The sequence below is a fragment of the Halalkalibacter okhensis genome (genome assembly GCF_000787375.1).
GTDB classification, from domain to species: domain Bacteria; phylum Bacillota; class Bacilli; order Bacillales; family Bacillaceae_D; genus Halalkalibacter; species Halalkalibacter okhensis.
This window is the reverse complement of record NZ_JRJU01000013.1, coordinates 1-115,343: the sequence shown is the minus strand read 5'-3', so window position 1 is coordinate 115,343 and position 115,343 is coordinate 1. Positions and strand designations below refer to the sequence as shown.

123 protein-coding genes and 1 pseudogene (1 of these 124 running past the window's edge) are annotated in these 115,343 nt (G+C 35.6%); 88 read left to right on the top strand and 36 right to left on the bottom strand.

Annotation, left to right across the window (positions count from 1 at the left end):
- The 6 genes from LQ50_RS11415 to LQ50_RS11390 all read left to right on the top strand — a co-directional run.
- Positions 1 to 52, top strand: partial view of an RNA polymerase sigma factor gene (locus tag LQ50_RS11415; protein ID WP_034629235.1) — the 3' portion only. Its footprint begins 479 nt before the window's first position; 52 of the gene's 531 nt are visible here — the last part of the coding sequence; its start codon lies beyond the left edge, outside the window; its stop codon occupies positions 50 to 52.
- The gene (locus tag LQ50_RS11410; RefSeq protein WP_034629233.1) at positions 49 to 918 is read left to right on the top strand and encodes a hypothetical protein; all 870 of its coding nucleotides are present in this window, start codon (positions 49 to 51) and stop codon (positions 916 to 918) included. Before LQ50_RS11415 ends, LQ50_RS11410 begins: the two co-directional genes overlap by 4 nt.
- Before the next feature lie 163 nt (positions 919 to 1,081).
- Entirely contained in the window at positions 1,082 to 2,869 is a 1,788-nt protein-coding gene (gene pepF, locus LQ50_RS11405; protein ID WP_034629231.1) for an oligoendopeptidase F, read from the top strand.
- Between the two features lie 350 nt (positions 2,870 to 3,219).
- Positions 3,220 to 4,419 carry an MFS transporter gene (locus tag LQ50_RS11400; RefSeq protein WP_152608205.1) on the top strand — a complete coding sequence of 400 codons (1,200 nt, stop codon included), beginning with the start codon at positions 3,220 to 3,222 and terminating at the stop codon, positions 4,417 to 4,419.
- A 19-nt stretch (positions 4,420 to 4,438) separates the two neighbouring features.
- Positions 4,439 to 4,732, top strand: a complete 294-nt coding sequence (locus tag LQ50_RS11395) for a hypothetical protein (protein ID WP_034629225.1) — start codon at positions 4,439 to 4,441, stop codon at positions 4,730 to 4,732.
- Between the two features lie 77 nt (positions 4,733 to 4,809).
- Positions 4,810 to 6,765 carry a tripartite tricarboxylate transporter permease gene (locus LQ50_RS11390; RefSeq protein WP_052144707.1) on the top strand — a complete coding sequence of 652 codons (1,956 nt, stop codon included), beginning with the start codon at positions 4,810 to 4,812 and terminating at the stop codon, positions 6,763 to 6,765.
- A gap of 59 nt (positions 6,766 to 6,824) precedes the next feature.
- On the opposite strand, the gene LQ50_RS11385 is transcribed toward LQ50_RS11390, so the two are convergent.
- The gene (locus LQ50_RS11385) at positions 6,825 to 7,799 is read right to left on the bottom strand and encodes a tripartite tricarboxylate transporter substrate binding protein (RefSeq protein WP_052144706.1); all 975 of its coding nucleotides are present in this window, start codon (positions 7,797 to 7,799) and stop codon (positions 6,825 to 6,827) included.
- Positions 7,800 to 7,893: 94 nt separating this feature from the next.
- Entirely contained in the window at positions 7,894 to 8,532 is a 639-nt protein-coding gene (locus LQ50_RS11380) for a YitT family protein (RefSeq protein ID WP_034629222.1), read from the bottom strand.
- A gap of 211 nt (positions 8,533 to 8,743) precedes the next feature.
- Between LQ50_RS11380 and LQ50_RS24935 the strand changes: the two genes are divergently transcribed.
- On the top strand, positions 8,744 to 8,851 hold the full coding sequence (locus tag LQ50_RS24935) for a YjcZ family sporulation protein (protein ID WP_084138737.1): 108 nt from the start codon (positions 8,744 to 8,746) through the stop codon (positions 8,849 to 8,851).
- A 179-nt stretch (positions 8,852 to 9,030) separates the two neighbouring features.
- A complete protein-coding gene (locus LQ50_RS11375; RefSeq protein WP_034629219.1) occupies positions 9,031 to 9,660 on the top strand; it encodes a LysE family transporter in 630 nt (209 codons plus the stop codon).
- Here the strand turns inward: LQ50_RS11375 and LQ50_RS11370 are convergent.
- A complete protein-coding gene (locus tag LQ50_RS11370; RefSeq protein WP_034629216.1) occupies positions 9,644 to 11,011 on the bottom strand; it encodes an amino acid permease in 1,368 nt (455 codons plus the stop codon). The genes LQ50_RS11375 and LQ50_RS11370 overlap by 17 nt on opposite strands.
- A 158-nt stretch (positions 11,012 to 11,169) precedes the next feature.
- Here LQ50_RS11370 and LQ50_RS11365 point away from each other — a divergent pair, with 158 nt between their 5' ends.
- Positions 11,170 to 12,042, top strand: coding sequence for a metal-dependent hydrolase (locus LQ50_RS11365; RefSeq protein WP_034629213.1), 873 nt, complete (start codon positions 11,170 to 11,172; stop codon positions 12,040 to 12,042).
- A 21-nt stretch (positions 12,043 to 12,063) separates the two neighbouring features.
- On the opposite strand, the gene LQ50_RS11360 is transcribed toward LQ50_RS11365, so the two are convergent.
- The 3 genes from LQ50_RS11360 to LQ50_RS11350 all read right to left on the bottom strand — a co-directional run bounded on the left by LQ50_RS11360 (position 12,064) and on the right by LQ50_RS11350 (position 14,358).
- Complete coding sequence (locus LQ50_RS11360) at positions 12,064 to 12,249, bottom strand: hypothetical protein (protein ID WP_034629210.1); 186 nt, start codon at positions 12,247 to 12,249, stop codon at positions 12,064 to 12,066.
- A 213-nt stretch (positions 12,250 to 12,462) separates the two neighbouring features.
- Positions 12,463 to 13,374, bottom strand: a complete 912-nt coding sequence (locus LQ50_RS11355; RefSeq protein ID WP_034629207.1) for an MBL fold metallo-hydrolase — start codon at positions 13,372 to 13,374, stop codon at positions 12,463 to 12,465.
- Positions 13,375 to 13,485: 111 nt separating this feature from the next.
- Positions 13,486 to 14,358 (bottom strand): dimethylarginine dimethylaminohydrolase family protein, encoded by an 873-nt coding sequence (locus LQ50_RS11350; protein ID WP_034629205.1) that lies wholly within the window; start codon positions 14,356 to 14,358, stop codon positions 13,486 to 13,488.
- A gap of 168 nt (positions 14,359 to 14,526) precedes the next feature.
- On the opposite strand from LQ50_RS11350, the gene LQ50_RS11345 reads away from it, so the two are divergent.
- Complete coding sequence (locus tag LQ50_RS11345) at positions 14,527 to 14,904, top strand: hypothetical protein (protein ID WP_034629202.1); 378 nt, start codon at positions 14,527 to 14,529, stop codon at positions 14,902 to 14,904.
- A 106-nt stretch (positions 14,905 to 15,010) separates the two neighbouring features.
- Complete coding sequence (locus tag LQ50_RS11340) at positions 15,011 to 15,763, top strand: exodeoxyribonuclease III (RefSeq protein ID WP_034629199.1); 753 nt, start codon at positions 15,011 to 15,013, stop codon at positions 15,761 to 15,763.
- A 72-nt stretch (positions 15,764 to 15,835) separates the two neighbouring features.
- On the opposite strand, the gene LQ50_RS11335 is transcribed toward LQ50_RS11340, so the two are convergent.
- Both LQ50_RS11335 and LQ50_RS25770 read right to left on the bottom strand, forming a co-directional pair.
- A complete protein-coding gene (locus LQ50_RS11335) occupies positions 15,836 to 16,654 on the bottom strand; it encodes a Cof-type HAD-IIB family hydrolase (RefSeq protein WP_034629197.1) in 819 nt (272 codons plus the stop codon).
- Between the two features lie 266 nt (positions 16,655 to 16,920).
- Positions 16,921 to 17,091, bottom strand: a complete 171-nt coding sequence (locus LQ50_RS25770; protein ID WP_202595372.1) for a hypothetical protein — start codon at positions 17,089 to 17,091, stop codon at positions 16,921 to 16,923.
- Positions 17,092 to 17,247: 156 nt separating this feature from the next.
- Between LQ50_RS25770 and LQ50_RS11330 the strand changes: the two genes are divergently transcribed.
- The gene (locus LQ50_RS11330) at positions 17,248 to 17,877 is read left to right on the top strand and encodes an MOSC domain-containing protein (protein WP_034629194.1); all 630 of its coding nucleotides are present in this window, start codon (positions 17,248 to 17,250) and stop codon (positions 17,875 to 17,877) included.
- Positions 17,878 to 17,987: 110 nt separating this feature from the next.
- Here the strand turns inward: LQ50_RS11330 and LQ50_RS11325 are convergent, their stop codons facing one another.
- Positions 17,988 to 18,947, bottom strand: a complete 960-nt coding sequence (locus LQ50_RS11325; protein ID WP_034629193.1) for a LacI family DNA-binding transcriptional regulator — start codon at positions 18,945 to 18,947, stop codon at positions 17,988 to 17,990.
- Between the two features lie 194 nt (positions 18,948 to 19,141).
- Between LQ50_RS11325 and LQ50_RS11320 the strand changes: the two genes are divergently transcribed.
- The 7 genes from LQ50_RS11320 to LQ50_RS11290 all read left to right on the top strand — a co-directional run bounded on the left by LQ50_RS11320 (position 19,142) and on the right by LQ50_RS11290 (position 27,149).
- The gene (locus tag LQ50_RS11320) at positions 19,142 to 19,924 is read left to right on the top strand and encodes a Cof-type HAD-IIB family hydrolase (RefSeq protein WP_034629191.1); all 783 of its coding nucleotides are present in this window, start codon (positions 19,142 to 19,144) and stop codon (positions 19,922 to 19,924) included.
- Positions 19,925 to 20,133: 209 nt separating this feature from the next.
- Positions 20,134 to 21,423, top strand: a complete 1,290-nt coding sequence (locus LQ50_RS11315) for a glycosyl hydrolase family 18 protein (protein WP_034629188.1) — start codon at positions 20,134 to 20,136, stop codon at positions 21,421 to 21,423.
- A gap of 199 nt (positions 21,424 to 21,622) precedes the next feature.
- Positions 21,623 to 22,618 carry a biotin synthase BioB gene (bioB, locus tag LQ50_RS11310; protein ID WP_034629187.1) on the top strand — a complete coding sequence of 332 codons (996 nt, stop codon included), beginning with the start codon at positions 21,623 to 21,625 and terminating at the stop codon, positions 22,616 to 22,618.
- Positions 22,619 to 22,784: 166 nt separating this feature from the next.
- The gene (locus LQ50_RS11305) at positions 22,785 to 23,171 is read left to right on the top strand and encodes a thiol-disulfide oxidoreductase DCC family protein (RefSeq protein ID WP_034629185.1); all 387 of its coding nucleotides are present in this window, start codon (positions 22,785 to 22,787) and stop codon (positions 23,169 to 23,171) included.
- 116 nt (positions 23,172 to 23,287) lie between these two features.
- Positions 23,288 to 23,878 (top strand): CBO0543 family protein, encoded by a 591-nt coding sequence (locus tag LQ50_RS11300; RefSeq protein WP_034629183.1) that lies wholly within the window; start codon positions 23,288 to 23,290, stop codon positions 23,876 to 23,878.
- A 71-nt stretch (positions 23,879 to 23,949) separates the two neighbouring features.
- Positions 23,950 to 24,783 carry a hypothetical protein gene (locus LQ50_RS11295; protein ID WP_034629181.1) on the top strand — a complete coding sequence of 278 codons (834 nt, stop codon included), beginning with the start codon at positions 23,950 to 23,952 and terminating at the stop codon, positions 24,781 to 24,783.
- A gap of 230 nt (positions 24,784 to 25,013) precedes the next feature.
- Positions 25,014 to 27,149 carry a peptidoglycan D,D-transpeptidase FtsI family protein gene (locus tag LQ50_RS11290; protein WP_034629178.1) on the top strand — a complete coding sequence of 712 codons (2,136 nt, stop codon included), beginning with the start codon at positions 25,014 to 25,016 and terminating at the stop codon, positions 27,147 to 27,149.
- Positions 27,150 to 27,285: 136 nt separating this feature from the next.
- Here the strand turns inward: LQ50_RS11290 and LQ50_RS11285 are convergent, their stop codons facing one another.
- The gene (locus tag LQ50_RS11285; RefSeq protein ID WP_052144705.1) at positions 27,286 to 27,855 is read right to left on the bottom strand and encodes an LOG family protein; all 570 of its coding nucleotides are present in this window, start codon (positions 27,853 to 27,855) and stop codon (positions 27,286 to 27,288) included.
- Positions 27,856 to 28,029: 174 nt separating this feature from the next.
- On the opposite strand from LQ50_RS11285, the gene LQ50_RS11280 reads away from it, so the two are divergent.
- Together LQ50_RS11280 and LQ50_RS11275 are read left to right on the top strand one after the other, a co-directional pair.
- Positions 28,030 to 28,845 carry an ABC transporter ATP-binding protein gene (locus tag LQ50_RS11280; protein WP_084138735.1) on the top strand — a complete coding sequence of 272 codons (816 nt, stop codon included), beginning with the start codon at positions 28,030 to 28,032 and terminating at the stop codon, positions 28,843 to 28,845.
- Positions 28,846 to 28,987: 142 nt separating this feature from the next.
- Complete coding sequence (locus tag LQ50_RS11275) at positions 28,988 to 29,497, top strand: cupin domain-containing protein (protein ID WP_034629173.1); 510 nt, start codon at positions 28,988 to 28,990, stop codon at positions 29,495 to 29,497.
- Between the two features lie 59 nt (positions 29,498 to 29,556).
- Here the strand turns inward: LQ50_RS11275 and LQ50_RS11270 are convergent, their stop codons facing one another.
- From LQ50_RS11270 to LQ50_RS11255, 4 genes are all read right to left on the bottom strand, one after another.
- Complete coding sequence (locus LQ50_RS11270; protein WP_034629171.1) at positions 29,557 to 29,919, bottom strand: DUF4363 family protein; 363 nt, start codon at positions 29,917 to 29,919, stop codon at positions 29,557 to 29,559.
- Positions 29,920 to 29,938: 19 nt separating this feature from the next.
- Complete coding sequence (locus LQ50_RS11265) at positions 29,939 to 30,667, bottom strand: DUF421 domain-containing protein (protein ID WP_034629169.1); 729 nt, start codon at positions 30,665 to 30,667, stop codon at positions 29,939 to 29,941.
- Between the two features lie 161 nt (positions 30,668 to 30,828).
- Positions 30,829 to 31,170: a YolD-like family protein gene (locus LQ50_RS11260; protein ID WP_052144704.1), complete on the bottom strand. Its 342-nt coding sequence runs from the start codon at positions 31,168 to 31,170 to the stop codon at positions 30,829 to 30,831.
- Positions 31,167 to 32,396, bottom strand: coding sequence for a DNA polymerase IV (locus LQ50_RS11255; protein ID WP_034629167.1), 1,230 nt, complete (start codon positions 32,394 to 32,396; stop codon positions 31,167 to 31,169). The genes LQ50_RS11260 and LQ50_RS11255 overlap by 4 nt, the downstream gene beginning before the upstream one ends.
- Before the next feature lie 173 nt (positions 32,397 to 32,569).
- Here LQ50_RS11255 and LQ50_RS11250 point away from each other — a divergent pair, with 173 nt between their 5' ends.
- From LQ50_RS11250 to LQ50_RS11225, 6 genes are all read left to right on the top strand, one after another.
- The gene (locus tag LQ50_RS11250) at positions 32,570 to 32,830 is read left to right on the top strand and encodes a metal-sensitive transcriptional regulator (RefSeq protein ID WP_034629166.1); all 261 of its coding nucleotides are present in this window, start codon (positions 32,570 to 32,572) and stop codon (positions 32,828 to 32,830) included.
- Positions 32,831 to 32,882: 52 nt separating this feature from the next.
- Entirely contained in the window at positions 32,883 to 33,476 is a 594-nt protein-coding gene (locus tag LQ50_RS11245) for a polysaccharide deacetylase family protein (protein WP_034629163.1), read from the top strand.
- Positions 33,477 to 33,591: 115 nt separating this feature from the next.
- Positions 33,592 to 34,659: a polysaccharide deacetylase family protein gene (locus LQ50_RS11240; RefSeq protein ID WP_052144703.1), complete on the top strand. Its 1,068-nt coding sequence runs from the start codon at positions 33,592 to 33,594 to the stop codon at positions 34,657 to 34,659.
- A 200-nt stretch (positions 34,660 to 34,859) separates the two neighbouring features.
- On the top strand, positions 34,860 to 35,927 hold the full coding sequence (locus tag LQ50_RS11235) for an SDR family oxidoreductase (protein ID WP_034629162.1): 1,068 nt from the start codon (positions 34,860 to 34,862) through the stop codon (positions 35,925 to 35,927).
- A gap of 26 nt (positions 35,928 to 35,953) precedes the next feature.
- Positions 35,954 to 36,742: an alpha/beta fold hydrolase gene (locus LQ50_RS11230; protein ID WP_034629161.1), complete on the top strand. Its 789-nt coding sequence runs from the start codon at positions 35,954 to 35,956 to the stop codon at positions 36,740 to 36,742.
- 245 nt (positions 36,743 to 36,987) lie between these two features.
- The gene (locus LQ50_RS11225; protein ID WP_034629159.1) at positions 36,988 to 38,088 is read left to right on the top strand and encodes a PRK06851 family protein; all 1,101 of its coding nucleotides are present in this window, start codon (positions 36,988 to 36,990) and stop codon (positions 38,086 to 38,088) included.
- A gap of 51 nt (positions 38,089 to 38,139) precedes the next feature.
- Here the strand turns inward: LQ50_RS11225 and asnB are convergent, their stop codons facing one another.
- A complete protein-coding gene (asnB, locus tag LQ50_RS11220; protein ID WP_034629158.1) occupies positions 38,140 to 40,029 on the bottom strand; it encodes an asparagine synthase (glutamine-hydrolyzing) in 1,890 nt (629 codons plus the stop codon).
- A 156-nt stretch (positions 40,030 to 40,185) separates the two neighbouring features.
- Here asnB and LQ50_RS11215 point away from each other — a divergent pair, with 156 nt between their 5' ends.
- Positions 40,186 to 40,806 carry a restriction endonuclease gene (locus LQ50_RS11215; RefSeq protein WP_237563696.1) on the top strand — a complete coding sequence of 207 codons (621 nt, stop codon included), beginning with the start codon at positions 40,186 to 40,188 and terminating at the stop codon, positions 40,804 to 40,806.
- An 87-nt stretch (positions 40,807 to 40,893) separates the two neighbouring features.
- Here the strand turns inward: LQ50_RS11215 and LQ50_RS24930 are convergent, their stop codons facing one another.
- Both LQ50_RS24930 and LQ50_RS11210 read right to left on the bottom strand, forming a co-directional pair.
- Positions 40,894 to 41,028 (bottom strand): YrzI family small protein, encoded by a 135-nt coding sequence (locus tag LQ50_RS24930; protein WP_161784680.1) that lies wholly within the window; start codon positions 41,026 to 41,028, stop codon positions 40,894 to 40,896.
- A gap of 370 nt (positions 41,029 to 41,398) precedes the next feature.
- Positions 41,399 to 42,673: a glycoside hydrolase domain-containing protein gene (locus LQ50_RS11210; RefSeq protein ID WP_237563695.1), complete on the bottom strand. Its 1,275-nt coding sequence runs from the start codon at positions 42,671 to 42,673 to the stop codon at positions 41,399 to 41,401.
- Positions 42,674 to 42,907: 234 nt separating this feature from the next.
- Between LQ50_RS11210 and LQ50_RS11205 the strand changes: the two genes are divergently transcribed.
- Together LQ50_RS11205 and LQ50_RS11200 are read left to right on the top strand one after the other, a co-directional pair.
- A complete protein-coding gene (locus LQ50_RS11205; RefSeq protein ID WP_034629156.1) occupies positions 42,908 to 43,627 on the top strand; it encodes an AraC family transcriptional regulator in 720 nt (239 codons plus the stop codon).
- 95 nt (positions 43,628 to 43,722) lie between these two features.
- Positions 43,723 to 44,601 carry an EamA family transporter gene (locus LQ50_RS11200; RefSeq protein WP_034629267.1) on the top strand — a complete coding sequence of 293 codons (879 nt, stop codon included), beginning with the start codon at positions 43,723 to 43,725 and terminating at the stop codon, positions 44,599 to 44,601.
- Positions 44,602 to 44,885: 284 nt separating this feature from the next.
- On the opposite strand, the gene LQ50_RS11195 is transcribed toward LQ50_RS11200, so the two are convergent.
- Positions 44,886 to 45,149, bottom strand: coding sequence for a DUF6154 family protein (locus LQ50_RS11195; protein ID WP_034629155.1), 264 nt, complete (start codon positions 45,147 to 45,149; stop codon positions 44,886 to 44,888).
- Positions 45,150 to 45,292: 143 nt separating this feature from the next.
- On the opposite strand from LQ50_RS11195, the gene LQ50_RS11190 reads away from it, so the two are divergent.
- The 3 genes from LQ50_RS11190 to LQ50_RS11180 all read left to right on the top strand — a co-directional run bounded on the left by LQ50_RS11190 (position 45,293) and on the right by LQ50_RS11180 (position 47,162).
- Positions 45,293 to 46,018 (top strand): ATP-dependent DNA ligase, encoded by a 726-nt coding sequence (locus tag LQ50_RS11190; RefSeq protein ID WP_070808135.1) that lies wholly within the window; start codon positions 45,293 to 45,295, stop codon positions 46,016 to 46,018.
- 137 nt (positions 46,019 to 46,155) lie between these two features.
- A complete protein-coding gene (locus tag LQ50_RS11185; protein ID WP_034629152.1) occupies positions 46,156 to 46,386 on the top strand; it encodes a DUF1450 domain-containing protein in 231 nt (76 codons plus the stop codon).
- A 170-nt stretch (positions 46,387 to 46,556) separates the two neighbouring features.
- Positions 46,557 to 47,162, top strand: coding sequence for a pyridoxamine 5'-phosphate oxidase family protein (locus tag LQ50_RS11180; RefSeq protein WP_034629149.1), 606 nt, complete (start codon positions 46,557 to 46,559; stop codon positions 47,160 to 47,162).
- Positions 47,163 to 47,244: 82 nt separating this feature from the next.
- Here the strand turns inward: LQ50_RS11180 and LQ50_RS11175 are convergent, their stop codons facing one another.
- Positions 47,245 to 47,691 carry an Rrf2 family transcriptional regulator gene (locus LQ50_RS11175; protein ID WP_034629147.1) on the bottom strand — a complete coding sequence of 149 codons (447 nt, stop codon included), beginning with the start codon at positions 47,689 to 47,691 and terminating at the stop codon, positions 47,245 to 47,247.
- A 420-nt stretch (positions 47,692 to 48,111) separates the two neighbouring features.
- On the opposite strand from LQ50_RS11175, the gene LQ50_RS11170 reads away from it, so the two are divergent.
- From LQ50_RS11170 to LQ50_RS11155, 4 genes are all read left to right on the top strand, one after another.
- A complete protein-coding gene (locus tag LQ50_RS11170; RefSeq protein ID WP_034629145.1) occupies positions 48,112 to 49,425 on the top strand; it encodes a hypothetical protein in 1,314 nt (437 codons plus the stop codon).
- A gap of 70 nt (positions 49,426 to 49,495) precedes the next feature.
- Positions 49,496 to 50,191: a response regulator transcription factor gene (locus LQ50_RS11165; protein WP_034629143.1), complete on the top strand. Its 696-nt coding sequence runs from the start codon at positions 49,496 to 49,498 to the stop codon at positions 50,189 to 50,191.
- Entirely contained in the window at positions 50,188 to 51,567 is a 1,380-nt protein-coding gene (locus LQ50_RS11160; protein ID WP_034629142.1) for a sensor histidine kinase, read from the top strand. The genes LQ50_RS11165 and LQ50_RS11160 overlap by 4 nt, the downstream gene beginning before the upstream one ends.
- Before the next feature lie 205 nt (positions 51,568 to 51,772).
- The gene (locus LQ50_RS11155; RefSeq protein ID WP_034629141.1) at positions 51,773 to 52,420 is read left to right on the top strand and encodes a DUF4875 domain-containing protein; all 648 of its coding nucleotides are present in this window, start codon (positions 51,773 to 51,775) and stop codon (positions 52,418 to 52,420) included.
- Positions 52,421 to 52,495: 75 nt separating this feature from the next.
- Here the strand turns inward: LQ50_RS11155 and LQ50_RS11150 are convergent, their stop codons facing one another.
- Entirely contained in the window at positions 52,496 to 53,848 is a 1,353-nt protein-coding gene (locus LQ50_RS11150; RefSeq protein ID WP_034629140.1) for a cytochrome P450, read from the bottom strand.
- Positions 53,849 to 54,062: 214 nt separating this feature from the next.
- On the opposite strand from LQ50_RS11150, the gene LQ50_RS11145 reads away from it, so the two are divergent.
- Together LQ50_RS11145 and LQ50_RS11140 are read left to right on the top strand one after the other, a co-directional pair.
- Positions 54,063 to 54,482: a hypothetical protein gene (locus LQ50_RS11145; protein ID WP_034629139.1), complete on the top strand. Its 420-nt coding sequence runs from the start codon at positions 54,063 to 54,065 to the stop codon at positions 54,480 to 54,482.
- Positions 54,483 to 54,500: 18 nt separating this feature from the next.
- Positions 54,501 to 55,535, top strand: coding sequence for an alpha/beta fold hydrolase (locus tag LQ50_RS11140; RefSeq protein WP_237563694.1), 1,035 nt, complete (start codon positions 54,501 to 54,503; stop codon positions 55,533 to 55,535).
- A 10-nt stretch (positions 55,536 to 55,545) separates the two neighbouring features.
- On the opposite strand, the gene LQ50_RS11135 is transcribed toward LQ50_RS11140, so the two are convergent.
- Positions 55,546 to 56,082 (bottom strand): DUF2179 domain-containing protein, encoded by a 537-nt coding sequence (locus LQ50_RS11135; protein WP_034629262.1) that lies wholly within the window; start codon positions 56,080 to 56,082, stop codon positions 55,546 to 55,548.
- 170 nt (positions 56,083 to 56,252) lie between these two features.
- On the opposite strand from LQ50_RS11135, the gene LQ50_RS24925 reads away from it, so the two are divergent.
- The 9 genes from LQ50_RS24925 to LQ50_RS11090 all read left to right on the top strand — a co-directional run bounded on the left by LQ50_RS24925 (position 56,253) and on the right by LQ50_RS11090 (position 61,986).
- Complete coding sequence (locus tag LQ50_RS24925) at positions 56,253 to 56,396, top strand: YfhD family protein (protein WP_084138725.1); 144 nt, start codon at positions 56,253 to 56,255, stop codon at positions 56,394 to 56,396.
- 410 nt (positions 56,397 to 56,806) lie between these two features.
- Entirely contained in the window at positions 56,807 to 57,082 is a 276-nt protein-coding gene (locus LQ50_RS11130) for a hypothetical protein (protein ID WP_034629138.1), read from the top strand.
- 37 nt (positions 57,083 to 57,119) lie between these two features.
- On the top strand, positions 57,120 to 57,338 hold the full coding sequence (locus LQ50_RS11125) for a hypothetical protein (RefSeq protein WP_034629137.1): 219 nt from the start codon (positions 57,120 to 57,122) through the stop codon (positions 57,336 to 57,338).
- Positions 57,339 to 57,847: 509 nt separating this feature from the next.
- Positions 57,848 to 58,294: an ASCH domain-containing protein gene (locus tag LQ50_RS11115; RefSeq protein WP_152608202.1), complete on the top strand. Its 447-nt coding sequence runs from the start codon at positions 57,848 to 57,850 to the stop codon at positions 58,292 to 58,294.
- A 33-nt stretch (positions 58,295 to 58,327) separates the two neighbouring features.
- Complete coding sequence (locus tag LQ50_RS11110; RefSeq protein WP_034629133.1) at positions 58,328 to 58,546, top strand: YdbC family protein; 219 nt, start codon at positions 58,328 to 58,330, stop codon at positions 58,544 to 58,546.
- A gap of 243 nt (positions 58,547 to 58,789) precedes the next feature.
- Positions 58,790 to 59,062 (top strand): hypothetical protein, encoded by a 273-nt coding sequence (locus LQ50_RS11105; RefSeq protein ID WP_152608201.1) that lies wholly within the window; start codon positions 58,790 to 58,792, stop codon positions 59,060 to 59,062.
- A gap of 124 nt (positions 59,063 to 59,186) precedes the next feature.
- Positions 59,187 to 60,752: a histidine kinase N-terminal 7TM domain-containing diguanylate cyclase gene (locus LQ50_RS11100; protein ID WP_034629129.1), complete on the top strand. Its 1,566-nt coding sequence runs from the start codon at positions 59,187 to 59,189 to the stop codon at positions 60,750 to 60,752.
- A gap of 279 nt (positions 60,753 to 61,031) precedes the next feature.
- Positions 61,032 to 61,559 (top strand): YceI family protein, encoded by a 528-nt coding sequence (locus LQ50_RS11095; protein WP_034629127.1) that lies wholly within the window; start codon positions 61,032 to 61,034, stop codon positions 61,557 to 61,559.
- Positions 61,560 to 61,689: 130 nt separating this feature from the next.
- Positions 61,690 to 61,986: a hypothetical protein gene (locus LQ50_RS11090; protein ID WP_034629125.1), complete on the top strand. Its 297-nt coding sequence runs from the start codon at positions 61,690 to 61,692 to the stop codon at positions 61,984 to 61,986.
- 65 nt (positions 61,987 to 62,051) lie between these two features.
- Here the strand turns inward: LQ50_RS11090 and LQ50_RS11085 are convergent, their stop codons facing one another.
- Entirely contained in the window at positions 62,052 to 62,249 is a 198-nt protein-coding gene (locus tag LQ50_RS11085; protein ID WP_034629123.1) for a cold-shock protein, read from the bottom strand.
- Positions 62,250 to 62,442: 193 nt separating this feature from the next.
- Entirely contained in the window at positions 62,443 to 62,616 is a 174-nt protein-coding gene (locus LQ50_RS25765) for a hypothetical protein (RefSeq protein ID WP_202595371.1), read from the bottom strand.
- A 272-nt stretch (positions 62,617 to 62,888) separates the two neighbouring features.
- Between LQ50_RS25765 and LQ50_RS11080 the strand changes: the two genes are divergently transcribed.
- The 7 genes from LQ50_RS11080 (at position 62,889) to LQ50_RS11050 (ending at position 74,032) form a co-directional block, all read left to right on the top strand.
- The gene (locus LQ50_RS11080; RefSeq protein WP_034629120.1) at positions 62,889 to 63,257 is read left to right on the top strand and encodes a hypothetical protein; all 369 of its coding nucleotides are present in this window, start codon (positions 62,889 to 62,891) and stop codon (positions 63,255 to 63,257) included.
- A 286-nt stretch (positions 63,258 to 63,543) separates the two neighbouring features.
- Positions 63,544 to 65,319: an SLC13 family permease gene (locus tag LQ50_RS11075; protein WP_034629117.1), complete on the top strand. Its 1,776-nt coding sequence runs from the start codon at positions 63,544 to 63,546 to the stop codon at positions 65,317 to 65,319.
- A 208-nt stretch (positions 65,320 to 65,527) separates the two neighbouring features.
- The gene (locus tag LQ50_RS11070; RefSeq protein WP_237563693.1) at positions 65,528 to 66,535 is read left to right on the top strand and encodes a BMP family ABC transporter substrate-binding protein; all 1,008 of its coding nucleotides are present in this window, start codon (positions 65,528 to 65,530) and stop codon (positions 66,533 to 66,535) included.
- 27 nt (positions 66,536 to 66,562) lie between these two features.
- A complete protein-coding gene (locus LQ50_RS11065; RefSeq protein ID WP_034629115.1) occupies positions 66,563 to 68,368 on the top strand; it encodes a sensor histidine kinase in 1,806 nt (601 codons plus the stop codon).
- Positions 68,369 to 68,790: 422 nt separating this feature from the next.
- Positions 68,791 to 72,285 carry a BREX-1 system adenine-specific DNA-methyltransferase PglX gene (gene pglX, locus LQ50_RS11060; protein ID WP_034629112.1) on the top strand — a complete coding sequence of 1,165 codons (3,495 nt, stop codon included), beginning with the start codon at positions 68,791 to 68,793 and terminating at the stop codon, positions 72,283 to 72,285.
- Positions 72,286 to 72,304: 19 nt separating this feature from the next.
- Positions 72,305 to 73,237 carry an acetamidase/formamidase family protein gene (locus LQ50_RS11055; RefSeq protein ID WP_034629110.1) on the top strand — a complete coding sequence of 311 codons (933 nt, stop codon included), beginning with the start codon at positions 72,305 to 72,307 and terminating at the stop codon, positions 73,235 to 73,237.
- Between the two features lie 150 nt (positions 73,238 to 73,387).
- On the top strand, positions 73,388 to 74,032 hold the full coding sequence (locus tag LQ50_RS11050; protein WP_034629108.1) for a hypothetical protein: 645 nt from the start codon (positions 73,388 to 73,390) through the stop codon (positions 74,030 to 74,032).
- A 208-nt stretch (positions 74,033 to 74,240) separates the two neighbouring features.
- Here the strand turns inward: LQ50_RS11050 and LQ50_RS11045 are convergent, their stop codons facing one another.
- Positions 74,241 to 74,564 (bottom strand): DUF3892 domain-containing protein, encoded by a 324-nt coding sequence (locus tag LQ50_RS11045; RefSeq protein WP_034629105.1) that lies wholly within the window; start codon positions 74,562 to 74,564, stop codon positions 74,241 to 74,243.
- A gap of 276 nt (positions 74,565 to 74,840) precedes the next feature.
- Here LQ50_RS11045 and LQ50_RS11040 point away from each other — a divergent pair, with 276 nt between their 5' ends.
- From LQ50_RS11040 to LQ50_RS11035, 3 genes are all read left to right on the top strand, one after another.
- Positions 74,841 to 76,469: a Na/Pi cotransporter family protein gene (locus LQ50_RS11040; protein WP_034629103.1), complete on the top strand. Its 1,629-nt coding sequence runs from the start codon at positions 74,841 to 74,843 to the stop codon at positions 76,467 to 76,469.
- Between the two features lie 244 nt (positions 76,470 to 76,713).
- The gene (locus LQ50_RS26425; RefSeq protein WP_308417923.1) at positions 76,714 to 76,929 is read left to right on the top strand and encodes a hypothetical protein; all 216 of its coding nucleotides are present in this window, start codon (positions 76,714 to 76,716) and stop codon (positions 76,927 to 76,929) included.
- Positions 76,926 to 79,295, top strand: coding sequence for a DEAD/DEAH box helicase (locus LQ50_RS11035; protein ID WP_308417922.1), 2,370 nt, complete (start codon positions 76,926 to 76,928; stop codon positions 79,293 to 79,295). Before LQ50_RS26425 ends, LQ50_RS11035 begins: the two co-directional genes overlap by 4 nt.
- A gap of 50 nt (positions 79,296 to 79,345) precedes the next feature.
- Here LQ50_RS11035 and LQ50_RS11030 read toward each other — a convergent pair whose 3' ends face one another.
- The gene (locus tag LQ50_RS11030) at positions 79,346 to 79,993 is read right to left on the bottom strand and encodes a CBS domain-containing protein (RefSeq protein WP_152608200.1); all 648 of its coding nucleotides are present in this window, start codon (positions 79,991 to 79,993) and stop codon (positions 79,346 to 79,348) included.
- Between the two features lie 131 nt (positions 79,994 to 80,124).
- Here LQ50_RS11030 and LQ50_RS25430 point away from each other — a divergent pair, with 131 nt between their 5' ends.
- Positions 80,125 to 80,301 (top strand): hypothetical protein, encoded by a 177-nt coding sequence (locus LQ50_RS25430; protein ID WP_161784679.1) that lies wholly within the window; start codon positions 80,125 to 80,127, stop codon positions 80,299 to 80,301.
- A 353-nt stretch (positions 80,302 to 80,654) separates the two neighbouring features.
- Here the strand turns inward: LQ50_RS25430 and yxiS are convergent, their stop codons facing one another.
- Genes yxiS through LQ50_RS11015 form a run of 3 tightly spaced genes read right to left on the bottom strand, consistent with a single transcriptional unit; the run spans position 80,655 to position 82,885 of the window.
- Entirely contained in the window at positions 80,655 to 80,957 is a 303-nt protein-coding gene (yxiS, locus tag LQ50_RS11025) for a protein YxiS (protein ID WP_034629098.1), read from the bottom strand.
- A complete protein-coding gene (locus LQ50_RS11020; RefSeq protein WP_034629097.1) occupies positions 80,947 to 81,666 on the bottom strand; it encodes a hypothetical protein in 720 nt (239 codons plus the stop codon). The genes yxiS and LQ50_RS11020 overlap by 11 nt, the downstream gene beginning before the upstream one ends.
- Before the next feature lie 25 nt (positions 81,667 to 81,691).
- Positions 81,692 to 82,885, bottom strand: a complete 1,194-nt coding sequence (locus tag LQ50_RS11015) for a hypothetical protein (protein WP_237563692.1) — start codon at positions 82,883 to 82,885, stop codon at positions 81,692 to 81,694.
- A gap of 400 nt (positions 82,886 to 83,285) precedes the next feature.
- Here LQ50_RS11015 and LQ50_RS11010 point away from each other — a divergent pair, with 400 nt between their 5' ends.
- Entirely contained in the window at positions 83,286 to 83,852 is a 567-nt protein-coding gene (locus LQ50_RS11010) for a nitroreductase family protein (protein WP_034629094.1), read from the top strand.
- Positions 83,853 to 83,940: 88 nt separating this feature from the next.
- On the opposite strand, the gene LQ50_RS11005 is transcribed toward LQ50_RS11010, so the two are convergent.
- Positions 83,941 to 84,585 carry a M50 family metallopeptidase gene (locus LQ50_RS11005; RefSeq protein WP_034629092.1) on the bottom strand — a complete coding sequence of 215 codons (645 nt, stop codon included), beginning with the start codon at positions 84,583 to 84,585 and terminating at the stop codon, positions 83,941 to 83,943.
- A 166-nt stretch (positions 84,586 to 84,751) separates the two neighbouring features.
- On the opposite strand from LQ50_RS11005, the gene cls reads away from it, so the two are divergent.
- From cls to ablB, 3 genes are read left to right on the top strand one after another with little or no spacing between them, the layout of a single operon-like run.
- The gene (cls, locus tag LQ50_RS11000; protein ID WP_034629090.1) at positions 84,752 to 86,197 is read left to right on the top strand and encodes a cardiolipin synthase; all 1,446 of its coding nucleotides are present in this window, start codon (positions 84,752 to 84,754) and stop codon (positions 86,195 to 86,197) included.
- A gap of 45 nt (positions 86,198 to 86,242) precedes the next feature.
- The gene (locus tag LQ50_RS10995; protein WP_034629087.1) at positions 86,243 to 87,640 is read left to right on the top strand and encodes a sigma-54 interaction domain-containing protein; all 1,398 of its coding nucleotides are present in this window, start codon (positions 86,243 to 86,245) and stop codon (positions 87,638 to 87,640) included.
- A 15-nt stretch (positions 87,641 to 87,655) separates the two neighbouring features.
- Positions 87,656 to 88,507 carry a putative beta-lysine N-acetyltransferase gene (gene ablB, locus LQ50_RS10990; protein ID WP_034629085.1) on the top strand — a complete coding sequence of 284 codons (852 nt, stop codon included), beginning with the start codon at positions 87,656 to 87,658 and terminating at the stop codon, positions 88,505 to 88,507.
- 119 nt (positions 88,508 to 88,626) lie between these two features.
- On the opposite strand, the gene LQ50_RS10985 is transcribed toward ablB, so the two are convergent.
- Entirely contained in the window at positions 88,627 to 88,944 is a 318-nt protein-coding gene (locus tag LQ50_RS10985; RefSeq protein ID WP_034629083.1) for a hypothetical protein, read from the bottom strand.
- A 131-nt stretch (positions 88,945 to 89,075) separates the two neighbouring features.
- Positions 89,076 to 89,477 (bottom strand): GNAT family N-acetyltransferase, encoded by a 402-nt coding sequence (locus LQ50_RS10980; protein ID WP_034629081.1) that lies wholly within the window; start codon positions 89,475 to 89,477, stop codon positions 89,076 to 89,078.
- 202 nt (positions 89,478 to 89,679) lie between these two features.
- Here LQ50_RS10980 and LQ50_RS10975 point away from each other — a divergent pair, with 202 nt between their 5' ends.
- From LQ50_RS10975 to LQ50_RS10960, 4 genes are all read left to right on the top strand, one after another.
- Positions 89,680 to 90,102, top strand: coding sequence for an RDD family protein (locus LQ50_RS10975; RefSeq protein WP_034629079.1), 423 nt, complete (start codon positions 89,680 to 89,682; stop codon positions 90,100 to 90,102).
- 186 nt (positions 90,103 to 90,288) lie between these two features.
- On the top strand, positions 90,289 to 91,833 hold the full coding sequence (locus tag LQ50_RS10970) for an ATP-binding protein (protein ID WP_034629077.1): 1,545 nt from the start codon (positions 90,289 to 90,291) through the stop codon (positions 91,831 to 91,833).
- 105 nt (positions 91,834 to 91,938) lie between these two features.
- On the top strand, positions 91,939 to 92,364 hold the full coding sequence (fosM, locus tag LQ50_RS10965; protein WP_034629076.1) for a FosM family fosfomycin resistance protein: 426 nt from the start codon (positions 91,939 to 91,941) through the stop codon (positions 92,362 to 92,364).
- A gap of 41 nt (positions 92,365 to 92,405) precedes the next feature.
- Positions 92,406 to 92,939 (top strand): DUF4269 domain-containing protein, encoded by a 534-nt coding sequence (locus LQ50_RS10960; protein ID WP_034629074.1) that lies wholly within the window; start codon positions 92,406 to 92,408, stop codon positions 92,937 to 92,939.
- A gap of 148 nt (positions 92,940 to 93,087) precedes the next feature.
- On the opposite strand, the gene LQ50_RS10955 is transcribed toward LQ50_RS10960, so the two are convergent.
- Entirely contained in the window at positions 93,088 to 93,615 is a 528-nt protein-coding gene (locus LQ50_RS10955; RefSeq protein WP_034629072.1) for a DinB family protein, read from the bottom strand.
- A gap of 65 nt (positions 93,616 to 93,680) precedes the next feature.
- Positions 93,681 to 95,453, bottom strand: coding sequence for an ABC transporter substrate-binding protein (locus LQ50_RS10950; protein ID WP_034629069.1), 1,773 nt, complete (start codon positions 95,451 to 95,453; stop codon positions 93,681 to 93,683).
- A gap of 284 nt (positions 95,454 to 95,737) precedes the next feature.
- On the opposite strand from LQ50_RS10950, the gene LQ50_RS10945 reads away from it, so the two are divergent.
- The 3 genes from LQ50_RS10945 to LQ50_RS10935 all read left to right on the top strand — a co-directional run bounded on the left by LQ50_RS10945 (position 95,738) and on the right by LQ50_RS10935 (position 98,024).
- Positions 95,738 to 96,667 carry a S16 family serine protease gene (locus LQ50_RS10945; RefSeq protein WP_052144700.1) on the top strand — a complete coding sequence of 310 codons (930 nt, stop codon included), beginning with the start codon at positions 95,738 to 95,740 and terminating at the stop codon, positions 96,665 to 96,667.
- A gap of 12 nt (positions 96,668 to 96,679) precedes the next feature.
- On the top strand, positions 96,680 to 97,159 hold the full coding sequence (locus LQ50_RS10940) for a GNAT family N-acetyltransferase (protein ID WP_034629067.1): 480 nt from the start codon (positions 96,680 to 96,682) through the stop codon (positions 97,157 to 97,159).
- 409 nt (positions 97,160 to 97,568) lie between these two features.
- Entirely contained in the window at positions 97,569 to 98,024 is a 456-nt protein-coding gene (locus LQ50_RS10935; protein WP_034629065.1) for a hypothetical protein, read from the top strand.
- Positions 98,025 to 98,163: 139 nt separating this feature from the next.
- Here LQ50_RS10935 and LQ50_RS10930 read toward each other — a convergent pair whose 3' ends face one another.
- Positions 98,164 to 98,493 carry a hypothetical protein gene (locus tag LQ50_RS10930; protein WP_034629062.1) on the bottom strand — a complete coding sequence of 110 codons (330 nt, stop codon included), beginning with the start codon at positions 98,491 to 98,493 and terminating at the stop codon, positions 98,164 to 98,166.
- Between the two features lie 474 nt (positions 98,494 to 98,967).
- On the opposite strand from LQ50_RS10930, the gene LQ50_RS10925 reads away from it, so the two are divergent.
- The 13 genes from LQ50_RS10925 (at position 98,968) to solA (ending at position 107,273) form a co-directional block, all read left to right on the top strand.
- A complete protein-coding gene (locus LQ50_RS10925) occupies positions 98,968 to 99,813 on the top strand; it encodes an aldo/keto reductase (RefSeq protein ID WP_034629060.1) in 846 nt (281 codons plus the stop codon).
- Between the two features lie 234 nt (positions 99,814 to 100,047).
- Positions 100,048 to 100,371, top strand: a complete 324-nt coding sequence (locus LQ50_RS26000; protein WP_237563691.1) for a hypothetical protein — start codon at positions 100,048 to 100,050, stop codon at positions 100,369 to 100,371.
- 10 nt (positions 100,372 to 100,381) lie between these two features.
- A complete protein-coding gene (locus tag LQ50_RS10920; RefSeq protein WP_237563690.1) occupies positions 100,382 to 101,875 on the top strand; it encodes a hypothetical protein in 1,494 nt (497 codons plus the stop codon).
- A complete protein-coding gene (locus LQ50_RS10915) occupies positions 101,868 to 102,560 on the top strand; it encodes an OmpA family protein (RefSeq protein WP_034629057.1) in 693 nt (230 codons plus the stop codon). Before LQ50_RS10920 ends, LQ50_RS10915 begins: the two co-directional genes overlap by 8 nt.
- Positions 102,561 to 102,696: 136 nt before the next feature.
- Positions 102,697 to 102,918, top strand: a complete 222-nt coding sequence (locus LQ50_RS10910) for a spore germination protein (RefSeq protein ID WP_034629056.1) — start codon at positions 102,697 to 102,699, stop codon at positions 102,916 to 102,918.
- Between the two features lie 13 nt (positions 102,919 to 102,931).
- Positions 102,932 to 103,132, top strand: a complete 201-nt coding sequence (locus LQ50_RS10905) for a spore germination protein GerPB (RefSeq protein WP_034629055.1) — start codon at positions 102,932 to 102,934, stop codon at positions 103,130 to 103,132.
- 34 nt (positions 103,133 to 103,166) lie between these two features.
- The gene (gene gerPC, locus LQ50_RS10900) at positions 103,167 to 103,784 is read left to right on the top strand and encodes a spore germination protein GerPC (protein ID WP_034629054.1); all 618 of its coding nucleotides are present in this window, start codon (positions 103,167 to 103,169) and stop codon (positions 103,782 to 103,784) included.
- 1 nt (position 103,785) lies between these two features.
- A complete protein-coding gene (locus tag LQ50_RS10895; protein WP_034629053.1) occupies positions 103,786 to 103,965 on the top strand; it encodes a spore germination protein GerPD in 180 nt (59 codons plus the stop codon).
- Between the two features lie 11 nt (positions 103,966 to 103,976).
- Complete coding sequence (locus LQ50_RS10890; protein WP_161784678.1) at positions 103,977 to 104,360, top strand: spore germination protein GerPE; 384 nt, start codon at positions 103,977 to 103,979, stop codon at positions 104,358 to 104,360.
- 41 nt (positions 104,361 to 104,401) lie between these two features.
- On the top strand, positions 104,402 to 104,620 hold the full coding sequence (locus tag LQ50_RS10885; protein WP_034629050.1) for a spore germination protein: 219 nt from the start codon (positions 104,402 to 104,404) through the stop codon (positions 104,618 to 104,620).
- Positions 104,621 to 104,659: 39 nt separating this feature from the next.
- Positions 104,660 to 105,085 carry an Hsp20/alpha crystallin family protein gene (locus tag LQ50_RS10880; RefSeq protein WP_052144699.1) on the top strand — a complete coding sequence of 142 codons (426 nt, stop codon included), beginning with the start codon at positions 104,660 to 104,662 and terminating at the stop codon, positions 105,083 to 105,085.
- Positions 105,086 to 105,231: 146 nt separating this feature from the next.
- Positions 105,232 to 105,981, top strand: coding sequence for a sporulation protein YunB (gene yunB / locus LQ50_RS10875; RefSeq protein ID WP_034629047.1), 750 nt, complete (start codon positions 105,232 to 105,234; stop codon positions 105,979 to 105,981).
- A 197-nt stretch (positions 105,982 to 106,178) separates the two neighbouring features.
- Entirely contained in the window at positions 106,179 to 107,273 is a 1,095-nt protein-coding gene (gene solA, locus LQ50_RS10870; protein WP_308417924.1) for an N-methyl-L-tryptophan oxidase, read from the top strand.
- A 74-nt stretch (positions 107,274 to 107,347) separates the two neighbouring features.
- Here the strand turns inward: solA and LQ50_RS10865 are convergent, their stop codons facing one another.
- Positions 107,348 to 108,373, bottom strand: coding sequence for a DUF3231 family protein (locus LQ50_RS10865; RefSeq protein ID WP_034629045.1), 1,026 nt, complete (start codon positions 108,371 to 108,373; stop codon positions 107,348 to 107,350).
- A 316-nt stretch (positions 108,374 to 108,689) separates the two neighbouring features.
- Here LQ50_RS10865 and LQ50_RS10860 point away from each other — a divergent pair.
- From LQ50_RS10860 to LQ50_RS10850, 4 genes and pseudogenes are all read left to right on the top strand, one after another.
- A pseudogene (locus tag LQ50_RS10860) lies at positions 108,690 to 109,693 on the top strand (KamA family radical SAM protein); the annotation flags it as partial.
- An 80-nt stretch (positions 109,694 to 109,773) separates the two neighbouring features.
- The gene (locus LQ50_RS25995) at positions 109,774 to 110,508 is read left to right on the top strand and encodes a recombinase family protein (protein WP_237563689.1); all 735 of its coding nucleotides are present in this window, start codon (positions 109,774 to 109,776) and stop codon (positions 110,506 to 110,508) included.
- A gap of 68 nt (positions 110,509 to 110,576) precedes the next feature.
- A complete protein-coding gene (locus tag LQ50_RS25990) occupies positions 110,577 to 111,341 on the top strand; it encodes a recombinase zinc ribbon domain-containing protein (protein WP_237563688.1) in 765 nt (254 codons plus the stop codon).
- Positions 111,342 to 112,270: 929 nt separating this feature from the next.
- The gene (locus LQ50_RS10850) at positions 112,271 to 113,815 is read left to right on the top strand and encodes a S41 family peptidase (RefSeq protein ID WP_152608199.1); all 1,545 of its coding nucleotides are present in this window, start codon (positions 112,271 to 112,273) and stop codon (positions 113,813 to 113,815) included.
- Between the two features lie 161 nt (positions 113,816 to 113,976).
- Here LQ50_RS10850 and LQ50_RS24315 read toward each other — a convergent pair whose 3' ends face one another.
- On the bottom strand, positions 113,977 to 114,876 hold the full coding sequence (locus tag LQ50_RS24315; RefSeq protein ID WP_052144698.1) for an HD-GYP domain-containing protein: 900 nt from the start codon (positions 114,874 to 114,876) through the stop codon (positions 113,977 to 113,979).
- A gap of 163 nt (positions 114,877 to 115,039) precedes the next feature.
- On the opposite strand from LQ50_RS24315, the gene LQ50_RS26510 reads away from it, so the two are divergent.
- Positions 115,040 to 115,343 (top strand): CBO0543 family protein (locus LQ50_RS26510; RefSeq protein ID WP_373279195.1); only part of this gene is annotated, 304 nt, incomplete at its 3' end.

Genomic DNA, 115,343 nt, shown 5'->3' with positions numbered 1-115,343 from the left:
GGCAAAGCAAAAATTGAAGGCGGAGTACGAAAAAGTAGGTGAACAACTATGAACAAAAACAATTTTGATGAGACGATGGAGCGATTAAATAAATATTATGATAAGATGCCAACCCAATCATCCTCTGCCAATATAATGGCGACTATTAAAAAGAAGAAAAAACGAAATTGGATTTGGGCAAGGTCGTATCAACGATGGCAGGTTGCTGCATTGGTTGTTTTTATGTTAGGAATAGGGTATGTGCTTGGAGCTAGTCAATTCTCAGGCAATGAATCTGCCACTCAGCTTAATACTCAAGCAGATCAAGCTCCAATGGAAAGTATGAGCATCATGGAGGACCATGAAGGAGAAGAAGCTGTAGAAGAGAATCGGATGTTTGAATTCACTAGTGAAGAAGAGACAAAATCGATACAAATTCTTGACGAAGAGGGAATGGAAGATGAAAAATTAGTGAGAAGATTAGAAGTTGAAGGTCTTTCTTTTACAACGTATTATGATAACGATTTTGAATTAGAAGAGATTACATCTGAAGAAGGCAGAGCGGTTCAAATTTTCGCAAATTATGGTCAGGGGCGTGTGGAACCTGTGTTGTTTGAAGTTTACAAATTTGCTGATTCTAACAGCTATGACCAAGTAGTCGAAGCTTATAAAGCAAGGATGAGTGATTCTGGTTTTAGTGAAGTTGCCACAACTCATTATTTCGAGAACATCGGCGTCCCTGGGCAAGTTGTGGAAGAATTTATGTTTGAAAAAGATGGCGTAAACGCTCATGTAGTACCCATTGAACATGTGGATGGTTATTATTTTTTAAGAGTAAGTTCTTTTAGTGTAGACAATACAGAAATGATTGAATTTAGTGAAGGGTTTGGACGAGAAGTGAACATTATTTTGAATGAGTTTAATTGGATTTATGAATAAAATGCGCAGGATGGCTTATTAGAATCAGTTTTTAGGGCACGGAAAGGGGAACTACCTTTTCTAGTGCCTTTTAAATTTCTCTTTACTTTGTTACTAATTTAAAATGTAGTAACATATAACTGAAATGGAATACATAGGTGGATGGAAGGGAGCTTTTAGAAAAATGACACAGTATAAATCAAGAGAAGAAGTCCCATTAGAGGAAAAATGGAATCTTGCTGATATTTATGAAGACTTATCACTATGGGAGCAAGATTTGCAATCAGTTAAAGACAAATTACCAAAGCTAAAAGCATTTGATGGGAACATAAAAGACGCAAAGTCGCTCTATGACTATTTGGTTCTTAGTGAGGAAACAGGTTATACGTTTAAGAAAGTGTATGTGTATGCAATGCTTCAGGTCGATTTAGACACGAGAGATTCTAAATCACAATCGTATCTTGATCTGGCTAAATCACTTGGTGTCAAACTTAGTTCTTCAACATCGTTTTTTATGCCATTTCTTTTAAGCTTAGAAGAGAGTACATTAAAAGGCTATATTAGTGAAATTGATGGCCTTAAGTACTTTGAAGAGGACCTATTAGAATCGTATCGATACAAACAGCATGTACTGACTAAGGAGAAAGAGGAAGTGCTATCAGATCTAGGGGAAACCCTTTCCGCTCCAAGTAATACGTTTGGAATGATTAACAATGCGGACATTAAATTTGGTAAAGTAACTACGAAAGAGGGAGAGAAAGTTGAACTGACAAGAGGTATGTATTCAAAATTAATTGAGAGTGCTAACCGGGACGTCCGGCTTGAGGCCTATAAAGCCTATTATCAACCGTATGTTCAATTGAAAAATACAATTGCTTCTACTTTAGCTTCAGCGATTAAAACCAATGTGACATTATCAAAAATGCGTGACTATCCTTCTGCCTTAGAGAAATCTTTATTCTCTGATCTGGTTCCAAAAGAAGTGTATGATAATTTAATTGAAGCAACGAAAGCCAATATTGAACCATTGCATCGGTATGCAACCATTCGAAAGAAAACACTAGGACTTGATGAATTACGTCAATATGACTTAAATGTTCCTCTGGTCAAGGATGTGAAGGAAGATATTTCCTTTGAGGAAGCGTACGACACCATGCTAAAAAGTTTAGCTCCTCTTGGCGAAGAGTATGTTGAAACATTACGTAGCTTTAAAGAAAAGCGCTATTATGACGTGAGAGAAACGCCAGGAAAAAGGTCGGGAGCTTATAATTTGGGGCTTTATGGAGTTCATCCATTTGTCCTTTTAAATCATCAAGACGATTTGGATAGTTTATTTACACTTGTTCATGAGTGCGGGCATGCGATGCATTCATGGTATTCATCCAAGCATCAGCCTCAAATTACGGCCGGGTACTCCATCTTCGTTGCGGAAGTAGCCTCGACTGTAAATGAAGTATTACTCATTCGCTATTTGTTAAAAACGACAGAAGATGAGAAGATGAAGAAGCATTTATTGAATCATTTTATCGACAGCTTTAGGGGTACTCTTTTTACGCAAGTTATGTTTGCTGAATTTGAGAAAATCACACATGAAAAGGCTGAGAATGGAGAACCATTAAATGCAGACGTATTTAATGAAGTATATGAAACGATTTTTAGAGAGTTTAACGGGGATGAAGTTGTATTTGATGAGGAAGTAAAATATGGCTGGTCTCGGATTCCTCATTTTTATCGTCCATTTTATGTTTACAAGTATGCAACTGGATATGCGGCTGCCATCCATATTGCAGACCAGCTTCTTGAAGGGAAGCCCGAAACGCTTGAGAAGTACTTAACATTCTTAAAGAGTGGGAGTTCCGATTATCCCCTTGAACTATTAAAGGCAACAGGCGTCGACTTGACGAAGCCTGAGCCCATTAAAAATGCATTAGCTATCTTCGGAGAGTTAGTGGATGAATTTTCAAAATTATAATCCTGTTTCAGAAATGAGAAGGATGGCTAACGCTACTCGCCTGCTATGAAAAACCAATCATAGCAGGCTTTGTATTGGTATAAACTCGGTCCATTGCTTTTTGACCATTGAAAAGAGAACCCTCTCTTTCATTCTATGCTCTCCCTGGTTGCACACCTTTAAGGACTTCTTGGTCTTTTTCCCCATGTATATATTTGTAATTCAACCGCATCTTATTAAAGAAAAGTCGTACGAAACGTTATATGCTCGTATGTTCAAGTGAATATGGCACAACAAAGGAAGTGTGATGATTATTGGCGAAAAAAAGCAAGGGTTTAGTCATTTTAGCAATTGGATCGATTCCGCTAATTATGACGTTGGGAAATTCAATGCTTATCCCGATCTTGCCAAGAATGGAAAGTGAGTTAGGGATTACGGCATTTCAGGCAAGTTTGACAATAACGGTATTTTCAATAACCGCAGCCATTTCGATCCCAATTCTTGGATATATGTCGGATCGTTTTTCAAGAAAGACCATTATTATACCTGCTCTTATTCTTTACGGAATTGGTGGATTATTAGCAGGGGTTGCTGCGGCTTGGTTTAATGGAGCCTATATTTGGATCATGATTGGACGAGCGTTACAAGGGATTGGTGCAGCGGGCACAGCTCCGATTGCTATGGCTTTGACAGGTGATTTATTTAAAGGTGGAGACCAAAGTAAAGTATTAGGGATTGTGGAAGCATCGAATGGATTTGGGAAAGTGCTTTCACCCATCGTAGGTTCTCTTTTGGCATTGGTAGTTTGGTATGGTCCTTTTTGGGGGTTCCCAGTATTTGTATTGATTTCGGTTTTACTAACCACTTTCTTTGTTAAAGAAAAAAAGAAAAAGAAAGAGGCACCTCCATTAGGCAAATATGTGAAAGGTTTGTTTTCTGTCTTCAAGCATGAGGGCAGGTGGTTATTTACAGCTTATTTAGCAGGAGCAACTTGTTTGTTTACGCTATTTGGAATTTTGTTTTATTTATCTGATACGTTGGAGACACAATATAATATTGATGGGGTACTAAAAGGGGCGATTTTAGCCATTCCACTTCTTTTTATGATGACAACGTCGTTAACAACAGGGAGTAAAATCGGAAAAGACATAAAAAGGATGAAAAAAGTGATTATTACTGGCTTTTTGTTAATGACGATTTCTTTTGCTACGCTCGTTTTCTTTACAAGGCTTGTCCCCTTTATTGGCATTCTAGCTATTTCAAGTGTTGGGACTGGGCTTGTGTTGCCTTGTCTGAACAGTTTAATTACAGGGTCAGTTGGAGCAGAACGAAGAGGATTTGTGACATCCCTTTATGGATCAGTTCGATTTCTAGGGGTGGCAGCTGGACCACCGCTCTTTGAAGCATTAATGAATTGGTCAAGGACGGGTATGTTTTTAGCGACAGCTGGATTAACCTTTTTTGTTGGATTATTATGCCTTTTATTAATCCATGTGAAAAAGCAGAACAAATCCAGTGAAGACAGTGAAACAAATACATTATTTACAAAATTGCAACTAACGACTGAATAAGTATTAGGAGGGATCCATTTTGCAAATTTATTTTTCTCCCGAATTTTTGAAAGAAGATGCCCAAGTGTTGAATGTTGTAACAGATAACAATAAGCCTGTTGGCTACATGGCTTTTTTAATGGAAGAAGAAAAGAAAAAGATGTATGTGTACGGACAATTGCAAGAAGAGGGAGTATATGAAGATTTTAAAGATTTAGTAAAACCATACTTAGAAGGGTTAAAGAAATTAAAACCAGAACTTGAAGTGTATTCCTACTTGTCAGTAGGTGGGAAGAAAGTCGAATTAGGGGAAGAAGAGAAAAAAGAAGAATAGGTATTTGAGCCAGTGTACACACACTAATTTAGAAATAGGTGAATATCATATCCTAGCTTAAATAAGGAGGCTAGGATATGGAGTTTTTTTGGCAGGTGTTTGAGGTTCATCACGTGCTTGTCCTTTTTCTAGGATTATTTCTTGGCATTGTCATTGGAGCACTACCTGGACTTACACCGACGATGGGTGTTGCTCTTATGATTCCTTTTACGTTTACACTAGGTCCAACAGATGGGTTAATTCTGCTTGGAGGCATTTATTGTGGAAGTGTATTTGGGGGCTCGATCCCAGCAATTTTATTTAATGTTCCTGGTGCACCTGCAAATGTTGCGACAACCTTTGATGGTTATCCAATGACCCAACAAGGGAAATCAAGAAAGGCGTTGGAATTAGCTACGATATCATCTGTAATCGGCGGCTTATTCGGGATGTTTTTGTTGCTTTTTTTTGCGCCTGTGTTTGCTGACTTTTCACTGAGGTTCGGGCCAACAGAGAGTTTTTGGATCGCTATTTTCGGTATAACCGTTATCGCTGTTATATCAGATGGTTCTGTTTCAAAAAACTTAATTGGTGGGTGTATGGGGATTGCTCTATCTTTTATAGGAATTAGTACGATAACCGGAACAGCTCGTTTTACTTTTGGCTTTGATTTTTTAGTTGGAGGGCTACATATGGTAGCTGTCCTAATCGGACTGTTTGCTTTTCCTCAAGCCTTACGAATGATCGAGGAACTTCGGTATCGTTTCCGTTCAAAAAACAAGCAAAAAAGCTACAATCAAGCGCGATCATCGATCAGAGAATCATTTGGCGATATTTTCCTAACACCTAAATATGTGACAATTGGTAGTGGATTAGGGGCATTTATTGGAATGATCCCTGGTGCTGGTGGGAATATTGCTAGTTTATTAGCTTATAATGAGGCAAAACGTTTCTCAAAAAAGAAAGCATCATTTGGCAAAGGTGAAAAAAATGGAATTATTGCATCAGAAAGTGCAAATAATGCGATGGTAGGTGGATCTCTTATTCCGTTACTAACATTAGGTATTCCAGGATCACCTACTGCAGCCATATTTTTGGGTGGATTGCTTATCCACGGGATCTGGCCAGGGAATAATTTATTTGTTGATCACGCTGATGTAGCTTACACATTTCTTTACAGCATGATTGCAGCCCAGGTCTTATTACTAATATTAGGACTCTCTCTTATTAAATACATGACAAAGCTTACCTCAATACCAGTGTATTTTATGGCACCTGTAATTATAGCGTTTTCAATTATTGGAGCATATGCAACTCAAAATAACGTGATTGATATTTATACGGTTGTCTGTATAGGTTTGCTTATGTTTTTCTTACAAAAATACGGTTTTTCTCCTGCACCAATTGCGTTAGGGTTCATATTAGGTCCGATAGCAGAGCAGGGGTTATTACAAGGACTTCAACTTGGTGGGGCTCGAGGTTCTGCTTTCACTTATTTCTTTACAGGAACGTGGAACATCATTTTATATAGTTTAGTTTTATTAACGGTTGTTTTAGCGGCTCGTCAAGCAATAAGCAAAAGTAAAATGTTACAGAAATTACAATTTTCTCCTCAAGGTTTAACTGCCAAAAACGGATGGGTATGGTTACTTGTTGGTGGAAGTATTCTAGGCTCAATGTATTTGATGTCACAAATGTCATTTGAGCAAAATATATTTCCTCTTATAAATGCAGGTTTTTTGTTTGTATTAGTAATGATTGAGTATGGAAAGAGAGCTTTTGTTAACTCGGACAACAAAGCGCCGTTACAACAACAGATTTCATGGTCACTTTACTTGCTTATTGGTTTCATCTCTATCGTTAGTGTATTAACTACGTTTATTGGCTACTATCTACAAGTATTGCTATTAATGCTTACAATTCCGTTATTTGTCTATTTTAAATTTAAACAAGAGGAACCTTCTTTAACCATTGGAAAAATCACCTTTGTTTCCGTTTCATTTACCCTTATTCTCTATATCGTTTTCTCTTTATTGTTAAAGGTTCCAATTTAATATGAAGGGGGTGCCCCAAAAGGTCATAATTGAACCTTTTGGGGCACCCCCTTATCTTTTTACTCAATTACGCCAATTGACCTTAATAATTCCTCATACACGATTGTTCGAGCTTCCATATCAGCAATAACTTCATTACGGTTCATAATGAGCATATCAGCTCCAGCCTGTTCCATTTCTGCTAGGAATTCGGGGTCACTTAGGATATTCAAAAAGGCTTCTTCTAATTTTTCAATGATTTCAACAGGCGTATCTTTTCTAGCTGCAATTCCGCGGTCTGTACTCATAATGACTTCTGGATAGCCTAATTCAGCAAAAGTCGGAACCTCAGGTGAAAACGGATGCCGCTCTTCTGTTGCGATCGCAAGGGGAATGACGTCATCACCTAATCGATAAATGTCAGAAAGGTTTCCGGCTACAACATCCGTATGACCACCAAGAACAGAGGCGATGGCATCAGCAGCTCCTTGAAAAGGAACATCTTCAAGATCAATTTGTGCTGCGTCCTCGAATAGTAAAGTCGCTAAGTGTTGACCAACATATAAACCGGCATTACCAATTGTGATCGTACCAGGTGAACGTTTGGCTTCTTCGATCAGTTCTTCTAAGTTTTTGATTTCACTGTCGGCTCTTACAGCAAAAACAGTTGGATCCCCTCCCCAGTTAACGAGTGGCTCAAATGTATCCACTTCAAAGCTTGTTTGGCCAACTAACGGTTGAGTTATGATATGAGGAAGATTATATGCCGCTAATGTATATCCATCGGGGGAGACTGTTGAAAACGAGTTCCAGCCCACTTGACCGCCGCCTCCAGGCCGATTGACGATAACGAGTTCTTGCCCAAGGTATTCACTTGCATATTTTGAAATAATTCGTGCTTGAGTGTCAGTAGCAGCACCAGGAGAGAAGGCTACGATTAATTGAATGCTTTTGTCTGGGAATTGTTCGTTTGTAGTTGACGTTGCCCCGGTTGAACAGCTTGCTAAAAATAAAAGAATCATACAACTGAATAGAGCGATCAAGTTTTTTTTCATCGTTACACATCCTTCTAATATTTTCTTTCATAGAAGAATATGCAAAAAAAAGATAATGGCATGTTGTCTATTGGAAATAACCTTCATTTTCGGTTTATCGTATCTCTTTTTTGCTTTTTTTCCGCCAACCTAAAATAGGTTGTTCAAAGAACACTAGCTTCTTTAAGTGAAAAATGATATCAACCATCTTTGTAGAGAGCCATTGAGAAATAAGGGCTTGAATGACAATGGGCCAGGCTATGATCGACCCCGTTACGATGAAAATAGATCCATTCAAAAGAAACAGTGGTTTACCCGGGGCAATATCTCTAATATTTGAAATGATAAGAGCGAGAACTCCCATTCCTCCGTTAGAAACACCTTGCCGGAGGAGGATCCCTACACCAATTCCTAAAATTATGGATCCGACGACTAAATCAATCCAAACATTGTCATAGGGCCTGTACATGTCAAAACTAAAAACATGAACGCTTAAGGATGTAATGGTAATTCCGTACATCGTTCCAATGGCACTTGCATTTCCAAGCCAATAGATTGCGGCAACAAGCATTGAAAAGTTTATGAGCCAAAGAGCAAAGCTCAGTGGTATATTTACCCAGTAATTGAGTAAGACCGCTAGTCCGCCAGCACCTCCTGAAGGAATGGAATGGGGAAAAAGAAACAAGGCCATTCCCATGCCTTGAATAAACCCTCCACACGTAATGAGTAAGTAGGATCGTAATGAATGTACCATAGTAGCTCCTAAAGTTTATTTTAATCTGATTTCTTGTCCTTATCTCATTGTATTTGCTTTATTGAAATTTATGTTTATTGCTTCTGCTAGTTCAATCGTATATGTTAGCTTATTTTTTTCAAGAAAATTGTAAAGAGCCCAAACGAAATCAAAGAATGAACATAGGATAGGATTGTAAGTTAAACAACGAATCAAAAGGAGATGATTGTTCATGTCACACACAGCAGGTTACGGTGGCGGTTTTGCGTTATTAGTCGTGCTTTTCATTTTGTTAGTTATTATCGGTGCTAGCTGGGCAGGCGGCGGCTACGGTTATTAATCTTTGTTGAAAAAGCTAACTCAAAAAGGCACTGAAAAAGGGGAAACCTTCCTTTTTCAGTGCTTTCACAATAGGGCTCATTTTCGCTTTGTATTTTTTAGTGTCCTAAAAACGTTTCCTACTTCATAAGCTGTACAAGCAGTTAGGTTGTAACTGATTGATTATTGGAGGATGGTTCGATGAGCGTTTTTTTGGGGTACATATTATTAGGGTTGAGTTTGGCTGCACCTATTGGTCCAGTTAATGCTGCTCAACTAGATCGAGGGATAAAAAGTGGATTTTTTCACGCGTGGCTTGTTGGGTTAGGAGCTACTGTTGCAGATGCCATTTATATGTTACTCGTATTTGTTGGTGTCGTGCAATTTATAGAAGTCCCTATCATTCAAACCTTTTTATGGATTTTTGGCTTTTTTGTCTTGGTTTACACGGGAATTGAAAGCATATCAGGTGCAGGTCGGATAACAGCTACTAGTATGAGGAGTTCAAAAGACTCCCATCTAAAATCGTTTTTCTCTGGCTTTTTTATGTCACTTTTTAATCCATTAACGATTTTATTTTGGCTCGGTATTTTCGGATCTATTTTAGCGAAAACAGTCACAACGTACGGGACAAGCCAAGTGATTTTATATAGTGCTGCCATCTTTATTGGAATTACGGTTTGGGATATTACAATGGCAGCACTTGCGAGTACATTGCGTAAATTCTTAACGAATCGTCTGTTAACCATTATTTCGATTGTATCTGGCTTTTCTCTGATTGGGTTTGGCGTTTATTTTGGGATCCAAGCATTTCTTATTCTAACTTCGTAAACAATGAAGGGCTAGGAGGATTGTCATCCTTTTTCTTTTTCCAAAAATGGCGCATGATCAATGTAACAATTGCTACCACTACTATAAAAACAAGGCTTATATAGAATCCTGGTCGACTTGTCTGATGAAACATCGTCCCAACGACTGCTAGAAGGACGAAAGCAAAACCGAGCAGCTGCTTGATTTTGTCCTTCGTTGTAAGTTCTAATAACCGTCCGTATGATCCTAAAATGAAAATCCAGTTATAAAGAAGCATAATTCCGGCAGCCGTCGTTACGTATTCGTAAAGGCGGCCTGGAATGACAATGGCTAGAATAATGGAGACGACCATTCCCGCAGCAGTTAGACCAATTGCTGGCAACGCAATATTATTGCCGATTCTTTTAGAAAATAAAGGCGGGGCATCACGGTCTTCAGCTAAGGTGACAAGGATACGAATGACAGCGAATAAAGAGGCTACCATTGTTGAAAAACCCGCGATAATAAATACCGCATTAAAGAAATGATTCACATAAGGTACATTAAAGGCATTGAGTGCAGTAACAAATGGACTTTGTTCTGTAGTAAAGTTATTCCATGAAACCATTAGTAAAGCTAAGCCAATAGAAGTGATGTAAATAATAGCGAGTACAGTAAGCATCACTTTACCTGACTTTGGTGCTTCTTTCATATTTTTTAATCGAATCGCAATGAGCCCCATTATTTCGATTCCGGCAAAGCCGTAAAATCCGTATATAAATGCAGGAAGCAATCCAGTAAGGCCATTCGGGAGGATGGAATCGTATGTTCTAGGAAGGGGCACAGCTTCTGCTCCTTGACCAAATAGTCCAAATAAGACAAGAATAGCTAAAATAATAAATATGAGAATAGCTGCAACCTTCAGAACAGCCAAAAGGTTTTCAACGCGATCAAAGCTCTTTGTTCCAACCAATATAACAAGAATTCCAAGAGCGGCATACACACAAGCAAAGACCCATAAAGGGACATCTGGAAACCAAAACCTAGTGAAGATTGATAAGGCAGTCATTTGACTTCCCATAATTAGCATTTCTGATAGCCAATATACCCAGCCACTACTGAAGCCAGCCCAGCGACCGTAGGCTTTTTTTGCGTATGAACGAAAGGATCCTTTTTGTGGATCAGACATCGTCATCTTTGCCAGTGCTTCATAAACAAAATAAGTTCCAATCGCAGCTAAGGCAAAGGCAAATAAAACAGAAGGGCCAGCCATATCAATAGCAATGCTTGATCCAAGAAAAAAACCTGTACCAATGGTCCCCGCTATTCCTAGTAAGGACAATTCCCACCATTTTAATGGCTTTTCCGCTTGTTCACCAGCTTTTGTCTTCAAGATTATCACTCCTCATTTCAAAGTTATTGTTCGAAAAAATAGCCTTGTTTATGTAATGAACGAAGCATAATTTATAAATATTAATGAGAAAACGTATTTTATTTGGATTATGACCAAGTAATGGTTATGATAGTATGTATCAAAAAGGCAGGGATGTTATGGATACAGTCACTCACACGTTGTTTGGTTTAACAACATACGGCGCAGTTAAGAAAAATGAAATGGACCGAAATACAAAAAGAGCACTGCTTTTCTCAGCGCTAATCGCAAGTCAAATTCCGGATATTGATGTGGTTGCAAATGTAACGGAGAACGGTAGAATTATGGAACAAATGTGGCATAGAGGACTAACACATTCGTTCTTCCTTGTACCTATATGGGCTGCTATTATATATGTGCTGGCTTATTGTATATGGAAGCGTAAGGATTTAATTATTTTCTATTTAGCTTTATTAAATGTTTTTATACATAACGCAACGGATGCATTAAATGCTTGGGGAACGGGGGTTTTTGAACCATTTTCGCAGATGAGGATGACCTTAGGAGTGATTCCGATTGTCGATTTTATGATCTGGTCAATCATTTTAGTTGGATGGCTGTGCATTCGCATAAAAAAAACGTTACCAAGGTATAAAGTGTGGAGATATGTTTGGCTTGTACTCATATTACATCTAGCTTTACAAGGAACTCAAGGATATCTCATTTATCAAGAGGCGAAAAACGAGTATAAAGAAGTGGCCCTATCAGCTAGTTTCCTCCCAGGTCATTTTTCTGTTATCGGAAAAAACAAAAACATTGTCACACTTTCTAGTGCAACGGTTTTGGGAGGGAAAGTTGTGAACGAATCCATTGTCTCAATGGAAGAGGCTAATTTAGAACCACTTTATCAAGCAAATCCTAAAGCGGAAGTATTGATGGAATGGTCTCCATTTGTAGTTGTAGTTGAAACCGATGAAAAATTAGGGGTGTATGATCCGCGTTTTTATCGGAACGGTTCATCTTTTTTATTTGAGTATATTGAAATAAACTAGAATGTAGAGTAAAGATTTAATTCACTCTTTCTTTTCTTGAATATAAGGATCTTTCGTTCTTTCACGTGAGTAACGAACAATAAGAGACATCAGCTCCGCTTTAGAAATAAAGTCTCCAAATTCTTGTGAATATTTGTGTTGCAGTTTCTCTAAGTGTTTTAATGATTTCTTGCTTAAGCGAGAAAATTGTTTTTCTGATAAATCCATCTGTATTCTCCCTTCTGTTAGAACCTATATATTATATGCAGGAAGGTTTGAAAATTTTCTATGTAAAAAGAAGGAATTTAGAGCCTAAATAGAAGAAGTAGTGGGGTAAAGAAGAGTGATGGTTTAAGAATATAGCGGGGCGGAGATAAACAAGAATACTAAAAAGTCACTAGCTTTTTAGTATTCTTAAACAGAACTATTGGTGGCTACTGTCTAAAAAATCGTTTCGCCAATTTTTAATATGTTTAAATTTTTGTTTCGTGTGTTTTTTCGTAGCCATTCCGCTTCTAATCGTTCTAATGCTTCAGGTCCGGTATCCATTGATAGTCGATAAGTACCATAGTGCATTGGTACAAATGTTTGTGCATCAAGATCTAAAAAAGCTTGGACCGACTCTTCAGGATTCATATGTTGTAATCCAGACATCCATACAGGCTCGTAATCTCCAATTGGCATAAAAGCCGTATCAATGGCAAAATGTTTGCCAATCTCACAAAAACCTCGAAAATAACCAGTGTCTCCTGCAAAATAAAACGTATGTTCAGCCGAGTGAATGATCCATCCACCCCAGTGAGCTTGATTTCTATCAAATAGATTTCTTCGACTCCAATGCTGCGCGGGGACAAAATGAAGGTCGATCCCTTTATGCTTAAATCCATCCCACCAATTTGCTTCACTGACAGAAGTGATTTTTCTTTTTTTAAATAAGTTGGATAACCCTTGAGGTACATAATAGCGTGGGTTACCTTTTAGCTTTATAATGGATGAGAAATCAAGGTGATCGAAATGGGCATGAGAGATGATAACTATATCGATGTCTGGTAGGCTTGCTACATCTATACCTAGTGGCACTAATCTTTTTTCTGTTCCCATTCGTTTAGAGAAGACGGGATCTGTTAGAATATTAAGTCCTTGACATTGTATGAAGAAGGTAGAGTGACCAATCCATGTGTACGTTAAGTCGGAGCGGTTATGTTGTAGGTACGTGATCTCGGGATTTTCATTCACTGGAATCCGTTTTGTTAAGTCTTTTCCTTTATTACGAATTCGAAAATAACGGTACAGTTTTCGAAGGTTTATCTTATTTTTATCAATATTATCTAAATTTTGAAACCGCCTCTTCAAAGGGATCCTCCTTGCGTTAACCGTGCTAAGGCTTTAAAGGTAAATTTAAAAACTGATCTTATTTTTAATTTATCCCAAAAAGTCAAAACCAGACCTTTTGGGATAAACCTTTTATTTTTCATGATGATCGCCATCTCTTAAAACGGGAAGAGTGCAGCAACGGAACGATCCTCCAGATTTAATGATTTCAGTAATGTCGACTTCAATCACTTCAAAGCCACGTGCTCGTAGCTGCTCATTCACATTCGTATTCACCGGCAAGCTAAATATCTTCTTATTACCGATAGATAAGACGTTTGTTCCTAATGTAAATTGTTCCTCTTTTGTGACTTCAATTAAATCAAACCTTGATGAAAGGAAGTCGATTTCTTTTTGTTTTAAAGCATCTGGATAAATTAGTGCCTCATTAGGAGAGATGATATTAAATACGCAATCTAAATGTAAGTACTTTTCTGTAAAAGGAACAGCTATTATTTCATAATGTGGCAAGATGCTTTGGAGATGATCAATTGCATTTTGATTTGTGCGATTGCTTAATCCAACATAAATTGATTCACCATCAACAATCACGTCTCCGCCTTCAATCATATCGCCAATTAAATTAAAATAAGACATTCGCTCTTGTTTGATCCAGCCACGTAAAACCTCTTCTTCACCTTGTCTAATTTTATGAGCCATCTCCGCGACAAATAAAATATGACCAAAGGTAAATCCGATGTCACGTGTAAACACTTGCTCAGGAAACATTTTTAATGCAGGTAATAACACAACATCAACCCCATGATCCTCTAGCGTTTTCACAAATTTCTTGTGTTGTGCCATCGCTAATTCAATGTGAATTCCTTCGTCCTTGAATTTCTTTTGTGTCTCATTTATTACATCGCGAATCGTCATATATTCCGGTTTGCATAAGATGACTTGTTTTAATACATCATATTCACTTCTAGCAAATGGCTTTCGTTGTTCTTTTGAGAAAATCGACATGTGTAATCCCCCAGTTTGGTTAGTCAGTTTTTATCAATGATAGCATTCCCAATCTTGGTAGAAACATGAGGTTTTAATTGTTTTCACCACCTCATGTTTAAACAAAATCAAATCGTTCATAATGGAAAATAAACCCTACTTTCCCTAAAGTGGTTATAAGGAGGAATTGTGGAACAGCTATTAGAGTTTAGCAAAACCGAACATTCATGGTTACTTTTAATTGGAGTTGTGCTTGTTGGTTTTCTACTTGTTTCTTTAGTAAAAACATTGTTTAAATTAGCTCTCATCTGTCTTGTTGTTAGTATAGGAGCAGTTTTATTATTCGAAGTGGCACCAGATGATTTGATTGAAAACAGCATGGATCAAGTGAAAAAGGGGTCAGAGTTGATCCAAGAAAAAATGATCCCCATGATCTCTGAAGGTTATTTAGGAGAACTATTTAAACACCCGACAAAAATAAATGAACTTTTCGATCAACTTGAACAAAATGAATCTAAGGATGAGTCGAACATAACAGAAATAGTAGAGGAGAACAAGGGAACTTGATATACTTAAACAAGCCGGGCAATGATGTTCGGTTTGTTTTCATTTAGGATTAATGTATAGTAAGATTATCTCTTACGATAATTATTTAAGGAGAAACGTTGAAAATATGAAACTCATATCTTGGAATGTTAATGGAATTCGCGCTTGTGTAAATAAAGGGTTTTTAGATTATTTTCAGCAAGTGGATGCAGATATATTTTGTTTGCAAGAAACAAAGTGTCAACCTCAACAAATAAAACTAGAGCTTGAGGGCTATGAACAATATTGGAATTCTGCAACTCGAAAAGGGTATTCTGGAACAGCTATCTTTACAAAGATACAACCAATATTTGTTCAGTATGGATTAGGGGACGATTTTGAAGAAAACGAAGGCAGAGTAATTACGTTAGAATTTGATTCGTTTTATGTAGTGAATGTGTATACACCTAATTCGAAAAGAGATTTGTCCAGACTTTCTTATCGACTTAAGTGGGAAGAGAGGATTCGTAACTATTTAAAAGACCTAGATCAAAAGAAACCAGTCGTTCTTTGCGGGGATTTAAATGTTGCGCATCAAGAGATTGATTTAAAAAATTCAAAGTCAAATCAAAAAAATTCAGGTTTTACCGCGGAAGAAAGAGCAAAGATGTCAATGTTACTACAGTCAGGCTTTGTCGATTCGTTTCGCTATTTATATCCTCACAAAGAGGATTGTTATACATGGTGGTCTTACATGAATAACGTTCGCGCGAGAAATATTGGTTGGCGCATTGATTATTTTATTGTTTCGTCGCGCCTCAAAGATTCGATTAGAAAGGCAGAAATCCATTCAGAAGTGTTAGGGAGTGACCACTGTCCAGTCCTAGTGGAGCTAAGTTAAAGAGCAAAGGGGCACTGAAGACGAATTTTTCAGTGCCCAAAAACCGTGAATGCAGGTACAGAGTTAAATAATTTAAACAGACGCTTTAGCTAAGACAAACTTCTCTACGACTTTTGCTACTCCGTCATTCATGTTCGTGTCTGTTATATAATTTGCGATTTTCTTTATATCGTCAGGAGCGTTCCCCATGGCTACACCAAGACCCGCGAATTCAATCATCGCAAGATCGTTATAACTATCTCCTATAGCAATCACCTCATCTTGTTGAATGCCAAGTGATTGAATAAGGGAGTCAAGACTGGAGCCTTTTGTTACTCCTTCCTCAAGGAATTCTAGGAAGTACGGTTTAGAACGCATAATACTTAATGTGCCTGCAAATTCTTCTTTTAGTTTTTGTTCAACTTTGACGAGCTTATCGGGGTCTTCACACATTAAAACTTTTACGACAGGCTCTGAGACGCCCTCTACAAAATTGTCGATTGTTTTTACAGGCAACCCTGTAATTTCCCCTTCTCTAGTCGTATAGCGGTTTTCTACTTCAGTAACGATTTCATCGCCAATATATGTATGGATAAAGACCCCTTCTTTTTGACTTAGCTCGTAGAGACGATGAACAACCTCAGGTGGAAGTGTACTACTATATTGTTCTTCTTTTGTTTTGCAATTGATAATTTTTGCTCCATTAAAAGATAGGATAAAGCTTCCGTATTCCTCTAACTGTAATTCATCTGCAATGTCATTCATCCCAAACGTTGGGCGCCCCGATGCAAGAACGACTTTTATGCCTTGTTGTTGCGCTGCCATCAGTGCTTGTTTTGTTCGCTCAGAAATCGTATGGTCATCACGAAGCAATGTATCATCTAAATCAAGAACAATCATCTTGTATGTCATGTTATAATTCCTTTCTTTAGTAAGAGACTATAATCTTATAATAAATGAAAAAAAGCAGGGATACTAGACTGTTTCCAATAATACTCATATGTAAGCGTTTGAATAGGATGTTTTTTTGAATTTTTTTACTAGCTATGAAGATGTTTTTTTTGAAAAAAGCGTGTATTTAATGGGGAGCTTAATTCTATTATTTAGTAGATTCCCTACAACTGCCTTCTTATGTAGAAAGTTTGTAGGAGTTAGGCAGCTGTAGGAGCATTAATTCATTACATTGTACTTCTTTCTATGGCATTATCCCAATTAGGAAAATAATGCAATGCACTTCTCATCAGTTCGGGGTGTGATTTTTTTACCTTTTTCTTATTCAGGCTTTCACCAGCCGCATTTAACTGTTGTATTTCTGTAATGACTTGTTCTGCACTCATATTCACATCCATAAATGTAACCTCCTTCCTAGATTTATTACAATAATCACCTAAGTAAAAAGTTTTATACGTATAAATTAATTATTCAGTTTGCAAGTATGGCAGGATTTGTTGATCTTACGGAGAAAGAATGATTTGATAAAGGAATAAGATGGAGGTCATAATACTGTGAATAAAGGCACAATCGTTTCATTAAATGTTGGCACGACGAAGAATATTGCAGGTGATCATGAAAAAGAAGTTTTGTCTGCGATTAACAAACAATCTATTAAGGAGAGAGTCCTCCATTTGTCTTCAACTCAAATTGAAGGAGATGAGCAAGCAGATTTAATCAATCATGGCGGTTTAGATAAAGCGGTTTGCGTTTATCCATATGAGCACTATCATTACTGGCACAAACTACTAGGGTTTCCTCTACTGGTTGGGGCATTTGGAGAAAATATTACGTTACGTGGTTTTACTGAGGCAGATACGTTTATCGGTGATATTTTTCAATGGGGAGAGGCAATCGTCCAAGTAAGTCAGCCGAGAAGGCCTTGTTTTAAAGTGGCGAAGCGTCATGGAGTGAACAAATTTCCTTTATACATTAAAGAGACGGGATATTCTGGTTACTATTTACGTGTGCTACAAACAGGGAATATATCCGCAAAGGATCCGCTCATTTTTCAAGAACGAAAAACAGATTGTAGCATTGAATATGTCAATAAAATAACGTACCATGATAAACAAAATCAGCAAGCCATCAATAGGTTGGTTGAGTTAAAAGAGTTATCACCTGCTTGGAAAGCGTCACTTTAAATAAGGAACGAATGCCGTTAGTGGAAAACAATTTTCTGCTAACGGCACTCAAATTATACATTTATAATTTCACATACTGAAATAAGTGTACTAGGTCCTTTATGACGTTACTAAACGGTTGTTCTTTCAATTAAAGTGACATCAATCTCTTTATATGAGACATCTTTCGAAAGAGACTGTAAAAATAAATTCTTTCCCATTGGAACTAACGGTATGTCCATGGTTGTGATTCCCATCACTTTTGAAATGGGTTGATTATCAAAACCGATCAGTGCTAATTCTTCAGGTATGGCAATATGGTTGGTTAGACAATATGCAGCAATGCCAGCGGCTACTTGATCGCTTGTTACAAGTAGAGCTGTTGGGGGCTCTTTCATGGTGGTCATTTTTTTCATGACGTTTTCGCCATCTTCTAAATGCAAGCATTGTTCAAATATATAGTCAGGACGAAATGGGAATTTATGCCTTTTTATGAAATTGTTGTAAGACAAAGCCCGATTTGTACTATTTGAACCGTTTTTACGGCCGATGCAATAACCAATTTTTTGATGCCCTTTGTCTGCTAAATATTCTAGTGCAGCTTCAAAGCTTTTATAATGGTCTACAAATGTTGCAGAATAAGGATGATCTCTTGTATCTTCACAGAACACGATCGGTCCATAGTGTGAATATTTCCTAATTTTTGTCCAAGAGCAAATTCTTGAACAAATGATGAGGGCGTCTAGCTGCTTATACCTCAACATATCCAATGCTTCTAATTCCCGTGCTTCTTCATAGTTTGTTTGAAACAAAACAAGTTTATAATTGTTTTTAACTGCTTCTTGTGCGATGCCCTCTAATAATAAGCCGAAATAGGGATGATTTGAAAAAGGAAGAACGACGCCAATTAAATGTGTTTTCCCTGTACTTAAGTGAACAGCATTGATATTTTTTTGATAGTTGCTTTCATTGATTGCTTGCCATACTGCTTCTCTTTTTTCCTGACTTACGTAAGGGTGATCATTTAATACGCGTGATACAGTTGTAACTGATACTTTCGCCATTTTTGCAATATCTTTTATATTGGCCATTTTTCTCACCTTCAGTTGCTAGATTGAGTTACACTTATTGTAGATGAAACATAATTCGTGTCAATAAAAAAGCTAGTCTGTTTCGTGCTTGTTATGAAACGCGTTTCATCATGTAGGATAAACATATGTGATTTTTGTATGGTTTACAGGATCATGAAAAAGAGATAAAGCAAGAATAGATAGGAGTGGAAGATATGACAGAAAAGAGTATTGTGTTTTTTGATATTGATGGGACTTTGTTAGATCATGATAAGAAATTGCCACAAACAGCCAAGAAGGCGATTGTCTCTTTAAAAGAACAAGGTCACGAGGTCGCAATTGCTACAGGTCGCGCCCCGTTTATGTTTGTAGATTTACGTGAAGAATTAGAAATTGATACATTTGTTAGCTATAATGGGCAATATGTTGTTTTAAATGGTGAGGTTTTGTTTAAAAACCCATTGGATCAACAAGCATTGAAATCATTGACAGAATATGCGGTTTCAAACGATGATCCTATTGTTTATATGGATCACGAGGATATGAAAGCAAATGTCGCTCATCATGATTATATTGTTGAAAGCTTCGATTCTCTTAAAATAGATCATTTTCCAAGTCATGACCCACTTTATCATCAAGAAAGAGAGATCTATCAATCCTTACTATTCTTAAAAGACAAAGAAGAGACAAAATATGAAGATCTGTATAAGAAATTTGACTTTATCAGGTGGCATCCTATGTCTGTAGATGTAATCCCAGCAGGTGGTTCCAAAGCAATAGGTATAGAGAAAATTACAAGGGAGCTAAAGATTGCAAAGGAAAATCAATATGCGTTTGGTGATGGTTTAAATGATATTGAAATGCTTAGCCAAATTCCTAATAGTGTAGCAATGGGGAATGGACATGAAAAAGTGAAAGAAGCAGCTAGGTATGTGACTAAGGATGTCGGTGAAGACGGAATTTTGCACGGTCTAAAGTTAGTTGGGTTATTAAAATAGATTAGTTAAAGGTTTTGGTTAGATTAGTAGGATACACCCCTCTATGCGTTTAATTTGTAACGGAAATTTAGGTTGTTTCAAAAGGTAAAAAAACCTTTTGGAATAACCTTTTTTGTTGGGCTAATAAAACATGATGAGCCATGCACCTAGCTCTTGTTTTTTGAATAAGGTTGTAGAGGAATAAATGTCTAGGTTAGGAGGACGAGGTTGTGGAAATACATGTTGTCTCCGCTGGTGAGTCGTTATGGAGTATTGCTCAAATGTATGGTGTAGATTTTCAAACGATTGTTGATGCAAATGAATTACCTAACCCCGATCAGTTAGTTATTGGGCAAGCGCTTGTCATCCCTGTAGGTGGACGCGTTCATTGGGTAGAACATGGGGAGAACTTAACGACGATTAGTGAACGTTTTCAAGTACCTGTTGAAGAAATAATCAGTTTTAATCAAATTGAATACCCGAATAACGTTCCTACTGATTTCAGGTTGTATATTCCGTATGATGACAGACAAAAGCCAGATGCTGATGTTGGAGCATATGTCGATCTAGGAATTACAGGTGAGGAGTCTCCACAGTATGTAGATGAGGTGGGTCAATATTTAACATATGTCCAAATATTTAGCTATGAGTTAAATGCTGATGGAACGCTAACACCAATTGATGATCAAGCCATTATTAATACGGCCTTAGCCAATCAAGTTGTGCCATTAATGGTGATTACCAACTTAGAGGATGGGGCTTTTAGTACAGAGCTCGTTACGACTGTTTTGCAAAGTGAAGAGCTTCAAAATCGCTTACTTGACGAAGCGATTGCTATCATGGATGAAAAGGGCTACTTAGGCTTAGATTTTGATCTTGAATATTTAGGTGCCCAAAACAGGGAACAATATAACGAACTCATGAGAAAAGCGAGAGTTAGAGTCGATGAGCGTGGGTATTTTCTTTCTAGTGCATTAGCGCCGCAAGTGGAGCCTGACATGCCAGGTGTATTATATGAGGGACACGATTATGCGACACATGGGGAAGTGGCTGATTTTGTTTTTCTGATGACCTATGAATGGGGCTGGACTGGCGGACCACCTATGGCAGTAGCTCCAATTAGTCAAGTAAGAAGAGTGATCGAATATGCTGCATCCGTTATGCCAAATGATAAAATTATGATGGGGATTCCCCTGTATGGATATGATTGGACTTTGCCGTTTGAAGAAGGAGTGACAAGAGCACGAGCGATTGACCATCAGGAAGCCATTCGCCTTGCAGCTACTCACAACGCCATAATTGAATACGATCCAGTAGCCCAATCGCCTTTTTTTAATTATATTGATGAAGAAGGGCAAGAACATGAAGTATGGTTTGAAGATGCAAGAAGCATTCAAGCAAAATTTGATCTTGTAAAAGAGTTCGGATTACGAGGCTTTTATTATTGGGTATTAGTATGGGAGTTTCCGCAGAATTGGTTATTAGTTGATGCTAATTTCAATGTAAATAAAAGAGTATAAAGGCTGTAATGTATAAAGAGGTAGTTAGGGTGGCTGGATAAGTGAATCACCCTAACTATTCATCTATTTCAATCTTCTTACGTAAACTTTATTGACAATATTAGTTAACAATATTACTATCTTAATTGTAAACTGTGTTTTTATGATGGTTAACATTTTGTGTTGTACGTAATCTTATTTGTGATAGCGGGGGATTAAAATGAGTCATTGGATGGAGCTGGCTGCTCGAGTGTTAGAAGGAGAAGAAGTAACTGATAAGGAGGCTCTTTCCATTTTAGAGTGCCCAGATGAAGAGGTGCTGCTCCTTATTCATGCAGCTTTTCAAATTCGAAAGCACTACTATGGAAAGAAAGTGAAATTAAATATGATCATGAATGCAAAATCAGGGTTATGTCCTGAAAACTGCGGCTACTGCTCTCAATCTTCTATTTCAAATGCACCTATTGCTTCTTATAAAATGGTAAACAAAGAAACGATTTTAGAAGGTGCGAAGCGAGCTTATGATTTAAATGTAGGAACCTATTGTATCGTTGCTAGCGGGAGAGGACCTTCGAATCGAGAAGTCGAGCAAGTTGTTGAGGCTGTTACAGAAATTAAAAATACATATGGATTAAAGGTGTGTGCTTGTCTCGGATTATTAAAGCCAGAACAAGCACTACGGTTAAAGGAAGCTGGAGTTGATCGGTACAATCATAATATTAATACGTCAGAGAGAAATCATTCTAACATTACGACATCACATACGTATGACGATCGAGTTAATACCATTCAACTAGCAAAGGGTTCAGGGATGTCACCATGTTCAGGTGTTATTATTGGGATGAAGGAATCAATTGAGGATGTAGTGGCAATGGCACGGAGTCTAAACGCCCTTGATACTGATTCGATTCCTGTTAATTTCCTTCATGCAATTGATGGAACTGCACTAGAAGGAGTAAATGACTTGAATCCGCTTTACTGTTTGAAAGTATTGGCTCTTTTTCGTTTTATGAATCCGACGAAAGAAATTCGCATTTCAGGAGGCCGTGAAGTAAATCTTCGTTCTCTTCAACCATTAGGTCTTTATGCAGCTAATTCAATATTTGTTGGTGACTATTTGACGACGGCGGGGCAGGAAGAAACACAAGACCATAAAATGTTAGAAGATCTTGGTTTTGAAATTGAAACGGTAGAAGAGATTCAGGCAAGTATGTGAACTAGTAAGGGGAGGGGGGCTAACAAGGTTTATTAACCTTGTTAGCCCCGAAGCAATGAGTGATTAGTGAAGGATGCTGCTACCTTTTTTGTTGCGTTTTTTGAGGTAGGCAAAAGTTGAAGTAACTATGCTAAAATGAACTCAAATCCAAAAAGCAGGTGGAAAGATGAAGCAAATTATCTTATTTGATGGTGCTTGTAACGTTTGTGATAAAAGTGTCCAGTTTATACTGTCCAATGACCCAAAAGCTAACTTTGCGTTTGCCTCGCAACAAAGTACAATTGGCAAAGAGCTTATGGCACAATATAGTGTTCGGGATGTAAATAGTTTGATTTTGTTAGATGGACTTACATATTATACAAAGTCAACCGCTGTTCTTATGATTTGTAGAAAGCTAAAGTTTCCATGGAACCTGGCTTCCTTTTTTCAACTTATACCGACTTCGATTAGGGACTCCATGTATGAGGTCATTGCTAAAAATCGTTACAGGTTTGGAAGAAAAGAGACTTGCATGCTGCTAACGCCAGACGAACGAAAAAGGTTTTTAGATTGAGTTGAAACATCCTTTATCTAAATACCAGTTATTTTACAATTTTTCATCTTCATTACATTTTTTTATTGAAAGCGGTTTATGATATAGATATACTATATCGAAAAAGAGGTCATGAAATGCATCTTGTTCTGTCACTAGTTGTTTTTCTGCTGAATATAAAAAGAAAAACGTATTCTAATGTCAAGCATTATTTCCCAAGTATCGTTTATGTTATGTTTTTTAATTCGTTATACTATTACCTTTTTAAACATTTTTTACTATGGGAGTTCCGCTCTCCCGTGATAAAAGTTAAATATCTTAGAGGTTTGTATATCTTTTTCATTATGCCTCATGTTATTCTTCTCTATTTATCTGAGTTCCCCAGCCTGTGGTACAAGCAATTGATTCACATCGTGAAATGGATTGCCGTTTCAGCAGCAATTGAGTTTTTTCTTTTCCATAGAAATAAATTCATTACATTCCATCACAACTGGTCGATCTTTTGGTCTGTATGCGTATATATCAAAATGTATTTGTTTAGCTATTTGCTACTAAAAAGACCGCTTGCGATTATAAATGCATCCATTGCATCTGTTGTCTGTGCCCTTTTGGTTTTTAAGCCCCCTTTAAGTAAAGGCTTTTATGAAGGTCCATTGTTAAAAAGGATTAAAGGAGTAACGACATATCGGATAAGAAAAAAGAATCCGTTATTAAGGGTAGGAGATTGAATACATGTAGGGAACGTGTTGCATACTGCTGGTAGTGCCACTATTAATTGCAACCAGGAGAGAAGATTATAATGTTCACTAATAAAAAACGAAACAGATGGGCTTTTGGTTTATTATGTACCATTCACGGTACGCTGCTATTGATTACGTTTATCAAGAAAAAAGATCGAAAACATTTGTTCATTTCATTGTTATCCAATATTTCGTTTGCGTACCTTTTTGAGTATCTCGTTTTAAATATATTTCAAGCGTATAAGTATAAACCAAAGTTTTTAAAAAACAGAAAGTTAGACAATATTTTTGGAGCCATTTTATCGCAAGCGATCTTTATCCCTTGTACGTCATTGTTTTTAACAGCATTTCAGGTGAAGTGGAGAGCAAAGCTTTTCGTTAGCTTATATTTTGTTCTTGTGGAGTTACTTTTCTTGCGGTTGAAAATTTATAAACTGAAATGGTGGAGTCCTTTTTTTACGGGTCTGGCCATACCGATTCATTTCTATTTAAGTGATATTTGGTACAAGCATATTAAAAGGGGAACCCCATTTGTTAAAGCAGTCTCGCTTTTTAATATGATTATGGTCAGCTCAGTAAATTTATTGTTCTTATTAGTTGTCTTAAGAAAGTTTAGGTTTGGTATTGGAAAGGTTCATACATGGTACGAACATTTCATTATTGCGCCCTTGTATTCAACAATTTATGCAATTGTCGCTGTCAAGACATTAAAAGCAGGAGATTGGGTATCAAAAGGTAAGTTATTAGCATTTTCAGTTATTTTTCATTTGGTTTTAAAGCGTATCGATGTGCTTAAATCAAATAGAGAAAGTCGTTACTTCTTTATGATGCTTCACTTCTTAATGATTCTTTTATCAAGTTTTTATAAGCGGTTGGTTGATAATCATGAGTAGTTAGGTAGGGCAGATTTGCTGACATCTAACTACTTTTTTCATCGTTCAAATAAACTATAATTCTATAAAATCTACATGCAATATTTCTAAAATACTGGAAAAATCCTTATTTTTATGGGGAAATATGTTAAAATAGTATTTGGTCATGTAAGTTTAGATATTTATTCCAAATGAATAATATTATCGCTTCGTTTCTACGGGGTTAAAAGTAGGTGAATGGTGAGAGGGTTATGAAGAAAAAGATTAAACCAAAGCATAGGCAAAGGAAAAGAAATCATCTTTCATTTCGGTTAAATGTCCTCTTTTTTGTTGTTTTTCTTTTGTTTTCAGCATTGATTCTTCGTTTAGGATTTGTTCAAATTGTCGAAGGAGAAACATTTGTTAATGAGCTTGCTTCAACGACGAATGCAACCGAACGCCACGATGCACCTAGAGGGGTAATGTATGATCGTTACGGTCATGTTGTGGTTGATAACCAATTGGAATTATCTGTTACATACACCAACCCTTCTAGAACAACAAAGGCACAAACAATGCTTGAAATCGCTCAAGATTTAGAGCCGTTAATCGAAGTGGATACCGAGCGAGTAACACCAAGAGACAAAAGGGATTATATTTTATTGACTATGTCAGAGGAAGATCGGTATAAGCTAGTGACTCGTGAAGAGAGAAGGGATCTTGACGGTCCTTCTTCGGAGTATCAGCTTGAAATTGAACGAATTACCGATGAACAAATTGATCGTCTTTCTAGTCAAGAATTGCAGGTTGCAGCCATTTATCGTGAAATGGCTAGGGGTTATGCTAATTCTCCGCAGCGAATTAAGCAACGCATTACCGATGAAGAAGCACATGTCATTAGTGAAAATTTAGATCGGTTACCTGGTATTGATATTGCCAGACATTCAAGTAGAACCTATCCTTACGGGGACTCTTTTCATAGCTTTTTTGGTTCTACAAGTCAAATCCCGAGCGAAAGAGTAGATTATTATTTATCACGTGGCTACGAGCGCTCTGATATTGTAGGAACTAGTTACCTAGAAGCTCAATATGAAGAAGTGTTACGGGGACAAAAAGCGGTAGTAGAGAGTGTCACCAAGCGTGAAGGAACTCGCACAATTGATAGCACAGTTAATGAGCGACTAGGGCAACGAGGAAATGACTTGGTTCTCACATTAGATATGGAGCTCCAGCAAAGGCTTGAAGACATCATTGATCAGGAAATTCGAAAATCTGGAAATTCATTTATTTTAGATCGGTCTGCTTATGCAGTCTTAATGGATCCACGTACAGGCGATATTTTAGCGATGGCTGGATTTTGGGATCCTGCAGGACGTGAACGTGATAGTTATGCTGATCACATCGGAAATGTCAATAAAGCTTTTGAAATGGGATCATCTGTTAAGGCAGCGTCTGTTTTAACCGGGTTTCACGCAGGTGTCGCTTCACCGGGAACTCGTTTTAATGACCGACCTATTTATTTGCCTCAAACACCGCCAAAACGTTCGTGGAACACAAGTGGCTTTGGCTGGATTGATGACCGGCGCGCGCTTGAGCAATCTTCCAACGTGTATATGTTTGAAATCGGAATGAGAATGGCTAACTGTTACTATACAGCACCAAACACCAGATGTGGCTGGACGACGGGTTCTGGAGGCACAATTGAACGCGCTTATCAAGAGGTTCGGAACAGTTTTAGTCAATTTGGTTTAGGGTCAGAAACGGGAATTGACCTTCCAAGTTATTCATCTGGTTTGACGGGTGGAAGTGAAAGTGGAGGGAATCTTCTCGATTTAATGATTGGTCAATATGACAACTATACGACTCTTCAGTTAGCTCAATACATTGCCACAATTGCAAATGATGGTTATAGAATGGAACCAAGGCTTGTAAGAGAAATTCGTAATCCTTCTACCATCCAAGATGAACAAGGGGCGGTGGTTCAAAAATTTGAACCGACGATTCTTAATCGAATTGACATGAGCGATGCTCATATTAGTCGAGTTCAACAAGGCCTTCGTGATGTGATGACGCGAGGAACGGCAAGAGCGAATTTTGGAAATGCCTCGTATCAGCCAGCAGGAAAAACAGGAACGGCTCAAGTGAAGGTTGCTGTTGGCCAAGGTGATTATCGCCGTGTCGTTGATGGGAACACTCAATCGTTAGTAGGATATGCACCGTTTAATAACCCAGAAATCGCATTTGCTGTCGTCGTACCAGATGTGAGATTGGGGAGCAATGGAGGTCGTCAAGGGATCGCTCAAGAGATTTCAAAATCTGCGCTAGAAGCGTATTTTGAGTTAAAAGATTCTCGAAACGGAGCAAAACCAATTGATGAACCATTGCTAGAAGAAGTGAATATTGACTAAAGAACCAGGAAAAGACTTGTCTCAAAAGAGTTCTAGATGTCTATTAAAAGCCTTGCGTGGAGTTAATCATTCCTCGCAAGGCTTTTAAAGATTAGTGGCCACGCTTATTTTTGGGGAATCAAAAAGACCGCTCCTCTTAACTTTCCCATTTATTTACATAGATGGGCTTGAAGTTCTCCATCTTCTGTAAAAGTTCTTCTGGACACTCAGAGATTATGATGTTTTCTAAAAAATTTGCTTTTAAGAAGCCTTCGTCCGCCATATGTTCTAGTAATGACAGTAATTTATCATAAAAGCCATTTGGATTTAGAATGCCAATTGGTTTTTGGTGATAGCCAATTTGTTGCCATGTTAATGACTCGGCTAATTCTTCTATTGTTCCAATTCCTCCTGGTAAGGTGATAAATCCATCAGCTAGTTCGTACATTTTTGCTTTTCGCTGATGCATATCATCGACGATAATTAAGTCGGTCAGTTCTACATGCTGAACGTTTTCGTGTATTTTTTTAGGAATCACACCTACAACTTCACCATCTTTTTCGAGAACATAGCGTGCTAATTCGCCCATTAACCCATTGTTCCCTCCACCGTATATAAGGTTTATGTTGCGCGTGACTAGAGTTTGGGCAAAGGAATGGACATGCTTGACATAGCTTGGCTTTGTTCCGAAGCTTGATCCACAAAATACGCATATATGATTAAACATCAACATCCCACCATTCTGTTTAAGTGTACACATAAAAATAGTAATAGAAAGATCAGGATTTGTAAATTATGTCATTCAAACTTATAGAATAAAAAACTTTTCTGATGGATTAGGGGGAATTTGACATAAAAAGTCGAACATATAACAAGATGTTTTATAGGCAGGAGGAATATGATGACTGAGCAAATAGTGTCTTTAAAAAATGTGTCATGGCAAAGAGAAGGAAAAACGATTTTACATAATATCTCATGGGATGTGTCACTGAATGAGCATTGGGTTATTTTAGGTCTGAATGGCTCAGGCAAAACATCGATTTTACATTTGTTAACGGGCTATCAGTGGGCATCAAAAGGACAAATCCATGTACTTGGGCAGAAATTTGGGCAGGCAAATATTCCAGAGCTTCGTAAATCTATTGGCTGGGTTAGTGCTTCTCTTGATGAGCGTTATGCCACGAGGGGAAGTGATACAGCTCTTGAAGTTATTCTGAGTGGAAAGCACGCATCCATCGGAATATATGATGAGATCACAAATGAGGATGTTAAACAGGCAAAGCGATTGTTAGAAGAGTTAAACATTAACCGATTAGCAAAGCAGAGGTTTATGAGTCTTTCACAAGGGGAGAAAAGACGTGTCATTATCGCTCGTGCGTTAATGGCCGATCCGAAAATCCTAATTCTAGATGAGCCATGTAATGGACTAGACATCTTTTCACGAGAACAGCTTCTTGAGACGATTCAATCGTTAGCCACAACGAAAGGAGGCCCGACTCTTCTTTATGTGACCCATCATATTGAAGAAGTGGTTCCAGCTATTACACATGCATTATTACTTAATAACGGATCAATTGTGGCTAAAGGAGAAAAGCACTCAACGTTATCGGAGGGAAATTTAGAAAAGACGTTTCAGCTTCCTGTTAGATTGAAGTGGGAAGAAGACCGGTTGTGGGTAAGTGTACAATCAACACAAAGAGGCCTAAAAGGTTGTTGATAGAAGTGAAATAGCGGTAGCGCAAAGGGCATCGAGACTGGAAGCGAGCCTCTTTATTTCCCTAAGCAGCTTTTCTTTGTTGATTCTTTTTCTTGCTTTTGGTTTACTTGGGGTATAGTGATGAATAGAAATGAGGTTGCGTATGAAAAACTATCAGGCAGAAGATTGGATTAAGTATCTTGAACTGGAGGCTCATCCAGAAGGGGGATATTTTAAAAGGTCTTTTCGTTCAACAGAGGAAGTACCTGGAAAAGGAAGAATGCTTTATACGAGTATTTACTTTTTATTAAGTGACAACGATGTTTCGCATTTTCACCGTCTACAGTCGGATGAATTGTGGTATTTCCATGCAGGAAATTCGTTATCTGTACATATCATTCATGAAAATGGTGAATACGAGGAGGTTCGCTTAGGTTTAGACCTTGAACAAGGAGAAGTACCACAAGTGTTAGTGCCGAAAAATGCTATCTTTGGCTCGTCCCTATCACAAGAAGAAGAGGGGGCTTTTTCTCTTGTTGGTTGTATGGTATCTCCAGGGTTTGAATATGAGGACTTTGAATTATTTACGCAAAAAGATCTCTTGGGGGATTATCCTCAACACGAAGAAATCATTAAAAAACTCGCCTATGTCACCTTGCCAGAAATGGACTAACTGACCGCTAGTCAATACGAGGACGCTCAATGGCATTGGGCGTCCTCATATTTTTGGCTTTAGCCGAGTTCCTGCCAAAACTCATAAAAAGAATAGATTTCTATTAAAGTAGCATTTGCATCCTCTGCCTCTATCGCTCCTTCCATGCGAGAAAGAACTTGGTTGACCTCAGAAAGGGTGTCTTTGCCTACGCTAAATTGAATTCGTTTTGTAACAATGGTCCATGCTCTTTTTGTGTAGGCATGTTTTCGTTTTGCTTCTTGCCAATTTTCTCTTTGTACATGCTCTTCAATGCTCTGAACAGATTGTAGGAGCTCATCTTGGTCACTCCTCGGCTCTTTTAACCAACCTCCACTAGTCATTAGCGTCAAACTTGCGAGGATAAATGTGAGCGGGACTATATATAAGAGTATTTTTCGCAAGTGAGATACTCCTTTGCTATTAGTAAGGTCCTTCATAATCGCTAATATCATTTGTATTTGATATATGGTCATCAAATAAATCTACATAGAGTGTGTCATTTGGTAAGATCGCAGCATAGGAGAGTTGTTTTAAATTTTTGATTCCTTTTTTATCTAGTTGTGCTTGTACCCAAGCAAGGTCCTTCCTACGTTGCTCTAAATTTTGCGGAAGTAACAGTCCATCAACGATGATTTCTGTTGTTAATTTTGCTCGACTTACTTGAATGTGTAAATCTTTCTTCTGTACGAATTGAAATTCGGCTTTTCTTAGAGTGGACAATGTTCCATCAGGTTCTAATAAAGCAACTTCTACTTCAGTAAGGTCAAATATATTTTTGCTGCGAAGCTGTACCATGAGTTCGTCTTTCGTTAAGCGGGCTATTTTTAAATTTTGCTCTAAAATTTTCCCTTCTTCTATGACGGTTACCGGTTCACCATCAATGATTTTTGATAGGTAACGATTTTTAATGTCGGTAATTTGAAGAAGCAGGGTAAAGGCAATAAAAATTGTTAAGGCTAGCCAGTGATTTAACACTTTTGATGAGGTATCGGTTGCCATCGTTCCCGCAATGGAACCAATGGTTATTCCGTTAATATAATCAAACATTGTTAAGTTTCCGATTTGTTGCTTTCCAATCAACCTTGCATAAACGAGAAGGGTAAAAAAAGTGATAATCGATCTAATGATTACTACAAGTGTCTCGTTCATGTGTGTCCTCCCGCTTTTTGTATGATGTAATTATTTCCCATTAGACGGACATTATGTAAATAAATTAGACTTCCAAGAGAAAAGCAGCTAGACCGATGAAGGTTCTAGCTGCTTTTGGGGGGGGTGAATGAAAGAGGTGTTGCGATCAGAACAAAATGCGTTTAAGCTCGGATGACGGATTTTAAGCAATCAATGTCAATGTAAGTTGGCATATCCTCAGTTCTTATTTTTATTTTCTTGCATTGCCAGTCAATGCGGTCGACGATACCGATAAGTTCATGAAAAAGACCATCTTCCCAGTAGATGATTTGAACATCAAGCTCATGTTTGAGTGAATCGGTTACGATGATTCCTATCTCTTCTAACTCCTGTTCGTCTAGTTCGGGCTTGCCGACCTTTTGCAAGTCAAGTCGACGCTCGAGGAGAGCCTCTTTATGCTCAGGTAAAAACATTCTGCTGCTTTCCCAAAGAAGGTTTCCACGATGTAAATATTGTTGGCTCATTTATAATGTCCTCCTATCTTTTTTGCGCGTTCAAAAGCCTGACCAGCCTTTGTTAAAGAGGAAGCTCGAATTAAAGCTGTTGTACCGTACTTCTCTTTTATTCCATCCATTACATACCCTAGATCGGTTTTCTTATTTCTTCCTGTATCAAATAAGCTAAGCTGCAGCTCATCATCACGACAAAGCTTTGTTAAACTAACAGCTAGCCTTCGAATTGGATTTTTATCCCAAAACTGAAGAAAAATTTTTTCAGCCATGCGGAAGATATCCATCACGTAGTTCGTAGGCTCATATAATGTTGCTTGGCGATGAAAGCCGCTACGTATTTCATAACTAGCCCCACTAACACTAACGGTTACGGTTTGGCCCATCACCTTTGATTTTCGTGCTCTCATACAAACTTCTTCACAGAGCTCAAGTAAGACGACACGTATTTCAGCAAGTCCTATGTAGTCGCGAGGAAGGGTCATGCCATGTCCAATTGCTTTTTGGCCGTCGTGAGAAGAGGTAGTAACAGGAGAAAAGTCCTCACCGTTAGCGGTCATAGAAAGAACATGCCCGTTAATTCCCCATTTGTCTTGGAGACGTTTTAATGGAACGGCCGCTAATTGCCCAATTGTACGAATGCCCATATTACGTAAGTGACTTGCCATACGGCCGCCAACACCAAACATTTTCTCAACGGGCAGACGCCATAATGTTCGTTCTAGTTCTTCTTTTTTTAACCAAAAGATACCTGATTGATTTTTCTTAGAAAAGTGATCACAGGCCATTTTAGCTAACACTTTATTTTCTCCGATTCCAATACGAGCTCGGACCTTAGTTTTTTCCCAAATCTGTCGCTGAATCTTCTCTGCCATTTCAAGTGGCGGACCAAAAAGCGTGTGACTGCCGCTTACATCAATAAATTGTTCATCAATTGAAAAGGGCTCTACTAAATCGGTATACTGCTCTAAAATATTTGTAATTTCAATGGAGATGGTAATGTAGTCTTGCATTTTTGGGGGGACTACAACTAAATCAAGACATTTTTGCTCGGCTTCCCATAAGCGTTCGCCATTTTTGATGCCTCGTTTTTTTGCTAGAGGACAGGCGGCTAAAATAACTCCTGACCGACGTTTTGGATCTCCAGATACAACGAGCGGTTTGTCTTTTAAATATGGGTATCTTGCTTTTTCAATAGATGCATAAAAAGATTGCATATCAACAAGAAAGATTGTTTTCATCGAATTCACGCTCCGGATAAGAACAAATGTTTGTGTTATTATTATATGCGAAAATACGTTCGGTATTCAACATACATTTTATTCCAAGTGTTCAGGTGGTCAAATGTTGAAAGTATCAAGGAACGTAGGATATGATGATGTAGAGGTAGTTGGTTGTAGAAAGGGGAAGTGAAATGAAATATAATGATCAAATGAAAAATAGAGTAAAACGTGTAGAAGGACAAGTGAAGGCATTACTTCGTATGATGGAAGAAGAAAAAGATTGCAAAGATCTTGTAGCTCAAATGTCCGCAGCGCGAAATGCACTAGATCGAACAATTGGGCTTGTGGTGAGTACGAACTTAGAGCAATGCGTCCGTGAACAAATAAATAAAGGAGAAGATACGGAGGAGCTTATTCAAGAAGCGGTTAATTTGTTAGTGAAAAGTAGATAAAAAAGGAGGGGTTAGAATGCAAAAAAGTCCATGAATAGCTACTAATGAAGTTGTGTACAACTCCAAAGAAGCAAGCGTCTTAACAAACATAGCAAATTGTCAGGAGTCAGGAATCATTTTAACTTTTGATGATGGCCCAAGTAAATATTTACCTCAATTTCTTGATGTGTTAGAAAAAGAAGGAGTACAAGCCATCTTTTTTTGGCAAACGAGGTTGCTTCATCATAATAGACCGTGGAACCGTGTACTCGGCGATGGCCACATCATTGGTGCTCATACTCAGCGTCATCCGAACCTTACGCAATTGAGCTATGCCCAACAAATGCATGAAATCCAAGGAAGCAAAGAAGCCATTGAAACCATAACGGGGCAGAAGGTCCAATATTTTAGGCCGCCTTTTGGGCAGTACAACAAGGATACACTAGCTATTGCTGAACATTTACAGTTGCAAACAGTGATGTGGGATATTGCATCGTTTGATTGGAATTTAAAACAAGATCCTAACCAAATTATTGAAAATGTTCTCACTCATGTTCAAAAAGGTTCCATCATTCTTCTGCATGAACTTGAACAAACACTGTTCATTTTACCAACACTTATTCAAAAGTTAAAAGAGAAAGGCCACCATTTTTCAACAGAACTATGATTCTATTCTTAAACAAAGAGGGGACTGAAAAAGGCAACTTAACCTTTTTCAGTCCCCTCTTCATAAACCTCCTAAATGAGGAAAGGCTAAGCATAATTGGTTAGGAGGAATACATATGTTTAATAAAAAGGGAACACTTATCCTTTGTTGCTTCATACTTCTAGTAACTGGTTCAACTGCATTGGCACAAGAGTCCCGGTTACCAGAAGCTCCGATCATGATTGATCATCAACCTTTTAAGACCCGATACATAATGAGAGATGGGCATATACTCATACCTGCTTTATTTCTAAAACATACGGGTGTCAAAATAAGTTGGAATGACCAGTATCGTTCAGTTATGTTTCATCATAAAGATCTGCAATTTGCGCTACCTGTAGGAAAGGATTATGCAGATGTCTACGGTCATGCCACCGGAACATGGAGGCGTCAAAGTCTTTCAACGAAAACTATTGAATATAATGGCGAGGTCTTTGTTCCTCTTATTGATGTCGCAAGGAAATTTGGGATGGGTGTATCGTATCAAAGAGAGAAAGCGCAGACATTTATAACCACCAATATAGAAACCCCTCCACAGGCTATATATAATGGAGAGCCAGCAAGGAAGCAAGTAGCTCTAACTTTTGACGATGGACCGGATAGCTTTTATACCCCTAAAATATTAGATATCTTAAAACAGAAAAACGTACCCGCAACTTTTTTTGTCATGGGGAAACAAATTGAAGAGTTTCCCGATATGATGAGACGGATGGTAAGGGAAGGACATGGAATCGCCAATCATACATGGAATCATCCCAATATCCCGACTGTTATGACATCGACTTTAGTAGAAGAGATACAGTCAACTCAAAAAGAAATGATGAAAACAGTCGGTAGAATGCCGGATCTTTTCCGTCCGCCGTACGGTGCAATGACAAAATCGGATCATATTGTTTTGCATGAGATGGGGATGCGAACAATTATGTGGTCTGTTGATACGATTGATTGGAGTGGCCAATCAGCAGAGGAGATCCTGAGCATAGTCCGTCGAGATATCTCACCAGGAGGAATCATTCTTCAGCATAATTTTCAATCCGATGCACGCCTTCTTGATGGCACAGTAGAGGCCCTACCAAGAATGATCGATGAACTACAAGCACAAGGGTATCAGTTTGTTACCGTACAAACACTTTTAGAAAAGTAAAAGGGAGGCTACTAAAAAGGAAAAATATCCTTATTAGTAGCCTCCTGTCGTTAGAACCATTTTTTAGGAGAGGATTTTGTCAATTTATGTTTAAAATGAGACAGACGTCACATAATTGAAAGATTTACAGCATGAGTATGTTGGAAATGTTGTGTATAATGGCGATAACTTATGAAAGCGGATAACGAAAGGGGAACTATATGAATATATTTATCACAGGTGGAACAGGCTTCTTAGGAACCCAATTTATCCAGGAACTCATCAATTCTAATAACAGAGTTTATGTGTTAGTGAGATCATTAAAGAAAAGCCAAGCTTTATTAAATAAAATTCCAAAACATCAGCACTCGCAAATAGAGTTCATAGAAGGCCATCTTTCAGATAAGCAACTAGGAATGGCGAAAGAAAAACAACGCCACCTTATAGGGGAAATAGATGCTTTTTTTCATATAGCAGCATTACTATCGTTTGATTTTAAAATGGCCGATCGATTATATGAAGTGAATGAAAAGGGAACAGAACATTCGTTAGAATTCGCAAAAGATATTGGTGTGAAAGCGTATTATTATATTAGTACAGCCTATACTCTTGGAAAGAAAGACACTGCAGAAGAAACGTTACATGAAATAGACCAAGAATTTAATAACCCCTATGAAGAAACGAAATGCAAAGCTGAGCATATCGTCATGTCCTATAGCGAACAAATGAGTGTTTCCATTTTTAGGCCATCTATTATTGTTGGTCATTCAGTAACAGGCCAAACGGATTCTACTTTTGGATTATATGGGTTTATCAAAGGACTTGAGATATTTAAAAAACGAATTTCAAGAGTAGGGAATGTAAGTGGTAAAAAGTATAATATAATCGGAAATCAATTAGGAACTCAAAATTTAGTGCCAGTTGATTATGTTTGCCAGGTTCTAATGGCTGGGTTAAAGAAGGCCAAAAATAAAACCATCTATCATATTACCAACCCTAATCCTCCGCTAAATCACGAAGGACTAAAAATGATAGGGGCATTGCTAGATTTTCCAGATATTCAATTTAATTCGAGAGAAGATACGGTCTTAACGAAAGAGGAAATGGTATTAAATGAGTTTATATCCAATTTCACTATTTATGTAAATCGTGATATTGATTTTAACATAACAAACACTCAACAGCTGCTTAGTGATACTGATAACAAAGTGTTGAAGATGGATAACGAAATGTTAAAGACGATTATTCATGGTTATAAAAAACAAGATAAGACACCCATCTTAATTTAAATATGTGCCCGTGAAAAGGAGAATTCATGTTATATTACAAAACTTATGAGATATCACCTAAACACGAATGGATTGTCATGATACATGGATTAGGTGGGAGCTCAACGATTTGGTATAAACAAATTAAAGACTTAAGGAAGCATTTCAATTTGCTCTTAGTGGAACTAAGGGGACATGGAAAGTCACCTAAAACAGAGGATGAACGTTATACTTTTGCGCAGTCTAGTAAGGACGTTGTAGAAGTAATGAATTACTTAAATATAAAAAAAGCTCATTTTTTAGGGATTTCGTTAGGAAGCATTGTTATCAGAAATATAGCCTATTCCTTTCCAGAAAAGGTAAAGTCCATGATCCTCGGAGGGTTGATTATAGGATTTAATCTTCGTTCTAGGCTGTTAATTACGGCAGGTAATTTAGTGAAAAAACAAATCCCTTATATGTGGTTATATCATTTATTTGCTTGGATTATGATGCCAAGAAAAGAACACAAGGAATCAAGGCAGTTATTTGGAAGAGAAGCAAAAAGAATGAACCAAATGGAGTTTATTAAATGGTTTCGAGTGACAAGAGATGTGGATACAAATCATCAAGAAATCCAAAATACTGATTTGAAAATTCCAACATTATGTATCATGGGAGAAAATGATTACATGTTTCTACCGAAAGTACAAAAAGAAATGAATCAAACATTCACAGGACAGTTACTTGTCATAGAAGAAAGTGGACACGTTTGCAACGTAGAAGCACACGAACATTTCAATAAAGCCTCGTTAGAGTTCATAAGAACAAATAGTAAAGCTCAGATTGCAGGCTAAATAAACGGTTCCGGTTTGGAAAAAGCACTGACAAGGTTTTTACCTTTTAGTGCTTTTTCGTTTTTATTCACGACACCCGAAAAGAGAAGAGCAAAGAAACGTAAGCTATTGTGGTTTATATCGAACATTCATTTTTTCACCAATCGAGATGGTATGTAAGATTAAATACGAATCTACAACGATTAGGCATTCACCCTTGTAAGAATACTTACATATGTTGTGGTAAAAGAGGAAAGGGTGATTGGATGAAAGGGAAGGTTCAAAACTTTTATGCAGGAGGCAACACAGCAAAGGGATTTCACAGCTTATATGACTCCGCGTTAGAAGGTTTAGAGCGTCTTTTTATTTTAAAAGGAGGACCTGGGACAGGAAAATCCTCATTAATGAAGGCAGTCGGCGAGAAAATAATCAATAAAGGTCTAAATATTGAATTGTTGCATTGCTCCTCAGATAACGAATCGATTGATGGAGTGATTATTCCTGAATATAGGATTGGAATTGTCGACGGGACTGCTCCTCATGTAATTGAACCGAAAGCACCTGGTGTTATCGAGGAATATGTGAATCTAGGAGTGGCATGGGACTCAAATAAATTGCAACAGCATAAAAACGAAATACTTATCTTAAACGAAAAAATCTCTGCAACCTTTCAAACTGCTTACGATACGTTTGCAGAGGCATTAAAGGCCCATGATGATATTGAAGACATTTATATTTCTAATATGGATTTCAACGAAGCGAATAAACTTACGGATGAGTTAATCTCGCGTTTTTACGGAGAAAATTCAGACACAAAACAAGCGAAAATAAAACATCGTTTTTTAGGAGCCGCCACTCCAAATGGAGCAGTGGACTTCATTCAAAACTTAACTGAAGATATTAGTAAGCGCTACTTCATAAAAGGAAGAGCTGGATCTGGAAAGTCAACCATGCTAAAGAAAATAGCAGCTGCAGGTGAAGAAAGAGGATTTGATGTTGAAGTATATCATTGCGGTTTTGATCCAAACAGTTTAGATATGGTTATTGTAAGAGAGCTTGATTTTGCCATCTTTGATAGCACGGCACCTCACGAATACTTCCCAGACCGAGATTCAGATGAAATCATTGATATGTATACAAGATGTATTGCTCCGGACACAGATGAGAAATTTGCAACAGAAATCGAGAAAACAACCAAACCATACAAAGATAAAATGAAAGAAGGCATCTCTTATCTAAAAGAGGCGAAAGCGCTCCGTGATGAATTAGAAGATTACTATATCGAAGCGATGGATTTCGCAAAAGTAGAAGAAATTCAAAAGGAAATTCTAGAAGAGATTGAACGATTAATTGGAAAGGAAACGTAAAAAAGGAGGCAAATAGAGGGGGGGGGCAAAAGTGAACTGCCCCTCTATTCTTTACGTAAAAACAGGTATCTTACGTTCATTCAGTAAACTATGATTCCATTCATTTCTTTCAATATATAGCGAATGCCATACCATGAAGCACAAAATGACCCAAATTTTTCTACTATTATCCTTTTTGCCTTGAACATGCTCGTCTAATAACTTTATGGTTTCTTCTCTCTTAAATAAGTACTCGGTCGGGCTAGTAAGAAGAAGATCTCGCGCCCAATCATAAAGCTCGTCCTTTAACCAATGACGAATTGGCACTGGGAATCCAAGTTTCCTTCTGTGTAAGATGGACTCAGGAATAAACTCTTTCATGGCTTCTCTTAATACATATTTCGTTGTTCCATGAGAAATCTTGGCATAAGTAGGAATTTCGCTTGCAATCGAAAAGACCTCCCTATCTAAGAAAGGAACTCGAAGCTCAATAGAATGAGCCATTGTCATACGATCTGCTTTAACAAGGATATCACCAGGAAGCCACGTATGAAGATCGATGTATTGCATTTTTGAGGAATCATCAAATAACGACGCTTCGTCGTATAGATTTCTCGTCATTTTAATAAACGGATTCGAAGCATCATACGCGGTTAGTAAATGCTGCTTTTCAAGTTCACTTAAAATGTTTGCATTTCCAATATAGCGCTCAGACAATGGAGTCGTTCCTCGTAGTAAATAGCTTTTTCCTTTCATCCCTTCAGGTAATCCTAATGCAACTTTATGCAAAACGGCCTTCATAGATCCAGGCATATAATTGAACCAATTTAATGCCAAGGGCTCACGGTAAATATTATAACCACCGAATAATTCGTCTGCCCCCTCGCCAGAAAGGACAACCTTTACATGTTTGCTCGCTTCTTTAGCAACAAAATATAGAGGAACAGCAGCGGGATCTGCAACTGGATCGTCCATATGCCAAATAATATTAGGAAGCTCTTTCATAAATTCTTCCGGTGTAATAATCTTGTGGATGTTTTCTACTTGTAATGTCTCGGCTGTCTCTTTAGCAATATCAATTTCGCTAAACCCATGACGGTCAAATCCAACAGTAAATGTTTTTAAGTTAGGATTGTGCTGTTTAGCTAGTGCAACGATGCTTGTAGAATCAATACCAGATGACAAAAAGGCACCAACAGGAACATCGCTTCTCATATGCTTTTCGACAGAATCTAATAAAACCTCTCTTGTTTTTTTAGTATAGTGATTCATATCTTTCTTGACGGGGTTGAACGTTTTTTTGTAATAACATTCTATTGTAGCTTTTTGTCCAGGTGATGTGAGTAAGTAATGTCCTGGAAGAAGCTTTGAAATTTTATTAGATAAACACAGTGGTTCAGGAACATATTGATACGTTAAATAATGTTGCAGTGCCTCTTTTGATAGTTCATTTGTTGAAATGTAGGAATGGATGCTTTTTTGCTCCGACGCAAAAAAGAGACGATCCTCCGTTTCGGTATAATAAAAAGGTTTGATTCCAAATGGATCTCTTGCAGCAAAAAGCGTTTGTTCGATTTTGTCCCAAATGGCAAAAGCAAACATTCCACGGAGTTCTTTTACACATTCCATTCCGTGTGAAGCATACATAGCTAACAAAACTTCTGTATCTGAATCCGTTTGAAACACAAATCCTTCAGCGAGAAGGGTATTTCTAAGTTCGATATAATTGTAGATTTCCCCATTAAAAACAATGTGGTATCTATTTTGCAAAGACATCGGTTGAGTCCCATGCTCAAGATCAATAATACTTAATCTTTTGAACCCTAATTGAATATATTCATCGGCAAAGTGCCCAGTTGAATCAGGACCACGATGATGAATTGCCTCAATCGAATTAAACCATGTATGTGAATCAATTGCGGGTACATCCTTTTTTCTGCATTCACCTATGAAACCACACATTTATATCCCTCCAGTAAGCTTCCATTTAATAGAGCTATATAAAATATACTTTATTTTACGGAAAATACCAGCATTATTTTCGTCAATGTAAAGAAGATAAAAGACCGTTTGCCTTTGTCATGTTTGGTATAAACTTACTAAGTGGAGGTGCTATTGATGAATATACAAATAAACGTACAAATGATTATAGTAATTGTAGCCATTTTGATCACGCTCATTGCAGTTGTAAATTGGATTCGTCTTAAGAGCAAGCACAACGATTTTACAGAACTCTTACTTGATCAAATTGAGCATGATTTAGAGTTGCGGAAGACACTTGCAATGGGGTTGTATATGCGATTTAAAAAAGAAGAGCCCACAAGTACAACAACATATAGTGAGAATTTCTTAAAGGAAGATCCTATCTCTTTTGAACATTTTGTCGCTGATATTATTGAAGCTAAGTACGGGGGCGATATGTTTGTTAGCAAGGCGAGTGGGGATTACGGCGTGGATTTTGAAAATAGGAGAGAAGATGGGCTATATTTAGGCCAGGTAAAATGTACGGAAAAAGATGTAAGCTTTGAAGCAATTGCGCTCGTCCATTCTAATATAGAGAAGTGGGGAGCTGTTGGCGGATATGTCATTACGACATCCGGTTTTACAAAGAAGGCCGTTATGTATGCAGATGGTCTTGGAATCGAATTAATCAATGGTGTTGAATTAGTTACGTTGTGGCTTGAAACAATGGAAAGTGATACAGCTTATTTAAAACAATTAAATCCCTCTGATGTTTAAGAAAGACAGCAGTGGTATCAAAAGTTGAACTACCCAGCCATGAGAGGGGAAACCCCACTCTCTTATGGCATAAAAGGGTAGCATAGTCTAAGTCCAGTACTTAGTTTTGTATTGGTCTAACTGAGCCTGAATTTCATCGTCATGAATCATTTGCTGCAATTGTTCTTCTGTATATGTTCTTTTTGAAACGGTTATAGTAAATAGTAGAAAATGAAAGGTCATCTCCATTCCTCCTTAACATATATTCCTTATAAATATAAGGATATATCGAAAAGAAGAGTTCGTCGTCGTGCTTGATGCTGAAGTTATCTACGACTTTAGATGGAGAATAAAATAAAAAAGCTTAGATGGATTTAAACGTTTTAAACTTAATCCCGCATCCACATAAAATGCTATGTTTAAGCTGTTTCATTACGGATTGGCAATGTGGACAAACGGTTTTCTGAGGAGTAGACATGACATTCACCTTCGTTCGTTGTAGTTATAATACAATAATAGCATTTATTATACAAAAATAAATATTAAATTATAATCATTTTAAATAAAAAAACTATAAGTGAGAATCCTAGGATCATCACTTATAGTCACCACATTACCAAAGTACGTCAAGAACATTTCCATCAAAAATGTTTGTATCAATGTTACATGCTTCAGCATCAAGGCCATACTGCCATCCACCGATTACCGCCCCGTCTGGGTAACTTGGATTGTATGCTGGAGCGTTCTCTTCGTTTGTGATGCCTTCATTTGGAGCGGCCGTCCATACATACATCTCCTCTAAAATGCTCGGGTCCGCATCTGCAGCTGCTTCAAAGGCTGTATATAGCTCCTCACTTGGGTCAAATATTCCATAAATACCAGAACTGTATTCAGAATCTGAAACAATATCATGCCAACCTTGAATAAACGCTGAATCAATCGGATAAATTGGTTCCACATTGGCAAATAATGCGACCCCTTCAGGAATCCCGAAGTCTCGTGCCATTTCAAGCGCTGCATTAGCATGGTCTTGCCCGTGTTCATACCCTGTACCGTCGTTAAAGTGGTTATAAATAACAAGGATTTGGATATTTTCAGAGTGAAGCAAATCAACCTCTTCAGCAGTCAAACCATAAGAAGCACCTTCGTTCGTACCTAAATAACGGCCCCAAATCTCCGGATCACCAAAGTTATTTCGAACACACGCAAGCATATTCTCCGTTGTAATACTTGCTGAGTCAACTCCCCATACGGTTTCGGGGGTATCTTCCCCATTGCCGTTTTCACCGTTTGCGCCATTGTCCGTATCTTCATCATTTCCATTTTCGTTGTTGCCATTCTCCTCACCGTTTTTAGATCCTTCTCCATTCTCACTTCCAGCTGTGATGGAGTTATTTATCTGGTTGGTTACGTTCACATCAACGGTGACATTAATATCATTCCCAATGCTATTTGCAACGTCATTGCTGTCGCTAAAAATGGCATTGTCAACGGTATTCGTAACATCCGCATTTTCAGAATCGACCTGATTTTCAATTGTGTTAGAAATAGAGGACTCCTTAGCATTGATCTCATTTGTAACCTGATTTTCTACATTGGAGTTAGAGGAATCCACGTGATTTTCTACCGTATTTTCAACGTCTCCATTATTTGAATTGATGGAGTTATCGATTTTATTTGTAACGTTGTTTTCGCTTTCTTCGCTGTTCCTGTTCCTTTCATTTGATGATTGATCCTCATTTGCGTAAGATTCTTCTTCTTGTTGGTCAAATGTAGAAGCGGTAACTGGTTCAGAAGTGTTTGATTGACTAAAAAAGGTAAGGGAGAAAAGAAATAAAAGAGAAACGACCCCAAGAACGATAACTGAAACGTTTAATCTATTTTTCACTTTTTCACCACCTTTGTTTATTCGAAAGTATCATACGTAAAAGAAGAGGCTTCGGTGAATGAAATAGGCTTTAAAGGCATGGAGAAAATAGGTGTAATTGAAGAGAAGAAAGCTGGAATAAAAAGGAGTAGGGAATAATCTAAAGCTTTAGATTAAAAGAAAAGCAGAGTATAATGGAAGCAATTATGATTAGGCCGGCACTCGTAAATACATAATGTGGAGTAGGGGGAATCAATGGTGCAGCTTGAACGAGTGATTTGTGAAAAAAGAACGTACTCGAAGCAATTTAATACACATGATCATACGTATGGACAATTGTTATTTCCTCTTCAAGGAGGAATGCAAATAAAAGTTCATGAACACGTATTTCAGTTGGAAGATGAATTCTGCTTTTATCTCCCACCACGGTGCTTGCATACATTTCGTGCAGTTAACACGAACGAGTTCTTAATTGTTGATTTACCCAATCATTTATTAATAGATAAAGAAAACCCGCCTTTTGGACAATATATGCAGTTAAATGACCAGTGGAAAGCGATTCGTTCCTTGCTGCTAGATGAGCTACAAAATGTCACGACTTCTTCCACTTCGTTAACTTATTTAGGTCGATATATCAGTGAAAAGTTGAATAAAAAAACAGAGAAGTCCATCCAATATATACATGATCACTTCGCGAAAAGATTAACGATTGAAGAATTATCAAAGCTAGAACATTACCATCCTTCCTATTATACAAATTGGTTTAAAAAATTAACGGGGATAAGTCCAAAAGCCTATATTCAACAGGTGCGGTTAGAGGAAGCAAAGAGATTGTTAGTAGAGACCACGCTACAAATCACAGACATAAGCAAAGAGGTTGGTTTTGACTATGCATCTTCCTTCACCCGGTCATTTAATCGCAATATAGGGATTTCTCCACAAATGTACCGGAAAACCTTTAAAAATGATAAATAAGACAAAAGAAAAGGCAATGCAATCTGTTTCAAAAGAAGTACAATAAAAAAAAGTACTTCTTAGGGGGGAACAGATTGAACAATGTATCCATATTAATGGTTTTATTAGCAGCTATGCTATGGGGGACAACGGGTACAGCACAAACATTTGCACCTGAAAATGCAAATCCTGTCGTCATTGGAGCTGTTCGACTTGCCGTGGGAGGGCTTGCACTTTTGCTATTTGTCCTCGTTCAAGGCAAACTAACTTTGAAAAATTGGCCAATAAGAGTCACACTTGTAGCTGCACTGAGTATGGCGGCTTATCAACCTCTTTTTTTCCAGGCAGTGTCCACAACAGGAGTCGCAATAGGGACAGTGGTAGCCATTGGAAGCGCCCCGATTTTAGCAGGGATTTTAGAGTGGCTGTTCAGAAAGAGGTTACCTACAAAGAAATGGTGGGTGGCAACGGTGATAGCGATTACGGGCAGTTTACTCCTTTTTTCAAATACGAATCAGGGAGATGTGAACATAAGTCCTTTTGGAATCATCTTGGCACTTGGGGCAGGGCTATCTTTTGCAACGTATACTCTTGTTAGTAAGCAGTTACTACAAAGACACTCATCTGAAGTGGTTGTTGCTGTAGTGTTTACTTTAAGTGCGTGTCTGTTAACACCGATTTTATTTATTTACGATTTGACATGGTTGATGCAAGGAAACGGAATTGGTATCGCTCTCCACCTTGGATTGATTGCCACAGCAATCGCTTATCTTCTTTTTGTCCGCGGACTCACTGGCATTACAGCTTCTTCTGCGGTCACTCTTTCGCTAGCTGAGCCATTAACCGCTGCCATGCTTGGAGTATTTCTAGTTGGAGAATATTTACCGTTTTTGTCCTGGCTTGGTGTTGGATTGTTATTTGTTGGTCTAGGGGTTCTAACCTATACACCGAAAAAAGCAAGAATAAAAGCAGGTATGAAGCAAGTTTCTCAGTGAATGAAGAGTGGAAAATGCGTCCATTAAAAGAGGCCACATCAAAGGTGCGACTTTCACCTTTGATGTGGCCTTTAAGCAATGAGCGGATCCGTTGCTTTGTCTTAAGCTTGCTATGAGTGGGTTTCTCGTAGCAGGCGCGCAACGTGTGGAGCCATTGCTGCTTCCTCGAATCTTCTAAAAGGACTTTTTCAGTGGCCTCAAGACTTTCACCTTATTCAGTGGTCTTGCTGAAAATCTTCATTTTAGTGCCGCCTATTATAAGGCGCATTTAACTATACTCCATCTCAATGATAAAATTTCACCTCATCTTGGTCATCAGCATTCCCCGTTTGACCAATCCCTTCTTCGGCAACTTTGATTCGGAATTTTTCATATAGATACAATGCTAGCATTTCAAAACGTTCTTGATCAGGCATAGTATCAACCAAATGCTTAATGTCCCTATCATTGAAATCATGCAATATTCCATTGATTATAATTAGCGCATCTTCTTCATCTCCAGTTAAATGATTTTTATATAATTCAAATAACTCATCAACGAATTTCATTCATTTCACTCCTGCTATTTTGAAAGATAATATTAGGTTAACTTGAACTTTCAGCAATTATTCTTATATTTTTACTCACTTCCAATTGCTCACTAATGAAAAGATCAAATAGTCGGTGTAAGATAAAATGGGAGGTGGTGCAGATGTTTATTTCTCCAATGTTGTTACAAGAGGCGGCTTCTCCGCCGGCAGATTATGCAAATGTCATAACGGAATTAAAATTAGATGGGGTTAGGTTAATTTATAGTAATATAACGGGAACACCGAAATTATTTACTAGACATAGTCTCGATGTTACGTCCTTTTTTCCAGAAATTTCATTCATTTCTTTGCCAAAAGGGATTGTCTTAGATGGAGAGCTCATTTCAGTTAACAAAGAAAACAAGCCAGATTTTCCTCGTTTAATGGAACGATTCAAGTCGGTAAATACAGCGATTCCCATTCAATTTGTGGCTTTTGATCTGTTATTCTATAAAGGCAGACAAATAACTCAGCTGCCACTTATTAAACGAAAAACACTTTTAAACACAGTTATTCCTACAGATACAATAACAATGGTGACATCTCAATGGGTAGAGGGGAACTCCGAGACGTATTTTGATGTTGTAAAAGAATACGACCTTGAAGGGATTGTTGTTAAAAAGCCACAATCGAAATATCATTTTGGAAAACGTTCAAATGACTGGTTAAAAATCATAAACTATAAATACAGGATGGGAAAACGCTCTGAGTTGGTTGGGAAAGAGACAGGGCATTTGTTATACAACAAGGCAGGATATAAACTTCAACTTATGGAGTATAAAGCACAAAAAAACAGAAAAAAACTATATGAAAAATATCGACAATATATGAAAAACCATATTAGTTAGAGACTCCGGAGAAAAGGAGTCATTTTTTGTTTTTAATTATCAGATTGTTACGACTATACATCTTTATATCCGCATGGTATGATATATATATAATTGAAAATGATTATAATTATCAATTGTTGATAGGAGAAAGTGCGATGCGGAAAGTTTATTTCTGTAAAGAGAATGAATTCAAAACAAAAAAAACGTACAAGGCTCTAAAAGGACAGTATCCTGATGTAACAATTAAGAGAAAAGGATGCCTTGGAAAGTGTAAAACGTGTAAGAGCTGTCCCTTTTCATTAGTTGATGGAAAAGTATTTGCTTGCGATACAGGTGACGAACTATACAAAAAATTAAATAAACGGCTCTATAAAAAGTCAGTTTAAAAAATGATATAAAGAAGCTGGAAACCTTGATAAGGTTTTGCAGTTTCTTTTTGATGGATTTAAAATACATGTTATATAATCTGACAATATCGAGTCATTTGTGTGAATGTTCAGGTAAAATAACACAAGAACGTTTCACCTATTTCAGTAGTGAAAAGGGGTTGAACAAGTTGTTTAAAGGATCGGGAGAAGAGTTTTTGCAAGAGAAATACAAAACAGAAAAGCGAGCAAAGGCCTTTTATAAGAATCAAATGTTATCTTATTTAAACGAAACGATGCAAGAATTTATTGAAGCACAAGAGATGATGTTTGTTTCAACTTCTGACAGCAACGGAAAATGTGATTCGTCCTTTCGGGCTGGAGACACGGGTTTTGTCAGAGTAATTAATGAAAATATGGTCATGTACCCAGAATATCGAGGCAACGGTGTCATGGCTAGCATGGGAAATATGATGGAAAACCCTCATATTGGTTTAATGTTTATTGATTTCTTCCATAGTCGTAACGGATTACATGTAAATGGGAAGGCTTTTATATATGAGAATAAAGAATTAGATACGCTTCAATTAACAAAGAAAATGAGAGATGATATCCGATTAAAAGAGGGGGGAAAAGCAGAGAGATGGATTGTGATAGAAGTAGAAGAGGCATTTATCCATTGTTCTAAGCACGTCCCTAAATTACAAAAAGCAACTAAGTTACATAGTGGCAATAACAAGGGAGGGGATTTTTTCAAAGTTAAAGAGAGCAAAAAAGAGGTTGAATTTAATCGTTAACCGGATGAAACGGCTGAAATAAAGCTTGACTATTCTCCAATAGTTCAGCTTTATTTCAGCCTTTTTTATTGTATATGGTACATTAAGCATTCTGTTCATGAAAAGTAAATATTTCTAGTAAATCATTTTTGTTCGTAATGATATCTGCTAGGGTATATTGATCAAGAACACTTAGATAAGCTTGGAGAGCCTCATTTAATGCAAACTTTAATTTGCAAGCAGAACTAATGATACATGTGTTGTTTTTTCGATCGAAACATTCAACAATATGAAGATTCTCTGTTTTTCGAACAACTGCCCCAATATTAATATCTTTTGGATCTAATGCCAATTTAATGCCCCCATTCTTCCCCCGAATGGTTTTAATCAGTCCTAGTTGCCCTAATTCATAAACGACTTTACTCATATGATTATTGGAAATATTGTAAATCGTTGCTATATCTTTAATTTTTGCTAACTCTATTGTGTCTCTTGTACTTAAATACAAAAGAGTACGTAATGCATAATCTGTATAACTAGTTAAATGCAAGGGAATCACTCCTGTTGACTAAAGTATGTTTACAATTGGTATATTACAAAATCTAAAGAGCATATTCACACGGAACAAATTCAGCTAATATAAACCAAAGCTACAATTATACATTTATCCTACAGGAAACGGTGCAGATTGTCTTTAATTATGCCTAAATTAGTGAGGGGAAAACGAAAAAAATGTGTGAGATTTAATGACATTAATATAGTATTGCTATGTTCTGAAATCAAGTAGTTAAGGTAAGGAAGATTGCATAAGGACTTTAAATTAAAGTTAAGGTAAAGTTTTAATGAACTTTAAAATGCTATAAAAATCTTTTGGACGTTTCACGAATAGTTAAATCTTCATTCTTTCTACATAAATAACAGGTATCATAAAAGCGTGAGAAATTTAGTAGTAAGAAAGGGGTTTGGCAAATTGAAAAATGGAAGAACTATAATCCTTGCCAATTTATTAGGGCTAATTATTATTTTAACAGGGTGTACAAATGATGAAATAAGCGATCACCGCAATCATCAAGAAGTAGAAGAAGCCCATCATAAGAATGCGCAAGAATCAGATAACGCTCATCATGAACATGGAAATGACGACAGGGAAAGTACTACCAGTTCACGCGAACAAGTAGAGAATGAAGCTAAAGGAGCGCCTCATCCATTTAATGAACAGTCATTAAATGGACTAGTGATAGAAAATACCAAAAATGTAACAAGAATAAGTGAAGCAGATCCTATAAGGACATCAATCCATGTAGCGCAAACTGTTTGGCCAGCAACTCATGAACAAAATCAACCGGGAACAGTGATCTTAGCCCCAGTTAATAATTGGCAACAGTCATTAGCTGCTTTAACATTAGTTCACCATCCGAATGATGGACCACTACTATATGTTGATGAGGAAATAACGGATGAAGTGGTAATGGAAATAAATCGTCTCCAACCAAAAGGAAATGATCAGGGAACTCAAGTATTAATTATTGGTCAATATGATGAAAAAGAGTTAAATAAACTGGATCAATTTAAAGTAGAACAAATTGTTGGTGAAAATCCAGCAGACTTTGCTGAAAAAATAGAAGAAGTCTTTTTTGAAACAATCGGACATGTACATCAAGCTGTCATTATCGGTTCATCTGAAGAGAAGGCTAAAGAGTATACTATACCAGTAGGGAACTGGATAGCCCATATGAATGAATCTCTATTATATGTAGAGAAAGAAACGATACCACAAGAAACCATAAAAGCGTTAGAAAAGCGTGAAGGCGAGGCCGTAATTTACATTGTCGGTCCAGAGGAAATGATATCTGAAAAAGTAGCAAGTCAACTGGGGGAATACGGAACAGTTCAACGCATATCTGGACATACCTCCATTGACCAATCTATTGCTTTTTCTACATTTAAAGATGATAATAACTTTGGCTGGGGTATTACGAGTCCTGGGCATGGGTTAGTATTTGTATCGACTGAAATTCCAGAGCTTGCTATCGCGGCAGCACCATTTGCTCATCTAGGAAAACATGCACCAATGGTTTGGCTAGAGGCAGGGGAATTAACAGAGTCATTGTATAAGTATTTAGCTAAGCTAAAACCAGCTTTTGAAACGGATCCAACAGAAGGTCCGTATAATCACGGGTATTTAATCGGATCATTGGATCTTATTCCATTTCAAACACAAGGAGTTCTTGATGAAAAATTAGAGATTGTCTCTTTGGATGGAAGTGATCATGCACATCATTAATAAATGTGAATGGGAAGGAACGATTATGTAAAATCGCCTTCCTCTTCATTTTTTTAAAGAGAGGTAAAAAATGAAAAATCTTTTAATTGTAGATGATGAAATTCAGATGCAAAAGCTCATTGCTGTCTGTTTAAATGCTGAAAACTATCAGATTGAAGTGGCATCTTCTGGTGAAGAGGCTATTAACTTAATAAATCAAAGGAACTATGATTTGTTGCTTTTAGATGTGATGATGCCTATTATGAATGGCTACGATGTCTTACGAAGATTAGAACAGGAGGATTCAGCAATACCTGTCATTCTTTTAACGGCGTTAGGGGAAACAGATGATGTGGTTAAGGGATTAAATTTAGGTGCAGATGATTATATTACAAAGCCCTTTGAACCATCTGAGCTAAAAGCACGGGTTCAATCAGTGTTAAGAAGATTTGAAAAAGCAAACCCAAAGGAAAGAGTAACCGAGTTGTATGGAATTACATTACATGAACATGAAAAAGTTTTCACAATAGGTAATCAAACGGTTGGGCTTACTAGGAAAGAATATCAAATTTTTTTACGTCTATTTTCACACCCTGGTCAAGTATTTACAAGAGATCAGCTTTTAGAATTGGAATGGGATGGTCAGTTAGACAGGTATGATCGAAATATTGATACCCATATTAAAAATATTAGGGAAAAATTGAAAAATGCCGGCTTAGAAAAGCGTATCGTTGAAACGGTTTGGGGAGTCGGATATAAGCTATCCCAACCAGGGTATGTTCAATGAAGCTTACGACCAAATTAATGATCCTTGTATTTGTTTCGTCCTTCATCGGGATTGTTTCAATGAGTGCAGCTTTTTATCACGTGTCAAAGACCTTTTATAAAAACCAGCTCCAACAAGATATTGAATATCGACTACAAGCCCATAAGGAAGTGATTGAAGAAGATTTTACCAATCATACACTTCACCATGTCGTCTTAATGGAAAGAAGAGGAAGAGAAAGTTCATTTATTGTATTCGACGGTAATTTTGGTGTGATTGACCATTCGTATCCAATAGATTCCGAAAAAATGATTTTTTATCGTGATTGGGTTAGTCAACTTGGACGAGAAAGTAAAACAGAATATGTTGAAACCGTCGCTCATCATATTCCACATGTTTGGGCAGCTGTTCCTTTAGAGCAACACAACGTTGTTGTAGGATATTTGTTTATTGACCAAGATACGGGAGAGTTTGAGCAAGCCAAAGCCCAGTTATTATTCATCTCAATAAGTATGACGGTCTTTTCACTATTCTTATCAGGTATGATCATCCTATATTTATCGAAACGGTGGACAACTCCTTTAGTGAAAATCCGTAATACAACAAAAAAAATTGCAAAAGGTAATTTTGATGTTCAGTTGAATGCGAAAGGTAATGATGAAATAGCCGATTTAATGAAAGATATTTCATTAATGGCCAAGCAATTAATGAAATATCGGGATACAAGGCAGCAATTTCTCTCAAATGTTTCTCATGATCTTCGTACGCCTTTAACCTATATTAAGGCTTATGCATCGATCCTGAAGGATAAAAGTGATCTAGGGGATGATATTAGCGACCATTCGAGAGTGATTTATCAAGAAGCCGTTCGGATGGATCGCTTAGTTAATGATATCTTTCAGTTGGTGAAACTAGATGAAGGACAATTTACCATTGAGAAGGAGGACTGCAATTTAGTTGAAATAGGATATAAAGTGATTCAAAAAGTGAAGGTTGAGGCAACTAAAAAAAATATAAGTGTTGATTTTTCTTCTACATCAGATGAAATCAAAGCCTTCATAGATCCAGGCCGTATGGAACAAGTTATTTTAAATTTATTAGAAAATGCAATCCGACATACAGCGGAAAAAGGACAAATTAAGTTGCAAATGAATCATGAAAAAACGAAAATTTCAATTACCGTACAAGATAATGGAGAAGGTATTCCTGCTAAAGATCTAGATTATGTATGGGAACGATTTTATCGAGTAGATCAATCTCGTTCAACGAAACATGGCGGCAGTGGGTTAGGATTAGCCATTACGAAACAATTGATTGAACTGCATGGTGGAGAAATTCAAGTCAAAAGTACATACGGAGTGGGCACAACCTTTACGATCCTTTTACCAAATACCTAAAGAGATATAATGATTGTTTTTTTCGTACATGAGAAAAGGCAGACGAAAATAAAACTCAAAGGTTTTTAATTAGATTTATCGTTACAATCTAATTATTTATATAAATTTATGATAAAAAAAAGTATTCCGACGCAGAATTAAAAGAGAGAAGAATTCACATTTTTATACATGGTGAACTCTTGTAAAAAATCAAGGGGGTTAAAAAGTGAATAGGAAAAAGAAGATGATGTATCGGAGCTTTCTTTTAATAAGTCTATTGCTTGTATGGACATGTGCAGAAGCAACAGCAACAACAACAACAGAGAAAGAGATGGCAGAAGAAAATCAACAAGGTGTTCCTAGTTATACAATTGTTGAAGAAGAAGACTTGAGCAATGGAAATACTATAAGATTTGCCTATTGGGTTGTTCCAAGTAACATTTATATTGGGAAGGAAGCAATTGAAGCTATCGTTATGGATGTGGTAGAGGAAGCGAAAGAAGGGAAGGAATTTAATGCCGTTGTTGTTTGGGTTATTGATGATGAACGGCAAGTAGGCAAAGGCTATACATTGGCCAAATTCGAATATGCCCCAAAAGGAGATTGGACTAAGGCAGCTGACGTTGTAGCAGGCGATTACTCAACGCACGAATTCGTATTTGACTTCGGTTCAGCAACAGGAAAAAAGTTACCGAAAGATTATGAACAAGGTGAATATCCTACTGCAGAAGAGCTAGATGTCTACTTCTATTGGACAACTCTTGTCTATAATGAAGGAATGGATGATGAAGAAGCGGTGATACGAACTGCAGAAAAATTTGGTATCACACAAGAAGAAGCGGATGAAATTATTATGAAAGTAAATTATAGATAATAAGTTAATTCGTCCAAGGGAATATAAAGGAACTTGTATCATACGATAGGTGAAGATTTCTTTTAAAAGAAATCTTCACCTTTTTTCTTCTACAATCATCCGTAAGCCATGTTTCGGCCGTAATGTGATGAGTGGCTGAGGTTTGATAACATGATGGTCTGGTGCTAGCTTCCATCTAAACCGTTGCGCAATACAAGCTAGGACTAAAACGGCTTCCATAATAGCAAAATGATTACCAATACAGACCCTTGGCCCACCACCAAAAGGAAAGTAAGCATACGTGGGTATCGACCTGATGAAATTATTTTCAAAGCGCTCAGGTATAAATGCATTTGGTTGCTCAAAATAGTCTTCTTTACGGTGGATAGCATACTGACTCATAAGAATCATGTCGCCCTTTTTTAAGGAATAGCCCCCTATATCTACATCCTGATCTACTTCCCTACCAATTACATATGCTGGAGGATACAAGCGAAGAGATTCCCAGATCACATTTTGTGTATATTGCAAATCTCTGTAATGTTTTGGTTCTATAGGACTATTGCCAATCACTCGTTCTACTTCTTCATGTAATCTTTGTTCAACTTCTGAATTTTGAGAAAGGAGATACAGTGTCCAAGAAAGAGCATTTGCTGTTGTCTCATGCCCAGCTAAAAAGATGGTCATTAATTCGTCTTTTAATTGTTCATCGGACATTCCTAAGCCATCTTTTTCATCTTTTGCATTTAATAGAACACCAAGAAGATCATGATACACATCCTGATCTTGCTTTCTTTTATCAATAATTGAATAGATAACTTTATTTAGAGATTCAATCGAGTGTTTATACTCTCGATTTCTTTGGGTAGGGACCCATAATGGGAATGGAGCAAGAGACCGCATTCGTTTAACGGCTAACTTCATATATGTCTCAATTGGTTTACCGATTTTTTTGACACCTTCATCAAAATCCATACTAAACATCGTTTTGCTAATAATTCCAAGCGTGATATTCATCATCTCATCGGTCATAAGATATTGATGACCATCTTGCCATTTTTCAAGATATTTTTGCGTTGTTTCAATCATATCTGTAGCATAATTCGTTATATGAGAGTGTTGAAAAGAGGGCTGAATAAGCCTTCTTTGCCGTAAATGAACATCCTTTTCACTGGTCAATAGTCCTTCTCCTACTACATCTCTTAGAACACGTAAGTCGTGTGACTTAATAAAGCTTTTTTGTTTTGTAACTAGTATTTCTTTAATTAAATGAGGATTTGATACGACATATACCTTTGTGAATGGACCGAAACGAATTTGAGTTATATCTTTATAATCTTGAGAATGCGATGATAAGAAACCGAGTGGATCCTTTTGAAAATCTTTTAAATGACCAGTCAGCCAATTTCCATTCGGGCTCTTAGGTACGTATTTCTTGTTATTAGTCACTAGTTTATTCCTCCTTGCCATATCGAAGTAATGAGCCAAGTTTAGTCTATGTCTCTAGCTTTTTTTGGCTTGTATCATAGCGGAACATTACATATGATATGTGTTCAATTTGATAGAAATAGGCACATATTATAGACAAATCTATAGACAATGGTAGAACTCAATGAATATAGAAATAGTAGTCGTGTACTTATAAAGGAGAGGGGAAATAAAAATGGCTAAGAAAAAGAAGAACAAAAGAAAAGCTGAGATGGTTGATATTCTGAATCTTGTTAAACAAACGGGAATTAAATCAGAAGAAAAGTTGAATGGCTGGTTGAAAGAGTTATTATCTGAAGAAGCAATGATGGAACTTGTCAAGCTGGGCACAAAAAATCATAAGAGAATAATGAGAGATATAAGAGAATACATGAATATTATTACCCATTATTTAAATGTTCCAACAAAAGACGATGTAGCGAATGTAGCAAAATTAGCAAGGCAAATTGAAGAAAAAATAGATTTATTAGAAGAGAAAATGTCTATTTATCCTGTTCAGAAGAAAAAAACTGAATACAAAAAGAAGCATACTAAAGAACAACTAAGACAAACTCTTATTAATAACATCCTTAATGCAACGAGTACAAAAAAATAAAGCAAAGGGGTGGGAAGAGTGAAGGAACGAAGAAGAAGGCAAATCAAGAGATGGAGAGGGATCCAAAACGTATTATTCGAACCTGAACCCCAATATGGTCAAACAAATAAAGAATTAATTTGGAAGAAAAACAAATCTACACTTTGGTACTACCCTTCTTCTAATAAAAAATATCGGATACCTCTTTTTTTAATATATTCATTAATGAATGAATCCTATATTCTAGACTTAGCACCAGGTTTGAGCATGATTGAGGCATTTACAAAAGAAGGATATGACGTATATTTGCTTGATTTTGGAAAGCCAGGTTATGAGGATAACGACATAACACTTGATGACTACATTTTGACCTATATTGAAAAAGGAGTTCAAAGAGCATTATTACATGCAAAATCGAATGAAATTAGTATAGTAGGTTACTGTTTAGGGGGAACATTAGCAACCATTTACACTGCACTGGCAAAGGAACCTATAAGGAATCTTATTCTTTTTGCACCGCCTATTAATTTTAGCGATTCCCCTTGGATGCCACAATGGTTCGATCAGTTAAAAAATAACAAAATCAATGTGGATGACCTTTTAGGTGAGTACGGAGTTATTCCTGCAAAAATTGTTGGATGGGGGATGAGATTAGCCACGTCACCATTTACGTATAGCTCCTATTTATCACTTGTTCAACGTGCTGATCATCCAGATTCTGTAAGGAAGTGGCGGTTATTTAATCGTTGGGTGAATGGGCATATACCGTTTTCAGGCGCTACATTAAAAAAGCTTATAAATGATATTATAAGAGATAATAAATTGATTAATAACGAGCTAATCATTAATCAGCAACCCGTTCTATTGTCAAATATCAATGCGAATTTACTTCTTATCTCAACTAGTGGTGACCAACTTGTACCGGAAAATCTCAGCTTACCTTTAATTAAAAAAGTATCCAGTCCGGATAAATTGTACAAACGGGTAAAGGGTGGGCATGTTACACTTGCGATGACTGGAGAAATACCTGAATTTTTACAAGAATGGTTGTCAAAAAGGTCAGAAGAAATCTAACCAAGTACAGTTACAGAGTTCTATGTTTAGTCGGTTTTGTTTTCATTCCTTTAAGTAAATAACCTCCTTTAAACTTTCGAGGTTCATAAGAAATAATAAAGGCATGAGGTTCATATTCCTCAATCATATGAATAAGTTTGTTTTCCATGCTTCTTTTGGTTAAAATCTGTAATTGATATCGAGAACTATCCTTTCCCATACCTTCAAAAACAGTGACTCCAAAGCCTTCGTTACGAAGTGTGGATATTAAAGCTGTGTTTCTTGTTAGCAAATTCACTGTGAGAGTGGTATAGCCTAAAGCCAATTTATTCTCAATATACCCTCCGATATAAATGCCGGCACCAAAACCAATTGCATATGTTAGCATCTCAGCCATGCTTTGTTCTCCACTAAGTACAATAGAAAGACCAAAGATATGTACTAATGCTTCTAAGAATCCAAAAGCAGAAGCGAGAATAGTCATGTTCTTCACGACAAAAATAATTCTTAGTGAAAGTACGGGAACCAAGATAATTTGGAGTAATAAAATTAGAAAAATGTTATACATGCTTATCAACCTACTTTCAAATAAGCCTTTCATTATCATTCCCTTGAAAGATAATCAATATGTATTGTAACCAAAATCTTCCACTCATTTGTTCATATTGGATGTAAATACTAATTTCAGATAAGGAGTGTGCCTTATCATTCCAATATTTAGAGAGAGGATTCGATAACATGAACAAAAATAATCCACAAGGCCAATATGATGAAGTAGAATATTCAGAGGAATTAGCTGACACAAAAGATAAAGAGGCGATGACTAGAATGGAACAAGCTGATAAGCGTGCACAAAAAAGGAATAGAAAAAGTCAAAAATAAGAATTGATGCTGCCTGAAAGTTAGGAAGAAAAATATGACAATGACTTCGTTCGTTACCAATACTTTTAGAGGCGAAATCACATCTCTTTAGCCTCTAAAAAGATGTAGCGAACCAATGAATGATCCAAGGTTGCCAACAAAATGGAAATTCCATTTTGTTGGCAACCTTTTTACTTTAGGAAATTTTAGAAATTCTATCCACCATATATTTTATTTCAAATGAACTACAGTTTAATGTGACTACTTATGGGCATATAGGAATACGGACCTTCTTTGTCATCATTTTCCTTCCTCTTTTTAGATGTGAATTTTACATGTTTCATAAACTACTTTCATAGTATAAAAATGAAACTTTAGATTGGATCGTTCGTATAAAGAAGAATATCCAATTTATCGTCAGGAGGATGGAGATGAAAGCATTTTTAATCGTAACTATATTTTACGTCATTTTAGCGGGGTTCTTTTACTTTGATAAAGTTGGAGGTGGTTCGTTTTTTTCGGATGTTAAATCAATCCATTCAGTCGGTGAAACAATTCCAAGGGCTTTACTAATAGGTGTGGCATATATGTGGTTCATGTTAGGGTCTATCCATTATCTTAGTCGAACAAAACAATCTGAACATACTGACATGGGGGGAAGTCAGGTGACAAAAAACGAAGACTTTGTAGCAGCAAGTAATGATTGACTAATAAAACAAAGCGCTTAAAAGGAGGTTGAGAGTTGTGGAACAAAAGGCGGTAAAAGTTGTACAAGTAGATAAATTAATGTATGTAATAGGAATTTTCATTTTTGGAGGGTTACTTTTAGCGTCGTTTTTAGATGCGACTTTTTATATTGAAGAATATTCATGGGAACATTTAATCACTTTTCGAGTAGTAATTGCTGCAACTAGTGCGATCTACTATTTGTTAGTCTATTTTTATCATCGGCATAAAGGCTAAAAATCATGAGTGGAGAAACATAGTGTCGAAATAAATTCGTCGCAACTTGGGGGAGAGACGATGAAGTGTTTCATAGCCTTACTAGCTTGGTGTATTTTTTTTATCGTATCAAATTTATTGATAAATCTAACAAATAGGTTAAATCTGTCTTTATTCATTTCTACATCAACAATTTCAAACGTATTATCGGTTGTTACGCTGATAACGATATTCATTTTGTTTGGAGCTCTACTTGCGAGTCCACATCTAATTAAGCAATATCGAATTTATGGAGATTGGAAGCTACATCTTTCAAAATTTATCTGGCTTGGTATCTCTCCGGTACTTCTGCTACTGGTCTTAGACATGATTAAAAACGAAATAAACGCACAGATCCTGGTGGAATTTGACATATACCCACTGTCTATTTTACTTTTAGTTATATGTGGATACTACTCATCACAATGTTTATACAAAGAATAAAAAAGCAAGTGATCATTGAAAGAATGACACAAAGAGAGGGAAAAGTAATGAATCAAGAGGCTAAAAATTATTGGAATGAATATTGGGGAGAAAAGGTGAAGCCCCAAGCGGTAAGCGCTTGGCAATTTGGCTCGGATCCAGATCGATTGGCACAATTAGTCATTGAAGGCATCAAAACAGCTACATGTTCTGGGTTTATATTTTACAAAATGGAAGATGAACCATTGCCAAAAGTGGATGATTATAGCATTATTTTAAACAGTAAAGATGTTCCAGTTGCACTGATTAAGACGGTGAAAGTAGAAATTATTCCTTTTAATCAAGTTCCTGAAGAGTTTGCCATTGCTGAGGGAGAAGGAGATCGAACATACCAATATTGGAAAAGTGCACATGAAACATTTTTTAAAAATGAGTTAAAAGAAATCGGATTAGAGTATTCAGAAGATATGCTACTTGTATGTGAACGATTTGAACTCGTGCATGTGAACGCCTGAAAAGGTAAAACGATTGGAGGATTAATTGAAAAGATGGCAGAAATAAAATTTGAAATTGCTGAAACGATAGCTGTATTATCAGAAGGATCAAAAGGGTGGAAGAAAGAGCTAAATCTAATTAGTTGGAATGGACGAGAGCCTAAGTACGATATTAGAGACTGGGCACCAGATCATTCAAAAATGGGAAAAGGAGTGACCTTGTCTGAAGAAGAGGTCAAAATACTAGTTCAATCATTAACAAAGGGAAGGTAAGTCTTGATTTAACGGAAGGGTTGGGCAAAGGTTCAAAAATAGAACTTTTGGACAACTCTTTTTTCTTGTGTGAATACGAATGAAAATTAGCTGAAATGGATGTGACGAATCGCACAGATTAAGGGAGCAACGTTTATCTATAATTGAATTAGAAAATATTGCAGTAAGTACCTGGTCTCTTCTCATCGATGTATTAATATAGTACAAACTGCAAAAATACGAATTGAAAGAGTGATAACATTGGTGACGAAAGAGCTAATTAACGCGAAAGAGTATTTAAGGGAAGAAGTTAAAACACATTATTATGTTTTATGGGAGCAGTTTGAGCTTTGTGTAGACGAAACTGAAACGGCAACAACAGAAGAAATTGTAACCGTAATGTATGAAAAAAGTGTCAACAGTTCACTTGTACCAATGTACTCAAGGATAATAGAAAAATCAAGCAGCATTGAAGACACTTTAGTTCAATTAAAGAAGGAATGTAAGGGTATCTTTAAAGAAACAGTTCTTGTCTAGAAATAACACACGAAACATTTTCTATGAGGGTGAAATCTAAATAGGAATTAGTTTTGAAAAAATAAGACTAGTCTTCACGTTTTTCTCCCTATATAATAATGAAAACTATATGGAGAAGATGATGATGGCGCAGGAAGTATTAGTATATATTCTATTAGGAATATTTGGTGGTATGTTAAGCCTTTTTTTATGCGTTTATGCAATCTTAAAAATTAAATATGCGCCAGGTGGGAAATATTATATTTTAGCGACGTTTATGTCTGCTATATTTACATTTGCTTATGCATTAGAATTAACAAGCACGTCCATTGAAGAGATTAAATTTTGGCTGCGAATGGAATACATTGGACTCCCCTTTATACCTGTATTCATCTTATTTATGTGTATGGAGTATGTAGGGTTCAAGCAACCCCGTTGGCTCCCATACGTTATGTACACAATACCGATAATTACGATTACAATGCATTTCACAAATGAGTTCCATCATCTATATTATAAATCTATGATGTTAAGAAGCGATACTCCCTTTCCCATCATTTTGCTTGAAGGGGGACCTTTCTTTTATATCCATTCTATTTATCTATATATATGTATTATTTTAAGCATACTAATTTTACTTATCCAATTAAGAAAGCTTACACTTCGATTTCGCCTACAAATTTTAATGATGGTAGCTGGACTTATTATTCCAATTGTAGGTAGTGTATTCTATCTTACTGGGCTAAGTCCATACGGGGTTGATCTTGGGCCGGTTTCGATGAGTATATCCTTTTTGTTTCATGGGGCTGCACTTATATCTTTTCAAATGTTTAATGTAGCTCCAATTGCTAGGGATAAAGTATTTGAAAGCTTAAAAGAGGGGGTAGTTGTATTAAACCAAAGTAATATCATTGTCGATTATAATCAAGCTATTTTACAAGTTACTCCATTTCTTAACGCTAAAGCTATTGGGAAATCAATTATTGAAGTACTACATCACGACCAAAAACTTAAAGACCTTATTCTTTCAGAAGAAGAGGTGGATTTTACATCTTCTAAGGATGATAAAGTTACATATTATCATATAAGTTTTTCGCCGGTTCTAAGCAAAACAAATGAACAAATAGGACAAATCATTACTTTTGTAGATGTTACAGCGAGAGTGCAGATGCAAGAACAGCTTCAGAAACTGGCAAGTATAGATGGGTTAACACAGGTGTATAATCGGACATTTTTTGTGAAAGAAGTTGAACAAACGGTTGCTGATTATCAAAAGGTAGGTGGAAATGTTTCTTTTATCATGTTTGATATTGATCATTTTAAAAGTATCAATGATACGTATGGACATGAAGCTGGAGATATCGTAATAACGTATGTTGCACAAATAGCAAAGGAGTGTTTGCGGGAAACAGATATCATTGGTCGATATGGTGGCGAAGAATTTATCATTTGTTTACCAAATACTCATTTACCTCATTCGAATCAAATTGCTGAGGCTATACGAATGAAAATTGAAAATAGTTACATAGTTATTAATAAAAAGGAAATTCACGTAACGTCAAGTTTTGGCGTTACTAGTAAAATAGTTGAGTGGAACGGTGATGTTCACCTGATTTCTGAACTGATGAGACAAGCTGATGAAGCGTTGTATGAAGCAAAAAAGAATGGGAGAAATTGTGTTGAATGTTTTAGCTCCCGAGCAGCAATGTGAAGAAGCTGGATTTGAATTTTTGATATATGTGGTGTTAAATAACTACTCATAGATTCATAGTATGATAATAAAATGCAACTGTACACGTAATGCTTACTGCTATTGCGTCTTTACGACGATCTCCTGATTTGGAATTAAACAAATGAGGAGATTTTTTTGAAAAAAGTTGACGGAAATATCCAACTAATATATAGTTAATTACATAAAGTAAGTAAATTAATAAAAGGTAGCTAGGTTGATACAGGTAAAATATATAATTTAATCAGTGGAGGTTTTATAATGACAAGTTTTAAATTAGACAAAGTTCACAGTGGTGTCGGGTTTCAGGTGAAGCATATGATGGTTTCAAAAGCAAAAGGCGAATTTAAAGACTTTGATGTAGAGATTGAAGGAGATCTTAATCATTTAGAAGGGTTACGTGTAAATGTAAAGATTGATACATCTTCCATCGATACAAATAATGAAGACCGCGATGCTCATCTTCGTTCACCCGACTTCTTTGATGCAGATAGTTTCCCAGCTATTAAAATTCAAAGCGAATCCATTAAAAAACTTTCTGACGAAGAATATGAAATGACAGCAAATGTTACGATTAAAGATGTGACAAAGAAAGAAAAGTTCTTTATTGAATATAACGGCACATCTAAAAATCCAATGGATGGAAGCACAGTCACTGGATTTGATGTAGAAGGAAAGATCAACCGTGAGCAATATGGCTTAACATGGAATGCGGCGCTTGAAACAGGTGGGGTACTAGTAGGAAAAGATGTGAAGCTTCTAGCAAACTTTGAATTCATTGTTGAGTAATAGTCAAGAAGAAAAGGATTTTATAAAAAGAGGGTACTGATCATTATTGATATTTCAGCGCCCTCTTTTTTATGGATTTGTTCTTTACAATTATCATATTCATTTATAAAATATATGGAGTTGAAAGGAGTTGTATGACATTAGACAATACATCGGTAACACAGTGGTTCTTTTGATTATATTAATTGTGGTTAGCGCTCTAATAGGCTGGTATTTTGCATTTCAGATCGTCAATGTGGCTTTTATTGTTGGAGCAGTCGCTTTATTAATATCGACAAGTGGCCTATCGAATGAAGCGCATTTAGCAATGAAGACATTAGGGAATCATGTTCCACGAGAAGGAAGTAAGTTACTTTCACTAAATCCTTTGTTACTTAGTTCATTGCTACTACTGATTATATCTTTTTTATATGCTCTAATTGTATAGTAGATCAAATGGTCAGGTATTTCTTGATGATATAAATAAAAAGACCCCATAAAGGAGTCTTTTTATTACTTTTGAACGTTAGCAGCTTGTGGTCCACGAGAACCTTGTTCAATTTCAAATGTTACTGTTTGACCTTCTTCTAAGCTTTTGAAACCTTCGCCTTGGATTGCAGAGAAGTGTACGAATACATCATCGCTACCTTCAACTTCGATAAAACCGAAACCTTTTTCTGCATTAAACCATTTTACTGTACCTTGTGTCATGATATTGCCTCCAACGTGGATTATCCACAATTTATTACTATCCTTGCCCATGCATAACCCATCAAGACAAAACCACTTATTTCAGAAAGTCTTAATTCTATCAGTTTATCCGAACAAAAATAATTAAATTTATCATAACAGCCATCTTATGGAATTGCAAGAAGAACCGTTTTTAAACGGGTTATCATAAGGGTTATTTTATCTGGCGCATTTCTTCTTCAAAGAAAAATGTGCTTGGGTGCTCTAAACAAGTGTAGGAGTATCTTTTCATATTAGGCACATAACTAAATTTGTTAATGGTAAGGGTTTCGCCAGTTGCTTTTAAAATTACTTTTTCATTAGATTGAAACTTATTTTTGCTTTTCATAAAAAAACCAACTTTCAATTTTGAGATAGGAGTCTAATGCATGTTTTATCGGGTAAAACACGATTAGTTTAGGTTACTACAATTACTTATTATAGTATCTCATATTAATTCAAGTTATGTTCATTTTTATTGTTTTCTATTTTAATTTTTTCTATTTTGTAGTAAATATTGGTAATATAGGATATACTGTTATAATACCCTTTGGTCTTCTAATGTAAAGACTCACTATTCAGAAGGCGTGAGACCAAATACGAAAGGATGACCAATATAATATGACTAATACAGTTTATCAAGCAAAAGCGGGCGATGGTTTTAAGAGGACTGGCTTAAAAAGGCGCAATTCATACTTCAATACTCCACAAGAAGCAATTGTAGAAGCGCTGGCTTTAAAGGAAAAGATGGATGTAATTTATAATAATGAAATTCAATGGGATTATCAGGGTAAGATAACTGGTTCATTTGATAAGATCAGTTTTTTAAAAGGGTATCTAAGGGGAGACCGAAGAACTAAACCGTTCTATTTACAAATTCTTTCTTTAGACTCAATAGAGAAGTCAAAATTACCCTCTTCTTCAATCAGTAAGAAAATGAACTCAGAGGATAAAAAAATCTTTAATAAAGTGATTAAACTGTTTAGATAGAAATAAAAACTCCACTATTTTGCACAAGATGCAGAAAGTGGAGTTTTTTTATCAATATTTCTTCCACCTTTTAAAACCTACTTGACAGATGTGAATTAACAGAATAATATAATGATAAAGAATAACTATGGTGAACATTAAAAAAGTAAATCTTACAAAGCTGATTGGAACGACCGAAGGCTTAGTCTTTTTATCAATAATAAAAAGACTAAGCCTTCTTTTTTACGAATAAATCACACTAAAATCATCGGACTTATTGGATTAAAATAGATTGGAGATGGATAAGATGAACTTCGAGGTTGTATTTGTATTAGCTGTCGTGATTGGTATGCTTATCTGTCTAATTAAAGAAGTAGCGAGACCAGATTTTATTTTGTTTTGTACGTTAGCGGTTTTATTATTATCTGGAATTTTACCCCCAGTGGATGCCCTGAAAGGGTTTTCGAATGAAGGCATGTTAACTGTAGCTTTATTATTTATTGTCGCAGGGGCTGTAAAGCAAAGCGGAACTCTGAATCAGCTAGTTGTGAAGGCTTTGAGTACAGGGAAGAGTCCGAGAATGTCTCTTATAAAAATGATGATACCGATATCTGGCATGTCAGCATTCTTAAATAATACCCCAATCGTTGTCATGTTTACACCCGTTGTACGAAAATGGTGTAAAGATCATAATATTGCTCCATCTAAATTCTTATTGCCATTGTCATATGCCGCGATTTTTGGTGGAACATGGACACTAATTGGAACATCAACGAACTTAGTCATACATGGATTTATGTTAGAAAAAGGAATGAGTGGATTTTCGATGTTTCAACTAGCCATAGTTAGTATTCCTGCAAGTATTTTTGGTATCCTTTTTATGGTCACGATAGGTTACAAGCTCCTACCTGATCGAAAAACATCTGAGGAAGCATTTGAAGAAAGTTCAAAAGAATATCTTTCGGAAGCTATAATCGAAACACAATCACCTCTCATCGGAAAGTCAATTGAAAAAGCAGGGTTAAGAAATTTAAAAGGACTATATTTAATTGAAGTAATTAGTAATGGTGAACGAACGGCTCCTGTTCCTTCCTTTTATAAAATAAAAGAAAACGATCGTTTAATTTTTACCGGTCTATTCTCTACGATTGTTGAATTGCAAAATATTCGTGGTCTAACTGTGGAGACAGGAACAGATTTAAAATTAGAAGATTTGCAGAATGGAAGTGCCTCATTAGTTGAAGCGGTCGTGTCTCATCAATCTACTTTAATTCAAAAGACCGTTAAGGAGAGTAAGTTTAGGAGTAAGTATGATGCAGGGGTCGTAGCAGTTCATCGAAATGATGAACGAATTAACAATAAGGTTGGAGATATCAAAATAAAGCCTGGGGATACATTGCTATTGTTAGCAAATAAAGATTTTCTTACTAGATGGTCCAATTCAAATGACTTTTATTTACTCTCATCGATTGATCAACCTGAAATTATAGATGCGAAAAAATCGTATATTGCGCTCTTTACTTTGATATTGATGATATTACTTGCTGCCTTTGAAATATTACCAATGTTTAAAGCGGCTGTTCTAGCTGTTGTAGTCTTGTTTTTGACGAAGACCGTTTCGTTTGAAGGAGCAAGAAAGTATATACAATTTGATGTTTTAATTGTTATTGCTTGTGCGATTGGAATTGGGATTGCACTTGAAACGACAGGAGCAGCAGAGTTAATTGCTAATCAATTCGTATTATTAACAAAGGGCTTTGGTGTATTAGGGGCTGTGTTTGTTGTTTATTTATTAACAAGTTTCTTTACTGAGATTATTACAAATAACGCAGCCGCCGTATTAATGTTTCCGATTTCACTGCATGTCGCAAACCAACTTGCTATTGATCCTATGGCATTTTTTGTGACTATTGCAATTGCTGCTTCAGCGAGCTTTGCTACACCAATTGGCTATCAAACGAATCTCATTGTTTACGGCCCTGGTGGATATCGATTCTCTGATTATTTGAAAATAGGTATTCCGCTTAATCTATTGTATCTTCTTGTTACGGTTAGTATTGTGTATTTTGTTTGGGTCGGTTAATGTGAAGTAGCACTAAACGAAACGTCAATAACCACATAGTCCACTAAGTTTTCTATAATGATATTATGTTAACTTATAAGCATAAATTCATCCGCATGAAAACAGTGGACTTTGTGGAATTTTGTCGAATAAAATAGAAAAAAGGTAGACCACTTATCTTTTTTTCAGTAAGATTAATTTTAAATAGAGAGAAAAAGGGAGAGTACTTATGCTGCAACAATCTAAACAATCTAGAATTTTATTGCTCATCACCTTGGTTGTTGCAATTTTATTTATATGTTTGCTATTACTGAGAATTAGCTCCTTACTCTTTGGGTTTGAAACCGTGAGTAGTACCGATGATGAGAATGTAAAAGTGGCGATCATTACATCAGATCAAGTAATTGACCAAAGTTGGGGGAGTCTTGCTTATAAGGGGCAATTAGAAATAGAAGAGAAATTCCCAGTAACTGCTTCTTTATATAGCGAAATTGATTCAGAGGAATTAATTGAACGAACAATTGAAGAGGCAATTGAAGAAAATTCAAATGTAATTATTGGACATGGCCGAGAGTTTTCAACTGTATTTACTAAATTAGCCCCCTTGTATAATGATACGCATTTTGTAACAATACATGGCACATCAGAGCATGAGAATCAAACTGTATACACTTTCAATCAAGGAAAAGTTGAATTTATTGCGGCATTAGCAGCTTCGTTAAAAACAGAGAATAATAAAGTAGGAGTTATAGATCCAATTGATACTAGGGAACAAAAAAAACATTTTGAAAAAGGGTTGAAATACTATAATCCTGATTCTATATTCTATTATAGTGTCGTTGGTAGTCGAGATGACGGGAAGCGTGCTGTTGAAATACTAGAAGATTTGATTGAAGAGGGAGTAGATGTAGTTTATTCTAAAGGTAACGCGTATAACCGAGATGTAATTGAACAAGCAAAAAAACATGGCATTAATATCATTGGCTATTTAGATGATCAGTCGTATATTGCAGAAGATTTAGTATTAACTAGTGTCTTAAATGACGTTTCGCAAGCCTATGTAGCAATTATGAACGATTATTTTTCTGTGGAAGGAATTCCAGCAGGAACAGTTATATTAACTGATCATGATGGAGTATACAAGCTTGCTCCTTTGGGTTCTATGTTTTCAGAGGAAGAGAAACAATATATTCATTCTGAGTTGGAAAAATTACATCAAAACGGATTCCCTTTCTAAAAAAGATCGTTTGTTTGAGGAGGACTTATGATTCGCTTTTTTAAAAAAATAAGTTTTCGTAGCAAAATTTTAACCATCCTTCTTTTAACGACGATTCTCTTAAGTAGTTTCTCATTTATCTTAATTCAATCAATTGAACAAATTAGTAAAGTTAATAACGAAATAAATGAGCAAAACATTCCGGAATTAGTTTGGATCTCGTATTGGGAAGATGAGTTGCATATAAAAGGTTATATAGTTGAACAGTTTCTGTTAAATGACCTTTGCTGCGACTTAGTCGATACTTATAATTCTGTAGTCATCACTACTCAGAATCATTTGTTATCTGATCATAATGCAGTGCCGCCTGAATCCATTGAATATCTTAAAACAGAAATGGATTTACTAGATTTTAAGGTGAATAATTACGTTCAGGGTTTACTATCATATGGTGATCCTGTTGCGATAAGAAATTATATTGAAAAACAATTCTTGCCGCACCATAGTGATATTACTAATGAGTTAGAGCGTGCAAAAGAAAGTGTTTTAGTATCTTTGACGGATCACTCAAACCATGTCTCGTCCATTATAAATAAATCGTTGTATCTGTTACTTTTTTTAACAATCGGTACAATTATTATTTCTTTTGTATCAGCATACCGTTTAAGTGGCAGTTTGACGAAACCTCTAGAGGCAATGGTCCAAAAAGTTGACCGGATTGCTAATGGTGAGTACGGACTCACCATCCAAACGAGAGAACAGATTGAATTTCAACAATTAACGGCATCTATTAATCAAATGTCAACAAAATTAAAAGATTCATTTCACACAATTCTGTTGGATAAAATCTTTAGAGAACAAATACTGAATTCTTTACCTGTAGGCATAATAACTGTAGATGAAAAGACAAAACAAGTAACTTATAATTATGCAGCTAATCAATTATTAAAAAAAGATAACCCTGATTATGAGAGACGAAACCATATGTTTTGGGATATATTAGATTCTAAGAAAATAATTAAGAATGTAAAAGTCCCGTATCATTCACTGCAATCTGAACATTCACTATTAGTCTCTCAGTCTGAACTTCGTGATCAACATGCTAATATCATTGGTAGAATTTTTTATTTTGTGGATATTACAGAAACTGAAGAGCTAGAAAAAAGAATACATCAATCAGAAAAATTAGCATTAATTGGGGAATTAGCTGCTGGGGCAGCTCATGAGATTAGAAACCCATTAGCGGTTATAGATGGCTTCGTGTCATTAATGAATCAGTCATTATCTGAAGCTGATAATAATAAGTTTCATATGCAGCTATTAATGAAGGAGCTTAAGCGTATCAATTCAATTATTGAAGAGTTATTACTGCTAACCAAACCGAGTGCACCAGTATTAAATGAGATTCTCTTAGAAGATGCTATTAACGAAATCCTGCCATTAATAAAGCAGTCAGTAGTTAGTCATAAGGTAGAAATAACAACCGATTTAGAGCCGATCCCACTACAACTGGATACAAAGCAAATGAAACAAGTTTTCCATAATTTGATTAGAAATAGTATAGAGGCCCTCGGAAATCAAGGGAAGATTTCTATTTATTCAAAAATAGTGGGTGATGATTACCATGTTTTTATTGAAGACAATGGCCCAGGTATTCCCTTTGAAATACAAAAAGTAGTGTTCGATCCATTTTTAACTTCAAAAGAAAATGGCACAGGATTGGGTTTGACAATTGTACAAAGAATCATTGACAACCATCACGGAAAGATTAAACTGTTATCGACTTCCCCAAAAGGTACCGTATTTAGAATGACACTTCCAATGAAAAAGATTAAAGAGAGAGATACCAATTGAAAGGCAAGTATGTGAGTCCCCAACTATAAAAAATAAGACATTATTTACGTTATACTAAACTAACTTATTAAAAATGACGGCTTACCGAGGCAGCTGAAAAAGTCCTTCTAGTAAATTGAGGAGGCAGCAATGACTCCACACGTTGCTGCTACGAGAAATCTTTAAATCAAAGCGACGCGGTTTTGCTCATTGCTTAAAGGCCACTGAAAAAGGTGGATCTTACCTATTCGGTGGCCTTGGCTTAGCCGTTTTTTTGTGCGGCTATTTTTTTTGGAGGAGCGGTAATATCGGTGTAAAGTTTTTAGTACGAAGTAAAAATTAAACGTTTTGGTGAGACATTTCTTTTTAGTAAAGTCGAACTCTAGTTAGCTTTTCTCTTTAATGAACTAGATACAGAAAAAATCTCTTAATTGGGGGATTGTATGAATCGATCAGAATTAAAAACGTTTGCAATACAAACAAGACGTGAGCTGCTTTATGAAGTTTCTCTACGTGCTAAATTATTTGGTTTTGAGAAAAATAGGTTAAGACAAATGGAAGAGAAAAATGGACAACTCTTTATTAATGGGCTTGTGTATCCAAAAATAATGAAGTCTTCGTTTCAATCTTTGCAAAGTGAACTGAGTTCAAAAGGTTCTGAGCAGTTATTTGAGGAAGTCGCTTATACTTGGTTCAATCGACTAATAGCTATTCGATATATGGAAGTCAACGGTTACATCCCGGATCGATTGGAAACCATTCATTCAATTTCTCATTCTACTCTTACACAATTTATCGATACATTACAAAAGTACGTTAGTCTAAAAAGGGAAGATTTTTTTGTTTGTTATAAGACAGGAGATATTGATTTACTTAATCGTAAGCTTTTTCTAGCGCAATGTAATATGTTGCATATCATCTTACCCGCTTCATTTCATAAAATTGAGGATTATACTGAATTGTTGCTGCCGGATTTATTATTTGATCAATATTCTACTGTGAATCACTTTTTACGAAGGGATCACGTCATTGGAAGTTTTGGTGAGGTCGAAGTAATTGGGTGGATGTATCAATTTTATAATAGTGAGCCTAAAGATGAAGTGTTTGCTAATCTCAAGCAAAATAAGAAACTCGAAAAAAAAGATATTCCTGCAGCCACACAGCTTTTTACACCTAAATGGATTGTGCAATATATGGTTGAAAATACATTAGGACACATATGGGAAAACTCCAAGTCTTCATCAAAATTGAAGTGCGCCATGCCGTATTATGTCAAACCAATGGAGGAGAAGGTCGCTATTAACAATAATAGCGTAACTTATTCTCATATAAACTTACTTGATATCACATTTCTTGACCCGTGTGTCGGTTCGGGACACATCCTTGTGTTTGCATTTGGTTTATTTTACGACATGTATGTTAAAGAGGGCTATGATAAAGAAGTGATTCCTCAGATAATATTAGAAAATAATCTTTATGGAATGGATATTGATGACCGTGCAGCGCAGCTTGCTACATTTAGTTTATTGATGAAAGCTTGCCAAAAGTCTAGAGCGGTGTTGCAGAAGGACATACAAATAAATGTTATTTCGATTCAGGAAACAAACGATTTGGATATTGATCATACAGCACATGTGCTAGCAAATAATACATATGAATTAGCTGAACTGAAACAACTATTTTCATCGTTTGTTCAAGCGAAACAAATAGGTTCGATTTTGCAAGTTGATCAAATTAATTTTGATAAGTATATAAACAGAATCAAGATGCCTGAGACACTAGAAATAACGTTAGAAAATTATCACGTATTCGAGAAATTAAATCTTGTACTCAAGCTTTTAATACAAGCAAAAATGTTAGCTAATACGTATGATATAACAGTTACGAATCCACCGTATATGGGCATTAGAGGGTTAAACCAGTCAACAAGCGACTATGTTAAAAGACATTACCCTTATAGTAAATATGATATGTCGGCCGTGTTTATGGAACGTGTACTTCATTTCACAAAAGCAAATGGGCTATTTGCCATGCTTAACCAGCAATCATGGATGTTCTTAACAAGTTATGAGAAGCTTAGGCTGCAACTTCTAAATGAAAGTACGATCATGTCCATGTTGCATCTAGGGGCCCATACATTTGAAGATTTTGGTGGAGAAGTTGTTCAATGTACAGCATTTGTTTCAAAACGGACCTATAGTAAGGACTTTAAAAGTAGCTATTTTCGGCTTATTGATTATAAAAATACCGAGAGTAAGAAAAAAGCTTTCCTTGATGGAAAAGGAAAGTACATCTGTATGCAAGAACGGTTTTCTCTTGTACCAGAGACCCCTATAGTATATTGGTTAACGAAAAACTTAACAGACGTTTTTTTAAAGGGGAAACCATTAAGGAATTTTGCAGAACCTAGACAAGGTCTTGCTACGGCTGATAATAAGCGTTTTCATCGCTACTGGTATGAGGTTCAATTTTCAAATATTGGCTTTTCACATGACCGTGAGTCTGCACAAGCTAGTGAACAAAAATGGTTTCCATTAAACAAAGGTGGCCCAATTCGCAAATGGTATGGAAATAATGTAATGGTTGTAAATTGGCAGCATGATGGGAAAGAGATACGCGAGGATAAATTACATAAACTTTTGATTGGAACATGTTTGCCAAGCAATTCAAAGCCGAAAAACGTGCCTTACTATTTTCGGGAAGGGATAACATGGTCACTAATTAGTTCTACTAAATTCGGAGTACGTTGTTTTCCAAAAGGGATGATATTTGATGTTGGTTCACACGCTTTCTTTTGTGAAAAAGAAGATTATTATTATTTTGCAAGCTTTTTAAATTCAGTTGTGGCAAGCACGCTCTTATACACGTTAAACCCTACAATTAATTATAGTTCAGGTGTCATTGCAAAGCTTCCAATAATTCTAGGCGAGCGAAATGGTCATATTGATAAGTTAACCAAGAGAAATATTGAGGTAGCGAAACAAGATTGGGATTCACAAGAAACATCATGGGATTTCACACAGCATCCCTTTCTATTTTTCAAGCAAGAACGACTTTTATCCACTATTTTTAATAAATGGAAAGAAACAAAAGAAAAAATGTTCTCAGAACTGAAAGAAAATGAAGAAAAATTAAATGAAATTTTTATTGAACTTTATCATTTACAAGATGATTTATCTCCAGAAGTCAAGGAAAGGGAGATAACTATTTCACTTGCTGAGAGAGACCGTGATGCAAGGTCATTTCTATCCTATTTTATCGGGTGTTTATTGGGAAGGTATAGTCTTGATTTTCAAGGATTAGCTTATGCTGGTGACGACTGGAATCCATCTTATTATCAATCTTTTCAACCTAATAAGGATGGGATTCAATTATTAACTTTTGCAGGTTCGTTTAATGATGACATTCTCTTACGGCTGCGTCAATTCTTAGCTGCTTGTTTCGAAGCTTCTACTGTTGAAGATAATTTATTTTGGTTAGCATCCTCACTTAGGCTTAAGCAGAACGAATCTGTTGAAAATAGACTACTCCGTTATTTTGTTGATGAATTTTACATAGACCATTTTAAAACGTATCACAAGCGCCCGATATATTGGTTAATTGATTCAGGCAAAGAAAAGGGCTTTCGAGCGCTAATATATATGCACCGCATTAATCAAGATACCTTCAATATCGTTGAAACTCAATACGTCCAAAAAGCCATAATTGGGATTAAGAAAGCACTAAGAAGTACCAAAGAGATCCTAGCAAATCAACCTACAATTAAGGATAGAAAGAAGTACCAAAAACTAATTAGCTCACTTGAAGCTCGGGCAGCCGAGATAGTTATGTTACAAGAGAAGATTCGTCAGTCAAATGGCGTATTCCCAGATTTGAACTTGGATGATGGAGTTCAGTTTAATCAAAAATTATTTTCTGAGGTGTTACCAACTACTTAGGAAGGTAGGAATTCTAAATATGAACCATATTATTGAGGCCAATAATTTCACTTTACACGGCTCTTTTAGTAAAGATTATCAACCGATCATAACGATTCAATCTGGAGATTCTGTTCAATATTCCACGGTAGATATCGGTTGGGGATTAACCGATAAAAATGGAAAGAGAATAGAATATACTTCGAGAGAACAAGAAGAAATGTGGGGGCATCCAGTTGTTGGACCGATTAAGATTAGTGAAGCTAAGGCTGGGATGACTCTTGAAATAAAAATTAATGAGATTATCCCTAGTTGGTATGGGTGGAACTGTGCAGCAGGTAAATCAAATTGGCAGAATAAGCAACTAGGTATATCCAATCTAGACGAAATTAGATTTGATTGGTTGATTGATAACCAAAAGCGTATTGCAATTGGAAAAAGTAAAAGTAAAGAATTTACAGTCCCTATTCAACCATTTATGGGTGTTATGGCGACAGCGCCAAGTGAGCCTGGTGTTCATTCCACTATTCCGCCCCGTTATTGTGGAGGTAATATTGATTGTAAGGAACTTGTCAAAGGAAGCACATTGTATTTACCTGTAGCTATTGATGGAGCCATGTTCTCTGTTGGAGATGGACATGCAGCACAAGGTGATGGTGAAGTGTCAGGACAGGCAATTGAATGTCCAATGGAACTTGTTGATTTAACATTTATGGTAAGGGAAGATATGAAACTACCTTTACCATATGCTAATACACCTTCGGGATGGATTACTTTTGGATTCGATGAAGATTTAAACAAAGCAACAATCCGGGCATTAGAAGGAATGATCTCTCTCATTCAACAACAATATAACGTGAATAAATCTGAAGCAACCGCGTTAGCTAGTGTCGTTGTTGACCTCCGTATAACTCAAATCGTAAATCAAGTTAAAGGGGTTCATGCCATTTTGCCACATGGTGTATTAAGGTAAAAGCAATGCTGTCGCAACGGTTGTATGAAAACAAGAAAAATAGAAGAAAAACCTGTAATTTGGATTGAAAATCACCGCTTTGGTTCAAAATAGTATTAGCAGGAAGATATTTATCTATATTGACTAATATTATTAAAGAGGTGATCGTTCATGACATTAGATTGGTTTGATAGAGTATCTGCAGAGCTACAAGACGATCTTGAATCAATTTGTGAAAAGTATGATCAAATTGGTCATATGTCTATTGATAAAGGAGCTAAGCACCCTCGTATTGAATTTTTTGTTGAAACGGAGGAAAACGATCGTGAGTATTTTTGCACGCTCTTTTTTGATCCATTTAACAATGAGTTTTATATCGAGTCATTTGATTTAGATCTCGATCTTAGTTCAAGAACGATGCTTGAGGATATTGATGATATTATTGATGCGGTTCATGAAAGCTTCCATGACTTTATGGAAGATGAAGATTATGTATCGGCGTTTGAATATGAGTATGCTGATCAAGATGACGATTACATTGATGATGATTATGAGACGTTAGAAGTTGATTGGGAAACACCAGAAGTGACTGCATATATTGATGAGAATGAAGATGTAGAGATCACTTATAAATTTGGAGTCATTCAAGAAACGGGCGATGGCATTCTTCAACGAACAAACCGTGTGAAAACGCAGGATAATGAGTTAATTAAGGATGAATTTAACTTTATTTTCAGTAAGGATGAAGCTAGTACCATTATTGCCATGATTGCAAGTCATATGGATTCGATACAGAGTTTAGATACTTTACAATAATTGATGAAATGGCCTCTCTATTATTTTGGAGAGGCTATTTTTAGCGTAAGTTGGCTAAAAGAAGGGGGGAAGTATCCAGCTTTACAGTACATAATTATGCAGAAACTATGTTAGTGCATAATTTCGAGAGAGAATTTTGAAATTCTCTCTCTCTGTTTTTATCGAGTTGGAGCTTCTGATGAGGACTCATATGAACTGTATGTTTTGGTTAAAACTCAGGCAAATGATCTAAATTATTTTCTTTGATCCCGTCAGGCTCACTTCGCAAAATATCGCGACCATACTTATGAAATACATCTACATGTGCCAGTTTTCCTTGTTTTGCATCCGTTAAAGCAGAAATGTAGTCAAGTTCACGACCACTGCTTGTTTTAAATGCAATTAAATCACCTTCTTCATTTTTGCGAACAGCAACAATGCTTTCTTGATTTTGACTATTGCTTATTTCGTGCTTCAACTCTTCTTGAGCGATTTCTTGAGCCGCGTTGCGATACTGTTCAAATACTTCTTCAAAATGGTCATTTGCTGACATAGGCATTTCCTCCTCCTTCTTCATGGTACTTAGTTTATGTAGTTTTAATGTTTGAATACAAACGCGTAATTTGAACCAAAATACATGAGAAAAGAAACAAACATTTAATGATACATAGAACAAAGTATTAAGTTTGCCGTAATGGCAGCAGCCTTTACAATTTCTTTACAATATCTTTACATTGTAGTCATTTACATCTTCTTAACAATTCCTTAATATGTGGAAGGGGGGCAATCATTGTAGAACTTTGTCGATACGATAAATAGAGAAGGGTTGATGAAATTGGATTTACAAACCATTTTATTTATGTTCTTGGGAGGCTTAGGGATCTTCTTATTTGGTATTAAATACATGGGAGATGGTCTTCAAAAAGTTGCAGGAGATCGTTTAAGAGATCTATTAGATAAATTTACAACTAATCCAATAATGGGTATTATTGCAGGGCTCGTAGTAACGATTCTTCTTCAAACGAGTACTGGTACGACCGTACTTACAATCGGACTTGTAAATGCAGGTTTTATGACGCTTAAACAAGCTATTGGTGTTATTATGGGAGCAAACATAGGAACAACAGTAACAGCTTTTATTATCGGAATTAAGATTTCAACTTATGCCTTGCCAATTATAGCTATAGGTACGTTTTTAATTTTCTTCTTTAAGAATCAAAAAGTAAACAATTACGGTCAAGTCATTTTTGGTTTTGGTGCATTATTTTTAGGTCTTAATTTTATGGGGGATGCAATGAAGCCCTTACGTGAGGTTCAAGCGTTTGCTGATTTGACAGTTAGCATGAGTGATAACCCACTTTTAGGCGTTTTAATTGGTACGGTTTTCACCGTGATTGTTCAAAGTTCCTCTGCTTCTATTGGTTTATTACAAACTTTGTTCTCTCAAGGGTTAATGGATTTAAATGCGGCATTACCAGTCTTGTTCGGAGACAATATTGGTACAACCATTACTGCTGTGCTAGCTTCAATAGGTGCTTCTATTGCAGCTAAACGAGCCGCGTTAACTCATGTTATATTTAACTTGATTGGGACAATTATTGTATTATTATTGTTTAGACCATTTGTGTTTTTAATCTCAAACTTACAAGATAGCTTAGCTCTTAATCCTGAAATGACCATTGCATTTGCACATGGAATATTTAATGTTTCAAATACAATGATTCAACTTCCGTTTATTGCCATGCTAGCAATCATTGTTACAAAAATTATTCCAGGAAAAGATTCAGCTATCGAGTATAAGGCTGTTCATCTAGACGAACGTTTTATTAGAGAAGCACCATCCATTGCTTTAGGTCAAGCTCAAAAGGAAGTTCTTCGAATGGCTGAGTTATCAGAGAAAGGCCTAGAAGAAGTTGGTAAATATATGAAGACCCACGAAAAGAAGCATGGTGAGATAGTACCTCAATTTGAGGATGCTATTAATAACTTAGATCGAAAAATTACTGATTATTTAGTTCAGTTATCTTCACATTCGTTTACTGTTGAGGATTCTAAACTTCATTCAACATTAATGGATACAGTAAGAGATATTGAACGCATTGGGGACCATATGGAAAATATCATGGAATTGGTCGATAATCAAATCACGAACAAAGTAAAATTTTCTGAATCAGCTATAGCAGATTTAGATGAAATGTTCGATCTAACTTTGTCTACGTTAAGACAGTCAATAAAAGCGTTGGAAACACAGGATTTAGATGAGGCAAAGGCTGTATTAGAGAAGGAAGACAAAATTGATAAAATGGAACGTGATTTACGTAAGAAACATATTACTCGATTAAATGAATATCGTTGCACGGGATCAGCAGGTATTATCTATGTTGATATTGTAAGTAATTTAGAGCGAGTAGGAGACCACGCTGTAAATATTGCTGAAGTAGTTATTGGAGAAGAATAAAGAGAAGGAACAACAAAAGTTTTTAAGTTGCTAGCCTCATATTTCGGGGTGTCTCAAAAGGTGAAAACCTTTTGGGACACTCTTTTTTCCTTTTATAATTACGGTTAAGATGTGAATCCAAAATATGTAAAGGTTTTGATTTGATTACATTGGTCAATCCAGCATAAAATAAAAGTAATAAGTAAATGTTTCTTATCAGGCTGATTTGGTCCTGGCGATGTCACACCTGTCGAAGGAGTTCGAGATGAACAAATTAACTATCGTTTATCCGCAAGCGGTTGAACATACAAAAAGAAAAATAATGGAAGATATTGAGCGCTATTTAGAAGAAAAAGAACCCATGCCGACTTTTGAACAGTATATAGAGGATCGCCATCATTATGTAGAGCAAATTTGGGTTAATGTATGGCTAAATAAAATAACAAATGATGTATCAAAAAAAGAAAAAAAGCTTTTTTGACAGAAAGGAATTATGAAGTAGACGGAGTAGATAAAAAAATAATCAATCGATTATTTCGAAACGAAATGAGGGACTATCAGCCATTTAATGTTATTGGCTGGTTGAACGAAAGATTTTCTTATAACGGATTAGAATGGAAGGACCTCTATCATAATGCCCAGATAAATTATGCAAAGAGAAAAGAAGAAGAACGTCTAGCTGACAAACGTAAGAAGATTGAATCAAATTTAGAATCTGTATTACAAGAAATACTGGAACAAGATCAAGAACTTTTGTACTTATATATACGTCACCGTGTAAGTCAACAATTAGCGATTGATTTTAAAACGAAGCCTAAGTATCAAAAAATTGAGACGTTTAAAATAGAAGAAGAACTTAAAGAAATTGGATCGTTTTCTGCAAAAGACTATTTTACTGTATCAAAGTTCTTTGATGAATTAACTGGCGCTGTACAAAAAGCTTATTACTGGGAATATGAGAGATATCTTTTCGCATATCAGCGATTTATCAATGAAAAATTAAGGTTATATGTAAGTCGTTTAGTATTAGAACGTCTTTCACCTGATATCTGTGAGCAATATCAAAATGTATATAATCATCCATTAACTGAAACTAGAATTAGTGTCCTTGTTAAATCATATCTTCCTTATTGGGAGAAACGTTTCTTTTCAAATATACAATCAGAGTTACTGGATGATCTTCTTCGTCTTTCAGATGTTCCATTTGATAGAAACGAACATAAAAGGATTTACCATAGTGACTTGATTGAGCGAGAACGTAAGAAAGCGGAAGAGGAGGCCGAGGCAAAAAGAAAGCAAGAAGAGGAAGCCAGAATCCTTGATGATATTTTCGGACGCGAGTATAGGCCATCAGCAGGGAGAAATATTCGTTATGTCATGCATATCGGTGAGACCAATACGGGAAAAACGCATCATGCATTGGAACGAATGAAAGCTGCTACAAGTGGATTATACCTTGCTCCGCTTCGATTACTTGCTTTAGAAGTTTATGACAAATTAAATGCAGAAGGAATACCTTGTACATTAAAAACAGGGGAAGAAGAAAAAACGGTTGAGGGCGCAGTTCATATTTCTAGTACGGTTGAAATGTTTCATGAAAAAGAATTTTATGATGTGATCGTCATTGATGAAGCACAAATGATTGCAGATAAAGACCGTGGATTTTCATGGTATAAAGCTGTAACAAAAGCAAATGCAAACGAAGTTCATATTATTGGAAGTCGAAATGCTGAGTTAATGGTGCTTGAGTTATTAGGTGATTCTGAGGAAGTAGAAATCCATGATTATACGAGAGATATTCCATTAAAAGTCGAAAGAAAAGAATTTAAAATGAGTCATACAAAAAAAGGGGACGCATTGGTTTGTTTCTCAAGAAGAAGAGTTCTCGAAACGGCTTCACAGTTACAAAAAAACGGGCATTCCGTCAGTATGATCTATGGAAGTATGCCACCTGAAACACGAAAAAAACAGATGCAGCGTTTCATTGATGGAGAGACAACGGTTATCGTTTCAACAGATGCCATCGGAATGGGATTAAACTTACCAATACGTAGAATTGCATTTTTAGAAAATGAAAAGTTTGATGGGACAAGAAGAAGAAGACTTACCTCACAGGAAATCAAACAAATTGCGGGACGAGCTGGTAGAAAAGGGATCTATGATGTCGGGAAGGTTGCTTTTGCAAGTGAGATAAAGTTGATGAAGCATTTATTACAACAAGAAGATGAATCAATTCAATCGTTTGCGATTGCACCTACCAATGCTGTATTTGAACGGTTTCAAAGGTATTATCGAGATCTAGGGACATTTTTCGAGATGTGGGAGAAGTTCAAGAGTCCAAAAGGAACAAAAAAAGCAAGTTTATCCGAAGAACGAGATCTATACGAAACCATCAGGGGGACTGAAATTGAAGCTCGCCTATCAATGATGGACTTGTACGGTTTTTTACATTTGCCTTTTTCATCAAAAGAACCAGGATTAATTGAACAATGGCAAGAAAAAATGCTGGCTATTGTAAGGGGTATTAATTTACCTGAGCCCCAGATTGTAAAAGGGTCCCTTGAAGAGCTTGAACTTTCATATAAATCAATTGGTCTTCACCTTTTATTTTTATATCGATTAGAGAGGAGAACAGAAGCCATTTATTGGGAACGTGTACGTGAAGAAATTAGTGATGGCGTTCATGAAGTTCTCAAAAATGATGTGAGGAATTTATCCAAAACATGTAAATACTGCGGAAAACGTATGCCATGGGAGCATGAATTTACGATGTGTGATGACTGTCATAAATCACGATATCGTCAGAGGGAGAGAACTGGCTACCGTAATCGTAAATATTATCGATGAAAAAAAAGCAATATACTTCGTGTTAAAGCGAAGTATATTGCTTAATATGATCACTCTACATCAAGAACGCGGAAACCATATTTATTTAAGTCTTCCAATATCTTTGTTAATTTAGGGGTTTCTTCGATTTTGATAAGCAATCTACGTAGATAATTTGAATCGGCTTCAAAACCAATGTCAGAAATAATATTTACGTTATATTTCGTGATGATTTTGGATACAGCTAGTAACGTTCCAACTTGATTATGCACTCCTAAAAGAATTCGAGTACCTTTTACGTTAGTACCAAAACAGGCCTCTAAAGTTTTTTCAACTAACGATCGCTTGATAATTCCGATAAATTTATTTTCATCAAAAATAGGTACAAATGGATATCTAACAATAATTGGTAAGCAATCTTCAAAATGATTTTTTCGTACGTCAACGTATTCGGAGGGAGCTAATTTTTCTATACAATTAACAATAGGTGATTTATGCAGTTCTTCTAAGGATGTAGACAAAGGTTGCAATTCGTAATATTCAAGGATTGAACGTTTGCTTAAAATGCCTAAAAAAGCCGATCCATCTTTTGACAATACGGGAAGGCTATAATGCGATTGCGCTAAGATGTCCAATGATTCACCAATAGTCATTTCCGGATTAAGTAAAACAAGTTCTTTTTTGGTGTTAAACAATTTCGGATAAACAATTGAACGCACCTCACTACGCAATTATTTGTCAAGTGATAACATACAAATAAGAACGGATAAGACAAAATTTCTTACGGTTAAACTTATTAATTATTGTATTAGTTATATCAACTAAGATTATTTAGATAGGAGAGATGAAAATGAGTAAGGAGAAAGTTCTAATTTTAATTGGTTTTTTTCTTGTCAATGGATTACTTATTGGTAGTTTGTTTACGGGCAGGGATTATTTAATGGAGATTGTACTTTTTACAGTTGTAGCGAATGTGATATATATCGGATTATTAGCTTATGTGAACAGACCTAGCAGTTCGAATTGACTTAATAATTCTAGATAAAACGAACTTGGAAAATTGTCCATCGATCATTTTATGATTGGGATCAGAGTAAAAAGGATAAGGCAATTACAAAAATAGATAGATGGTAGAATAGATCTAATGTATTTCTTCCGAATGATTTGTTTAGCATGTTGAACGCGACGTAACCTGACCTAATTACAATAATAATTAAAGCTATTTTTATTATTATGGCTGGAATCATGTCACACCTCCATAAACTTCTGTTATTAATTATATGAACAAGTTTGGAAATAAAGACTAATAATTGAAAAGAGGTTATCTTATAAAAAGGTCTACATTTACCTTTTATAGGATAACCCGTAACACAACTTTGATTAGTTATTTTTTCGTTTTTCAATTAGTTTAGTTACAACAAAAGCAAGGTCTTCATTTCCAAAAAGTGATAGTACACCAAGTAATGTCTCATCGGCAATCTCTTCTGATTCATGTTTTGGAACCGTTAGTTCGATTGCTTGTTGCAATGCGGGATTCGTCGTTTGCTTCGGATAAGCCTCCCTATAAATAGTAGCCGGGTTTAAATCCTGATTGACACACCACTGTGCAAATACAAGGATCATCATGTGCTCATCACGCTGGAAATTTCCAATGATTCGTTCTTCGACATCTTTAGGTTTCATCGGTCGTTGCTCCTTTACTTTTGTCATTCATTAGTGAATTTATTTGTTTATAGAAGTTCTTATTATAGGAAGTAATGATATGAGTTCTTGCCTTTGAAAGAGGTATGATATTCTTACAACCGCGAGCTTGGCAAGGTACTTCATCTTGGTTCACTTGAATTAAATATTTTTTTCGTTTTTTGCATGCTGGGCATGTGGCACTGATTAAATGTATGGCTGCCCCTCGTGAAAAGGCCCCGTCCGTTTTATCTTTTGTTTCCTTAGATAACTCCTGATACAACACGGCATTAGTAGCAGCTCGACCTGTACGTTTAATTAGAGTTTCAAGGGTTAATAATGGCTTTGGATTTCTAACAGGTTTTTTCTTAACGGTAATGTTGTCATATTCATCCATTTCTAGTAGTCCATAACCTTTAGGGATTTCTTCGATTGAGAGTAAACCAACCGGTGTCATGAGATAAGCATAATCAACGATTTGATGATAACCATAGTCAGAATGCAAGACGTCATCGCGAAGAAAATCAGCACGAGTAGCTTTTACTTCTATAATGCGTGCTTCTTTTCTTTTCAAATTAATCCCTAAAGCATCTGCTTTAAATCGTTTCCGATGGACAAAAAGCTTAACTTCATTCGCACACAAATCCGTCATTTTCGCTTTTAACCAATATAATGATTGTGTCTTAAGGTGTTTGTGAATCTTACTCTCCATAATTCATTCCTTCCAATTTCGCGAGTTATAACCATCCAAATACATAAAAACAATACAGTACGGCTGTTAACGTAAGCCCGATCAAACAAACAAACAGCAGGTTTTGTTTGACAATAACACTTGTCGGTTTATCGATTAGTTTTGCAGTCATAAGTACTTGACCAGAAAACGGTGATAATTGAGTAGAAACGGTCCAGGCCACTAAAAGGACTAACGCTAAATATTCTGGACTTACTCCAAATAGATCAGGAGACAGTGCACTACCAATTCCAATGACAATAATAACAGGATGAATGCCAATTTGCGCAAGTAATGTAGCTAATATGACCAAAAATAAACTAATAAGAAAGACAGATCCAAACGAGGCAAAAAACAGCATCGTAGATAAAAAGCTACCCATATCGGTAAATGACATAGCCATTCCAAGAAAACCTGCACTAATAAAAACAGCTAATTCATTTTTTAACTTTATAAAAGCCGACTGAACTTGGTCAGAAACGTCTTGAACAAACGGTTTGAAGATGTTTGTCAAAATTGCAAAACAAATAGGTAAAACAACTGCAAGCATTGAAACGACAGTTAGCATTTGCACTGGTAGTAACAAATCTAATAAAAAAGATAAGATAATTAATACACTACAGAAAACAACAAATCCTTTTATTGATGTGCCTTTTGAGTTTTCTAGATATGTAGGTTCATCTTGTATTAGGATGGGATCATCTTGAAAAGATATTTTCTTAAACATAACGATGCAAATAACAATATATATACATGCAAGGATTAATCCATAGCCACCAATATCAAACCAAGATACGTCAAATAAGACTAGCACAAGACCTACATTAACAAAATATGGAGACCATAACATCGACGTAGCAAATCCACGCATGATCGTTAATGTTAGTGCTTGATCTTTGTAGCTTGAAAAGCTTTCATTTGCAATCCTCTTTACGATAGCCATTGATCCAAAGTTTAATAGGATACTCATAGTTGCAGTTAAAATAAAACTAAGTCGATACGGATGTTGTCCGGCTTTTTTTTGACGTGCTTGAACTTTTTCTTTTAAAGCGGACAAATAACCAGCTGTGGACATGAACGTTCCAATTAATGGAATAAGTAAAAACAAAGTAAGTAAATTAACATTTTCACCGAACCCAAGAAGGGCAGTAGTGAAACCTCGATCTTCTATAAGTAAACAAATGGTTCCAACTGTAAGCAAAATGAAGACAATGATTCGATTTATTGTTGTTAAGAAAAAAAGTGCGCAAATAAGTAAGATAGCTGAAAAGGAGCTATATAGATACGTCAAGATCAGGTTTGGATAAAATGAATCGATTAGGTAAAGGATTGAAGTTACATAACACAGAACTCCTAATATCCGTGTAAATAAATGAAAAGGCGTAGCTACTCATCTCCTTTTTCTAGATGAAATTCAAGTGCTATTCATTTATTTTAAAGTGACTGAGCGTTTGCGTAAAGGAAAAAGAATAAAAGGCTAATTGATAAGCCGTATTTCATTGAGATGATGTTATAACTTTTAAACGTAATAAAATAGATTCACCTCCGATAAAAATGAACTAAACCGGATTTTAACTTTAACCATAGAGAGGGTGCTTGTTATGGACATCATGAAGGCGATTTTCACGAGAAGGACGATTGGACTTGTAAAGGAGGATCCTGTACCTAAAGAAATAATTGAAAAAATTCTCCATGCAGGAACATTCGCCCCAAATCATTATCGTACTACGCCTTGGAGGTTTTTTGTGTTAACTGGAAATGCTCGCAACAGATTAGGAGAAGTTTTTGAGGAAGTTACGAAAGCAAGTCTTGAGAATCCGACAACAGAAGAAAGTCAAAAGAAAATAACAAGAAGTAAAATGAACCCCCTTCGTGCGCCGGTGATTATAGCGGTAGGAGTTGAACCAAGTAAGAAAAAAAATGTGATTGTCAAAGAGGAATATGCGGCTGTTAGCAGTGCTGTTCAAAATATGCTACTAGCAGCTCATGGGTTAGGATTGGGAGCAATCTGGCGTACTGGTGAGATTTGTTACGCTAAAAGAGTAAAGGAATTCTTTGGAATGTCTGAAATGGGTGAGATGGTTGCTTTCATATACCTCGGTTATGCTAATATGAGTGCACCAAATGTTAAAAAGACACCGTATCAAGATGTCACGACATGGCTGTAATAAGGGAGCTGTCTCAAAGGGTCTGTATAAGACCTTTTGGAGACACCAATTATAAATCAATGAGTATTATGCAGAGTATTGCTAACTCCTATATAATAAAGCGAAAAATGATATATGTACTACCTATTGATTGAAAGAAGAAAAGCAAGCCCCATATGAAGGCAGGTATATAGGTTAGTTGTTGAAGCCGATCTGCATCTCCTGCACTATGTTTATTAGATAGGCTAAAACAAAAAATAGTAAATGAAGCGAAAGTAGAATGAACTAGAATAATACACGAAAGAAAATATACGACTATTTCCATCACAGGCCGTAACTGAAAATAAACTAACAATAAACAACCTCCGATAAACAAGAACAGCCAGATCATTCCATAGATGTTTCGAACCCAAAGGATTAAACTGATGAATGCCAATCCTAAAAGCATATAAAATAAAAGGATAGATTGCCCCACCGAGATAAGGTAGAAGTTAAATATAGCGATTATGGATGTGAATGTATAACCAGCGTAAGTAACAAGAACTGAACTTATCCAAGATCCTGAAGCGGTAAAGGCTACACCTTCAGTTGTTCGATATAAGGAAATGGAATAAACTTTTCCACTTAATATCAACGATGCAATTGCATGTCCACATTCATGAATCAAAGTATGAATTGGGCCAAAAGCAGACCTCAGAAAGGGGACAAATAAACTAAAACCCGCAGCGAGGATATATAAATATAAATGTTCCAAAATATCCCTCCTATCCTCGTAGTTAAACATACTTAATATGATAAGACCAGATTTTGGCCAATGTAAGTGATCATATTACCATACCAAATCTAGAAAAAATAGACAAAATGGTGAAACGTGTTATCCTATTGATATCGTATTAAATCAAAATCTGGTGGAGGCCGTTATGAATTACATCTCAGTAATTATTCCGTTTATTTTCATTTTAAATATTGCATTGGCGATAATGATTATTTTCTTAGAACGTCGCAATGTCAACTCGATTTGGATGTGGGTGCTAGTCTTGACTTTGCTCCCGTTAGCTGGTTTCTTTTTATACATCATTTTCGGTCGTAATTTAAGTAAATCAAAATTATTCAGGTGGGATGAAAAAAGTTATCATCTATTAAAAAAGATGGTCACATCACAGTTAACATTAATTCGAGAAAATAGAATAGAATTTACAGATAAAACAATAAAGAAATATAAAGATTTCATTATCATGAATTTGACCCATAATGCATCACTCTTAACTCAAAATAATAAATTGGACGTTTTTATAGATGGTGAGGAGAAGTTCAATTCGTTATTAACGGATATTGAGCAAGCAAAGGAGCATATACATATTTTATATTATATTATTCGTGATGACGAACTTGGAAAAAGATTAGCAAATGTCTTAGCAAAAAAGGCGAGTGAGGGGATTAAAGTAAGGTTGTTGTATGATGACTTAGGTTCACGCAGTTTAAGTAAAGCTTTTGTACAAAAGATCAAGTCAGCTGGTGGAGAGGTGGAATCATTTTTTCCACCAAAAATTCCTTTTATTAATTTAACGATCAATTTCAGAAATCACCGGAAACTAGTTATTATCGATGGTGAGGTAGGCTATATCGGTGGGTTTAATGTTGGAGATGAGTATCTTGGTTTAAATGAGAAGTTCGGATATTGGCGTGATACTCATTTACGTGTTGTCGGTGAAGCTGTAAATAACATTCAAACGCGTTTTATTCAAGATTGGAATCAAGCAGCCAAAAAAGAATTATTAATAAAAGATTACCGCTTGTCTTTTGAAAAGAAATACGGTCAATGTGGAATACAAATTGTATCTAGTGGACCTGATTCACAATTGGAACAAATAAAAAAAGCATATATAAAAATGATTCTGACTGCAAAAGAATATGTCTACATTCAATCACCTTATTTCATACCAGATGAAAGTCTTCTAGATGCCTTAAAAATTGCTTGCTTTTCTGGATTAGATGTTCGTATTATGATCCCAAATAAACCAGACCACCCATTTGTATACTGGGCAACGTATTCAAATATAGGGGAGCTTTTAAAAATTGGTGCGAAAGTTTATATATATGAAAATGGTTTTCTGCATTGTAAAACCATTCTTTCTGACGGAGAAATAGGTTCGGTTGGGACAGCAAATATTGATGTGCGAAGCTTTCGTTTAAATTTTGAGGTAAATGCATTTTTGTATTCATCCGAAGAGGTTGTTCGATTAACAAATATATTCCTTAAGGATATGGAGTATTCAAGAGAGTTGACACTAGAACAGTATGAACAGCGTTCGCTAAAGATTCGTTTCAAGGAGTCGGTTTCAAGATTGCTTTCCCCCATTCTTTAATCCACATAGATTTCTTAGGTCGTTTGATTTGTGGAGGTGTAATTAATGTTTTTAAAGCCTTTTGAAACAAAACAAATGCTTGAGGCAATATTAGGAAGTATCGATGAGGCTATTCATGTTGTTAATTCGGAAGGGATTACGATTTATTACAATCAAGTCGCTGCAACAAATGATGGTTCTTCTATTAAGGACGTACTTGGTAAACATATTTTAGATGTGTTTCCATCTCTTAATAAACAATCAAGTACATTGTTAAAAGTGATCGAAAGTGGCAAACCGATCTATCAACAAACACAAACATATACAAATATAAAAGGACATTTTATTGATACAGTGAATACCACTTTACCGATTATCGTCGGGGATAAGATAATCGGAGCGGTAGAAATTGCGAAAGACTTAACAACAGTCAAAAAGCTTTCGCAAACATTATTGGATCTTCAACGAAAAGTAAATAATCAGACAACAAAACCAACTCGAGGCAAAGGAAGCACATATAAATTTGATGACATTATTACAAAAGATCCAGAAATGATGAGAGTGAAGGAACTTGCCAAAAAAGCAGCTAAAACGACTTCCCCTGTTTTAGTATATGGGGAAACAGGAACTGGAAAAGAATTACTCATTCAATCGATACATCATGCATCAGTTAGGAGAGGTCCTTTTATTGCTCAAAATTGTGCTTCTTTACCGACTTCATTACTTGAAAGTACGTTATTTGGAACAAAAAAAGGGAGTTTTACTGGCTCGGTTGACCGAATTGGTCTATTTGAACTTGCTCATAAAGGAACTCTATTTTTAGATGAAATTAATACGATGTCTCTCGATTTTCAGACTAAATTGTTACGTGTTATTGAGGATGGCATGATTAGAAGAGTTGGTGGAATCGATTCTTATTTAGTTGATGTTAGAATGATTGTTGCAATGAATGAACACCCATTATTTTGTGTTGAAAAAAAGCTATTACGTTCAGACCTTTATTACCGCTTAAATGTCTTTTATCTTGAAATTCCTCCTCTTAGAGAACGAAAGGACGACATTCAACTGTTAACTTGGCATTTTGTAAAAAAATACAATTATGCCTTTAACAAATTGATTGTGTCAATTGACGAACAGGTCTTTCATATGCTTGAAAATTATGATTGGCCTGGGAATGTTCGCGAATTAGAGCACGCAATAGAATACGCAATGAACTTGGCAGACGAAGACACCATTTCCATAGAACATTTACCAATGTACCTTCAAGAACAGCGAAAAAAAATAAAGACACAGACCATGCATCTATCTCTTCGTGAAACAGTCAAGCAAACAGAGATTATCATGATTAAGCAGGCTTTAAAAGAATCAAATCAAAACATTCTGAAAGCGGCTAATTTGTTGGAGATCCCTAGACAAACGTTGCAATATAAAATGAATAAATACGAAATCTCTTTGAAACGTTGAAGGAGGAGGATTGATATGAAATTAGCTGAAAAGCAAACGTTAAAAACATCTCGATTCACGATGGAATTATTTTTAGATCGTTTTAATAAGAGAGTCAGAGTGGACGATTACAGGGGGAACATAGACGCTATCATAGCTGAAGTAAACCAAATGTTTAAGGAAAGCGAATTCACAAAAGTAATTTTTCATGCGAAACCGGAGCATTGGAAACAACTATTAGCATATGGATTTGAATTGGAGGCAATTTTCAAAGGGTATAATAATGGTACAGACCAATATACAATGGCTTTTTATCATACAAATGATAGGAGAACTAGTGAAGACTGGATCAAAGAAAATAACATTTTAACAGACATCTATAGGAAGGACAGGGAAATCAAAACGAAGGAAATTCCTAATCATTATTCGTTTAGAAGGGCAATGGAACATGATGCAGAGAAACTTGCCCTTCTTTATCGAACGGTTTTTAAAGTATATCCTACACCGATGCATGAACCTGAATATGTCAAAAAAGTCATGAAAGCAGGAGCTATTTTTTATCTTGTCGAGTGCAAAGGAAAAATCGTTAGTGCTGCATCAGCCGATGTCAATTATACGTATAACAACGCTGAACTTACTGATTGTGCCACTTTAGCCGAGCACCGAAAGTTTGGATTAATGAAGCAATTATTGATAGAGCTTGAAGGAGAATTAAGAAAGGAACAAATATTTTGTGCATTTTCTATTGCTAGGTCCTTATCGTTTGGAATGAACTTAGCTTTTCACCAGCTTAATTATGAGTATACAGGCAGATTACGAAAGAATTGTTACATTTATGATAAGATAGAAGATATGAACGTATGGGTGAAAGACTTATCTAAATGGTAAAGAGTAGTACGAGTTGATTGACTTAAAAACAAAAAGGCCAAAATAAGTAGGATATCAACCAGCCTTATTGAATGTAAGAATTCAATAAGGCTGTGGTGCTAAGCTATATTTAACTTATCTTATCCCTTTTCTTTGATCTTTTCGCGTATGTTTTCAAGTTCTTCTAATGATAATTCCCCTAATGATTTCTTTATTTCATCTTCAATTTTTTTTCTGTTTTTCTCTCGATATTGATCCCACCATTCGCGTAATCCTTCTGTGTTGTTTAAAAGATATTCAATATCAATCTCCTCTATTTCATCATCAGATAAATAATTTAAAACAGCAGCTAGCCACTGATTAAGTTTTTGAATTTCTTCTTCATATTTATTTTTGATAACGGATAATTCATCAGTTTCCTGTTCGGTTTCTTTACTATGTGCAGTCTTACGTGGCATAGTTTCTCTCCTTGTTAAACTTGTAATTAATCTTAGTATTGCCAAAAAGTTCTTATATCGTACTTCCTGGAGAGAAATAGAAGTAGCAATGATATCAGAGGGTATCCTAGAGAGTTATTGACTGCAATCAATTAACGTTTTCTAGCTACTTTAAAGCCATTATCAATCTTTTCAAAGCCAATATGAGGATAGTATTCCATCGCATTAGGTGCTGAAAGAAGAATTAATGCGACCTCTTCACTAAGTTGCTCTTGTAATAATCTTACTAATTCTTTACCGATTCCGAAGCTTTGATATTTCTTTATAACAGCTAAATCCGATAAATAACAACAGTAGCTATAATCAGTAATGGCCCTAGCAATCCCAACCAATTCCGTCTCTATCCAAGCAGAAATAAGAATATCGGAGTTTTCAATCATTCGCTTAAGTCTTGGTAAATCGTCAGCTGGTCTTCTTATACCAGACTCTGTAAATACATGAGAAAGTTCACTTGGCTGAATAGATGTGTTTAGTTTATAAGTAATTTGGTTCATACTATTTCCCCTTTTGCATTTTTTGGCTTTAAATTTCAACATGTCTGTTATGATAATTCGACAAATTCAGAACAATACCTTTGTAAGTTTTTAAGAAGGCAATCTGATGGTTTATGGGAGTGATGATGATATGATTTGTTAGTTATAAGACAAACTCATTTTAGAATATATATCAAGATGAAAAAACGAGAGGGGGAGCTGCATGAATGTTAAGAATCCAGCAGGTTTTTGGGTTAGACTAGGGGCAGGGATTTTAGATTCGGTTATTTTGTTTATCGTATTAGGTTTCATTTCACTTATTTTTTACGGCCAATTTTATATGGATCGTTTTTCTATTATTGATACAGTTAATTTATTATATTACTTATTTTTGCCTGTTTTTTGGTATGGTTATACTTTAGGTAAGAGAGCATTAGGAATTCGCATTGCGAGAATCGATGGTGAAAAAGTTGGGATTGGCACAATGCTATTAAGGGATATTATAGGCGGATTTGTCTATGCCATCACATTAGGAATTACAGTTATAATTAGTGCTTTTATGGTTGGATTCAGAGAGGATAAGCGTTCCATTCATGACTTGATCGCAGGAACGTATGTAACATATGATCCTCCTTATAATGCCTAATAAATAAGAAAGTAAAGGGCAGCTTTCGTTGTCCTTTTTACGTTTCATTTAATCGACTTTGATAGCTATAATCTACCAAGCTTTTCATTACATCTTTTCATGACATCGTGTTATCATTAGAAATTAGTAGTTGTACCATATTTCCAATTGTCTAAGTACAACTGATGTCAAAAGGATGAACATATTATGGATAAATATATTGCTGAAGTAAAAGCTCGGTGCAAAAAGTTAGGGCTTGACCCAAATGAAGTTCCTTCTTTTACAAGAGTTACAGAGTACGAATTAACTAGAATAGAAGAGAAATATCATACTACTTTATCTGTCATTAGACTATTTATTCGAAAATTCCTTAAAAAAACGAAAGGGACACCTTTACTTGTCACAGTGACGGACAATCTAGGGACATTTATTGAATATTTGGGAGACGAAAGTTTAGAGCAGACCATAGTTCATCAAATTGGAATGCAAAAAGGAATTCAATTTACGGAAAATAAAGCAGGAGTAAGTTCAGTTCTTGCTGCTATTGAGTTAGAGAAACCAATACAACTATTAGGCGCTGATCACTACCATTCGTTTCTCCAGACAGCGGCTTGTTATAGCGTCCCTTTATATGTAAACCATAAATTGATTGGAACAATTTCTGTCATGACATTTTTGGATTATGCCCATCCAATGATATTAACGACTCTTGAAACGGTTGTTGATTCTATTGCGAGTGAGTTAGACCTACGTGAGCAAAATCACTATTTAGACAAAATGAACCAAATGATGTTAGAACAATCCACAACAGGATATATTGTAATAGATAATGATGGAACCATCATGAATGTTAATCCTAAAGCTAAATCCATCCTTCCCAAAGTACAGCTAAATTCGAACTCTATTTACGAAATAGAACCATTTAATCATTTATACAATCATTTTAAAAGCGGTCAAAAGATTCGTAGCTATGAAGTAATGATTCATCATTCGAGCAATATTGTCTGTTTAGTCGATTATTTTCCTTTTCTAGGTGGAGGATTAATTCAGCTTCAAGATATAACCGAATATAAAAAAACGGAAGCTTACATTCAAGATGCAGAAAAGTTGTCTATACTGGGACAACTGGCTGCTGGAATTGCACACGAAATAAAAAATCCATTAACAACGCTTAAGGGGTTTATTCAATTAATCCAAGAGAAGAATTACAATGAGTCGTTTACACCAATTATGATAAAAGAGATTGAACGAATTAATCAAATTACAAACGAATTTTTAGATTTATCAAGACCAACTGTTCTTTCAAAAGAAGCTTATGACATTCAAAAGATATTTCAAGAATTAGAAGTGTTCTTATCAAGTTTAGCTTTACCGAAAAATATAGAATTTTCCCAAACGTACCATGGCAATACGAATATTTATTGTGATAGCAATCAGTTAAAGCAAGTTTTTATTAATATATTTAAAAATTGTGTGGAAGCAGTAGATCACAATGGGAAAGTACATCTTACTGTAAGACCATATGATTCACATAATCTCTTAATTCGATTTGAAGATAATGGAGAGGGCTTTCCAAAACACATTCTTAATAAAATGGGGCAGCCATTTGTTACCACAAAAAAACACGGGCATGGGTTAGGTGTTATGGTGTGTAAGCGTATCGTGGAAACCGTTCACTTTGGCCAATTGAGAATGTATAACAATGACAACGGGGCGGTCATAGATGTCGTTCTTCCTCGTAATCATAAATAGGATATAGTCTTGTTTTACTAATTAAAAAACTACATTTTAAATCTAGGCACTTTCTAGAACAAAGGAAGTGCTTTTTAATGAAAGTAAACTTGTGGGGGGATATTTTTGTCAATTACAGGTCTAAACCATTTTTTGTTTTCCGTTTCAAATTTGGAGAAGTCAATCAAATTCTATCAAGAAGTGTTTGATGCAAAATTGCTAGTAAAGGGGAAAAGCACAGCTTACTTTGATTTGAATGGAATATGGCTGGCCTTAAATGAAGAACCCGATATTCCAAGAAACGAAATTAGCGAGTCATACACCCATGTTGCTTTTTCTATTAAAGAAGAGCAGTTCGATGAAATTTTTAGTAAATTAAAACAACTAAATGTTACAATTTTAAGCGGACGCCAGCGAGATATAAAGGATAAGAAATCAATTTATTTTACCGATTTGGATGGCCACAAATTTGAATTCCATACAGGCACGTTACAAGATCGAATAGATTATTATAAAGCTGAAAAACATCATATGGAGTTTTTTGATATATGAATAAATGATTTACAAAAAAATGTTTTTGGGAGGTTTAGTCATTGTTTGATACGATTGAATATTTAAACTCGGGAAATTCAAGGCAGAAACGAGCATTCTCTGTTATATCAGAGTTAAAGATTATGAGTGATTTAGTAGAGTTTACCCCGATATTATGTGGTACGGTTCCCATTGAAATTGATATAGAAGGATCTGATCTTGACATTATTATGGAAGTTAAGAACTTCACGGAATTTGAACGTAAAATAAGGTTATTATATGGGGGGTATGGTCATTTTTCATTAAGCAAGAAAACAATTAAAAATGTGCCTGTTATCAAAGCGAATTTCCATTATCAAAACTTTGAATTTGAGTTATTCGGTCAGGATGAGTCTGTATTTAATCAAAACGCCTACTTACATATGGTGATAGAGAATTATGTCTTAAAGCAGTCTCCAGATTTACAAGGAAAAATCATCGAGTTAAAAAAGCAAGGGTTTAAAACCGAACCAGCTTTTTGTAAGGTTTTACACTTGCCAAGTGACGATCCATATTTAAGGTTGTTAGAATATGGTAAAATCAATGGCATTATTTAAGCGGTTATGATTTCGTTCGACTCATTGTAAATAAGGTACTGAAAAAGGGAATACCATCTTTTTTCAGCACCTGCTCTATGAATATCATTAAAGCTAAGGGTTGCTAATTGATAACGAGATTATCATCCATGAATAGTAAATGACAATTTTATTTTAAAATGCTTACGTACTCTTTCCACGGTCCAACATCCAGTGTGTAGCGCTTAGCCATTATTCTCATAATCTGTGTAGAATGCGTTAAATCATGTACTACCCAAGTTGAAAGCAATTCTCGTACTTTCACAACTCCTAATGAAGGGTGTAAGCCAGTTAGTTCGAGATGTATATCAGGTGTTATTAGAAGTTTTAACTTTTCTAAACTTTCGTTTCTTATCGATATGAATTCAAGAATCCTTTGTTCTATAGTTCGTTCAGAACCATTCTTTAAATGCAAATGCGAAAACCGATCGAATTCTGGAAAAGGTTTAGTTTCTTTCTCCTGTAAAATAAATGCTAGTCGGGGGATCCAATTATACTTTTCAGCCTCTATGAGGTGGTCAATTACTTGAGAAACACTCCAAGTTCCCTCACCCTCATTGCTGTTAATCCACCCATCAGATAATCCAGACAAAAAATATTCCAATGCTTTTGGGGTACGCTCTAGGAGTTGTAATGCTTCATTATAAGTGAAATTCATAATTGTCCCACCTTCTTCTATTAAAGTCTTATAGATTGTTGAGGAAAATCTGTTATTGCTTTTGATTATAATTGGTACGATAGTTTATGATAATTTAACCGGTTATAATGATTAAGTTCAATTCCTTTTAAGTTCTCACTAGCTTCTATATGAATATGAATTTGTCGTTGATAGAGAAAAATAAGATAGTTGTTATCTAAAAGAAACGACTCTATTTTTCGCAAGTTTGTATACGCTGTTTCAGTATCTAAACTTTGGGTTACATGAGCCAACATGGACTGTACATACCCTCGTACTTCTGAAGGCAATGTATTTAGAATAAAACTAGTCTCATTCGATAACACATTATACATTGAAACCAGTCTGTCTTCATCTAGCTGAATTCCTGTTAAAATAAGATCTGTATTATGAAGTTGATGAGGTTCAACTAGTTGATGTACATCGACAGTTTTGGTTTTGAGTGTAATTCCTAATTCCATAAAAACTTTCTTTAGTTGGTCTAATTCAAAATCAAAATATGTATGTTGATCAAACCGTGTTGAAGTAAGCGTTAATGTATGACCTGTTAAGCCTTGCTCCAAAAACCATTCTTTTGCTTCATCAAGATTAGATTTTTGTCTTAATTTTTCTGCATCATCTTCAAAAAGACTATCTGGAAAAGTCACACTTTGATGTGGGTGATTGCTAAAGCACTTTGCCCGTTCTATCGCATATGAAAGCATTTTACGAAAATCGGTGTGACGATGGACGCCTGCCTTTTGGTGATTTAGGACAATGTAAACTCCTCCTAATTCTGGTAAGATTAAGTCATATTTGCTAATTGCTGTTGCTTCTAGGTCGATCATTTTATAGTGCTCTTGATTTCCTAGTGGAATCGGTGATTTAGGAATATCGAATAATTCGACTTTATCTAAGAAGGGACGATAGCCAAAATAATGAGAATAAGCTTCGAGTACAAGATGCCCTTTGGTATGGTTGGTTACTTGATAAGCTCCGCTGCCAATAGGAGTCATCTGAAAAGCTTTTGGGTCATTTTTGTATAGGTGTACTGGAATAATCATCGCTTTGAAATCGGTAAATAAATGTAGAAATAACTTGTTTGGTTGTTGTAAGTGAATAGTAATAACAGTTGCTGAAGTCGCTTCTATAAAAGTGATGTTCTCAATCATTTCTTTCATCCACAGATCAATCTCTGTTTCTTTCCAAAATTCTATATTCTCCTTGATTGTTTGGGAAGTTACGGAACTTCCATTATGAAACAAAATGCCTTTACGTAAATAAATACGCCAAATTCGTCCATGTTCAAGTTGTTCCCAATGGTAAGCTAGTTCAGGTACAAATTCACGTTTAGCGTAATGATAGTGTAAGACTCGATTGTATATATGTTCTCCAAGATGCTTTTCATGTTTTGATGACATATTGATAGGGACCAAGGAGTTGATTTTGTGATATTGTGGATATCTTAGAATGTCCATATTATCTTTTCGGTCCCAATGAGACTGATCTACCAACCATTTAACAAACGAAGTATCTAACTCAGGTTGATGATCGATCCACTTTATTACTCGGTTAATTTCTCCTTCTTGCATCCATGTTTGGACTTGTTGTTGTTGTATATCTTGAGGTTTTATCAAAAAGGTTAAGGTAGAAGCATTTCCTCTTCCTGAACTTGCCTTCCAATCAACCCATTCATGACCCTGCATTTGTTTAATAAGTGATTTTGCGTGACGTTCCGAACAGGAAAGAGTAGCGGCAATCTCTGAAATATATACCTGAGTATTTGAATTTGTGTGGCCAAAAGTAGAATAAAGGGTAAAATATTGTTTGTGTAATTTCATTAATTTATCTCCTCCTTTTTTAAAAAGGGTGATTGTTAGGTAATTCTCTGTCTATCCTTATTGTTCCTGTTTTTATTCTAGTAAAATTACTATTTTTTGAGAAAATCTTTTACGATTTTAAGAACGGAATTACAGGTTTTACCCAATAGCTCTTTCTACTTAAATGTAATTAACAAAATATGTTAAAATGGTGGAGTTGATATAAGTTCACTTTTGTTCCCTTGTAGAAGAAGTGAAACGATACTGAAAGAAACTAAATCCTTATTGAGGGAGGGAGGAATGAAATGCAAAATGAAACGAGCATTAATCAGTTTAAAATTAAACCGGAACGCAACAAGATATCATTAATCATACGTAGTCTTTTCATCGCGATTGTGTTCTATTTAATTTTAGGAAGCATTTATTACTTCAACATGATAAATGGTTTTCTGTTTTTGGGTTCTCTTATCTTTATAATGGTTATTGCATTAATCTACTTAATTATTTATCGAAATAATAAACAAAAAAGATTTTCTAGCATCATGTTCATATTGTTTTTATTGTTCTTTTTTTATTATGAAATGCCTCTATTAGACTATGAAAGTCATACGTATGTTGTAACTGGATACGAGGAGCCAGAAGAGCTTCTAGATAACTCAGGAATACATATTCTTTCTGTGAAACTGATCGATATTCATTATATCGATGATGTTGACCTAATAAATGAAACATATCAAGGTGACGCTGTTGAAATTTACGATTTGTATAAAATGACAAATAAAGATCGGTATCAAAGTAAAATAAGAGAAAGTGCAATGCTTTTAGGCATAGAAACCGAAGACTTCCATCAGATGGGAGATAATGTAAAGGGTTATGTTCAGGAGGATATTGATTTTATTAACGGTTTTTTAGAAAGAGAAAACATGCTTGGAAATAGTGCAGGTCTCGCACTAACCCTTTCAGCAATGAGTTATCAAGGGAAGGTAAAGAACAGCATCCCATTAGCGGTAACTGGAACAATTGAACCAAATGGAGATGTTTTAGAAGTAGGCATGATAAAAGAAAAAATGTTAATTTCAGAACATAACGGTTTTCCTTGGATTATTCTACCAGAGCAAAATGTTGAAGAAGCTGAAAGAGTAAAGTCAACAGAAGGGTTAACGATTGAAATTTTGCCTGTTAGTCATATTGATGAAGTAGAAAAAGCAATTAGGGAATTAAATAAGTCCTTGTAAGGAGGGTTTCTAATGCAAGTCCGTAAGGTAAACAGCTCAGATTATGATGTAATTATTCCATTAATTGATGAATGGTGGGCTGGTAGAAAAATGTCTGATAAGTTGCCAAGGCTATTCTTTTCTCATTTTTCAAATACAAGCTTTGTATTTGAAAAGCAAGGTGAAATAATTGGGTTTTTAATAGGTTTTTTGTCCCAAGAAAAGGAAAATGAAGCTTACATTCATTTTGTTGGAGTGCATCCTAACTATAGAAAAATGAAGATTGCAAGGCAGTTATATTTCGAATTTTTTTCAAAAGCTAAACAGCATGGTAGAGATACGATTCGCTGTATTACTTCACCAGTTAATAAGGGATCCATTGAATATCACACAAAAATGGGCTTTGATATAGAAGAAAGTAACTTTGTAGTAGACGGAGTTTCAGTTTTCTTAGAGTACGATGGCCCTGAGCAACCACGAGTCTTATTTGTAAAAAAATTAAAAGATTTATAAGGTAAACAATAAAAAGAACCATAAACGTATTAAAATGCCTTTACATATTAATACGCTTAGGCTTTTTTAGAAGATGGAAGTGTTAGACCCTATACAACAAACCCTTTTTAGGATGCATATGTTTTTATTGGGCTATATTCCAACGTTTTTCGGGGAACTTTATCCTAACAATTATTTTGTAGGTTGAGTACAATCCTGTTAGATAAGTTAACAATAAACATACATTTCAAATATCTGTTTATGATTGGATTCAATAAAACGCTACATTTTTTGAATCAGTTTTTTAAAATGTGATTAATTTGGTGAATTATTACTGGGGAAGATTTGTTATAAATGGTTTTCGTGTTGGAGGGGCAAACAACCCCATCCTATTATTCTATTTTATGATCTTAAGGAAGGAGATAGGCTTATGCAAATTTGGGTCTTTGTTATCGCAACATTGATTGCTGTAATTGGTATCGTATTTCAATTTAAGAAACTTATGTCGGAGGTTGCAAGGAAGCTAGATAATAACGAAGAAGTAACTACTCAAACTCTTCAAAAAGAAAATAACCGTTTTTTTATAAAGGTCGTTATGATTGAAGCTATTCCGATCATGTTAGTTGTTTTAGGGTTTATCCTTATCGAGTCAATACAGAGTCCGTTAAACTTAATTGATATTTTGCCAGCTCTTGTGATCTTAGGTATTACTTTTTTAGCTGGTGTTGTAAATGTTTTTATGGGGCAAAAACAAATATTTTCAGAGCGAGATGTTACAAGTCAAGCTAAAGCAGCTATTACTTCAATGACATTTGTCGGGGTTAGTTTAATCGCAGCATTTCCTATTATTTCTTTTGTAGCTATGTTCACATTATTGACTTCATAAAAAAAGTAATGGATATGTGAGGGCACTGAAATTTTCAGTGCCCTCGATGCGCGGAGACGTGACTAAGGCTATTTTGCTCAATCAGATAAAAAGACTGAAACTAATTGTTACTATGAAATATATGAGTCTTTTTATGTAGCTAATATCTTTTAGTAATGTCTAAATAACGTTTTAAGTCATTTAATTTCCTATACGCTTCACGATATTCGACATCAATATTAGTGACCACATTCATTGCGATATTGTTTTTGTAGTCTCTTCTTAAAGTTGAAAAGATAACAGGTTTTTTCGTTTTAATTACCGTCATTATTTCGCTAATTGGTAAGGTAACAGCGGTAGTTCGTGTTTTTAATAAAAGAATGATGAATTTTTTGTATGTTTGTACATACTGCCTTTCATCTGGTGTTTCCATTATTAATTCTTCAAATAGCTGTAGAGTATTTCTTAGTTCAGGTTCATTTATTGACATGTAATGCTAACACTCCTTAAAAATTATAGCCAAATGAATCTTTGATTTTGCATATCTAAGGAGTTGTCATTCATTGGCAGGCAAAGCTAGTTTGTTCGTGTACTTATTTACTTGGTAGTTAAAACGTGCGATTTATAGTTTAACAGAAAACTTCTAGTAGATTGTGTTATTTTTTGAAAATAAGATGAAAGAACTATTTTATTGATAATTGGTCTTTTAGACTTACTATCCACTAGAGTAGGAGAAACAAATAGGAAAAGATAATAGTATTCATTGCAAGATCTCTACATAAGATGAGTCTTTAGAATGGTCATTTAATCTACTATGGTAATGAAAAGGTGTCCTGGGACAAACCATTATACTTATTAGTGAATCTATTTTATACTAGATATAGTAAATGTTGGATGAATTAATATAGCTCATATTTTAGATTTTGGGTGGACTTATAATCTTAACCAAGAGGAGTGATTAATTGTGGGAATTTTAGTTCCAGACACCGTACTTAATGATGGACTATCAATACCAGTTATTGGATTAGGTACATATAACTTAAAAGGAGATCAAGGGGCTAATGCAATCCAATTTGCTATTGATGAAAGAGGTTATCGATTAATTGATTCCGCTTATAATTATGAAAACGAAGGAACAGTAGGAGAAGCCATTAGGCGAAGTTCTGTTTCAAGAGATGAGTTAAGAATTACATCTAAATTGCCGGGGCGTTACCAAGAATATGAAAAAGCTGTTATAACCATAGAAGAATCATTATATCGAGCGAATTTAGATTATTATGATCTGTACCTGATTCATTGGCCAAACCCTTTACAAGATAATTATGTACAAGCTTGGCAAGCATTAATAGATGCAAAAAAGAAGGGACTTATACGGTCAATTGGAGTATGTAACTTTTTACCAGAACACCTAGAACGTTTGGAAAGGGAAACCGGTGTGAAGCCGAGCCTGAATCAAATTGAATTACACCCATTATTTAATCAAGCCCAGCAAAGAAAATGGCATGATGAGAATAACATTAAAACACAATCTTGGAGTCCACTAGCTAGAGCAAATGATGTTTTACAAAATAATACATTACAACGAATTGCCAAAAAACATAGCAAGTCCATATCGCAAGTTATCCTACGTTGGCATTATCAGCTTGGTGCTATTTCAATTCCTAAATCTTCATCTCCTGATAGGCAATTAGAGAATATCTCCATTTTTGACTTTACTCTAGATGAAGATGATCTAAGCTTAATTATCGGATTAAATCAATCTGATGGAAGAATTAACAATCAAGACCCGGCTGTTTATGAAGAATTTTAGAGAAAAGTGAAAAGAATAAAAATTTTTAGTTCTGCCCAAAAACACAATCTGGGCGGATTTTTTTATTTGGCTGTATTTGTAAAAATTGTTGCTGTGGTGAAAGGTTTTTGTAGAATAGCTTAAGGTATATTCTGTTTCTATGCATGATTTGTCCAGCTTTTGAATAGCTATTATAAAATGATTATTGTGTAATTCATTGAGGACAAGCGATGTCATATATTAGGGGGACTTAAGATGGTTGAAGCTATTTTAAAACTATTTATTAATGATCAGCAAGCTCAATCAATTTTAGCAAATCCATTAATTGAATCTATTTTTCTAGTGTTAATTCTCACATTTAGTGTTGCTGTTTTTATGCATTTTGTTTTGTTTAGTAAGCTAAGAAGAATCCGTAACTTCATAACAGATACAAACTCATTGGATATTTCACCACTAAATAGGTTTCAGATGGAATTCGGACACAAAAATGAAAAAGAATCGGTGAAAGTGGAGACCTTTGTCCAAAATAAGTTTTCCAGTTGGCGAGTGTTTCATATCCCAGTAGTAAGCCTACATTAAAATGATCCAAATGACTGTTTCACTTTTTATATTAATTGGTGTGTTAGGGACATTTATCGGACTTGCTATGTCTTTAGGGAGTATTAATGCCACTGGGGATCAATTAGTAGAAAATGTGGCACTTGTATTAGCTGGCATTGATGTGGCGTTTTATACAAGTATTGCCGGTATGGGGTTATCGCTTATTATGACAGTTGTTACTCGAGTGGCCAATACAGAAATGTTGTTAACCGATATTATGTTAAAAACAGAGTCTTTTTTAGAGGAGACTGAACCAGATGGCATGACGCGTCTAATTGATGTATCAGAAACGATCAATTCTTCTATTAATCAATTACGAGAAACAAATGAACAATCCTTACAAAGTATTGTTGAGTCTTTTCACGGGTTCCAAGAGTATACTGTTGGTCTGCAGCAATCCGCTAAAGATTTAGCGAAGTTTAATGAAGGTCTATCGGCAAACCTTAAAGATTTTACAACTATTTTTAATAACGTACAAGAAGTAACAAATGGTTTTGATCAAGGGGTCAAGAAACTTAATAAGAATTTTGACCAATTATTCTCCTATTTTTACAAAATGGATCAGAGAAATGAAAAGATGACGAGTGCTTTTACGGAAACGTATAAAAAAGTAGCCGATTTAACAAATTCTCAAACAGAAACAATGAATCAATTCCAGCATTCTGTAGAGGACTTGAGAGATTTTTTCTCTTCCATTTCCAAAAGACAAGAAGCCATTTATTCTTCATTTGAAAAAGGAATTGCACAGAGTGATCAGTTTGCCAAGTTAGTAAAAGAACATAATCAGAAGTTTGAACGAATATTTGGAGAAGATGTAAGTTCAAAACTATTTGAAATGAATTCATATTTACGAGAGCTTCGAAATGATTTTCATACACTTGGGAACTCTGTCGTTCGTTTGCCTGATGCATTAGATTCTGTAAATAAAGCACAAGGAGATTATAAAAGCTTATTATCTTATCGTTTTGATGAATTGAAACAGTTTAATCTTGAGTTTTCTAATCAATTACAGGCACATTCATCAAATGCTCAATCCTTAGATAAATATGTGAGCGAAATAACAAGATCCTATGAACAACTTGGTATGAAGAATAATCAGGTATTAAATGATATTAATCGGATCCTTACACAAATGTCTGATTCGTTCGATCATAAAGAGAGTCAACTTGAGTCTAATGTTACAGCATTAAAAGATAGTCTTTCAAACTATGTTACCAATTTAGAAGGGACTCTTGGAAGTCGATTGGAAAAAATAAGTAAAAACATTAATGAGTATGTGGTTGATATGAATGAAGCGGTCAAAAAAGAATTTAAACAAATTGGTGAAATTACCGGTGATACTCAACAAAGAAATGCTCGTTTATTACAGCAAACGTTGAGTGAGTTAAATCAAGAATTTCACCAATTAAATCGCCAGCTTCAGTCTTTTTCTCAAGGGACGAATGTACAAAGTGAGCGAATAAGGATTGGCTTAAATGATTAAAAAATATAAACGCCTATTTCATCGTGAAGAAGAAGAGAGTCATTTTTGGCCATCGTTTACGGATTTATTAACGGCAATCTTACTTTGTTTTATTCTGATCTTTATTATTATGATGGTGATTAAATCATTTCAGATAGAGGAAATGAAACGAACGATTGATCAAATTATGGGAGTCAGAGTCGACTTAATCAATGATTTGAATGAAGAGTTTAGTGAGTCTTCATTAAACATTGAGATTGATGAGAAAACGGGTGCATTGATTTTTAATACAGATATTTTGTTTGAGTTTGATGCAGCTGTCTTAAAGCCAGAGGCGTTTGTATTTTTGGATGAATTTGTTCCTGCTTATTTGGATGTGTTGTTGGAAAGTGGATACGATGACTACATCTCGGAGATCATTATTGAAGGTCACGCAGACCAAATCGGTGGTTATTTGTACAATTTAGAGCTCTCACAGCAAAGGGCTTTCAGTGTAGCAGAATATATTTTAAGTGAGGATTTTCCATATAAAAACATTCAAGATCATCTAAAAGAGAAATTAACTGTAAACGGAAAGTCTTACACGGAAGGAAGGACTGATGAAGAAGGTAACTATAGCAATCAGGCTTCTCGTCGGGTTGAATTTAAGTTTCGGTTAAAGGATGAAGAAATATTAGAAAAAACACGTGAGTTACTTGGCGAGTGATTAGGTGAATTAATTCATGAATGTTTTCGTATCGTATTCTATGTCTGTCAGTTCGTTGTTCTTCTTATATTCATACGAACATTTATCATGATTCAACATATTTTAGTATAAGTATCTGTAAAAAGGATGGTTTCATATGCCCGCAATTGTAGGAGCAGTAAAAGTACTAAGTGTTGAAAGCAGTGGTGTATTTAATATTGGCGATGTATTAAACATGTCCCCAGCAAGTACTGCAAAGACTTATGCAGGTGCAGGATCGTTTAATACGGGTGATTTTCTAAGGGTGAGTAATAAACATAGCCAAACGAACACATATGATAAGGACCTCAATGATTCCAATATCAAATCGGTGATTTAGCAAGGAGGAGCGTATGAACTTTCATATTAACCAAAACATTTCAATACACCTCTTAAAGGTAGAGGGGGTTTCAAATTCATCTGTATTGCAAATTGGTAGTGCTGGAATGATTAAATCTCTATCCAACCTTTATAATACGGGAGGGTTCACGGAACCGGCACCAGAAGCAACAACACCGGAACCAATCGCTCCTCTCATTCCTCCTACAACATAAGCTGATTTCTTATCATATAAAGGAGGAGGTTTTCGTGTACGATGGGTATTCAAATTTAATACAAAATCTCCAGAACATGTATGGCTATATACAGGCACAACATCAAAGAATTACTCAATTAGAATTACAATTGAAAGAACTTCAAGATGAGATGAATACGTTAAAACAAAATCAACATTCAAAAATCGAAAAAATAGAATATAAGTTTGATCAATTAAAAATCGAAAGGTTAGAAGGTACGTTAAATATAGGGATTTCTCCTCAAAATGGAGAGGATTCCATTGAGGACTTTGCTGTTCATCAAGATGAATTTAATGTTCCGCCCGTAGCAGAACAACCACCAATTTTTCAAAATGTTCAACAACGTGTACATGACTATTTAAATGAGTCATGCTATCAAGAGATCTACGAGATTGAAAAACGTCAAAACTATAAGATGGATAACCAGTACCGCCAATTTATCATTGAAGATATTAGAAGACAAATTGATGAACGGATTCGTCATTATGTAAACCAAATGAAACCAGATAATTTAAGTCCCGAACAACTAGCTGAAGTAGAGGATATGGCGTTTGATAAAGTGAAAATTGATATTCACCGAACGTATGAAGAATTCGTTGGTAAGTTACCACGAGAGGAGATCGATTATTAATATGAATTTTACCGTTGTAAATAAGGATATTTGCGTAGGAAATATTAGACTGGGTGACTGTTCAAGTGCTTCTATCTTTTTAGTTGGAGATGTGGAAACAGTTTCGTTATCTTCTGCATTTGATACGCCGCCAGAATCATTAATTATTGGACCATTTGTACCACTTGCACCAGAGGAATAGGGGCGTTTATGTTGCTAAAGAGAATGTCATTCATAGATGCCATAAAAGTAAATAATGTTGGCCTTAGTTCTATCTTAGAAATAGGAGATTCATATTCGATCAAGCCACGTACAAAAGCATTGGCCATACAACGTCAATTAGAATATTTTTACGGAGATGAAGGTCATTTTAAGGATCCAGTTTTTACAAGACCATTACCCCAACCAACCTTTGACGAACCGATTCGTTTTGTACGGTACAATGAATCTCCATGTATTAAAGTGAACAATATTTCTGTAACCGCAATTGCTGCATCCAGTGTGATGCATATAGGTTCAACCACATGTATTGAATCTGATTCTAGAGTTAAGAACGTTAGGCAGTTAGCAAGAACTCTAGAGGATACCAGTGATTAAGGTAGTGGCAATTAAAACTATTAATGAAAAGGATGTTTGTTATGCCCTCAATTGTAGGAGGACCGTTTAAAATTAATTCAAACGAAGGCGTTATTAATTTCGGTGATGCTGTTAATATATCACCAAAATCATCAGGCAAAACTGTATCAGGCTCAGGAAGTTTTATTACAGGAGACTTTGTTATCACTAATAATGGCTTTAGTTTAAATAATACGCTTGATCCTGATGTTGCTGATCAAAACGTTGGGGGAAATGTCTAACCTCATAAGGGATATCTCTTATAAAGGCGGTGAAGCTAGTTGAACTTTAATGAATGGAATAATCCATTTAAAAGTCAATTTCAAGGTGAATTTTGGGATAATTTTAACAATCTCTTTAATGGGAATCATTCTCAGCCTAGGGTTAACCTTTATCAAGCCGGTCATGAATTAATTTGTAATGTTTTTCTTCCAGGAATAAAAAAAGTAGGGGATATTCACTTGTCTGTAAATGGGAGCACATTAGAAGTGAGTGGGTCTAATTCTCTGGAGTATAATGGGTTTCAGGTTATTCAGCAGGAATTTCATCACGGACCTTATAAAAGGATTATCCAATTACCTTACTCAGTTCGTAAAGATAAAATCGATGCCGCTTATAAAAGTGGCTTACTTACGGTTCGTTTATACCGTCTTATACCTGAAAATAATAAAGAAATGGAAGGAATACCTATCCGAGATGAAGAGTAAAGAGTAACGTTTTAGATTTATTTTAATAACGTGTGATTTTTCCGGACATTCTTTAAAAAAATGCAAACTAACATTGTGCTTGAACAAAATAATAGGTCAAACTGTCGCCTTTGCTGCATATAATTGTGGCGAAGGGGGTTTTCAGCATGAGAGCACCAAGAAGAAGTAGGCCCCGACCTCGGAAAGGTCCGCTGCCATTTCGATATGTTTTGCTTCTATCTTTTGTTATCTTTGTTGCTTTAACCGTACAAGGCCTATGGATTATTGAAAAGGGGATTCGTCCAACACTTATGGAGATTGCAACAACGGAAACGAAGGTCATAGCGACAAGAGCTATTAATGACGCTGTTTCAAAGAAAATCGCATCTGATCTTAACCAAGATGAATTATTCATTACAAATAGTGAAAATATCATACAATTTAATACGCAAATATACAATCGAATATTATCTGAAGCCACCTTACGGGTAGAAAGGCATTTAAAAGCGATTGAAAGAGGGGAAGCTTTTGATATATCAATTGACGCAGAAAGTGAGCCCATTTCAACAAATGATGGCGGGCTCATCTATAACATCCCATTAGGTCAAGCAACGAATAATGCACTACTTGCTCAGTTAGGACCAAAGATTCCTGTCCGCTTTTCTGCAATTGGGGATGTGAAGACGGATCTAAATTGGGAGGTCATCAATACGGGGATTAATAATACGACCTTATCCGTAAATTTTGATGTAATTGTTGATGCGAAGATTGTTATTCCCTTTGCAACAAGAGAGGAAGCGGTAAAGACAACGATTCCTGTAGGTTTAATAAATATTCAAGGAGAAGTTCCTGAATACTATTCAGAAGGTGGGGGGATGATTCTACCAGCGGGTTCATCACCTGATGGAAGTGGTTAATCATTTTAATCAGTTGTGAAAGAAGGTAGGTTCGTTCATGAACCTACCTTCTTATCTGTTTTTTTATGAGCACAGTTGTTTATAATTGCTATTAAAATAGCAATAAATTATGATCTAAATAATAGAAAGCATAAGACTAGAACAAATGTACGGAGGACTGGGTTCATGATTTATGATGTAATTGTCATTGGTGCTGGATCAATGGGAATGGCTGCTGGTTATTATCTATCAAGAAGTGGAAAAAAAACGTTATTATTAGACTCTTTTGCCCCCCCCATAATAAAGGGAGTCATCACGGGGAGACGAGAATTATTCGCTATGCCTATGGTGAAGGTGAAGAGTACGTACCATTTATCCTTAGAGCTAAAGAGTTATGGAGTGATTTGGAGAAACGCTCACGTAAGCAATTATTTTTGCGCACAGGTGTCATCAATGTTGGGGAAGAAACATCCGATTTTATTCAAAATATAATCAAGAGTTCAAAAACGTATTCGTTGCCGGTGGAGATAATGAATGCAAAGGAAGTAAAGGATCGTTGGCCGGGCTTTTCTTTACCTAGCAACTATGTTGGTTGCTTTGAACCGACGTCGGGAGTGTTAAAGTGTGAGGAAAGTATTCAAACATACCAAGAACTTGCTGAGTATTATGGTGCTACTATTCTAACAAATAGCAGAGTGAAAAGTGTTTCAATATCTAATGGGAAAGTAAAGATTAAAACCGATGACAACTCCTATCATTCTGAGGCTTTGGTTGTTGCTGCAGGAGCTTGGTCTGGGGAATTGGCTTCTATGTTAGGTTTAGAGCTTCCTCTTACTCCTGTAAGAAAGTCATTTGCTTGGTTTCAGGCTGATGAAAAGTTACATCATCAAAATACGTTTCCAGCTTTTGCCTTTGAGACTTCTCAAGGTATTTATTATGGCTTTCCAAGTATAGATGGCGCAGGAGTAAAGGTTGGGCGGCATGATGGTGGGGATTCAATAAATCCTGATGTACGCTTGTTAGCGTTTGGTGAAAAGGAAACTGATAAAGGAGATTTAGTCCAATTTTTAAATGAATATATCCCTAATGTTCTGCAATTAAATTACGGGAAAACATGTATGTATACACGTACACCTGATGAGAAATTTATAATCGATTTACATCCTAACTATTCCAACGTTGCTATTGCAGCTGGATTCTCAGGGCATGGCTTTAAATTTAGTAGTGCTGTCGGACAAGCATTAAGTAATTTAATTATTTCGGGCAAAAATGATGTAGATATATCTCAATTCTCAATTAAACGATTTAATTGAATGAATGCAGTAGTTATTGAATTGAGCTGGTAATTGTAGAAAAGCGATCCTGTATTAGTTACAGGATCGCCTTTTCACGATAAATGGTTATTTTTATGAAAAGCCAAGTTCTCCCTATCAACTGTACCTGGAGGTTGTTCTAACCAATTATTTTTGATCATAATATCGGCACCCGTTTTAGCAAATTGTCCTATTTCAAATGATAATCGTTCATAGTTTAGAACTAAGTCATTTCTTTGGCTTGCCGCAGCTGCGGTCGCATAATTCCCTATTCCAGTCGCACTTAATAAAGACATATGAAACATCGTAAGTTTGTCTGAAAAGACAGGTGTTGTAGAATTACTAATACAAACATCGGAGCCGATAGGGCTTTGAATATCATCAGAGATCAGTGTATCTGAGAAAATTTTTATATGCTTTTCAGAAATCTCTTTTCCTTTTAGCATAAATTTTTGCACCTCTTTTGTAGGAGATGTCTGAGCAAAGCTTAAACAAAGTTTCAGTCCGATTAGGTTTGTCTGGATATTCATAAATAAATGGGAGATTTCAATGGCGTTAACAGGTCGATGTTTGGTAAATGGATTCAGTCCACTAAGGTAATTCTTCTTATCAATATAATCTTGCTTCTTTGGTAAAGGGATATATGGTGCACGTACAGATAACCCTTTTTCTACAGCTGTAGTTGAAGTCAGATTAAATAATGTTATTATTTCTGATAGAGCGTTTGTAAAGAGGTCTCTTATATCTTTTCTTACACTCAACGCTAAAAAGCCGCTGTACTCTAACATAGCAGCTTTAGACATATGGTTAATATAGGTTAAACAAAAGGTATCTGTATAAAGACTTGCTGCATTAAGATTAACGTCTTCTTTAGTAAACCCATTTGGAACAGCAAACCCTTCTTGACGGAAAAGTGTTGTTAATTTATCTTCATGGTTTAAAGAGATATTAAGAGCATGTTCAACTATAGGATGAATTTCTTGGTCTTCTATATTATTCATCATAAAACCAAGTATACAAATTAACATCGTTTCATTCATATACATAGTCCATAGAGAAGCTATTTCAGAAGACGTTAGATTAATGTGATCATTAGTCATTTTATTCCCTCCGATAAAGACGTCTATTATAATATTTGAAATGTAGTTGAAATTATACAATAGAGGCATTAAAGATCATCAACGCCAATTTTTAACGGGTGCCGAATTTTTGCATTATATGCTTACTTTTCGGCAGTTAATAAAAGGGGCAGAAAAAGGACATTTATCTTTTCTTTGACTAAATATTGGCGTTTTCTTGGTTGTTTTAAATACATATATGATAAGAGTTCTTCTAATAGCGGTGTTGTGAGTAACCAAAAGTTTGGCATAAGAATTGCATGGAAAGAAGTGAGCCGATCATTTAGGAGGGACTAGAATGAAAATGGATTTGTATACGCCAAGTCGTCATTGGAAAGACATTGAAATTTGGAAGGATGTTACACAAGAACAGTGGGATGATTGGATCTGGCAATTAACGAATACGATTCGTACGCTTGATGATTTAAAAAAAGTGATAAATTTAACACCTGAAGAAGAAGAAGGGGTCAAAATATCAACGAAGACGATCCCATTAAATATTACACCATATTATGCTTCACTCATGAATCCAGATGATTCAAGATGTCCGATCCGGATGCAATCTGTTCCAATTGGAAAAGAAATTAACAAAACGAAATATGATTTAGAGGATCCGCTTGAAGAAGACGAGGACTCTCCCGTACCAGGATTAACGCATCGGTATCCTGATCGTGTATTATTTCTTGTAACAAACCAATGTTCAATGTATTGCCGCTACTGTACACGGCGACGTTTTTCAGGTCAAATTGGAATGGGAGTGCCTAAAAAGCAATTAGACGATGCCATTAATTATATACGCAACACTCCAAAAGTACGAGATGTTCTTCTATCAGGTGGAGATGGATTGTTAATTAATGACAAGATTCTTGAATATATATTAAAGAACCTACGCGAAATTCCACATGTAGAAATAATCCGAATCGGAACACGCGCGCCAGTCGTATTCCCTCAACGAATTACTGAAAATTTGTGCAACATTTTAAAAAATATCATCCAGTTTGGTTAAATACGCATTTTAATACGTCAATTGAAATAACGGAAGAATCAAAAAGAGCTTGTGAAATGCTTGTCAACAGTGGGGTCCCGGTTGGAAATCAAGCTGTGATTTTAGCAGGGATAAATGATAGTTTACCAATAATGAAAAAACTGAACTATGATTTAGTGAAAATTCGAGTTCGTCCATATTATATTTATCAGTGTGATTTATCAGAAGGAATAGGGCATTTCAGAGCACCTATTTCAAAAGGCCTTGAGATTATTGAAGGATTACGTGGTCATACGTCTGGATACAGTGTACCCACATAATTTCTTATTGTAAGTACATTCTTTTAATCTATTACTTTACTGTTTGAAATGATTGTAATAGAAAGGATGAACCGTATATGGCTTTATTAAAGGATTTCAAATACGTTGCAATGTATCTTCGTATATCACAGGAAAAAAAGTCTGAAAATTTCGAAACCCTTTCCAATCACCGAAGGCTACTTACCGACTTCGCCAACAAGAATGGTTATTCGTATAAAGCGTACGAAGAAGTTCTATCTGGAGGTGCTTCTGAACTTGAACAAAGGCCTCAATTGCAGAAGTTATTAAATGAGCTAGAACAATTTGATGCGATCCTCGTTGTTGAATTATCTCGCCTTTCGAGAAATGGATTAATTTCTGAAACAGTACTCCAATTCTGTAAAGATTATGATAAGCCGATTATAACACCAGATAAGATATACGATTTAGCGAATAATGACAATGATGTCCTCACTTTTCGATTTGGATCCCTTATTGCCTCTCAGGAACACGCACTTATAGGGAAACGATCAAAATACAACAAAATACAAATGGCTAGAGCAGGGTTCCATATTTCAGGTAGCGCTCCTTTTGGTTACGTTAGGAATTCAACAACGAAAAAACTTGAGATTAATGAAGAAGAAGCAAAAACGGTCCGCTATATTTTTACACTTCATTCGCAAGGGTTAGGTAGTTTTAAAATTCGAGAAATGTTAAATGCGGAAGGTTATAAATCGTCTACAGGAAGACCCTTTAATTTACCTTCTATTAAACGGATCATTCAAAACCCAGTATATAAAGGGTGGACTGTATTTACTGACCGAAAAAAATAAAAAAAGATGGCAAGTTTGTCTATGAGATTATGGAAAGAATTGTCTGTAAGCATGCTCATCCTCCAATTGTGAAAGAAGAAATTTGGGATGAAGTTAATAAAAACCGTGAAGTACGGGCAGAAGCGTCCGCATTTTTCCGTGAAAAACCTGCGTTAAAGACGGGGGTAACGATGTTAAAAGATTTAATTTATTGCAATGAATGCGGAAAAAAGATGACGATCCGAAAAGATAATAAATTAAAATTGTTTACGATCAAAAAGTGTGAGTATGTAAATGACAGAGGAGAAAAATGCAGCAATGCTGGAGTTAAACTTGAGCATGTCGAGAGAAACGTGATGCTCCATCTTAAAAAGTATAGGGTGAAACTAAAACAGACGTTAGAATCATTAAATACTCAAGAAGACTTAATAACCGAGGAGGGGCATAAGGACCGATTAAAAAGAATTGAAGAGGAGATAAAAAAAGTTGAAGAGAAGAAGTGCCATCTTATCGATTTAGCGCTAACAGGTATTTTTACACATGCTGAGTTAAAAGAGAAGAGACAAGAATTGATGGATAACCTAGCATACCTTAAGGAACAACATGAAAATTTATTGACTGAAGTCAACAATAGGAAGAGTGAAGACATGCACGAGCAGTTGGAAGGGACACTTTCAAAAATAAAGACAATTGAAGAATCCAAAAACCATCCTGAAGAGTTAAATCAAGCACTGAAGTTAATCATAAAAAAAGTATATTATTCGAGAGTTCTTCCTAAAAACATTGCAGTAAAATCAACCCGAAGTGAGATTAGGAAAAATTACCCATACGAACTTAAGATCGAATTTTATTAGCTTTTTTACCTATGTAAGAAAGATTCCTATATGTTCTATTTGTCCTAGGGCTATATCAATCATGGCCGCTAAATATATAGCGCTCATCTAAAATCAATTTCTATACAAAAACTTTACTAATAGATTGTTATAAAACGATAGAAAATGATTTCTTATTTACTATAATGAAATAAAAGGCAAATAATGTTAAAATTAAAGTTAGAGGAGTGGAATAATGACAATAAGGGCTGAAGTAGTGCTATGAAATTTTTAATAAGTATGTATATTGTTATGGCTACAATGATCGTTGTTAATTTGACAAGTGAGTTTATTTTCAAAGGTGAGTATTCAGCAATTGTAAGCTGGGTTTTGGTTATTTTATTTTTCTTTGGTACATTATTTTTTGCTAATGCAAGATACTATTTATCTAAGAAATAAATTTATAAAGTTAATAGATTTCATATGAATTGAAGTGAAACTGCAAGGGGGTGTCCCAAAAGGTCAAAATCAGACCTTTTGGGACACCCCCTGTGTTTTTAAGGTGAAAGTATTATTAATTTAATAGAACTCATGCGTATAAACAATTTATACGAGTTGAATCTTAACCCCCATTATTTTTGTTCAATATTATCCATTTTATTGGATATTTCATCTAATTTTTTAAGTAGCAGAATATCATTATGATTCTTTGCGCGCATAAATCGTAGGATGCTAATTAAAAAATAAATGATAAAACCAATTACTAGAAGATATAAAATAAACCCTAATCCAAAACCAGACACTTAAAACACCACCTTAAAGCTAACTTTAGTAACCCATTTCCTATTTTACCATTCTTGCCTATTTGTTGGGTGGAGAAATAATATTCCAGTTAAATTCTATTGAAACCAATAAAGTAGATAAGCGTATTGTACTTATATAGAATGTACTAACCTAATTGAGGTGATGATTTGAGGAATTTATTTTGTATTATAGGGATCTCATTCCTTTTATTATCTGGTTGCACTACTAACAAAACACTTAATTTAGAAGAGGAAGCATTGAAATCCTTAGCTGTTATCGCAGAAAACAATCGATTTTATACTGAACATTCTTTTCAGGAGATGCCAGACCATTTATATGATTATTCTAAAAGTAAGGACGATGAGTTAAGTGAAGAAAAGTTGAGCTCATTAACAAATAGTCATATGAGAACACCATATTTAACGAGAGAAAAGATTATTGAGGATGTTGAGGTGTTACATGTTACTTTAAAGCATATGTACGCACTATATGAATATATGGGTGGCGATGAAGCATTTGAAAAAGCCAAGGAGGGTGTTATTAACTCAGTTTATATAAGAGATGAAGAATCCGAATTAAGTTCAAAACAATTTATTGATTTATTGAAAGAACACTATGGCTTTGTCATAGATAATCATTTCCATCTAGACTATACACCGATAAACGAATCTGAACACATCCTATACTTTTCAGAACGTGTTCAATTTCATGAAAATGCACACGGGGAATATATATTAGCAGGAAATGATCGTATTCAATTATTCGAGATAAACGGGGATGACGATATTAAATATTATTTGAAATACTCTTTAGATGATGATGGAAATATTGTATCAATTCCAGCAATATTTTCAAATCCTTTAAGTATCGAGGAAAGGGAGTGGGAAATAACGCTTAAACAAGAGGATTCTCTACACACTGAAATGATTACCCTAGAACCTATGCCAAAAGAAATTCCGAGACATCAATTTGGTAATGCCTTTGCCATTACTGAAAAGGATGGAGTTCCTTGGTTACAGTTAAGAAGTATGTTTGTCTATGAAGGAGCAGATTACGATTATTATGACATGATCAACACCGCTACACTTTTAAAAGAGGAGCCTTATTTTGTACTTGATTTAAGAGGAAACGAAGGAGGAAGCATGATTCTAGTAGATAGATGGGTAGATGAGCTATTTGGCCAGCGTGTCAATTGGAGCTCACAATCGATTCATTTATTTTCAAATACAAGTAAGGCTTTTATTAAAGACACCATTGACTTTTATCAATCAAGAACAGGTATTTCAACACAAACATTTGAGGATGATTTTACAGATTTATTCCGAATTAACTCAATTGAAAATTTTGAAATCCCACAATGGGAAATAGATTCAAATTCACAGAAAAAAATATATGATAATCAAACACATATTTTTATTCTAGTAGATAATAATACAGCTTCCGCTGCTGAACATTTAGTTGCCAAATTAAAATTAGCAAACAATACAACCGTACTGGGGGTAAATACACGCGGGGCTATTATCAGTGGCAATTCCTTAATGTGGAGACTTCCTAATACACAAGTTGATATGTTTACTCCGACCTTTTTTAATTATAATCCGGACTTATTACACAAAGAATTAGTTGGGATTCAACCTGATTTATGGATTACAGCTACACGGGTTGAGAGTCGTCTACTTTCTTTTATTAAACAAAACACCGAATCACATTAGATGAAATGTCGGATTTGATTAAGAGTTTGTAGATGTTTAGATGCTTAAGTGTATTCCTGTCAAAACATCAAATGGAAAAAATCCAAAGGATCAAATAGTTAGGATGCTTTGGATTTTTTTTAATTAAAAACGATTTTGGAATTCCACACTTTGATTGCCATTTAATTCTTAAATGTACTAAGAAAAATTTCAACAATTTCAGGGTCAAATTGAGTGCCCTTATTTTTTTGAATCTCAGCGAGTGTATGATTTATGTCAAAATCTTTTCTATAAATTCTCTTAGAAGTCATTGCATCGAAAGTGTCTGCTATGGCAACAATTCGAGCAACTAAAGGTATATCATGTCCTACCAATCCATTAGGGTATCCTCTCCCATCAAATCTTTCATGATGATATAAAACAATGTCTAATACACCAGACTTATGAAAGCTTGAGACATGTTTGATCATATCATAACCAATCTTAGGATGTGATTTAATTAAGTCATATTCTTCAACAGTTAACTTCCCTGGTTTTGTTAATATATTTTCTGGTATGCCGATTTTTCCAATATCATGTAGTAAACTTCCTACCCGTATATTATCGCATATGTCATTAGGTAAATTCATTTTTTTAGCTATTTTTAATGAGTACTTTGATACATTTTCAGAGTGATGCCAAGTATAGGCATCCCTAGAATCTAAAGCATTGGCTAATGCTGATGTTAATTCAATATAGGAATGTTTTACTTTTTGAGCATACCTCATTAGAGAAGCTGAGATAAATGTAATTAAAAGGTAGGTGAGCGAATATATGAGTAATGTAATTACATTTGTATCTAAATCAGGGATTAGAAAAAATCTGCTTAAAACCACTAACATCGTAAAAAAGGCTAGAAAGAAAATAGATTTATGATAAAAGCCAATTCCTAATAATATGACAGTAAAAATATATAGGATGAAAAAGTTACTATTATTCAGTAGAAGGATGTAATTTAAGACGGTACTAATAAAGAACAGGATAATAAAACCATAACGAAAAAGATACGGTTGCTTTAACGAACTAGAGATTAAATTTGACATAACTACTCTCCTGTATTTTTCCATATGTACATCTTATCCCCCATACACTAACTTTCAAACATTTCCCTGACTGTTTGTCCATCGCTAGATATTAAATCGCTGCACATATTTTATTTTTTCTAAGTAAAAAATAAAATAAATTCTAAAAGGAAATGATAACCCTATGCATATTGTCTATAATCTTTTGTATTTTTTTGCAGCGTGGCGCTTTGGGGATTGGAGGAATTGGAAAAAGTATTATCCCACCATTCTTTTTCTTATTTTATGTGACCTTCTACATAATTTTTTAGCTTATAATCAAGCTTTATGGATTTACCATGAAACATTATTTCCAGAACTACTGCCGAATCATACATTAATCTCATTGTTGTATATGCTAATGATGTACCCTGCAACAATATTGATCTATTTGAAGTATTTTTTTCGATCAGATAAATGGGGTTACAGAGTCTTTCATTATGTATTAT

What these genes read in the sequence shown, in the direction of transcription:
- LQ50_RS11410 (WP_034629233.1), top strand. Translation starts at nt 49, where the DNA reads ATGAACAAAAACAATTTTGATGAGACGATGGAGCGATTAAATAAATAT.
- pepF (WP_034629231.1), top strand. Translation starts at nt 1,082, where the DNA reads ATGACACAGTATAAATCAAGAGAAGAAGTCCCATTAGAGGAAAAATGG.
- LQ50_RS11400 (WP_152608205.1), top strand. Translation starts at nt 3,220, where the DNA reads ATGACGTTGGGAAATTCAATGCTTATCCCGATCTTGCCAAGAATGGAA.
- LQ50_RS11390 (WP_052144707.1), top strand. Translation starts at nt 4,810, where the DNA reads ATGGAGTTTTTTTGGCAGGTGTTTGAGGTTCATCACGTGCTTGTCCTT.
- LQ50_RS11385 (WP_052144706.1), bottom strand. Translation starts at nt 7,799, where the DNA reads ATGAAAAAAAACTTGATCGCTCTATTCAGTTGTATGATTCTTTTATTT.
- LQ50_RS11380 (WP_034629222.1), bottom strand. Translation starts at nt 8,532, where the DNA reads ATGGTACATTCATTACGATCCTACTTACTCATTACGTGTGGAGGGTTT.
- LQ50_RS24935 (WP_084138737.1), top strand. Translation starts at nt 8,744, where the DNA reads ATGTCACACACAGCAGGTTACGGTGGCGGTTTTGCGTTATTAGTCGTG.
- LQ50_RS11375 (WP_034629219.1), top strand. Translation starts at nt 9,031, where the DNA reads ATGAGCGTTTTTTTGGGGTACATATTATTAGGGTTGAGTTTGGCTGCA.
- LQ50_RS11365 (WP_034629213.1), top strand. Translation starts at nt 11,170, where the DNA reads ATGGATACAGTCACTCACACGTTGTTTGGTTTAACAACATACGGCGCA.
- LQ50_RS11360 (WP_034629210.1), bottom strand. Translation starts at nt 12,249, where the DNA reads ATGGATTTATCAGAAAAACAATTTTCTCGCTTAAGCAAGAAATCATTA.
- LQ50_RS11350 (WP_034629205.1), bottom strand. Translation starts at nt 14,358, where the DNA reads ATGTCGATTTTCTCAAAAGAACAACGAAAGCCATTTGCTAGAAGTGAA.
- LQ50_RS11340 (WP_034629199.1), top strand. Translation starts at nt 15,011, where the DNA reads ATGAAACTCATATCTTGGAATGTTAATGGAATTCGCGCTTGTGTAAAT.
- LQ50_RS11335 (WP_034629197.1), bottom strand. Translation starts at nt 16,654, where the DNA reads ATGACATACAAGATGATTGTTCTTGATTTAGATGATACATTGCTTCGT.
- LQ50_RS25770 (WP_202595372.1), bottom strand. Translation starts at nt 17,091, where the DNA reads ATGGATGTGAATATGAGTGCAGAACAAGTCATTACAGAAATACAACAG.
- LQ50_RS11325 (WP_034629193.1), bottom strand. Translation starts at nt 18,947, where the DNA reads ATGGCCAATATAAAAGATATTGCAAAAATGGCGAAAGTATCAGTTACA.
- LQ50_RS11320 (WP_034629191.1), top strand. Translation starts at nt 19,142, where the DNA reads ATGACAGAAAAGAGTATTGTGTTTTTTGATATTGATGGGACTTTGTTA.
- bioB (WP_034629187.1), top strand. Translation starts at nt 21,623, where the DNA reads ATGAGTCATTGGATGGAGCTGGCTGCTCGAGTGTTAGAAGGAGAAGAA.
- LQ50_RS11305 (WP_034629185.1), top strand. Translation starts at nt 22,785, where the DNA reads ATGAAGCAAATTATCTTATTTGATGGTGCTTGTAACGTTTGTGATAAA.
- LQ50_RS11300 (WP_034629183.1), top strand. Translation starts at nt 23,288, where the DNA reads ATGCATCTTGTTCTGTCACTAGTTGTTTTTCTGCTGAATATAAAAAGA.
- LQ50_RS11295 (WP_034629181.1), top strand. Translation starts at nt 23,950, where the DNA reads ATGTTCACTAATAAAAAACGAAACAGATGGGCTTTTGGTTTATTATGT.
- LQ50_RS11290 (WP_034629178.1), top strand. Translation starts at nt 25,014, where the DNA reads ATGAAGAAAAAGATTAAACCAAAGCATAGGCAAAGGAAAAGAAATCAT.
- LQ50_RS11285 (WP_052144705.1), bottom strand. Translation starts at nt 27,855, where the DNA reads ATGTTTAATCATATATGCGTATTTTGTGGATCAAGCTTCGGAACAAAG.
- LQ50_RS11280 (WP_084138735.1), top strand. Translation starts at nt 28,030, where the DNA reads ATGACTGAGCAAATAGTGTCTTTAAAAAATGTGTCATGGCAAAGAGAA.
- LQ50_RS11275 (WP_034629173.1), top strand. Translation starts at nt 28,988, where the DNA reads ATGAAAAACTATCAGGCAGAAGATTGGATTAAGTATCTTGAACTGGAG.
- LQ50_RS11265 (WP_034629169.1), bottom strand. Translation starts at nt 30,667, where the DNA reads ATGAACGAGACACTTGTAGTAATCATTAGATCGATTATCACTTTTTTT.
- LQ50_RS11260 (WP_052144704.1), bottom strand. Translation starts at nt 31,170, where the DNA reads ATGAGCCAACAATATTTACATCGTGGAAACCTTCTTTGGGAAAGCAGC.
- LQ50_RS11255 (WP_034629167.1), bottom strand. Translation starts at nt 32,396, where the DNA reads ATGAAAACAATCTTTCTTGTTGATATGCAATCTTTTTATGCATCTATT.
- LQ50_RS11250 (WP_034629166.1), top strand. Translation starts at nt 32,570, where the DNA reads ATGAAATATAATGATCAAATGAAAAATAGAGTAAAACGTGTAGAAGGA.
- LQ50_RS11240 (WP_052144703.1), top strand. Translation starts at nt 33,592, where the DNA reads ATGTTTAATAAAAAGGGAACACTTATCCTTTGTTGCTTCATACTTCTA.
- LQ50_RS11235 (WP_034629162.1), top strand. Translation starts at nt 34,860, where the DNA reads ATGAATATATTTATCACAGGTGGAACAGGCTTCTTAGGAACCCAATTT.
- LQ50_RS11230 (WP_034629161.1), top strand. Translation starts at nt 35,954, where the DNA reads ATGTTATATTACAAAACTTATGAGATATCACCTAAACACGAATGGATT.
- LQ50_RS11225 (WP_034629159.1), top strand. Translation starts at nt 36,988, where the DNA reads ATGAAAGGGAAGGTTCAAAACTTTTATGCAGGAGGCAACACAGCAAAG.
- asnB (WP_034629158.1), bottom strand. Translation starts at nt 40,029, where the DNA reads ATGTGTGGTTTCATAGGTGAATGCAGAAAAAAGGATGTACCCGCAATT.
- LQ50_RS11215 (WP_237563696.1), top strand. Translation starts at nt 40,186, where the DNA reads ATGAATATACAAATAAACGTACAAATGATTATAGTAATTGTAGCCATT.
- LQ50_RS24930 (WP_161784680.1), bottom strand. Translation starts at nt 41,028, where the DNA reads ATGACCTTTCATTTTCTACTATTTACTATAACCGTTTCAAAAAGAACA.
- LQ50_RS11205 (WP_034629156.1), top strand. Translation starts at nt 42,908, where the DNA reads ATGGTGCAGCTTGAACGAGTGATTTGTGAAAAAAGAACGTACTCGAAG.
- LQ50_RS11200 (WP_034629267.1), top strand. Translation starts at nt 43,723, where the DNA reads ATGGTTTTATTAGCAGCTATGCTATGGGGGACAACGGGTACAGCACAA.
- LQ50_RS11195 (WP_034629155.1), bottom strand. Translation starts at nt 45,149, where the DNA reads ATGAAATTCGTTGATGAGTTATTTGAATTATATAAAAATCATTTAACT.
- LQ50_RS11190 (WP_070808135.1), top strand. Translation starts at nt 45,293, where the DNA reads ATGTTTATTTCTCCAATGTTGTTACAAGAGGCGGCTTCTCCGCCGGCA.
- LQ50_RS11185 (WP_034629152.1), top strand. Translation starts at nt 46,156, where the DNA reads ATGCGGAAAGTTTATTTCTGTAAAGAGAATGAATTCAAAACAAAAAAA.
- LQ50_RS11165 (WP_034629143.1), top strand. Translation starts at nt 49,496, where the DNA reads ATGAAAAATCTTTTAATTGTAGATGATGAAATTCAGATGCAAAAGCTC.
- LQ50_RS11160 (WP_034629142.1), top strand. Translation starts at nt 50,188, where the DNA reads ATGAAGCTTACGACCAAATTAATGATCCTTGTATTTGTTTCGTCCTTC.
- LQ50_RS11145 (WP_034629139.1), top strand. Translation starts at nt 54,063, where the DNA reads ATGGCTAAGAAAAAGAAGAACAAAAGAAAAGCTGAGATGGTTGATATT.
- LQ50_RS11135 (WP_034629262.1), bottom strand. Translation starts at nt 56,082, where the DNA reads ATGTATAACATTTTTCTAATTTTATTACTCCAAATTATCTTGGTTCCC.
- LQ50_RS24925 (WP_084138725.1), top strand. Translation starts at nt 56,253, where the DNA reads ATGAACAAAAATAATCCACAAGGCCAATATGATGAAGTAGAATATTCA.
- LQ50_RS11130 (WP_034629138.1), top strand. Translation starts at nt 56,807, where the DNA reads ATGAAAGCATTTTTAATCGTAACTATATTTTACGTCATTTTAGCGGGG.
- LQ50_RS11115 (WP_152608202.1), top strand. Translation starts at nt 57,848, where the DNA reads ATGAATCAAGAGGCTAAAAATTATTGGAATGAATATTGGGGAGAAAAG.
- LQ50_RS11110 (WP_034629133.1), top strand. Translation starts at nt 58,328, where the DNA reads ATGGCAGAAATAAAATTTGAAATTGCTGAAACGATAGCTGTATTATCA.
- LQ50_RS11100 (WP_034629129.1), top strand. Translation starts at nt 59,187, where the DNA reads ATGGCGCAGGAAGTATTAGTATATATTCTATTAGGAATATTTGGTGGT.
- LQ50_RS11095 (WP_034629127.1), top strand. Translation starts at nt 61,032, where the DNA reads ATGACAAGTTTTAAATTAGACAAAGTTCACAGTGGTGTCGGGTTTCAG.
- LQ50_RS11085 (WP_034629123.1), bottom strand. Translation starts at nt 62,249, where the DNA reads ATGACACAAGGTACAGTAAAATGGTTTAATGCAGAAAAAGGTTTCGGT.
- LQ50_RS25765 (WP_202595371.1), bottom strand. Translation starts at nt 62,616, where the DNA reads ATGAAAAGCAAAAATAAGTTTCAATCTAATGAAAAAGTAATTTTAAAA.
- LQ50_RS11080 (WP_034629120.1), top strand. Translation starts at nt 62,889, where the DNA reads ATGACTAATACAGTTTATCAAGCAAAAGCGGGCGATGGTTTTAAGAGG.
- LQ50_RS11075 (WP_034629117.1), top strand. Translation starts at nt 63,544, where the DNA reads ATGAACTTCGAGGTTGTATTTGTATTAGCTGTCGTGATTGGTATGCTT.
- LQ50_RS11070 (WP_237563693.1), top strand. Translation starts at nt 65,528, where the DNA reads ATGCTGCAACAATCTAAACAATCTAGAATTTTATTGCTCATCACCTTG.
- LQ50_RS11065 (WP_034629115.1), top strand. Translation starts at nt 66,563, where the DNA reads ATGATTCGCTTTTTTAAAAAAATAAGTTTTCGTAGCAAAATTTTAACC.
- pglX (WP_034629112.1), top strand. Translation starts at nt 68,791, where the DNA reads ATGAATCGATCAGAATTAAAAACGTTTGCAATACAAACAAGACGTGAG.
- LQ50_RS11055 (WP_034629110.1), top strand. Translation starts at nt 72,305, where the DNA reads ATGAACCATATTATTGAGGCCAATAATTTCACTTTACACGGCTCTTTT.
- LQ50_RS11050 (WP_034629108.1), top strand. Translation starts at nt 73,388, where the DNA reads ATGACATTAGATTGGTTTGATAGAGTATCTGCAGAGCTACAAGACGAT.
- LQ50_RS11045 (WP_034629105.1), bottom strand. Translation starts at nt 74,564, where the DNA reads ATGTCAGCAAATGACCATTTTGAAGAAGTATTTGAACAGTATCGCAAC.
- LQ50_RS11040 (WP_034629103.1), top strand. Translation starts at nt 74,841, where the DNA reads ATGAAATTGGATTTACAAACCATTTTATTTATGTTCTTGGGAGGCTTA.
- LQ50_RS26425 (WP_308417923.1), top strand. Translation starts at nt 76,714, where the DNA reads ATGAACAAATTAACTATCGTTTATCCGCAAGCGGTTGAACATACAAAA.
- LQ50_RS25430 (WP_161784679.1), top strand. Translation starts at nt 80,125, where the DNA reads ATGAGTAAGGAGAAAGTTCTAATTTTAATTGGTTTTTTTCTTGTCAAT.
- yxiS (WP_034629098.1), bottom strand. Translation starts at nt 80,957, where the DNA reads ATGAAACCTAAAGATGTCGAAGAACGAATCATTGGAAATTTCCAGCGT.
- LQ50_RS11020 (WP_034629097.1), bottom strand. Translation starts at nt 81,666, where the DNA reads ATGGAGAGTAAGATTCACAAACACCTTAAGACACAATCATTATATTGG.
- LQ50_RS11010 (WP_034629094.1), top strand. Translation starts at nt 83,286, where the DNA reads ATGGACATCATGAAGGCGATTTTCACGAGAAGGACGATTGGACTTGTA.
- cls (WP_034629090.1), top strand. Translation starts at nt 84,752, where the DNA reads ATGAATTACATCTCAGTAATTATTCCGTTTATTTTCATTTTAAATATT.
- LQ50_RS10995 (WP_034629087.1), top strand. Translation starts at nt 86,243, where the DNA reads ATGTTTTTAAAGCCTTTTGAAACAAAACAAATGCTTGAGGCAATATTA.
- ablB (WP_034629085.1), top strand. Translation starts at nt 87,656, where the DNA reads ATGAAATTAGCTGAAAAGCAAACGTTAAAAACATCTCGATTCACGATG.
- LQ50_RS10985 (WP_034629083.1), bottom strand. Translation starts at nt 88,944, where the DNA reads ATGCCACGTAAGACTGCACATAGTAAAGAAACCGAACAGGAAACTGAT.
- LQ50_RS10980 (WP_034629081.1), bottom strand. Translation starts at nt 89,477, where the DNA reads ATGAACCAAATTACTTATAAACTAAACACATCTATTCAGCCAAGTGAA.
- LQ50_RS10975 (WP_034629079.1), top strand. Translation starts at nt 89,680, where the DNA reads ATGAATGTTAAGAATCCAGCAGGTTTTTGGGTTAGACTAGGGGCAGGG.
- LQ50_RS10970 (WP_034629077.1), top strand. Translation starts at nt 90,289, where the DNA reads ATGGATAAATATATTGCTGAAGTAAAAGCTCGGTGCAAAAAGTTAGGG.
- LQ50_RS10955 (WP_034629072.1), bottom strand. Translation starts at nt 93,615, where the DNA reads ATGAATTTCACTTATAATGAAGCATTACAACTCCTAGAGCGTACCCCA.
- LQ50_RS10950 (WP_034629069.1), bottom strand. Translation starts at nt 95,453, where the DNA reads ATGAAATTACACAAACAATATTTTACCCTTTATTCTACTTTTGGCCAC.
- LQ50_RS10945 (WP_052144700.1), top strand. Translation starts at nt 95,738, where the DNA reads ATGCAAAATGAAACGAGCATTAATCAGTTTAAAATTAAACCGGAACGC.
- LQ50_RS10940 (WP_034629067.1), top strand. Translation starts at nt 96,680, where the DNA reads ATGCAAGTCCGTAAGGTAAACAGCTCAGATTATGATGTAATTATTCCA.
- LQ50_RS10935 (WP_034629065.1), top strand. Translation starts at nt 97,569, where the DNA reads ATGCAAATTTGGGTCTTTGTTATCGCAACATTGATTGCTGTAATTGGT.
- LQ50_RS10930 (WP_034629062.1), bottom strand. Translation starts at nt 98,493, where the DNA reads ATGTCAATAAATGAACCTGAACTAAGAAATACTCTACAGCTATTTGAA.
- LQ50_RS26000 (WP_237563691.1), top strand. Translation starts at nt 100,048, where the DNA reads ATGGTTGAAGCTATTTTAAAACTATTTATTAATGATCAGCAAGCTCAA.
- LQ50_RS10920 (WP_237563690.1), top strand. Translation starts at nt 100,382, where the DNA reads ATGACTGTTTCACTTTTTATATTAATTGGTGTGTTAGGGACATTTATC.
- LQ50_RS10915 (WP_034629057.1), top strand. Translation starts at nt 101,868, where the DNA reads ATGATTAAAAAATATAAACGCCTATTTCATCGTGAAGAAGAAGAGAGT.
- LQ50_RS10910 (WP_034629056.1), top strand. Translation starts at nt 102,697, where the DNA reads ATGCCCGCAATTGTAGGAGCAGTAAAAGTACTAAGTGTTGAAAGCAGT.
- LQ50_RS10905 (WP_034629055.1), top strand. Translation starts at nt 102,932, where the DNA reads ATGAACTTTCATATTAACCAAAACATTTCAATACACCTCTTAAAGGTA.
- LQ50_RS10895 (WP_034629053.1), top strand. Translation starts at nt 103,786, where the DNA reads ATGAATTTTACCGTTGTAAATAAGGATATTTGCGTAGGAAATATTAGA.
- LQ50_RS10885 (WP_034629050.1), top strand. Translation starts at nt 104,402, where the DNA reads ATGCCCTCAATTGTAGGAGGACCGTTTAAAATTAATTCAAACGAAGGC.
- yunB (WP_034629047.1), top strand. Translation starts at nt 105,232, where the DNA reads ATGAGAGCACCAAGAAGAAGTAGGCCCCGACCTCGGAAAGGTCCGCTG.
- LQ50_RS10865 (WP_034629045.1), bottom strand. Translation starts at nt 108,373, where the DNA reads ATGACTAATGATCACATTAATCTAACGTCTTCTGAAATAGCTTCTCTA.
- LQ50_RS25995 (WP_237563689.1), top strand. Translation starts at nt 109,774, where the DNA reads ATGGCTTTATTAAAGGATTTCAAATACGTTGCAATGTATCTTCGTATA.
- LQ50_RS24315 (WP_052144698.1), bottom strand. Translation starts at nt 114,876, where the DNA reads ATGTCAAATTTAATCTCTAGTTCGTTAAAGCAACCGTATCTTTTTCGT.